Source organism: Methylomicrobium sp. Wu6 (assembly GCF_035916875.1).
GTDB lineage: Bacteria > Pseudomonadota > Gammaproteobacteria > Methylococcales > Methylomonadaceae > Methylomicrobium.
The window spans coordinates 1-115,343 of sequence record NZ_JAXUHN010000081.1 but is presented as its reverse complement, the minus strand read 5'-3'; the positions used below and the strand labels follow the sequence as shown (position 1 = coordinate 115,343).

Here is a 115,343-nt window from a genome sequence, read left to right as displayed (position 1 = left end):
GCAGGAAACAGGCCCTGATAAGCCAGATTGTGGATCGTAAACACGGTCTTCGGGCGGTCGTGCTCGAGCGACAAAAACGCCGGCACCAGCGCGCTTTGCCAGTCGTTGCAATGCACGACATCGGGTCTCCAATCCTGATGGATCCGATCCATCGCGAGTTCGACTGCGACCCGGCAAAACAGCGCAAAACGTTCGGCGTTGTTCGGCCAGGCATCGCCCTTCTCATCGACATAAGGGTTGCCCGGATAATTGAAAAAGGTTGGATAATCGACCATCCAGACCAAAATGTTGCTTTCCGGCATCCGCGTTTCGAGAATATTCACATTGCGGTTATCGATGCGCAACGAGCAGACGAAGCGCACATTGCCGAATGTTTTAAGCGCCTGATAATTAGGGATCAAAATACGGATGTCTTGGGACAATTCCGCCAAGGCTTTGGGCAAACTACCGGATACATCGGCGAGGCCGCCCGTTTTGATTAATGGGTGCGCCTCGCTGGTTACGAAGAGGATCTTTTTCATGGGCCGATTATTGCTTTAGAATCAGTGCGCCTAACGGAGGCAGGGTTAAAGTGACCGAGTGCGGCAGATTCATCCAGGGGGTCGGCTCCGACATCACGGCGGCATTGCCCGTATTGCTGCCGTCATAATATTGCGAATCGGAATTGAAGATTTCGGTATAAACGCCTTCGGTCGGCACACCAATCCGGTAATGCTCGCGCGGTACCGGCGTAAAGTTCAATACGATCACTAGGTCTTCCAGTTCGCTCTTGCGGCGATAACTGATGATCGATTGCTGAATGTCATGGCAGTCGATCCATTCGAAGCCCTGATGTTCGAAGTCGTGCTTGAACAATGCCGGATGGATCTTGTATAGACGGTTCAAATCCTTGACCAGGGTTTGCAAGCCGCGGTGATGCGCATAATCGAGCACATACCAATCCAACGCTCGGCTTACGCTCCATTCGGTGCCCTGACCGAATTCGCAGCCCATGAACAGCAGCTTCTTGCCCGGATAGGTGAACATGAAGGTCAACAGCAGACGTAAGTTCGCGAAGCGCTGCCATTCGTCGCCGGGCATTTTGTTGACTAGCGCACCCTTGCCGTGCACGACCTCGTCATGCGAGAAAGGAAGTACGAAGTTTTCGGTAAACGCGTACAACAGGCCAAAGGTTAATTGATCGTGGTGATGCATCCTGTGGATCGGGTCCTTGCTCATGTAGGAGAGCACGTCATGCATCCAGCCCATGTTCCATTTCATCGAGAAACCGAGACCGCCGGCCCAGGTCGGGCGGGTTACCTGCGGCCACGCAGTCGACTCTTCGGCCATCATCACCGTGCCAGGATGTTGCTGATGGGTTACCGCATTCAGTTCGCGCAGAAAATCGATCGCCTCCAGATTTTCGTTGCCGCCGTACATGTTCGGAATCCAGTCGTTATGTTCGCGCGAATAATCCAGATACAGCATCGATGCGACCGCATCGACGCGCAAGCCGTCGAGATGGAACTCCTCAAGCCAGTAAACCGCGCTCGCCAGCAGGAAATTTTTGACTTCGTTGCGGCCGTAGTTGTAGATCAGCGTGCCCCAGTCGCGGTGCTCGCCCTTGCGCGGATCTTCATGTTCGTACAGCGCGCTACCGTCGAAACGGGCCAAAGCAAAGCTGTCTTTCGGAAAATGCGCGGGGACCCAATCCAATATGATGCCAATGTCGTTCTGGTGGCAGGTATCGACGAAGAAACGGAAGTCGTCAGGCGAACCGTGCCGACTGGTCGGCGCGAAATAACCGGTGGTCTGATAGCCCCAGGACAAATCGAGCGGATGCTCGGTGATTGGCAGCAACTCGATATGCGTGAAGCCCAACTGCTTCACATAATCGACCAGTTGTACGGCCAATTGACGATAGCTCAGGAAATTGCCCTGATTGTCGCGGCGCCAGGAGCCCAGATGCACTTCATAAATGGACATCGGTTCATGCATCCAGTTATGATTCGCACGCTGCATCATCCACTGATGATCCTTCCATTGGTAGGATTTTTCCTTGATCACGATCGACGAGGTATTCGGGCGGAATTCAAAATATTGCCCGTAAGGATCGGTTTTAACCAGAATCTCGTTGCTTTGGCGATTCAGAATTTCGAATTTGTACAGGCTGCCGGCCTTTAGCTCGGGGATGAAAATCTCCCAGACTCCACTGCCGCCCAAGGATCGCATCGGATGGCAACGTCCGTCCCAGCGGTTGAAATCGCCGACCACACTAACCCTGCCCGCATTCGGCGCCCATACCGCAAATTGTACGCCACTGATGCCGTCGACCTGATGCAGGTGCGCGCCGAGTTTCTGATAAATATGCCAATGCCTGCCTTCGCCAAACAAATGCAGATCGAATTCGGGCGTTTGAGTGCCGAAATCGTAGGCATCGAAACTTTCATGACTGTAGCCGTTTTTGTCTTTCCAGGCCAGTCGGTAATGTGCGGGCAGATCGTCTTCTTTCGATTGATAGACGAAGAAATCGGAACCGGGAATTCGTTCAAACGCTTTGCCGTTATGACTGAATTGGACCGATTCGGCATACGGCATGAATACCTTCACTTCGATGCCGCCGTTCCTCCGGTGGCGGCCCAGAATCGAAAAGGGGTCGTGATGGCGGGCGTTCGCGATTTTTAAATGCTCCTCATCGAGCGTCGGATAGCTATCCGTTTTGGTTTTGGTCTTCGGAGCGGCGGCTGTCTGCGGTTTTGATGAGGTGCTGTTTTCTGTGACAGTTTGAGCGGCGGACGCGGGTGATTTGGGCGAGGATGATGCTGTCTGATGTGGCGGCAATGTTTCTTTAACATCCTGTTTTTCCAGGGATTTACTTGGCTCGGGCTCCGCGCTCGATGGCGCCGGATCGATCTGAGTCTTCAGTGCATCGGTGTCTTGTTGAGCTTTCGAACGTTTTGTCACTGGATTTCGCCTCAATTAGAGTAAAATAAATTTGCAGTGAATGTTACCAAACACGACAATAGATGTGAATCTATATCTATGAGGAGAATGCAATGCCAGACCATTTAGTGAGTCATTTAACACGTAATACCATCGCATTAATTTTGGCGGGAGGTCGGGGTTCACGATTGATGAACATGACGGACTGGCGTGCGAAACCGGCGGTGCCTTTTGGTGGCAAGTTTAGAATCATTGATTTTCCATTATCCAATTGCGTCAATTCAGGCATCCGCAAAATCGGGATTCTGACGCAATACAAAGCCGATTCACTGATCCGGCACTTGCAATTGGGCTGGGGCTTTCTGACTGGGGAATTCGGCGAATATGTGCATATCATGCCCGCCCAGCAACGCCATAGCGAAGATTCCTGGTATAAGGGGACCGCTGATGCGGTGTTCCAGAACATCGACATCTTGCGCGCGCGCAATCCCGACTACATTCTGGTTTTGGCTGGCGATCACATTTATAAGATGGATTACGCGGCGATGATCGCGGATCATGTCGCCCGCAACGCCGATCTGACGATAGGCTGTCTCGAAGTTTCCTTGAAAGAAGCGACCGCGTTCGGCGTAATGGGTGTCGATGAAAACCGTAGGGTGCGCGCGTTCGTCGAAAAACCGGCCAATCCGCCGGTGATGCCGGGCCGGACCGACACCGCGCTCGCGTCGATGGGCATCTATGTGTTCAATGCACGCTTCCTGTTCGAACAGTTGATCAAGGATGCCGACACCCCGGGCACCAGCCACGATTTCGGCAAGGATATCATTCCCTCGGTGATCGACAAATATCTGGTCAATGCGTATCCGTTCCTGGACATGCAGAGCGGCCTGCAAAGCTATTGGCGGGATGTTGGCACGATCGACGCCTATTTCGAAGCGAATATGGAATTGATCGGCGTCAAACCCGATTTAAACCTGTACGATCAGTCCTGGCCGATCTGGACCTATCAGGATCAAACGCCGCCGGCCAAATTCGTATTCGACGATGACAATCGGCGGGGCTATGCGGTCGATTCGATGATATCTGGCGGCTGCATCATTTCCGGAGCTTCGGTCCGTCATTCCTTGTTGTTCTCGAATGTTCGCGTCAATTCTTTTTCGACGCTCGAAAACTGCATCGTGCTGCCGCAAGCGAATATCGGTCGCCACTGCAGAATCAAACGCGCGATAATCGAAAAGGGCTGCGAGATTCCGGAAGGCACCGTGATCGGCGAAAATCTGGCCGAAGATGCGAAGAAATACCATGTCAGCCCTGGTGGCATCGTCCTGGTCACGCCGGATATGCTCGGCCAAAAGCTGCATTTCGTTAGATAAACAGCCCATGGAAGGCGCTGTCGCCGTCAAATACACACAGGCTTGCCCTGCCGTATTTGGCGGCGGCGATGACTTTAAAATAGTGCCTTTACAAATCTGACCGCCTTCAAAGTCAAGCAGTTAATAGTGAATCGCCAATTTCCCCTAAGTTGGCGATCAAAATTCCTTGAAATCGGTGTCGAATTATTGTCTAATCTAGCCCGTTTAAAAAGCGCTCCAAAATAACGATTCATTCCAAAAGCTACGGGGCTCTTTAATTGCGCGGCTTTCACAAAAACCCATTCGCGCGCTCTTTCAAACGATTATCGCGATCTTTTCAGCAGACGATCGGAGCAGAGCAGGTTTCTGCTTTTTGCTTTGGCTACCCAACACCCATTCAGTTTTTTGCACCGCGACAAATGGATCACGGCACTACCACTTCAGACTTTTTCACGCCTACGGCAAAGAGGTTCAATGCCAGCGGATTTTCAGCACGATGCTTCCTCGTCATTAATAACCCCCACTTTGTAGACAGGTATCGCCAACCTGAGATTGGCGCAGAACCATTCAAATTTTTGAACTTATTGCTTGGATTTACCGCTTGAATAATGTACTGAATCAACGGCGTGCAGGCGTACTTCTGCATATTACTTCTTTGCCGGGGCATGATCGGCAAGGCGATCTGGGCCAAAATGCGTATTATTTTGTTGATTTTCTGCAAAACACCGGCGTCTCGGTATGGCAAACCTTGCCGCTAGGCATGCCCCATGCCGATGGCTCGCCTTATCAATGCCTATCCGCACATGCCGGCAACCCGGAGCTGATCAACCTTGATCAATTGGTGCAATCGGGCTGGCTGAATTTTTCAGACCACGGCCCCGCGATCCGCGAATCGCGCGAATTCAACAAAAGCGATCTGATCGCACAAGCCTATTACGGCTTTCTGGATCGCGCCAACGCCAAAGATCAGGAAGATTTTGCTCTATTTTGCAAAACCAAGGAGTTCTGGCTTGACGATTTTGCGTTGTTTATTGTGCTCAGAAATGAATTCGGCGGCCAAGGCTGGAATCATTGGCCCGAACGTTACAAGGAACGGGAGCCGAAAGCGTTGAAGGAAATGCGCCGGCGTTTAAAACGAGAAATCGATTGTATCAAATTCGAGCAATATGTGTTTTATCGACAATGGATGAGCTTGAAGCATTATGCGAACCAGAAAGGCGTTTTGTTGTTCGGCGATGTGCCGATCTTTGTCGCTTATGACAGCGCGGACGTCTGGGCCAACCGCGATGTATTCAAACTGAATGATTCGGGCGAGATGATGGTCGTCGCTGGGGTGCCTCCGGATTACTTTTCAGCGAACGGACAGCGCTGGGGCAATCCTCATTACGATTGGGAGGCGCTGCAAAAAAACGGTTTTGATTGGTGGATCAAGCGCATGTCTTCGCAACTGGAACAGTTCGACATTCTGCGAGTCGATCACTTCCGAGGGTTTGAGGCGGCGTGGGAAATCCCATCGAATGAAGACACCGCGATCAATGGGGTTTGGGTACAAGCACCCGGCAAGGAACTTCTACAGGCGATCAACGATCATTTCGGCCCGATAGCGCTGGTGGCCGAGGATTTGGGCGTGATCACCCGCGAAGTCGAGGCGCTTAGGGATGAGTTCGAACTACCGGGCATGAAGATCCTGCATTTTGCGTTCGGCGGCAATGAGGACAATCCTTATCTGCCGATTCACTTCACCCGGAACTGCGTCGTTTATACCGGCACGCACGATAATGATACGACATTAGGCTGGGTGCATAAACTCAGCCATCAGCAAAAGCATTATGTTTACGACTATCTCGGTTTTCCGTCGATCCCGTTGCATTGGGCGCTAATGCAGGCCGCGCTGAGTTCGGTTGCGAATCTCGCGGTGCTTCCAATGCAGGACATTCTGGAACTCGATACCGAGGACAGGATGAATACGCCCGGCACGACTGTCGGCAACTGGAAATGGCGCTTTCAGTGGAATCAATTGACCGATGAGAGAGCCGGAAGACTGGCGCATATGGTTGCGCTGTTCGATCGAAAACGCACGGGCTAGAATTTCCATGTCATAGACCAGCCAAGTTTTTAAAACCTGGCTGGTTTGAGATTATCAATCATCATCCTTCGGCTTCGCCGCCTTTTTAATCTCGGTCAACGGAATATGATAGCTTTCAATAATCCGTCTGATTTGATCCCGGTTCTCCGCGATCAATTTGTTTAGCATTTGCTGCCGCGCCTTATCGCCGTTCCTGACGCCCATCGCCATCGCGAATTCAAACGGGATGCCAGGCGTCGATTGCATTGGAATCATCGCATAGCCGTTCTTAGGGCCCTGCGAAACGATGTAGCCGGCGATCGGTCCCCAGACAATCACCATATTGATTTTTTTCGCTTTTAAATCCTTGTCGAGCTGCATCGCCACATTATTGTCTTCATCGCCGGACATCGATTGATAAGGAATGCCTTGCTCCAGCAACCCATATTTTTGCAGCCAGGCGGTTCCCGGTCCGCGATCGAACATTGCGATTTTCAACGCGTCCTGCTTTTCGATCGGAAGATCGACCAACTGCCGAGCATCTTTGATGTCGTCAAAGCCGCGGCCTTTCGCGATTAGCAGTACATAGGTCGATTGATAATAAGGCTCCGTGGTCAAGGCCATATCGGAATCGGCGGGGAGGTTCATCACTACATCGCATTTGAATTCCTTGCTGTCCACGGCTTTCTCATCGACCGACGCATTCAAGGTATTACGGATGAAACCGATGCGTTGCGGAAACCAGGTATATTCGACTTCCTGCCCCAGCTTTTTCGCAAACAATTCGGCTATCTTGTTCTCGAAGCCGTCTTGTTTTTGAGTCGAATAGGGCGGATTCAACGGATCGGCGCAGACCTTGAATTTTTCTCCTGCATGGAGCGCCGTGGCGGCTCCTGCCAACATGGCGCCGATCAGTACTCGATGAAGGGTGTATTTTGCCCGCATGAATGTTTCCTCCAATGAAAGGTGGTTAGGGGGAGTGCCGATTAAACAGGGAAGGCGCGATGGCCTTCTCGCCAAATAGAGTGAACAAAAAAGCCCTGACTGATAAATCAGCCAGGGCTTTATATTCAACCTAAAAAACCGTTGGATTAATTAGGCAATGCAAACACAGTCAAGGTGCCGCCCAGCTTGGTGAACGAGCTTAGGCTTCTGTATGCGCCGACCGCGCCCAGACCTTCGGTTTCACCTTCAAGGCCTGCGGCAATACCGATACCAGCCCAGCCGCCGATACCCGAGAGTACGCCGACATATTGCTTGCCGTTATAGCTCCAGGTGTTGACGTTGCCGATGATGCCGGAAGGTGTCTTGAATTTGTACAATTCCTGACCGGTCTTCGCATCGACTGCTTTCAGGTAGCCTTCCAGGGTGCCGTAGAATACGACGCCGCCGGCGGTTGCGAGGGAGCCCGACCAAACAGAGAATTGTTCTTTGTTTGACCATACGATCTTGCCGGTCTTCGCGTCAAAAGCGGTGAACTGACCCAGATTGGTGGAACCGTCCGGTTGGCCGGTCATTACGTCCGCGGCGGCTGGCATCATGGACAAAGTCGCGCCGACATACGGTTGGCCCGCGGTGTAAGAAACTTCGAATGGTTCGTAGTCCATGCACAGGTGGTTGCCGGAAATGTAGAACAGGCCGGTTTGCGGAGAGTAAGAAACCGGTTGTTGGTTCTTGGAACCCAGTGCCGCGGGGCAAACGCCTTGTGTGTTGACGTCTTCACCGTTTTGCTCGGTGCTGTACTTCGAAACGACTTGCGGACGGCCGGTGTTCATGTCGACATGAGTCGCCCAGTTGACCGACTTATCGAATTTTTCGGCAACCAACAGTTCGCCGGTTTCACGGTCCAGGGTGTAGCCGAAGCCGTTACGGTCGAAATGCACGATAGTCTTGTGCTGCTTGCCTTTGACTTCCTGGTCAACCAATACGGTTTCGTTGATGCCGTCGTAGTCCCATTCGTCGTGTGGAGTCATTTGGTAAACCCATTTAACGGCTCCAGTGTCAGCGTCACGCGCCCACAATGACATCGACCATTTGTTGTCGCCAGGACGTTGTTTAGGATTCCAGGTGGATGGGTTGCCTGAGCCGTAATAAATCAGGTTCAATTTCGGATCGTAGCTGGTCCAGCCCCAGGTGGTGCCGCCGCCGATTTTCCATTGGTCGCCTTCCCAAGTGCTCAGGCTGGAGTTTTCGCCAACGGGAGCCACTTTGCCGTCTTTCCAGGTGGTGGTTTTCTTCGGATCGATCAGGGTGTCGGCGTCAGGACCCATGCTGTAGCCTTTCCACGCCAACTGGCCGGTCTTGATGTCATAAGCTGCCAGGAAGCCGCGAACACCGAACTCGCCGCCGGAAATACCAGTCAGGACTTTGTCTTTAACAACCAATGGAGAAGCCGTGTTGGTCATACCCAGTTTCGGGTCGCCGTTTTGTACGCTCCATACGCGTTTACCGGTTTTAGCGTCCAACGCGGTCAATACGGTGTCGGATTGTTGCAGGAAGATTTTGCCGTCGCCGTATGCCAAGCCTCGGTTAACGGTGTCGCAGCACATTACAGGAACGGTGACGTCCGCGTCTTGGGTCGGGGTGTATTCCCAAATGACCGATTGGGTTTTTTGATCAATCGCGAAAACGGTGTTAGGGAATGGAGTGTGGATGTAAAGCGTGTCGTTGATGACCAGTGGACCGCCTTCATGACCACGCAGAACGCCGGTAGAAAAAGACCAGGCAGGTTGCAGGTTCTTTACATTGCTGGAGGTGATTTGATCCAGTGTGCTGTAACGTGTGCCTGCGTAGTTGCCGCCCCACATAGACCAGTTAGCAGGGTTTTGCGAAAGTTTTTCAAGATCGCTGTTCGCTGTAGCAATTGCAGGCGCGGCCAGAATTGCAGCCACACTGGAAGCTAACAGCCAACTTTTAAAAGGCTTCTTCATATTTTTCTCTCCTGGTATTTTGCTGTGCCGCAAAATACTGATTATTTATTTTTGACTAATATTAGTTTTTGGGTGAATTATTGTTTTTCTGAGGGTCAAAAACAGGCTCACTCCAGATGCGTAGATTCAAGGATTTTGCCCAAAAAGTCAATATCAAAAAGGCTAAAGGGCGCATCATCAAAGGCGAAATCGCAAAAAAATTATAATGTTGCGATTTTGTGACAGGTTTATTTTTGCATACTTTTTGCTCGATTCTATTGGGTTGGGGGCTTTCGCTACCGGTCAAATAGTTTCGAATCGATATTCATGGGGCGTCCAGCATAGTGCTTGGCCGACCTCCTTGGTCCAGGAGGCCAGCACGAATCGCCGGGCAGAATGACCGTCAATCTGAAAATCATGCACATTCGGACGGTGCGTATGGCCATGGATCAGGTGCAGACAGCCGTGATCCTTCATCGCCTGGATCACTGTCTCCTGATTAACGTCCATAATATCCTGACTTTTTTTGCGCTTGTGCCAAAAACTCCGCAAGCGGTACCAGCGCGCTGCCAAGAGACGCAGCAGCAACGGTTTGTTCAATACCGACTGCATCCATTCCTGCGTATGCGATTTGGCGCGGAAAGCCTGATAAGGCAGGTCATCGGTGCAAAGTAGATCGCCGTGCGTAAGCAGTGTCGGGACGCCGTAAAGGTCGATTACCTCGAAATCACCGAGCAGCATCACGCCGGTTTCCCGGCAAAAACGTTCGCCGAGCAGAAAATCACGGTTGCCCGGTTGCAGGTACACCTTCGTGCCCGCATCGGTAAGTTTTTTGAGTTGACATTTAATTTTACCGTTCGGCGGCGTCGGGTCATCATCGCCTATCCAGGCGTCGAACAAATCGCCGAGAATATACAGCGCCTCGGCTCCCGCCGCGCGGTTTTCCAGAAAATTGAGAAAACGGCGGGTGATTTCGGGTTTATCGAGCGAGAGATGGAGATCGGAAATGAATAGGATCATAAAACGCAGGCGCAAGGCTCGAAACGCAAAGGTAAAAAAAAGCAAAAGGCAAAAAAATTTTTTTCGCCTTTCGCCTTTTGCCTGGTGTTTTATTTAACCACTTCCGCCTTTTCGATCACGATGTCGGTCTTAGGCACGTCTTGATGCGGGCCGCGGTTGCCGGTCGCTTGTTCGGCCATCTTGTCAACCACGTCCATGCCTTCGACGACTTCGCCGAATACCGCATAACCCCAGCCGCTTGGCGTCGGACTGGTGTGGTTCAGGAAGGTATTGTCCGCATAGTTGATGAAGAATTGCGCGGTCGCCGAATTCGGATCATTCGTGCGCGCCATCGCGATGCTGCCGCGTTTGTTCGGCAGGCCGTTGTCCGCTTCGTTCTTGATCGGCGCGTCGGTCGCTTTTTGCTGGAATTGGCTGTCAAAGCCGCCGCCTTGCGCCATGAAGCCCTTGATCACGCGATGAAAGATCGTGCCGTTGTAAAAGCCCTTGTTCACATAAGCGAGAAAGTTTTGCGATGAAACCGGGGCTTTGACCGGATCCAGTTGAATCACGATGGCGCCAAGAGAAGTGGTCAGTTTGACTTTCGGGGTATCAGACATTTTGTTTTCCGTTGCGAATGAAAGTGTTGAATGTAAAACGAGTATCAGACTCAGAAAGGCGATGCGCATAATTTTTTCCTTGGCTAAGATACAAAGACGATAAGTTTATGTGTTTTCACCTTGAAAGAGAAGCGGGCGCTTGGTAAATTGTACCGTTTTGCAGACGAGCGGCTCAATTTTTTCGCTCTATAGATAACGGTATCCTCGGTTCATGTTGAAAATCTACAACACCCTGACGCGTCAAAAAGAAACCTTCAAGTCGCGCAGCGAAGGCAAGGTCGGCATGTATGTCTGCGGCATGACCGTTTACGACTATTGCCATATCGGCCATGCGAGGGTGATGGTCGTGTTCGATACGGTCGCGCGCTATTTTCGCCACCTGGGCTACGAGCTGACCTATGTGCGCAACATCACCGACATCGACGACAAGATTATCCAGCGCGCGAACGACAACGGCGAGGACTTCAACCAATTGACCGCGCGCTTCATCGACGCGATGCACGAAGACGAGCGCGCGCTGGCGGTGTTGCCGCCGGACATCGAGCCGCGCGCGACGCAATCGATCGCCTCGATCATCGCGATGATCGAAACCTTGCTCGCGAAAGGCTATGCCTATGTCGGCGCCAACGGCGACGTGTTCTACGCGGTCGAAAAATTCAACAATTACGGCAGCCTGTCCGGCAAGAAGCTGGAAGACCTGCAGGCCGGCGAGCGGGTCGATGTCGATGTGGCCAAGCAGAATCCGTTCGACTTCGTGCTTTGGAAGATGGCCAAGGCGAACGAACCGTCCTGGCCTTCCCCATGGGGCGACGGCCGCCCTGGCTGGCATATCGAGTGCTCGGCGATGTCGACCTGCTGTCTCGGTAATCACTTCGACATTCACGGCGGCGGTATGGACTTGCAGTTTCCGCATCACGAAAACGAAATTGCACAGTCCGAAGGCGCGACCGGCGAGAAGTTCGTGAACCTGTGGATGCACAACGGTTTCGTGCGCGTGAATGAGGAAAAGATGTCCAAGTCGCTCGGTAATTTCTTCACCGTGCGCGAAGTGTTGAAGCAATACCGGCCCGAAATCATCCGCTTCTTCATCCTGTCGAGCCATTACCGCAGCCCGCTCAATTATTCGGACGAGCAACTGAACGAGGCGGCGACCGCATTGAACCGGCTTTACACCGCCCTGCGCGGGATCGCCATTCCTGATGCGCCGGTGCTCGCCGACTACCAAAGCCGCTTCGAGCAGGCGATGGATGACGACTTCAATACCCCGGTTGCGGTCTCGGTGTTGTTTGATCTTTCTCGGGAGTTGAACAAAAACAAGAGTAGCAATTCCGAACAGGCAGGGCAGCTGGCTGCGGGTCTGAGGAAACTAGGCGGATTGTTGGGTCTATTGCAAGCCGATCCGGAGATCTGGCTAAAAGGCGAGGTGGTTGGTGCGTCGGGCGATCAAGCCGCAGCAGGCGGCCATTCCGAAGAGGCGATCAATCAGCAGATCCAGGCCCGCCTGGACGCCAAAAAAGCCAAGAACTGGGCGCTGGCCGATCAAATCCGCAATCAACTGAAAGATCAAGGAATCATCCTCGAAGATGCGCCGAACGGCACAACCAGTTGGCGGCGCAGCTAGGTTGGCTTCATTTGTAGGGTACGCACCGCGTACCTTTTTTGACACCAATCCGGCAGCCGTTCCGCATGAGCAAACCACCCGACTTTTAGAAAAATGGTACGCGGTGCGTACCCTACAGCTCCATTATCGTCTTTTTTAAATCCAGCAACTTCCCCCTCCAATGACCGAAATCAAAGACCAATCCCTGCAAATTTTTTTTGACGAACTGGCCAGCAAGGCGCCGACACCGGGCGGCGGCGGCGCGGCGGCGGTGATGGGGGCGCAATCGGCCGCCTTGACCAGCATGGTCTGCAATCTGACGATCGGCAAGCCCAAATACGCCGAAGTCGAGGCGGACATGCAGTCCTTGCTCGAAAAATCCGAAGCCTTGCGCGCAAGGCTGACTGACATGATCAAGGCCGATGTCTATGTCTTCAATCGGCTGATGGCGACCTACGGCCTGCCGAAAGACACCGACGAACAAAAAACCGAGCGCTCTGCGGCGATCCAGGAAGCCTTGAAGGAAGCGACCGAAGTCCCCTTGGCCTGCGCTAAAGCCTGCCGCGAAGCGATTGACCTGAGCCGGATCGCGGCCGAAAAAGGCAATCTCGGCGTGATCAGTGACGCCGGTGTCGCGGCAATGGCGGGTTATGGCGCATTGAAAAGCGCGGCGTTGAATGTCTATATCAACGCCGGCAGCCTGAAAGACCGCGATTTTGCGGAGGCCAAACTGGCCGAATTGGTATCGTTATTGCGCGGCGCGGAAGCCGAAGCCGAGGCAATCTATCAAATCGTAAAAGCCAAGTTATAAGGCGATCTCAACAGGTTTGCCTGCCGCGATCTTGGTATCGCGGCAAAACGAGTGCAATCGCGCTCAGTCTTGATGCGCCTTGCCTTTTTTCGAAGTCGAAGACATGCGTTTTTTGCTCTTCGCGGCCTTCTTTATATCCACCGAGGATTTAGCCGAATCGCCGACTTTCGAGATGTTCAGCCGCTGTCCCGCAACCCTGATATTTTTCAGTTCTTGAAAGAGTTCCTTCGGCATGCCGGCCGGCAGTTCGACCGTGCTGTAATCGTCCTCTATCTTGATTCGTGCGATATGCTCGCCGTCCAGCCCTGTTTCGTTTGCGATCGCGCCGACGATATTGCCGGGCTTGACGCCATGCTTGTGGCCGACTTCGATGCGATACATCTCCATGCCGATGCCGGAAGGCACATCGGTGCGTCTGCTCTTGCGTTCACGTCTCGGGCTTTCATCGGAACGCGCAAAATCGTCCTTATGCTCCTTGGATTTTTTCGGCTGTTGCATCAACAGCGGCACGTCGCCCTGAACCAGCTTAGCCAGAGCGGCAGCGATTTCGAGCGCGCTGACATTGTGTTCGATCTGGTATTGCTCGATCAATTGGCTATAGAAACTCAATTCCTCGGCCGCCAGCGTGTCGGTGATATTTTGTTTGAAACGCGCAATGCGCTTGTTGTTTATCACTTCGGTCGAAGGCAGGTCCATTTGTTCGACCCGTTGCTTGGTCGCTTTTTCAATATTGCCGAGCAGTTTCCTTTCGCGCGGCGCGACGAACAAAATCGCATCGCCGGTGCGACCGGCCCGGCCGGTGCGGCCGATACGGTGGATGTACGATTCGGTGTCATACGGGATATCATAATTGACGACGTGCGTTATCCGGTCAACGTCGAGGCCGCGCGCGGCCACGTCGGTTGCGATCAGAATATCGAGTTTGCCGGATTTGAGGTTTGCGATCGCGCGTTCGCGTAGCGCCTGCGACATGTCGCCGTTGATCGCGGCGGCCGAAAAGCCGCGCGCTTCGAGTTTTTCAGCCAGTTCGACTGTCGCGGTTTTGGTTCTGACGAAAATGATCATGCCATCGAAGGTTTCGGCTTCGAGAATCCGGGTCAGGGCGTCCAGTTTATGAACGCCGCTGACCACCCAAAAGCGCTGGCGGATGTTTTCGGCCGACGCGGTGGTAACCTTGATCGTGACCTGTTCCGGTTCCGTCAGATATTCCTGGGCGATTTTGCGGATCGGCATCGGCATGGTTGCCGAAAACAGCGCAATCTGCCGGTTTTCCGGGGTTTGTTCGAGAATCCATTCGACGTCATCGATAAAGCCCATGCGCAGCATTTCGTCCGCTTCATCGAGCACCAACACGCTCAGGTTGTCCAGTTTCAAGGTGCCGCGCCGCATGTGATCCATCACCCGTCCCGGCGTGCCGACCACCACATGCGCGCCGCGGTTGAGCTGACGCAGTTGCGATGTGTAATCTTGGCCGCCATAAATAGGCAACACATGGAAACCTTTCAGATGCGCCGCATAGCGCTGGAATGCCTCGGCGACCTGAATCGCCAGTTCGCGGGTTGGCGCCAACACCAACACTTGCGGGTCTTTTTGTTTGAGGTCGATCCGCGACAGGATCGGCAGTGCGAATGCGGCGGTCTTGCCGGTGCCGGTTTGCGCCTGTCCGAGCACATCTTTGCCTTGCAGCATGAAGGGGATCACTTGCGCCTGAATCGGCGAGGGAGTTTCATAACCGACATCCTCCAACGCTTTTAGCACCGGCTCGATAAGCGCTAAATCCTGGAATGAGGGTGATGAAGGAACAGCTTGGGTCATGAATTTACCTGTAGAATTGGGAGATGGGCGTTGCCGCCTAGAAATATGAATCTAACCCCCCATTCTATAACAGTTTTGATTTGTTTGCAGGATTTCAATAATTGACGCATTGACTGTTCTGACAATTACAAGCTGAGTTTTGCCGATTTGCTTGGTATAATAGAAAAATAATTTTGTCCCACTAATTTACTTTATTTATACCCATTGAGGGAGTTCATGATTCAAGGCAGTATCGTTGCGCTGGTCACACCTATGTTTGAAAACGGCGCGGTTGACAAGGAAAGCCTCAAAAAATTGGTCGAATTTCATATCGAAGAGGGCACCGATGCGCTCGTTGCGGTCGGCACTACCGGCGAGTCGGCAACGCTGAGCGAGGATGAACATTGCGACGTGATTGCTTCGGTGATTGCCTATGCGAAGGGACGCATTCCGATCATCGCCGGCACTGGCGCCAATTCGACGACCGAAGCGATTCATCTGACGCGGCGCGCGAAAGAACTCGGCGCCGATGCGTGTCTGCTGGTGACGCCCTACTATAACAAGCCGACTCAGGAAGGTTTGTTTCTGCATCATCAGGCCGTCAACGACGCGGTGGACATACCGCAAATTCTTTACAATGTACCCGGTCGAACAGGCTGCGACATGCTGCCGGAAACGGTGGGCCGTCTGTCGAAACTCAAGAACATCGTCGGCGTTAAAGAAGCAACCGGCGACCTGTCCCGTTTCCAAAAGATCCGCGATCTGTGCGGCGAGGATTTTGCGCTTTACACCGGCGACGATGCGACCAGCCGCGAATTTTGCCTGTTGGGAGGCAACGGCAGCATCACCGTAACCGGTAACGTTGCACCAAAACTGGTCCATCAAATGCTGGCAGCGGCTATGGCCGGCGATGCCGAAACCGCGTTGGCGCTCGACGAAAAATTGACCGGCCTGCACAAAGCACTCTTTATCCAGTCCAATCCGATTCCGGTCAAATGGGCGGTCTCCGAAATGGGTTTGATGCCGCGCGGCATTCGTTTGCCGCTGACCTGGCTGACGCCGGATTGTTTCGAGGCCGTGCGCGCCGCGATGCGCCAGGCCGGAGTGATTTAAGACGTGATAAAGGATCGTAGAAACGTACTCTTGGTGATCACGACGGCCACTCTGAATCTATCGGCGTGCAGCTATATTCAGAGTCTTTTTCCGGACAAGGAAAAGGATTACCAGTACACGACTGAAATCCCGCCGTTGGTCTTGCCTAGTGACTTGAACACCGGCGCTGTCGCCAAAGAGGCCGAAGCGCCTTCATCAACGGCGGCCGAACCCGCAACGGATCAAAATCAGCCTTCAGCCGAAGCCGAGCAAGCGTCGACAGCCCCGGAAAATACCGAAGGTGCCGAAAAAACCGGCACAGAAGAAAAAATCAGCGAACAGCCTGAAAAAAAGACTGAAGAGCCCGAACAATCCGCTCCACAAGCAGAGCCGAAACATGCCTCAGAAGGCCAGTCGGAACAAAAACCCGAAGTAAAAGAAGAGAAAAAGGATGCCAAACAGGAAGGCACTCCGGTCGAATTGGTGCGGTTTTCGGATGGCGAGCGCCGCTTGAGAATCGCGACTCCGCCCGACAAAGCCTGGCACTTGGTCAGTAAAGCGTTGAGCCGCAATTCGATCGAGGTGACCGAACGCGATCAGGATCAGAAGCTGTTTTATGTTCAATACAATCCCGAGGCGAGAAAAGCCGAGGACGGGTCCCTGCTGGATGAGGCCGTCTTTCTGCTCAAGGGATTTGAGGCAAATGAGAAGGAATATTTACTCAAGTTGATTCCTGTTGACGACAAGACCGACCTGGCGATTGCCGATAAGGATTTGAACCCGGTCAGCAATGATGATGCGGCGGTTAAGTTATTACGGCTGTTGGGCGGCACCATTCAAGGGAATCAGTAGCTTGGGTGCTCAGGGGCTGAGAAAAACTCTCTCTAACTTGGGGAAAGGACTGGGTGAGGGCGGTAATGGCAATTTGCCTAAATAAATCGCTTCTTGAGCAAAAGATGGAAATTGCAAGAAGCCTGTCGTTGCGGAATTTTTATCCTGCCGCATTTCTTTACCGATCGTGCCCCATACGTATGAATGAGAGCGATCAACAAACTTTTTCACATTGTCATTCCATTGATTCATGTTAATTATCCCGGGCTCTATTGCACTTTCCGATTTCCGCATCACCAAATTGCTTGCCGATTTAAAGGCCGTCGAACCCGAGATTCAATCCGTGTCGGCGCGCTTCGTGCATTTCGTCGATCAGGAAGGCGATTTGCAAGCCAACGCCCAAACCATTTTGCAACAACTGTTGGATTACGGCTCAGGACCTGTCGAATCGCCCGGCAAGGGCGTTCGCCTGCTGGTTGTGCCGCGCCCCGGCACAATCTCGCCGTGGTCCAGCAAGGCGACCGAGATCGCGCAGCGCTGTGGCCTGGTTGCGGTCAACCGGATCGAACGGGGCATCGAATATACCCTTCACGCAGGAAAGCCGTTAATCGAGGCTACTCAACGCCAATTGGCGGCTTTGCTGCATGATCGGATGACGCAGAGCGTATCCTACGGCGACAAAACTCCCGATTTATTCAGCAAACACGAGCCGCAACCATTGCGGCGCGTCGCAATCGTCGAGCAGGGCAAACCGGCCTTGGTTAAGGCCAATGCGGATTTGGGCCTGGCCTTGTCGGACGATGAAATTGACTATCTGGTCTCCGCGTTTGAAGGCTTGAGTAGAAATCCGACCGATGTCGAACTGATGATGTTCGCGCAGGCGAACTCAGAGCATTGTCGGCACAAGATCTTCAATGCGAATTGGACCATCGACGGCATCCGGGAAAGCAAAACCCTGTTCGGAATGATCCGCCATACGGCCCAACAGCATCCGGAAGGCATTCTGTCGGCCTACAGCGATAATGCATCGGTTGTCGAGGGTTTCAATAATCGGGTTTTCCGCCGCGATCCTGTGACCGGCCTTTACGATTATATCGAGGAAGACGCGCACATTTTGATGAAGGTCGAAACGCACAACCACCCGACCGCGATTTCCCCGCATCCGGGCGCCGCGACCGGCTCCGGCGGCGAGATTCGCGACGAAGGCGCGACCGGCCGCGGCTCCACGCCGAAAGCCGGACTGACCGGTTTTTCAGTCTCGCATTTAAAGGTCCCGGGCTTCGCACAGCCGTGGGAGGAAGACCACGGCAAACCGGCGCGTATCGCCTCTGCTTTGGACATCATGCTCGAAGGTCCGATCGGAGGCGCGGCGTTCAACAACGAATTCGGCCGGCCGAATCTGGCCGGTTATTTTCGCAGCTACGAGCAGTTGGCGCCGGGCGCGGAGAGTAATGATTATCGCGGTTATCACAAACCGATCATGATCGCCGGCGGCCTGGGCTCGATCCGGCCGATGCTGGTCAACAAGCAGCCGATACCGGCAGGCTCCTTGATCATCATCCTCGGCGGCCCCGCGATGCTGATCGGGCTGGGCGGTGGCGCGGCCTCGTCATTGGCCTCCGGCGAAAGCTCCGAGGATCTCGATTTCGCCTCGGTGCAGCGCGAAAATCCGGAAATGCAACGCCGCTGCCAGGAAGTGATCAACCACTGCAACGCACTCGGCGCGGATACACCGATCGTCTCGATTCACGACATCGGCGCAGGCGGCTTGTCAAACGCGGTGCCCGAAATCATCCACGACTGCGAGCGCGGCGGCCGTTTCGAACTGCGCAAGGTGAACAATGCGGACATCGGCATGTCGCCGATGCAGATCTGGTGCAACGAGGCGCAGGAACGTTATGTCGTCGCGATCAAGCCTGAATCGCTCGAACTGTTCCAAGCCTTTTGCGAACGCGAGCATTGCCTTTATGCGGTGATCGGCGTCGCGACCGAAGCCGAGCGACTGTTGCTCGACGACAATCTGCTCGGCGATGCGCCGGTCGATTTGCCGATGTCGGTGCTATTCGGCAAGCCACCGAGGATGCACAGGGATGTGAAGCGGCAGCAACCCACTCTAAAAGCGGTCGATTTGAGCGGCATCGAGATCAGCGAGGCGGCCAAGCGCGTGCTGTCGTTCCCGGCGGTCGCGGACAAAAGCTTTCTGATCCATATCGGCGACCGTTCGGTGACTGGCCTGGTCGCGCGCGACCAAATGGTCGGCCCCTGGCAGGTGCCGGTCGCCGATGTCGCGGTGACCTCGGCAGGCTTTTATGCCGAGACAGGCGAAGCGATGGCGATGGGCGAGAGGACGCCGCTTGCGGTGATCGATGCGCCGGCTTCAGGGCGCATGGCGATCGGCGAGGCGGTCACCAATATCGCGGCCGCGCGCATCGCCAAACTCGGCGACATCAAGCTGTCCGCGAACTGGATGGCGGCGGCTGGCTTTTCGGGCGAAGATGCGGCGTTGTTCGATACGGTCGAGGCGGTTGGCATGGAACTCTGCCCGGCCTTGGGCATTGCGATTCCGGTCGGCAAGGATTCGTTGTCGATGAAAACGGTCTGGAAGGACATTGACGGCGAAAAAACGATGGCCGCGCCGTTGTCGCTGATCATCACCGCGTTTGCGCCGGTCCTCGACATCGCCAAGACACTGACGCCGCAATTGTGCTGCAACCATCATGGCACGGTGTTGATTCTGATCGATCTCGGCCAAGGCAAAAACCGTCTCGGCGGTTCTGTGCTGGCACAGGTTTACCGTCAGCTTGGCGATACAAGCCCCGATCTTGACGATCCGGCTTTACTGAAAGCGTTTTTCGAGGCGATCCAAAAACTGAATCAACAAGGGAAACTCTTAGCCTACCATGACCGGGCGGACGGCGGCCTACTGGCCACGGTCGCGGAGATGATCTTCGCGAGCCGTCTCGGCGCGGAGCTGATTCTGGACAACCTCGGAGAGTTGCTGCCGGCCTTGTTCAACGAAGAATTAGGGGCGGTGATTCAGGCCAGGGTCAGCGAAGCGGACGATGTGCTATCAATCCTGAAACAAGTAGGTCTGGGCGAGGTGAGTCATATCATCGGCCGCGTCGTCGAGAGCCAGCAATTAACCGTGATCCATGACGGCCGCATCGTGTATAGCGCCGCGCGCGCCGATATGCAAGCGAATTGGTCCGAACTCAGCTTTAGGATGCAGGCGCTCCGCGATAATCCGGACTGCGCGAGACAACAGTTCGAGAGGATTCGTGACGACAACGATCCGGGGTTGAATGTCAAATTGACCTTTGACGTAAATGACAACGTTGCCGCGCCTTTCATTGCTTCCTCGATCAAACCGAAAATTGCGATCCTCCGGGAGCAGGGCGTCAATGGCCATGTCGAGATGGCTGCCGCGTTCGACCGCGCCGGCTTCGCGAGCATCGACGTGCACATGAGTGACATCATCGCAGGACGCGTTGAGTTGTCTGCTTTCAAAGGCCTGGTCGCCTGCGGCGGCTTCTCCTATGGCGACGTGCTCGGCGCGGGCGGCGGCTGGGCCAAATCGATCCTGTTCAATCCTCGCGCGCGGGATCAATTCGAAGCGTTTTTCGACCGCGAGGATACCTTCGGCCTGGGCGTCTGCAACGGTTGCCAAATGATGTCCGGATTGAAAGACATCATTCCAGGCGCGGATCTGTGGCCGCGTTTTCTGCGCAACCGCTCCGAGCAATTCGAGGCCCGGGTAGCGCTGGTCGAGGTGCAGCCTTCGCCGTCGGTCTTTTTTAGAGGCATGGCGGGTTCGAGAATGCCGGTGGCTATCGCGCACGGCGAAGGCCGCGCCGAATTCGCAAACGGCTATGCCAAGAAGGCTCTCGCCGCGCAAATCGTCGCCTTGTCCTATGTCGACAATACCGGCGAATTGACCGAAAGCTTCCCGGCCAATCCGAACGGCTCGCCGTTCGGCATCACCGGGCTGACTACCACGGACGGCCGCTTTACGATCATGATGCCGCATCCCGAACGCTGCTTCAGGACGGTACAGAACTCCTGGCATCCCGACGATTGGAACGAATACGGCGCCTGGATGCGGATATTCAGAAACGCCAGGGCCAACGTCGGTTGAAATTAGATTGATTCGGCCATGATATAATTTAATGTTACGGCAGCGGCCCAAACCTACCGCTTTGTCCGTTCGATTGGAGGGGAGTTATGGAGTCTTCGGCTAAGTGGAAATATCTAAAAATTTTGGGGCTGATTGCTTTAACGGTCACCGTATTTTTCCCGGATGTCGTTTTCGATTTGACCGTCAGCTCCCTGCATTTCTTGTTCGAATCGCTGCTGGAACTCTCCCATTTGCTGTTCGAGGGACTCGAATCGGTGCTGGATCATCTGATTGAGGGCCTTTTCGAGACCGATCTGCACTCGACGCAAACGATCGTGTTTTATATTTTGTTGGCGATTGCCGCTTATCCCTTATATTGGCTGGGCCGTTTTTCGCTTCGTCTTTATCGTCGATGCCAACAGACCTGGAATGGCTTCCGGGCCGAGCATCCATTCAATCCAATCGAATATTGGCATGGGTTGACTCTTCTTCGAAAAATCAAACTGATTTTGATTCCCGTGGCGTTGGTTTATCTGTACGTGATGTTTTTCGTTTGATTGATGTTAAAGGCCGGCTTCGCGGAACCGATGATCCGATAAAGCCCTCGGATTCCGAACAAAATCGTTAGCGCCGCTGCGAAAATCAACGGGTTTGTAAGATCTTTCTTGACCACCCGTGCATAATGCAACACGCATCAACACAAAGGGTGGAAAACCGACCGTGATGTAGGGGCGTTTGACGATATCGGCGGCTATCGCCGTCCAGTCGAAAAACTGATCCAAGACCAGATAGGCCAAAAAAGGAAGTTCATTTTATCGAGACGCCCTCCGCTTGTTGGATCAGGGCGATGATTTAAAGCGCCTCGCCATTCGCCCATGCACACTTGCGCAGAAAATGTAAATTATTTCCGCTTCGAAGACTGCCCACTTGAAAAGCCGAAGGACAACCCTATTGTAATGGCATGAGACCGGGTGTCCGGTTTATCATCGACAAAATCAATTTGATTAATTAACGAGGAGAAAACGATGGCCTACCATTACCAACCCTGGAGTTTGTTAAATCAATTGCAAAAAGAACTTGAGCGCGCGCATGAAGGCGGTTCAGGGGAAGGATCGATCGCAACCGCGGAATGGACGCCTGCGGTCGACATAAAGGAAGACAATGAAAAATTCGTGCTTTATGCCGATATCCCGGGCGTTAAACCGGAAGACATAGACATTAGCATGGAAAACGGCGTGTTGACGATCAAAGGCGAAAAAAAGAGCGAAACCAAAGCCGAACAGGAAGGCTATAAGCGCGTCGAGCGGATCTACGGCTCGTTCTACCGCCGTTTCAGCCTGCCAGATACCGCCAATGCCGATGCGATCAGCGCCAAATCGAAAAACGGCGTATTGGAAATTGTGATTCCGAAGCGCGAAGCGGTCAAGCCGAAGAAGATTAGCGTTGAATCTATTGAATAATTCAGCCGACAAGCCGTGGTTTTGACAGTTTGGGCGAATTAGCGCGATAGCACGAGGATGGGTCGAGGAGGTACGATCCATCCTCGTTAATATCAGCCGGGGCTGGCATTGGCCGCCCCCGGCTGCCCGGTTAAAGCTTTCTCTCAATCCTCCGTAGAAAGCCCGATCAACAAGCGGATAAATTCCATCACCTTTTCATTGAATACATCATTATGGTCGGCGATGATCTCTTCATCGACCCGGACATTCAGGTAAGGATTTTGCGCATTGGTCTTGTTCAGATGCGTCAGCACGGTGGAACCGTATTGCGTGGAGCCGCCCGGCGTTTGCGTGCTCCAGATGTTTTTCATGTTATCCATGTTGGCGACCTTCAGATTCATTTCCTTGCCTAACGGCTTTAAGGTGTGGCTGATCAACGGCAGATAATGGCCTACCGTATTGCGGTCGGCTTCGCCTTCATCCAATTCGAGCGTATGTTTGCAGTCGTTGCGCACGATGTCGTGGTGGGTTTCGAAAACGGTCGAGAATACGCGGCCCAACGGAAACAGGGTGCCGGTGGCGCCGTCCGCTTCCGAGGTCAGGATCGCCAGGCGCGGCACCTGTTCCGGAAAGTAGCTGCAACGCGCCTGGGCCAGGTCGTAAAAGGGTGCATAACGCAGCGCTTCGAACGCCGGATTCAATAACACAACCAGATCGCCGAAGCCTTTGGCGGTATCGGTGAAGCCCTTGCCTTCCTGGCTGTCGACGAAGCGGCTGGCCAGGATTTGCGAAGTCGCGCTGTACACGACCTGACCGCCGAAGCTGTGGCCGATCACGACCAGACGGCTTTTGATCGGCGGCACCATCGAATTGCGCACATTCGCGATTTCCTCGAGTTTGACCAGGAGCTCGCTGACGCCGAGGTAACCGACATCCTGCGCGGTGCTTTTGCGGTCCCAGAAGGTCAGATAATTGAACGGCGGCACGTCGATCGATTCGCCGCGCCAGCCGATATAAACGCCGGCGATTTTACGGGCAGGGCGGTGCAATGATTTGCTACGTTGGCTTTCGATTGCGCTGAGTTTGGCGAGATTGTCCTTGAAGCTTTCGATGTTCGGATCGCCGGGGCGGGCGTTGTGATGCCAGCCGTGTACGAAGACGGTCAGCAAAATACTTTCCTCGGCGGCTTTTTTGTAGAGCGTGTCAAGCAAGGCCTGCATTTGTTTACGGTCGCGCATCTGACCCTGATCGTCGATTTCGACGAAGCCCAGCGTGTATTCGTTGTCCATGCCCGTATTATACTGATGCAGGGAGTTTTGTTCGCAAGCATTGCTTTGTGACACAGTACACGGCTCATAAATGCTCCGGTATATCTCGTTCGATGCGCAACCGGTCAGCAGGACGCTTGCGCACAACAGGACCTGATAAGGCGTCATTTTTATCAGACTCATAATCATCTCCGGGGGAAGGGAAAAAACTTTAGCGAACCGCAATGCACGAGTCTAACAGCCATTATTGTCGTGGTCAATGTTCGTTCAGCATCGCCTTGACTGCATCGGCCAGCACGCCGTCGAGCTTAATGCAGGAGGCGGAATGATCAATGCTGTCGGTGCTCCAGAGCGTCTGTACGCCTGCTTCGCGAATTACGCGCTCGGCGTCTCCGCAAAATAGCGCATGGGTCACGACCGCATGAACCTCCTCTGCGCCTTTGGCGTGTAACAATTCCGCCGCCTTCGCCAACGTGCGTCCGGTGCTGGCCATGTCATCGACAATCACGACCGGTTGCTTACGGTAATCGGCCTCCGGCAGTGTCAAAGTGACCTCGGTGTCGCCAAGCCTGACTTTTTCGGCAACCTGAAAGGTGAAGCCGGTCATCTCGGCGAGCGTTGCGACCCATTGTCTCGATTCGCTGTCCGGACCGAGCAACAGCGCGTGATCGAACTTTTGCTCCAGGAATTCCGCGATCACGGCCGTGGCGTTCAGGCTGATCGCATGATCTAGCGGTATCGCTTGTTGCAGCCGGCCGATCCGATGCAGATGGGGATCGACCGTGATCACATCGTCGAACAGTTCGGCCAGCAAGCGACCTATGTGGCGTTGACTGACTGCAACGCCCGGCCGATTCGCAAAGTCCTGGCGCATGTAACAAAGATAAGGGGCAATCAGCGTCAAACGTTTCGTGCCCAATTCTCTTGCGGTTTTGGCGCAGAGCAATAATTCGATCAGCTTGCTGTTCGGCTGATTTAGACTGCGACAAAACAAAACGTGCTTCGGTAAATCGGGGGGTAGGGCGGTGAAACTTTCGCCGTCCGGAAAATGATGCACCTCGACTTCGGCAAGCGGTAGCTCAAGTCGGGTTGCCAGGCGTTGAGCCTGCGACAGATAGTCCGAAAAAGCCAGGATCAGCATGGAATTAAAATGCAATCAGCGGTTTCAAGATTTCGACGTTGTCGCCTAAGGTGTAGCCATTGTTTTGGGCGGCCAATTGCTGCGCGAAGGTGAAATCGGCCGGAAACTCGGCGTGAATCCGGTACAATACATCGCCTTTTTTGACCGAACTGCCCAGTTTTTCGATCAAATCGACACCGGCCCGTTTCATCATCGGCGCCCCAGCCATCCGGGCGATTTTGGCCATCTGTAGATTGTCGATTTCGGTTACGATACCGTCATGTTGCGCGACGACCTCATGAAAAAGCTTTCCCGGCGTCAGATCGACAGGTTTGGACCCTTGCGCCTGAATGATCTCGTTCATTTTTGCGCAGGCTCTGCCCGACTCGAGAATGTCGCGCGCAATCGCATAACCTTGGCCTCCGCGCACGTCGGGATCGAATTCGATAATACGTCCAGCCAGGTGCAACGATTTCTGGCGCAAATCGGCTGGAGCCTCGGGATCATTTTGCAACACCAGCATCACGTCGCGAGCTTCAAGCACGGGTCCGATACCGCGGCCGATCGGCTGCCGTCCGTCGGTGATCATGACTTCCAAATGCAGATTCAGCCGGTCGCCGACAAATTCGAACAGCTTGCGCAATGCGAGCGCCTGCCGCATTTGCCTAACTTTAGCGGAAGGACCGACGGGTATGTCGATGAGCAAGTGTGTCGAACCGGCAGCCAGCTTTTTGGATAAGATCGATGCGACCAATTGGCTCTGCGAATCGATGCTTAACGGCCGCTCAACCGCAATCAGCATATCATCGACGGGCGCGAGCCGGGCCGTACCGCCCCACGCCAGACAGCCGCGTTCGCGGCGCACAATGTCGTGTAATTGCTCGGGGCTTAAATCGACCTCCGATAAAATTTCCATCGTATCGGCCGTGCCGGCCGGCGATGTTATCGCTCGGCTCGACGTTTTCGGGATCAGCATGCCGTGCGCGGCGACGATCGGCACGACCAGCATTGAGGTGCGATTTCCGGGAATGCCGCCGATGCAATGCTTGTCGGCGACCAGGGGTTCATCCCAGTCGATCCGGTCCCCGGATTGCAGCATCGCGCGGGTCAAATAGAGCAATTCATCGCGATCCAGACTATTTTGTCCGGTAGCGACCAAAAAGGCCGCAATCTCCATCTTCGAATAACGGCTTTCGACGATATCATCGCATATGTTGTTGAAATCGGTCTGATCGAGGCGCTCGCCGTTGATCTTTCGGCGCACCGCATCCATCGATTCGGGCGGCACGGCATGATTCACTGTCACCAGACAGCCTTCAGCGCAACTGAATTGCTCGAAAGCTTGTTCCGACAGCCCAAGTTCGCCGGGTTGCACGATCGAGGCATCGTCGACCACGTTCAGTACCGCCAACACCTTGGTGCCGTTCAAAATGATCTGAATTTTAGACAACGCCTGAAATCCTTCAGCTCGGTAAATGCCGCATTCGCGATGCAAATAGGCGACATTTTCATGATAGGTGTCGATCGCAATACGGCGAAGTTGCAGGGTGTCCGTGCTCATGGCTTTTTCATTGTCATAATCGGGTGATAATGCGATTTAAGAATTGGATTGTCAACAGGCTGTTGTGCCGACAGCAATTAACCGATTCAATACAATGCTATAAAGCTAAATGCTTTTATGATTACCGTCTTTACAGCCCTGATTTTGAATGGCATATTATCTTTTCCCGATCGCTTACTCGACGCTTCACTCGACAGATTAAATGAACAAATGCAGATGGGCGCTAGGCAGCCCGCAAATGGAGAATTATCACGACGCCGAATGGGGCGTCCCGGTGCATGACGACCGCTTGCTATTTGAATTTCTGGTGTTGGAAGGCGCGCAGGCCGGGCTGAGCTGGTCGACAATATTAAACAAGCGTGAAAATTATCGGCAGGCTTTCGATCACTTCAACCCCGAATCCGTGGCCCGGTACGACGAGCGGAAGATCGAAGAACTGTTACAAAATCCAGGCATTATCCGCAACCGACTGAAAGTCCGGTCCGCGGTGATCAACGCCAGGGCATATCTGGACGTCCGGGACGAATTCGGCAGCTTCGACGACTATATCTGGCGTTTTGTCGACGGCGTGCCGGTTAACAATCACTGGCAACATCATGACGAAATCCCGGCCTCGACGCGCGTATCCGAAATCATGAGCCGCGACCTGAAAAAACGCGGCTTCAAGTTTGTCGGCAGTACGATTTGTTATGCGCACATGCAGGCGACCGGAATGGTCAACGATCATACGGTCGATTGCTTCCGGCATGCCGAAATCACCCATCACTACCATTTGCCGAACGAGGAGTAAACCGCCATGCGTTTTTTACACACGATGATACGGGTTCGCGATCTGGACGAAGCGCTCGATTTTTTCTGTAACAAGTTGGGTTTGATCGAAGGCAGGCGCATGGACAGCGAGGCCGGGCGTTTTACGCTGGTTTATCTGCATGCGCCGCAGGATTCCGCGCAATCGAAAGCCATGCAATCTCCGGAAGTCGAATTGACTTTCAACTGGGACCCGGAAGTGTATACCGGCGGCCGCAATTTTGGCCATCTGGCGTTTGAAGTCGACAATATTTACGAAACCTGCCAAAAACTGATGGAAGCCGGCGTATTGATCAACCGACCGCCGCGCGACGGCCACATGGCTTTCATCCGTTCGCCGGACAATATTTCGATCGAGCTTTTACAGAAAGGCGGATCGTTGCCGCCGCAGGAGCCGTGGGTTTCGATGGCGAATACCGGAAGCTGGTGAGTCAGCAATGGGGAGGGCGGTTGTGTAAAAAATCTAACACCAAGATCAGAGGGTAATCCGGGAAGATTTAAGCTCACAATGCCTATAAATCTGAAGGGTAACATTGCTGAAATCGGACTGACCCCATTTCAGCTTTCGCGAAAAATGCTGGCGTTCCTGAAACTGGGCTGATTCAAGTAAAAATAGAAAGGCAAAAACAAAATTGTTGATACAAAACATAATTTTTGATAAAAAACATAAATGATCCGTGCTCCGGATTCCATGATCCCGGAAATTCATGCGTTGATTGCTTAGTGGCGCGCTGCTTTGAATTCTGATACAGAAACCAAACCGACAACGGCGGAAGCGTCTTTGATTTTAGAATCAGAAAACAAATCGTCGGAACTGGAACCGTCTTGAGCGAAGTTAGGAATGCTTATCCGCGCGAAACAATGGATGAAACAATGGATTTGGTGTAAACCCGCAACGCCTACAGGCGCAAGGCGCTTAATGGTCGACCCTTTGGACGGCATACTAGACTTCGCATAATGATGGTTCGGCTTATGTAGAAAAGCCCCGGTGGATAATGACCGTCCATCGGGGCTTTTTTGCATAGGCCGTATTATGCGAAGTTTCTTCGGTAATTATCGCTACGCGTTACGGTAATTGCTGGATCTGTCTTTGGGATGTGTTGCGGCTCATGCCCGGCTTGTGACCGTTCAAAATAGGGCGCATTCTGTTCTCCGGCGGAGCCTTCAAAACCCGGCCCGCCCGGAAACCGACAAAGCCCGATGTCCTTTCCTCGCGCTATGCCTCCCGATCCTCTGGCCAGAGTCGCAAAAAGTACCCCCTTTCCTGAAAATAACGCTTTTCCCATCGTGGAGTTGTTCACACACAGAGGCCTACAGGCGCAATACGCTGTCCGGTGGGCGCTTTTGCTTTTAAACCGGGCGAACGATAAGGGGCCGATGCTATCAGCCTGTATGGTCTACCCAGCGCATAAGATGTTTTCCGTAACGTTACCTTAAATCGTGACAAAGGCGAGGCCCCTTATCGTTCGTTCGCCCGGTTTTTTGCTTTTTGCTTTTCTGTCGTGTGGGTCGATCGGCAAGGACAGGGTAAGTAGTACTGTCCTTTTGTCTCATTAATGAGACTTTTTTACCGTTTTTCCATCGCTTCTTTAACATCTTCGATTGTAATTTCGTTGATGTATTTGCTCAGTAAGGCGTCTGCTATGTCTGTCGGTTTTATTACTTTATTTTCCTTTATAGAAAATTCCCAGGCTTTTTTTTCGATGGCTTCCCATCTTGCCCCTCTTACTCTGATTGTTTTATGTGTTGCCATTTCTTTTTTCATCTTTGTTGACTCTGCGTAATTACAACTTTACATTTTTACTTGTAATTTTTTTATTAATCACTTGTGATTTGTTAACATTAGTCTACAATGTTTTTTGTAACAAATTTACATGTGATTTATGCTCGATTGGTTCCGCGGTGAAATTCCTTTCTTACACGACCCTATCCCGGCCGGTCGTGTCGTTTCCGTTGAACCTGATGGCCAAGTGACGTGGGAATGTGTCAAAAAGATTGAATGCCGTTCGAGCCACGATACCAGCCTCAAGATCAAGTCCGTCGGCGGAGACGGTCAGGGCAGGGCGACTGCTTTGCAAATCGACGGCAATCTGTGCAAGTTCCTGCAAGGCCATAACGTCTTCGGCAGCCGCGATCTGAATCGCTTGCTGTTGTTGTCTTTTCGCAAGGTTTGCGAGTTGCTGAGCGAGCATTTGAATGGCCGTTCGTCGCCGGATTTGGCCGAACGGCAAATCATGAAAGGCAACTACCTGGTCAAGATGATCGACATTAACCAGCTTTATGAGTGCGGCAATGACGCTAGTGTCGAAGCCTGGCTGCATGCTGCCGAGATGCGCGCCCGGTCGCGCCATGGCCGCAGCACTCGCGACAAGGGCACGCTGTATCTTGGCAAATCGTCGCGCCGCTGGGCGATCAAGTTTTACAACAAAGCCCGCGAGCTATTGGCTCAGGGTAAAACGCATAAACTCCCCGATAGCTTACAGGGCGTCGGTCTGGAGGAATTCATACAGGGCAAGCTAAGAGCTGAGCTGCGCCTGTTCGGTAAAGAGCTCGAAGAACGACACGGAATCACGCACGGCTACCATTTGACGCCGGAAGTCATCGATCAATTGTTCAACACGTATCTGGGGAAAATCGACATGTCCAATCAAACCACGCTTATCGACGAACAACTTTACGAAATGCCTCAAGCGCTTCGGTCTTCTTATCTGCTTTGGCGGCAAGGGGCCGACCTTCGCGGCTTGTTGTCCAAACCGACTTTTTACCGTCAACGCAAGGCTTTGCTTGAATACGGCATTGACATCAACCTGATGCACCAAGCGCCCGAACATTCGAACGTGGTGCCGTTGATTCGGGTGATCGAAGCCAAGCCGGTAGCTATCCCGGCTTGGGCTTATGAACGCGGTCTGATTGCAGCTTAAGGGGTAGGGCACATGAAACCAGAATCCTACGCTGATCAAAACGTTTCCGCCTTGGTCGACCAAGCCTTTAACCTGCAACTGCAATTGTCCGATCTCAAAGCCCAGGTGCTTGAAGTCACCGATCAGCTCGACACCGTTCGTCATGGCTATCGTGCGCTAAATGACATGCTGGTTTTCTCGAACGTGTCGATCCAGGATTGCCAGCCGTTGCTGGCCGCGCTGAACGTGGCTTTTTTTACCTTTGTCGATCAACTTCATGACTTGGCTGATGGCGAGGCCTGCACGCCTCCGGAGGCCTCCGCATGATTACACTTCCATTTCCCCTTTGTCCCGTCTGCGGCCGTCGTGTGACGTGTATTGGCACGTCTCGCCGCCATCGGATGTGTTCCAATGCCTGTCGCCGCGTGTCTCGGCTTTTTCCTTAACCCTAAATGAGAGGTAAACCATGTCCTTAGTGAAAGTCTTTGTCGAACGCGCCCAGGTCGACGCCATCCGCAGCCGTGCGATTCCCAATACTGGCGAACTTGAATACCTGCAAAAAGTATGGGTCTATAAATCCGGCTCCCGTTTTCCGACCGAGTATCAGATTCGTTTGCCCGCCGGCGTCAAGCTTTACCCGGAAGGCGATTATGTTCTCGATTTGCAAACGAATATCAAGCCGGATAAATATCTTGGCTTGTCGTTCGATCCCTTTGCGCCGACGGTGTTGAAATCGGTTACTGCGCAGTTTATCGACGCTTTCGACAAAATGAATGATCAACTGTACCAGCAGCTGAACAAAGCAGCTGCCGGATCGGCTTTATAGAGGGGTTATGATGCCTGTCTTTGAAATGGCGGTGAATTCTTCTTCTGTTGCCTCGTTTGTGTTTTTGAGTCTATTCTTACTGTCGACGCTTAAATAAAGAGGTATCGCTTGATGAATGCTTTTGCGGTTCGCATCACTTATGCCGATTCCAGCCGGCTTGGCTGGAATGCTTCCGCCCATTACGAGAAACACGAATTGTTTGTCGGTGCCAGTTCTCGATATGTGCATGCGCTTGATGCTGCGCACCTTGATACACATGAGCTTGCAACGCAATTTCGAGATGCCATTGTGGCGCGCGAGCACGGAAAAGGTCATCTCGACTTTGAAGCCGAAGTCGAAGAAGTCTGGTCAAGTCGCCAAGGGTTTTCCGACTCTATTGAAAAAGACTCCAAAGCCGTTCATGCCTATCTTGAAAAGCACGGTTATCCGAAACCTGGTGCTGATCCGGCGTCGCTGGTTCGCTCCGGCTGGGTGATCCAATTGCACATTGATAAACCGCCTCCCGTGTGTTATCTGCTGTCTCTGGTTAATACTCGTCTCGATTTTACAACTGAGCTTGGCCGCGCCAAGTGTTATAAAACCGAAGCTAACGCGCAAAAGGTCTTGGCCAAGCTCAACGCCGGCGGCAAGACTGTCGCCGTTGCCGTTCCCATTGAACAAGCCTCGTAACGTTACCGTTCTAAGCCCGGTGTCTAGGAAATGAGGCCCGACGGCGGATAGGCCGCAATGCGGCCGGCCGACGTCGAGGCCTTTTCGCTTTCGTGTCGATCGTGTTACCGACCAGGTAGTTTATGACTCCGGAAAGTAACGTTACTTGCCCAGGCTTTCAGACGATCAATGAGTAACAGTTGTTGTTTAGCCTGTTGTCGTTTCACTTTTAATTCGCGGGAGTGAGAAACGAGGATGAGCGAGAGCGAGTGCGCGAGCGGCCGCGAAGACGAGTGCCGAACGAACGCTTTTTAATTTTGACCCTTCAGGCGCTCACGCAAAAAAATGACCCTCCGAGACTTCGCATAATGTATATTATGTTAAATTATATATTATGAGTAAACTAGGCTTGTTCTTTTACGCCGTTCCCAAGCTGGAACGACAAGGATTGAATCAATCCACCGTTTCGGTCCATCGGCATCGATCCTTCACCATCTTGTCGGTATTTTGATTGCCGATGCCTTTTGCAATCAACGCAATCACGCGGTCGTCGGTATCGTAGCCGACATGCGCATCCAGAGGATTGGCAAGTTTGCCAAGTCCGAAAGCATCGAAAATGGTCGCGACATTGATATTGATGTTGGTTACGTCAATGCAAAGCCGCGAATCCAGGTATTTTTCGACAAAACCATGTGGTATTGCGTAGCTCAACAAATCGTTCGGATCGCTGAATGCGATAATCGGCGTTCTGCTCAGCAAACGCTCCTGATATTTTTCGCCAGTGGGTTCGCAGTAAGCGTGTTTTTGGTTAGCGACGTCTGGCAGCTTACGCCCCAACTGCAGCATCGGTAATTGATTCGACATCATGTAAATCGGAATTTCCTTGTTTTTCAAGGCTTCCCTGAATCTGGCATCGCGCTCATTGATTATTGAAGCGATACGTTGCATGCCATCGATCGTGATGCGACTGCCCAAGCTATGCGAGATGACGGCGAATTCATCGTTACTGACATTCTTGGCCAGGTCCGTATCCATGAACGAGCACGATTGCTTGACATCGTCCGGTAAGCTCTCCCAGCCGTTACGAGCCATCCAGCAGAAAGCCTGAGCGAATGAGACCAGAATATCTTCCCTACTCTCTCCTAGATAGATGATCGGATCGGGCCCGGTGTCGTTTGAAAACTTTTTCAACAGATCGTTGACTTCCGCGCGCCGGAACGAGTATTCGCCGGAATTATCATAAGCCAGCACTTCTTTTTGCGGCGCGGTGATCTTCGACCAAGTCAATTCATAAAACAACATTTCGTTTTTCCGATCCTTGCTGAGAAAGCGGTGGATCCGTAAATTACCGAGATTTTTGCTTGAGTCGGTCCGGCTGGTCAGTGTGATGTTTTTCGGGTGCGCTGATTGAACAGTCAAGTCGAGCTTTTGGGTGAGTTTTTCCAAAAACTGAGTTGAGTAACCCGGGAGATGGTCGCCGACGCCATGCACCATCAGCACTTTCATTTTTCCATGAAGATTATCGAGATGCGGCGCCAGCCCCCCAAACGGCTTGCCCCAAATCTCGCAGACACGGTTATCGACTGACTGCTGTTTTTCCAGATATGCCTCAACCATGCCCTTCCCCAGACTGGCGCAACCGCTCAGCAAAATTGCGGAGACGGGTAAGAGGAAGATGTTAAATAGTCGTTTCATCGGTTATATTGGTGAAGATAAGGAATGCAGAAATACTATCATTTAGCCATTAAAATTGATACGGAACTCAACTTTTGAGTCATTTGAGGATTATGTTCAAGCGCTTTGCTAATCGACTAACAGGCATTATTTTTATATTTTTGTTCGGAATAAGCACGCTGAAGGCACAAAACCTGTCCGATATTTTTGATCTTGCGCTACAAAACAATCCTGATTTAAAAAGGGTCGAAGCCGAGCGTTCGGCTCGCTTTGAATCAAAGGATCAAAGTCTTGCCCGTTTTTTTCCGGTTGTGGCGGCGAACGGAGCGTCAAGTAAGGAATATCTGCACAATAAAAAGGCAAAAGCCAATGGAATTCCCTCCTTCAATTTAGCGGGTAATATGGTCAACCAGGATTTCTGGAGGCATACGTTCGATTTGAATATTACCCAGCCGTTGTTTCATTGGGATCATTGGATTCAATTGAGTCAGTCAGAAAATATCATGGCGCAAGCCGAGGCCAATTATCAGGCTGAAGTCCAGAATCTTTTATTGAAAACCACCACCGCCTATTTCGATGTTTTGTCCGCCAGGGACAACCTGGAATTTACGATGGCCGAAAAAGAAGCGATTGCACGCCAACTTGATCAGGCCAAACATCGATTCGATGTCGGCATCATTCCGATTACCGATGTGAATGAAGCGCAAGCCGCATTCGACCAGGCCTACGCAAGCGAAATCGAGGCCGTCAATCTGCTCGATGACCGGAATGAAGCGTTAAAGGAAATCATCGGCGATCAAGATGTGACGATCGATCCTCTCGGCGAGCAGTTGCCTCTCAAAAAGCCTGATCCGGCCGATATCACAAAGTGGAGCGATACCGCCGAACTGAATAATTTCGGCGTCATCGCCGCTTACAATCAGGCCGAAGCGGAGCGTAAATCGATCCAGATTCAGCGTAGCGGTCACCTGCCGCAGCTGGATATTGTCGCGTCTTACGATGTGTCGGATGTGAACAGCACGTTTGGTTTTCGCGGCGACACGCAGAGCATCGGTATGCAATTGAATGTACCCTTGTTTGAAGGTGGCGCCGTGAACTCGAGGACGCGGCAGGCGCAATATGAATACCAAGCAGCAAAGGAAAATTTGATCGCGGTCAAGCGTTCGATCAAGAAGCAAGTCAAAACCGCATACCGCGACGTCATTACCAATATCAATCGTGTGGAAGCGCTAAAAACCGCGGTCGACTCAGCGGAAGCCTCGTTCGAAGCATCCGAGGCCGGCCTTGAAGTGGGCACGCGCACAATGGTCGAGGTTTTGCTCGAGCAAAGAAATCTATTTAGAGCTAAACGCGAGTTTTCCAGGGCGCGCTATGACTATTTGGTCAACAGCATCAAATTGAAACAGCTGGCCAGTAATTTGACGCGCGACGATCTTGAGCAAATCAGCCGCTTGTTGCTGGCCGGGCAACCGACGGATCAAAAGCCCGCACCGTAATCAACGCGCAATCTGTAATACTTTGGCGCCGCGAATTTTGCCGCTTTTCAATTCGAGCAGCGCTTGATTCGCCTCCGCCAACGGATATAACCGGATTTCCGGCCTCAGTTGCATTGTTGCCGCGAGAGCCAGAAACTCGATCACATCGCGGCGGGTGATGTTGGCGACGCTTTTGATTTCTTTTTCACGCCATAAGTGTTCCGGATAGTCCAGATCCAGCAGACTGTGCTTGTCGTCCTCCTTGCGAATCGCATTGATCACCAGCCGGCCGCCGGCTTCGAGATTCGCCAAAGCATGTACGATGGGCGCCCAGACCGGCGTGGTGTCGATGATCGCATCCAGTTTGTGCGGCGGAAGCTGATGGCTCTCGCCAGCCCAAACGGCGCCCAGTTCGAGCGCAAAATGCCGTTCCTCAGGGCTGCGGGCAAACACATAAATTTCGCTTTGCGGCAATTTGTGCCGCGCCATCTTCAACACCAAATGGCCGGATGCGCCGAATCCGGTCAGGCCGAGACGCGCGCCATCCTGAAGACCGGTCAAGCGTAACGAGCGGTAGCCGATAGCGCCGGCGCATAGCAAGGGCGCAACTTCCGCGTCGCTAAACGCGACCGGTAGCGGGTAAACGAAATGTTCTGGAACAGTCATATATTCGGCATAACCGCCGTTCGCATCCCGGCCGGTGGCGATAAAATCGGAGCACAGATTCTCATTGCCCGCACGACAAAATTTGCAGGTTCCGCAAGCGGAAAAAATCCATGCCACCCCTACTCTTTCGCCGGGGTTAACCGAAGCCACCTTGCCACCGATTGAAACCACGCGGCCGACCACTTGATGTCCCGGAATCACCGGAAATCGAGGCGGCGGCGTTCGGCCTTCTATTTCATCGAGTTCGGTATGGCAAACGCCGCAGACGGAGACTTTAATCAACACCTCTTGCTCACCAGGAGTCGGGATCGGCATATCAATCAGCGTCAACGGACGCGGGTTGCAAGTTAAACTAGCAACCCTCGGCAAGATCATCGCTTTCATGATCGACATTGTCCGATACCCCTAAAGGCCTGCTTCAGTAGCCTCCTCAACACAACAATTACTTGATCTCAATGCTCTTCCGCTTGTTTTTTCCCTGCTTAGGCAGAACGATTTCAAGAATGCCATCCTTGAATGAAGCCTTTGCTTTATCCGAATCGACCTCCGCCGGCAGAGTCAAGGTTCTTTGGAATTCGCCGCGGCTGATCTCGCGCCTATAATATTCGCCGCTTTCCTTCTTTTCTTCCTGCTTAGTGGAAGTCTTGATCGTGATCGTTTGATTGCTCAGCGTAACGTCGAGATCCTCTTTTTTAACGCCGGGCAGCGCTGCATGGACTTTGACTTCGTCGTCGCTCTCGATGATGTCAACCTTGGGCATCTCGATGCCAGAAGGAAAATGCATCGTCGGAAAGCGTGGAAATCTGGCATCGAAAGGATGCAGCCAGCGGCGCGACAACATGTCGTCGAACCAGCGGTCCAGATCATCAAAAGGCATCAAGCCACGAGGAGTTTCAGTAGCAGGGGCCTTACTGACAATGTCTTTATTCTCTTTGTTTTCTTTTGATTCTTTCATAGCATTTACTCCAACTGAGACACTTAATCAACTTGTTCGAAAAAAAGCTGAACGCCCATTTAATCAAAAACCGATGGACATCTGATTTTTTCTAACGGTAAAGTATCCTATCCCTATGCACAAAGATATTAGTAAAAACACCTACTATGGCATCGATTAAAAACGAGACGACCGCACTGAATACCGGATCATCCTTGATTCAGAACTTGATGTCGCCAAGCGCTTATCCACATCCGGTTGCCGCTGTACGTTTAGTCGAAACGCACATTTCGTGGGTGCTGTTAACCGGGGATTATGTCTACAAAATCAAAAAACCAGTCAATTTCGGCTTTCTGGATTTTTCGACGCTGGAGCAGCGCCGCCATTACTGTCATGAAGAATTGCGCCTGAACCGGCGGCTAGCTGAAGAATGGTATCTGGGGGTCGTCAAGATTGCCGGCTCGATTGAACAACCGCAGATCGATGGAAGTGGAGATACGATCGAATATGCCGTCAAAATGAGGCAATTTCCGACTGCAATGACGCTGAAAGACCGGACCAAATCCGGCGCAATCGGTCCAGCCGAAATCGACCGAATTACCGATCTGCTTGCCGATTTTCATGCGAACATCGCAAAAACCGATGCGGAGTCTCCCTATGGCGGCAGCAACAACATCAAACATTGGTTCGATGAAAACTACCATCATATCCGTTCGCGACTGAAAAACTCAGCGCAACTCAGGCAATTAGAAGCGATCGAATACTGGGGAGAGGCCGAATGGCAAGCAAAAACCGGCCTGATGGAGCAGCGCAAAAAGGACGGCTTCGTGCGCGAATGCCACGGCGACATGCACCTCGGTAACATGACTTTCATCGACGGCAACATTATCCTGTTCGACTGCATCGAATTCAACCCGATGCTGCGCTGGATCGACGTGATCAGCGAAGTCGCTTTCCTGATGATCGATTTGCTGCATTTCAATCTTGGCACCCTCGCCTACCGTTTTCTGAACCGTTATTTGCAACAAACCGGCGATTATCAGGGTATCCGGCTGCTGCGCTATTATCTGGTTTATCGGGCCTTGGTGCTAGCCAAGGTCAGTTTGTTACGCTCGGAGCAGCAACATGATGACGCGATGCGCGCACAAAATTTTACAGAATACCGTATTTATGCGGATTTAGCCGAACGTTTTACAGAAACATCTCGGCCTATACTGTTGATTACGCACGGCTTCTCAGGTTCCGGCAAGTCACATTACGCCAGCCAACTGGCCGAACGGATTAGCGCGGTGCAGTTACGCTCGGACATCGAACGCAAACGTCTCTATGGCTTTCGCGCCGAACAAAGCTCCGGCAGTAGGATGGGCGGCGGCATTTATAGCGAGGATGCCAGTCGTAAAACTTACGAACGCTTGGCCTGTTTGGCGCAAACTGTGTTCGAAGCCGGCTTTTCCGTGATCGTCGATGCGACCTTTTTAAAAATCGCGCAACGCAAGCAATTTCGGCAATTGGCCGTCTGTTGCGGCGTTCCGTTTCGGATTCTGGATTTTCAGGCGGGCGATCAGGTATTGATTCAGCGCATTTTGCAACGACAACATCAGGATGCTTCCGAAGCGACGATCGAAGTGTTGCAGCGACAGCAGCAAACCGCCGAGCCGTTGCGCACGGAAGACCAGGATGATGTGATCGCAATCGATTCCGAAAGCGATCAGGCCATCGCCGTCCTGCTTTCAGAGCTGGCCTAGCGGGTAAAATTTAGAGATTCTTTTTTCCACCGATTAATAATCGTAAAAACAGATAAATCATTACGTTGCTATTTTCCATGAAAATTAAGTGGAATTTAATCCCTTAAAGACCGTACAATTGCTAACGAATTAATAAGTTTGATACGTAGAAGAAAAAATGCGTCACAAATCGCGTCGAAAATCCATCTATTTTTTGGCCGGTTTTTATTCATTCCAACTTTCTTGAGATAGCATGATATGAGCAAGTTAAGCGAAGAAGAGCGGCAAAAGATTCTGGCAAGTTCTCCGGTCGGCACCTGGGTATTGATGTTGACCGTCGGCGGCGCGATGGCGCTAGCCTGGCTGTTCATGTATTACGGCGTGTTTTTGCCGCGCGGCCCGATCGGTTGAGGAGGCGGCATGCATATTGATCAACTGGAAAAAAAATGGGCGACGATCGCGCTTGGAATTACCGGCCTGTTTGTATCTGTAATTCTCGCCTCGGCGTTTTTTCATGGTATTCATGCGCCGAGTCATGTCGAAACGATCGACTCCGCTTCCCTGCATTTGAGTAGTGAATTTGCGGAGGACAGGATCGGCATCGAAGAGGATGCCTCCGGCCATATCACGGTGCGGATTGTTGCGGGCCGTTACGGTTTTTATCCGCAAGACATCGTGTTGCCGACCGAAACGCCATTGACGTTTCGGATGGTCAGCCAGGACGTGATACATGGCGTGCATATTCCGATGACAAACATGAGTACGATGATCGTGCCGGGCTATGTCGCCGAGGTCAAGACCGTGCTGCATCACGCGGGCGCCTATCCGTTGCTCTGTAACGAATATTGCGGCATGGGCCATGCGCACATGTGGAACAACATCAAGGTGATCAGCAAGGCGCAGTGGGATGTGCTCAAACATCCTCAAGGAGACGCGAGCCATGAATAATGCAATTGAAAAAAAACTGGCGCTGACCCATTTTTGGGTTGCCTTTGGCGCGTTCGCGCTGGCCTGCCTGATGGGCATCTATCAGGTGATTGAGCGTAGCGGCTTCATTGGCTGGATCCAATCGCGAGAGGTCTATTACGCCTCGACCAGTACCCACGGTGTATTGATGGCGTTCGTGCTGACCACGTTTTTCATTATGGGCTTCGGCTATTATGTCGCGACCACGACGCTAAAGCTGCCGGTGTGGAACAAGACCTTTGCCTGGGCCGGTTTCTGGGTCTCGCTGACCGGCGTCGTGCTGGCCGCCCTGCCTTTGCTGACCGGCGCCGCCTCGGTGCTATACACCTTTTATCCGCCGATGCAGGCGCACGTGCTGTTTTATATCGGTGCGACCTTGCTGGTCGTCGGTTCCTGGTTCTGGTGTGTGTCGATGCTGGTCATGTACATGCAGTGGAAAAAAGCCAATCCGGATCAGCCGGTGCCGCTCGCGATGTTCGCGACCACCGCGAATGCGATCCTCTGGCTTTGGACCAGCGCCGGCGTTGCCGCCGAAGTGTTGTTCCAGTTGATTCCATGGGTGCTCGGCTGGGTAGATACGATCGACGCCGGCCTCGCGCGTACGCTGTTCGCATGGACATTGCATCCGATCGTGTATTTCTGGCTGATTCCTGCCTATACCGCATTTTATTGTCTGGTGCCGAAACAGGCGGGCGGCTACCTGTTCACCGACGAGATGGCACGTGCCGCATTCATTGTATTGGTCGTGTTCAGTCTGCCGATCGGTTTTCACCATTTATACATGGACCCCGAGCAAGGCAGCGGATGGAAACTGCTGCACGCCGTCGGCACCTTCGTGGTAACTTTGCCGACCTTCATTACCGGCTTCACGGTGATTGCTTCCTTGGAAATTGCCGGGCGTCTGAATGGCGGCAAGGGCCTGTTCGGCTGGATCGGGGCACTGCCGTGGACCAACCCCTTGGTGCTGGCGATCATTCTGAGCTTGTTAATGCTGATCTTCGGTGGCTTCGGCGGCCTGATCAACGCCAGCTATGCGATGAATGCGATGATCCATAACACCGCCTGGGTGTCCGGTCACTTCCACCTGATTTTTGGCGGCACCACCATTATCATGTATTTCGGTATTGCCTACTATTTCTGGCCGGTATTGACTGGCAAGCCGTTGTTTTCGAACAATCTGGCGTTGATCCAGCTATGGACCTGGTTCATCGGCATGGTGATTTTGACCACGCCCTGGCACATCCTCGGACTACTCGGTCAGCCGCGGCGGATCGACAAAGTCAACTACAACAATTTGCTGACGTTGTCCTGGGAGCCTTACGAGATTACGATGATTTTCGGCGGCTTGGTCTTGGTCGCTTCGGCGGGGCTGTTGATCTATATCCTCGCGAAGACCCAGTTTCATGTGACCGAAACCTATGACGGCGAAGTCGAGTATGCAGAGCCGATCCACGAGGTTAAGTCGCTGCCGGCCTATCTGAACAGCTTTTCGATGTGGAACTGGGTGATTGCCGGGTACATGCTGATCGCGTTCGGTTATCCGATCGCGCAGTTCTTTTTGATGAAAACTTACGGTTCCAGTCCTTGGGGATACTGAGTATGAACAGATTATTGCTCTCTCTGATTTTAGCGGCTCCAGCATTGGCAAGCGCCGCGCCTTCATCCCAGGTGGCCTGGACTCCGGAACAGCTGAACTTCGTCAAAGCCGGCAATGCGCAGAAAGGCAGGGAACTGGCCGCCCCCTGCACCGCCTGCCATGGCACCATCGGCATCAGTGAAACGCCGGCTTTTCCATCGCTGGCAGGACAATTGCCGACTTATTTGTTCAAACAATTGCAGGATTATGCCGACAGCAGCCGCGACAATCCAATCATGACCGGTATCGCGAAGGGCCTAAGCAAACAGGATATGGCGGATCTGGCGGCCTGGTTCGCCTCCCAGCCCGCCTCGCCCGCAGCTTATGACTCGGCGGATCTCAAAAATGCCGAAACCTTGGTCACCCAAGGCGACAACGAGCGCCTGCTCGTTCCTTGCGAAGTCTGCCATGGAAATGACGGCAAAGGCCAGAAACTGGACATTCCTGCGCTGGCCGGACAGCAGGCCGACTATCTGAGCGCAACATTAAACGCTTTCAAGGACGCCAGCCGGCATAATGATGTCTACGGCAAAATGCGTTTGATCGCGAAAACGCTGACCGAAAAGGAAATCGAAGAATTGGGGGTTTATTATCAGGACATGAAGTAGCGTTTTAGCAAACATGGATGGCATTGGGATGAGTTCAGAATTAACTTTCCTAACACTCTCCCCTATGCTTTCGGCTTTTGCCCTTGCAGGGCAATTTTTTTAAGCAGGGGTGATGGGAGGGGAGAAATGCTTATGCGCTGATTGAAGAGTTGCCCGCAATGTCTCATCGTAAAAAATGGCGCTGCAGCTCACCGCCGTCTGCGTCGGCGCCAGACCGCAAAGCCGGTGCCGAGCAGGCCAAGCGGCAGCACGATCAAAAAACCGAAGCCGATCACCGAGACGCTCGTCGTCGTCAGCTTCAGGGTCCGGTCTGGCGCGGTCTTGGCGGGAATATCGATGAAACGGTCGTCGTGAATCAGCCAGTTGACCATGCGCAGCCCCATATCCAGATTGCCGGCATTGCCGATATAGGTGTTCGCGAGAAAATCGCCGTCGCCGACCGCGACGATGCGCTGCTGATTGTTATCGTCCAGATTGCGTGTCAGCGCGTAGGCCAATGTGATCGGCCCCTGCTTTTCAGCGCCGTCAGGTTCGAAGCGGACCGTGCCGGTCATAGGGCCGGTTTCGGTCCAGGACTCGGCGCCGCTACTGAACAGAGAGGTGCTTTCGTAAGCAATGTCTTCGTCGATGCCGAAGCCCGCAGCGGCGGGATACACCGTCAGCGTCTGGAAGTTACGGGTAATCGGATGGTGATTATATTCGCTGACGATCACGAAGCTTGGATCGTCGATGCCGGCTAGTTTGGCGGCCTTGTCGACGATCTGGCCGGGCAACGGATGAATGCCGAGCACAGGCCAGATAAAATTGAGCATGTGATCGCCGGGATCGGTCAGCAGCAGAAGGTTGCCGCCGCGTTGAATGTATTGCTTCACGATCTCGATTTCGCCGGGTAACAGCGCAACGGTCGGCGAGGCGATTACCAGCAGCGCGGAGTTGTTCGGTATCGCCGGCAGCCTGGCCAGATTGACCGTTTGCGCATTGATCCTGCGGCGCTTAAGTTCCTTGCCGAAGCGGTTCAAATCGAAATTGGCCTCGCCTTCCGGGGCACGTTCGCCGTGCCCGCTCAAAAAGGTCACCCAGCGGTCTTCCGCGTGCGTCAGCTGCAGCAAGGCATTGGTCAGCGTCGCCTCGTCGATAAAGGTCAGTTTCTCGCTGCGGCCCTGGTACTCGACCACGACCAAGCCTTCCTCGCCGATATTCAGTTCGCGGGCTTTTTGCGGATCGTTGTTCGGGTCGATGAAATCGAGCTTCAAATCAGATTTCAGGTGCGAATAACGGTCGATCAAATGCGCGATTTGCAGACGGATAGGCAAGCCGCTTTTGATATAGGCGGTGATATTGACCTGGCCCGGCATCGCCTGCAACAACTTTTGTGTCGCCGGCGACAGCGTATTCGCGCCGGTCCGGGTCCAATCGGCCTGATACGAATAGCGTGTGCTGAGCCAGGCGACTCCGCCGAGCGCGCACAGCAAGACCAGTGTCGAAAGCCGGTTTTTCAGTCGGATTTGTTGATGCACATGGCGCGTCAGTTTCATTTTTGCAGGCGGTCGTAATCGAGGCGGCGAATGCTCAGCACAAGGAAAATCACCGTAAACAGCAAGAAATAACCGATGTCGGTGGTACTGATCAGGCCGCTCTGAATATTCTGAAAATGCCGCAATATCGACAGATACTCGAAGACATAGGCGCGCTGTTCGCCCATACCGGCGGTCCAGTCCAGAATCCACAGCAACAGCAGCAAACCGAAGGCGCTCATCGCCGCAATGGTCGGATGCCCGGCGATGCAGGAGGTATAGAGCCCGGTCGCCGCGAAAGCGGCGGCCAGCAGCGTCAGCGCCAACAGGTTCGCGGCGAATTTGCCCAGATCCAGGTCGCCGCCGATCAGCAGGGACAACGGCATCGCCGCTGTCAACACGACCATGATCGCCAACAGGCCGACCACGCCGAGATATTTTCCGACCACGATGTCGGCATTCGAAATCGGCGCGGACAACAGCAGCGCGAGCGTTTTATTGCGGCGCTCCTCGGTGACCAGCCGCATCGTCAGCAGCGGCGTGACCAGCAGCAGAATGATGCCGGCATTGCCAAACAGCGGCGTCACGACGATATCGGTCAAGCCCGGCGCATTGTCGAGCCCGGCCAGTTTCGGTTGCAGCATGTTGAAAGTTTCGACCTGGGTCAGAAACAGAAAGGCCAGAATCACCTGGAGAATCGCGAGCAGGGTCCAGGCCAGCGGCGACAAAAACAAAGATTTGAATTCGCGGGCGGCGATCGTGAAGGCCATTTTCATCCCGAATGTTCCCCTGTCTCCCGGGTCAATTGAATAAACACGTCCTCGAGCGACTTTTTGACCGGCGCGAGCTCTTCCAGACCCCAGCCGGACGCGACGATGAGTTCGGCGAGCTGCTTTGCGGGGTTGTCATGAACACCGTGATGCACGAGCAGACGATTGCCGCTCAACGACTCGATCGACAATACCCCAGGCAAGGCCGACAGCGCCTTCAGATCCGGCGGATTGCGAGTAATAACATCCAAGGCGCAACTGTGCATTTGCCGCTGCAAACCGGCGATCGTTTCATTCAGAATCAACCGGCCTTGTTGAATGATTTGAACATGCGTACACGATTCTTCGACTTCGGTCAGGATATGGGTCGACAAGATGATGCCGTGTTCCTGGCCGAGTTCGCGGATCAGGGCTCTAATCTCGCGGATTTGCAAGGGATCGAGACCGACCGTCGGCTCGTCCAGAATGATCACTTTCGGATTGTGCAAAATCGCTTGCGCAATGCCGGTGCGCTGTTGAAAACCCTTGGACAGATTGCCTATCAGCCGGGTCTGCATCTCGTCCAGGCCGCAACGCTCCCGGGCCCGTTTGACCGCGACGGGAATCATTTTTTTATCGACCCCATGCAATTCGGCGCAGTAAGTCAAAAACTCATTGACCGTCAAATCCCGGTATAGAGGCGGCGTGTCGGGCAGATAGCCGAGATGGCGCTTGGCCGCTTTCGGTCGGTCGAGCAGATCGATGCCGTTGATCCGGATTTGCCCGGTGCTGGGCGCCAAATTGCCACACAGCATCTGCATCGTAGTGGTCTTGCCGGCGCCGTTCGGTCCAAGCAGACCGAGCACTTCGCCTTGATTCAGCGTAAAACTGACATCATCGACCGCGCAATGGCCGCCGTAATAACGGGACAGATGGTTGGCTTCGATAAGAACGGTCATCGCGGCATCAAATCTGCTTCAGCAGGCCTTCCAGCTCTTTCTGCATTTTTTTGCGGTAGAAAATGAATTTCCAGCGCGCGCCGCCGCATTGCTTCCACAAGATCGCCGAGCGGATGCCGGCAAGCAGCAAGGCTCTGATCTTGTTAACGGTATCGGGGCGCGACAGATAGACTTGCTCGCCGTTGACCATGATGCGAGGCTGCAGGGTGCTGATCGTGCCGTGATAAACCTCGCCGAGATTGGCCAGGACGTTTTCATGCAGCAAACCGAAATGCTCGCTTTGCGACTGAGCCTTCTCGACGCCTACGCGGATCGCATCGAGCAAATCTTTGCGCGACGACAATTGGTTTTCTAGGAACACCAGAGTGGCGGCATAACGAGCCTGCTCGGGATTGTCGATCTTGTAACCGGTCATCTGCGACTGCAATTGCTTGAGTCCAAGCTTCAGGCCGCTCAACCCGCCGTAAACATCGGCCACGCTGTCGGAATCGATTTTCAGCACGCTGCCGATGCTGGCGGTCAGTGCATCCTGATCGCAAGTTCCTCGTGTCGCCAACTGCTGCACCAGCGCCGCTGCCTGCGCGACTCCCGCCAGCGCGATGGTTTGATTGGTTAGTGTTTTTAATTCCATGATTTACACAAAGGGGTTTCGCCAAGCAAAGTAAGCCGCGCCTACTCCTGCTTCGTCCATTTATATCATGATTATCCGGTTTCAGTCGAGTTATGATATAAAGTTCGAATTTGAGACCACGAGGATAACTAACATGGCTGAATCAATTGAGTTGACGGTAACAGGGATGAAATGCGGAGGCTGCGAGACGAATGTCAAAGGCAAGGTGGGAGCGATCGATGGCGTGCTCTCGGTCGCCGCCTCAAGCAAGGAAAAAAAGGTCGAAGTCGACTATGATGCCGCGAAAACCAATTTGGATGCGATCAAGGCAGCAATTGCAGAGGCCGGTTTCACGGTCGAATAAACAATTTTGAACACCGGAGAGTAGCCATGAGCAAAGAAGAAACGGCAGACGAGCTGCGCTTGTCGATTTTGGGCATGAGTTGCGCCGGTTGTGTCAGTGTCGTCCAAAGCGCGCTGACCGAAGTCCCGGGCGTGATCGAAGTCGGCGTTAATTTTGCGGATCATTCCGCGACCGTGAAAGGACAGATCGATCCGGAATTGTTGATCAAGGCGGTCAAGGACGCCGGCTACGAGGCGGCCGTGATGGAAGGCTTCGAAGATCCAGCCGCGCAGGAACAGCAAGAACTGGCGCGCTTTCGAACGCTGTTGAAAAAAGCGGCGGTCGCCGGAAGCTTCGGCGCCTTGCTGATGCTGCTCGAATATACCGGCTGGCTGCCGGACATGGACTCCAAGACCGGACGCTGGTTTTGGCCGGAAGTCGCAGTGCTGACCCTGGCGGTACTGGTTTATTCGGGAACGCATATTTACCAAGGCGCGCTGAAGGCTTTGCAGTCCGGGCAGGCGAACATGGATACGCTGATTGCGATCGGCACCGGCGCGGCCTGGCTTTATTCCTGCATCGTGATCGATTATTTCGGCCTATTGCCGGCAACGGCCAAACATGCTTATTTCGAAGCTGCGGTCGTGATCCTGGCGTTCATCAATCTGGGTTCCGGCCTTGAAACGATGGCGCGCGGCAAGACCTCTTCGGCGATCCGCCAATTGATCGGCCTGCAGCCGCGCACTGCGCGGGTGATACGGAACGGCGAGGAACTCGATGTGCCGATCGAGGAAGTCGGCCTCGGCGAGACCCTCAGGGTGCGTCCCGGCGAAAAAATCGCGGTCGACGGCGTCTTGATCGAGGGCCATTCGAACGTTGACGAATCGATGCTGACCGGCGAACCGATGCCGGTCGAAAAAACGGCCGGCTCCGAAGTCGCCGCCGGCACGATGAACCAGACCGGCAGTTTCTTGTTCAAGGCGACCCGGATCGGCCGCGGCACCGCGCTCGCGCAAATCATTCACAGCGTGCGCCAGGCGCAGAACAGCAAGCCGGAGATAGCGCGCCTGGCCGACAGGATATCGGCGGTCTTTGTGCCTGTGGTGATTTCATTGTCGCTATTCACCTTTCTGGTATGGTATGGCTTCGGTCCCGACCCGGCCCTGGGCTATGCGTTCGTCACCTCGATGACCGTGTTGGTGATCGCCTGCCCGTGCGCGTTGGGGCTTGCGACGCCGATCTCGGTGATGGTCGCGGTCGGCAAGGCCGCGCAAACAGGCATTCTGATCCGCAAGGGCGATGCCTTGCAGTCGGCCGGCAAGCTGACCTGTCTGATCCTGGACAAGACCGGCACGGTCACTCAGGGCAAACCGAAGGTCGTATCGATCGAAGGAGCCGGCGAATTTTCCGAAACCGACGTGCTGCAACTGGCGGCAAGCCTCGAATCCGGTTCCGAACATCCCTTGGCCGCGGCCATATTGGCGGCAGCCAAGGAGAAGGCGGTTCAGCCGCAGAAAACCACGCAATTTGCCGCAATTGCGGGACACGGCGTTGAAGCGACGCAGGGCGGCCGCCGCATCGTTTTCGGCAACCTAGCGCTGATGGAGCAAAAGAACATTAACATCGAGCGCTATGACGCCAAATTCCAAGCCTTGTGCGCAGAAGGACAAACTCCGATGCTGCTGGCCGTCGATGACAAATTCGCCGGCATCATTTCGGTCGCCGATCCGATCAAACACGACTCGGCCACCGCTGTGCAGCGCCTTCACGAGCTGGGCATCCGGGTGTTGATGGTAACCGGCGACAATCTCATCACCGCCCAGGCGATCGCGAAAGAAGCCGGCATTACCGAAGTCAGAGCGCAAGTGCTGCCGCAGGATAAGGCGGCGGTGGTCAGGGAACTGCAATTGCAGGGTGAAACGGTGGGCATGGTCGGCGACGGTATCAACGATGCGCCGGCGCTCGCGCAAGCCGATGTCGGCCTCGCAATCGGCACCGGCACCGATGTCGCAATCGAAAGTGCGGATGTGGTGATCCTGCAAGGCTCGTTGTTGAAAGTGCCGGAAGTGATACGGCTGTCGCAGCTCACCGTCAAAAATATCAAACAAAATCTGTTCGGCGCATTTTTCTACAACACGATCAGTATCCCGGTCGCGGCCGGTCTGTTGTATCCGTTCACAGGCATTCTTCTGAATCCGATGATTGCGGGCGCGGCAATGGCAATGTCGTCGCTGACCGTGGTCAGCAATGCGAATCGCTTGCGTTGGCAAAAACTGTGAGATCCAAGACCCTAAGCGGCGGCCGGACGCATGCCGCCGGAACCGGGTTCCTGCGTCATAACGACCTGATTATCAAAACAGCGATCATCCAGCGAGCGGAGAACGCCTAAGTTGCGGGATTCGGATCGTGGCAAAATGTCGCTCAGGGTCTCGGCAATCGCATGTTATTGCCTGGGCCTGTGGCCGCTTGTCGCCGGCTCGGCGGACATCATCATAAACGATTCGGCGCCGCCCGGACGCTTTTCGCGCGCCGACGTGCGCGCGATTTTTGCCATGCGCCAGAGGCTATGGCCTAATGGCGAGCAAATCAAGGTGTATACGCTTGCTGACGATCATCCGGTCCATAAGGACTTTGTCAAAAATAATCTGAACATGTTTCCGCATCAATTTAGGCGCGCTTGGGACCGGATGACCTACACCGGCACCGGCGTCGCCCCGATCCAACTCGATTCAGAGCAGGAGATGATCAAAAAAATCATGAATACGCCGAATTCGATTGGTTATGTGAGTAAAAAACCGGACAATGCGAAAATTCGTCTGTTCGACTATCAGTAACGGACTGTTGCTGCTGATCCTTTCGAGCCTGCCGGGTGCGGGTATGGCCGGTTATTTACCTGACGAAATGCAGGTGCATGGTTTTCTCGCGCAAAGCATGTTCCACACTTCGGATAACAATCTGTTCGGTCAAAGCGACGACGGCGTCAGCCTCGGCCTTACCGAAGTCGGCCTGAATACGTCTTACCAGCCTTACGACCGCCTGAACTTTGCAATCCAAGGATTATACCGCCGCGCCGGCGACATCGATCGCGGCAGCTTCAGGGTCGATTACGGGCTGGCCGATTTGACGCTGCTGGAGCATGACGCTGGCCGTATCGGAATACGCGGCGGGCGGGTCAAGATTCCCTTGGGTTTATATAACGAAACGCGCGATGTCCCGTTTACGCATCCGACCATCCTGCTGCCGCAAGGCAATTATTTCGAACGCTCGCGCTCGCTGTTGACGTCCGGCGACGGCGGTTCGTTCTATGCAGAACAACATACCGATTACGGCGATTTTATCTTTAAATTTAATTATGTCGTGCCATTGGGCAATAATCAGGAAATTCGCTCGATTCAACTCGGCCCCTATGCCCTGGGCGAATTTTCGGCCAAACCCACAGTCGTCACCCAATTGAGTTACGAATTGAACGGCGGCGAATACGTTTTCGCGGTCAGTTACGCGGATTTGGAACTCGGCTATCATCCGCTGGCTGGAGATAGATTCGGCGCCGGCACATCCTTCGTACGACCGCTAATGATTTCTGCGCAATACAACGGCGAAAAACTGACACTGACCGCGGAATACAACTACCGGCATAATGTAATGAAAGGTTATGAAACGCTGCCCGACCGGCGCTTTGCGACCGAAAGTTGGTATATCGAGGGCAGTTACCGGTTTTTTCCGAAATGGCAGGCCACCGTGCGCTTCGATACGATAGACGGCAATACCGAAAACCGCCGGGGCACCGGTCTGGAAGCGATCGGACTGCCCTCTCACGCCGCCTACGCCCAGGACTGGACTATCGGACTGCGCTGGGACATCAACGGCAGCTGGATGCTGCGCGGCGAATATCACCGCGTACACGGCACGTTGTGGCTGCCGCAAGCCGATAATCCGGATCGGCTGCGGACGACGCAGGATTGGGATCTGTTCGGAGTGCAAGCATTGTTTCGTTTTTAGCCGCCCATGTCGAACGCGCCCTTTTTTTTGAGCCTGCGTTGGAAACTTGCCATCTTGTTTGGTTGTGTGTTTCTGCTGATGCATAGCATTTTTTCCTTTTTCGCCTATCAACATGCGATGGAAAATTTCAACGCTAGCCGCCGCAATGAGCACATTGTCCATATTAACATTGCCCAGGCGCTGACAGAAGATTCGTTTCTGGAGCTCGAACAGCTCGCGGAAATGCTCCCCCTGCTGGGAAAACAGACCGCCCTCGCTAAAAACCGCCAACTCCCCGCGTTTACCACTCTCGATGAGAAATGGTCGGAATGGCAACTAAGCTGGGGCATTACCAATATCGTTTTTTTTGACGGCGGAGGCTCCATCGTCAAGTCTTGGGGGAGTCCGCGGCTGATCGACAGCGTAACCGCCAAGAAGGTATTACGCTCTGAAATGCCGGAACATCGCACCGTTTGCGCGGATATTTGTTTTCAGCAAGTCGTCGTGCCGGTAATCGGCAAATCCCAAACCGTCGGCGCCTATGGCGTTACCCGCTCGTTTGCGGACATCATGATCAAATACAGGCAGGCGACCGGTTCCGACATCGGCATCCTGTTTCTGGATGATGCGTTGCGTGAAACGCCGGGGAATTCCTGGCCTTACCGGCTGGCAGGTCTGACTTCCTCAGACCACAACAAAAAACTGTACGAGTATGTCGTCGAGCATGTTTCTCTCTCCGATCTGATCAAAAAAAACCAAACCCTCCGTCTGGAGGGAGCCGTTTTCGAATTCGGAGTCACGCCAATTCCGGGCATTCAGCATCAAGCCCCGCTGTATTTGTTTATCAAGGACATCAGCGCCATTGACCGAAATCTGCAGGAAGATTTGCGGAAAGTCTGGCTGTATGGGGTCATGAGTCTGCTGGTTTCCTTGCTGCTGCTGCCGATCCTGCTGTATTACACCCTGTCGCGCGTCTCGGCTCTTTCGGAGGCGCTGCCGTTGCTGGCCGAACATCAGTACGACAAGTTCCGCGAACTTATCGCCGTAAAAAGCCCAATGTCGGCCGATTTCGACGAACTGGACCAACTGCATCAAACCGCTCTGACCCTGGCCCGGCATTTGGAATCGCTGGAGCAGGAAGTGCACGGCAATACCTTGAAATTGATCGAAAAAAGCCGTGAACTGGCGACTGAGCGCGATTTTATCCGGCAATTGGTCGATACCGCGCCGATTATCATCCTGACGCAAAAACTGAACGGCATCATCCTGACGATCAATCAGACCGGCATCCAGGAACTGGGCCGGGAAGAACGTTCGATCAAAGGCAAAATCTTCGATCTTCTGATTCCCGACGCCGAATGGGCGCACCATAGAAAGCTGAGCCAGCTCAGATCGGGCGAAATGGCCGGCCAATTTCAGATCGACGGGCAACTGGTTTCCGAGTCAGGTCGAACGCGCAGCATCTCCTGGCGTCATACGCTGTTCAATCCGCCAAGCAACCCGGACGAGGCGGTGATCTTGACCATCGGCATCGATAACAGCGAACGCACGTTGTACGAGCAGAAAATTCTGACCATGCCGATCAATGATCCGGTCACCGGCCTTGCCGGCCATCAGCAGTTCCGCAACGAAATGGCGGTCGCGCTGACCGCAGCGCGGCGCTACGATTATCTGATTGCAGTGTTTATCTTCGACGTGGACCGCTATCAAGACATCATTGATGCGCATGGCATACAGGCGGGCGAAATGTTGCTGGTCTGGGTTGCCCGCCGGCTAAAGGACAATTTGCGCTCTGTCGACAGGCTCAGCCGGATCAACGACAACGTTTTCGCGCTACTGGTTTCGCATGTGAAAACGGATAACATTGCCTCGCTTGCGGAAAAACTCAATCAGGACATCAATACATCCCCATTTAACCATGCGGGTACGAGCTATCGGCTAGCCGCGCATATTGGAATCGCGCTGTATCCCGAGCACGGACTGACGCCGAACGACCTGTACGCGAATGCTGATGCGGCACGGCTACAGGCAAAGTTGGCAGGTCCAGGAAACTTTTACTGTTGCCGGCTGAGTAGCGAAAGCCGGCTCAAAATCGCGCACATGTTAAGCTTTAGGCAACGGCTCGAACAGGCGATCGCTGATGATCTATTTGTGCTGCAATATCAGCCCGTAATGTACGACAAATTGTCCGCGCCGCATCATTACGAATGCCTGTTACGCCTGCCGCAAGACGACGGCCCGCTGTTGCTGCCTGAAAGTTTCCTCAATCACGCCGAAGAACTCGGCCTGGCCGGGAAAATCGACCGCATCACCTTCAAAAAAGCGTTGCGGATACTGCACGATTCCGAACGGCAAGGCAAGGACTGCCGTTTGTCGATAAATCTGTCCGGCAAGATTTTCGAAGATGCCGGTTTTTATGACGATGTGGCCTATTTGTTCGGTCTCTACGGCATCAGCCCCGCCAAAATCATTTTCGAAATCCCGGAAGCCGCCGCCGAAGCGGATTTTGAGCTGGCTGAAATATTGATCGATCAATTCAAGACGCTGGGCTGCGACGTCGCTCTAGATAATTTCGGCGTCAGTTTTTCATCCTTCTACTACCTGAAGCATCTACCGATTGATTACGTGAAGATCGGCGGCGCATTCATTAGGCAAATCGATCAAAATACCGACGACCAGATGTTTGTCAAAGCGTTGTCAGGAGTCGCGCATACGTTCGGCAAACTCACGATAGCGAAATGCGTCGAAAATGACGGCGTGCTGAAAAAGCTCAAAGAACTGGACATCGATCTCGTGCAAGGCGGCCTGATCGGCAAGCCCCAATCCTCGATCTAGTCAACCAACTATTCCTCGACAGCAAAATCGACGATCGCTTTTAACTTTTGATTCATCGTCCCCAAAAAACGGTTCAATTCGGGATTATCCGAATCGGTCGGCAACAAATGGGTTCTGACGATCGTCTTGCCGTTACGCTGATACATTACTACATTGCACGGCATATACTTGATTGCTTCCGGTTCGATCAACAGCATCGTTCGGGCATGGGTCAGATTGCAGAACTGGATCGTGTCGAACTCCGGAAAATCTTTGTCGCCGCGATCGCGGATCACTTTACCGACACGGCTGTGTGCTGTTATCCTGAAATTATTTTCCGCGATCGCGCTTTTCAGTTCGTCGAGCACCTCGTCATACGGTTTTTTCGTTTCGGCCTGATAATAGAGCAGATATTCGCCGGGCGGTGAGCTAGCGCAGCTTGCAAGAAAGAACAGACCGATCAAAACCGCAAGACGTCGAAACATGGCTAAACCGAGAGTGATGAACCGACCAAGCTTAACATTATGAGCGCTCGAACAACAGTGGCCGGGGTAATCCTGGCAGGGGGGCTGGCGCGGCGGATGAGCAACCGAGACAAAGGCCTGATTTTGTATCACGGCCGTCCGCTGGTTTGCTACGCAATCGACGCGCTCGCCGGCGCGGCGTCCGAGATCATCATCAGCGCAAACCGCAATCTCGAACAATACCGGCTGTTCGGTCCTCCGGTCGTGCAGGATCAAACCGCCGGCTTCGACGGACCCTTGGCCGGCATCCTAACCGCGCTGCTGCATACCCGGGCGGAAATATTGGTCGTCTTGCCTTGCGATTCGCCGCTTGTCAAACCCGAGCATGTGCGGAAACTGCTCGCGGCTCGCGCCGACCACGATGCCGATGTCGCGGCCGCGCACGACGGCGAGCGCCTGCATCCGGTTTTTCTCGCGCTCAAAACCGCATTAAAAGACAGCCTGCAAAATTACCTCGCCAGCGGCGAACGCAGAATCGATCGCTGGCTCGAACAACATCAACTCGCGCTAGCCGATTTCAGCGCGACGCCGGACATCTTCGTCAACCTGAATACAATGGCCGACCTGAACGCACTGGAAGCGCAAAGTGCACGATAACGCCGTGCAGCCCGAAATGACCGCAACCGCAACACACAGCTTTGTGCACTGCGTTGAACATATCGAATTTGATTGCAATCTTGTTCCCATCAAATTGTAAGTTTGCTTGATCTCCAACTTAATGACTGCACATAGAAACAGAGACGTAAGCCAGCGCATTGCATCGGTACAATCCCCTATCATTCCTGTCGTCGGCGCCTGGATCCGAAGCAATCCCGGCACGCTCTCGCTCGGCCAAGGCATGGTTTTCTATCCTCCGCCAGATGCTGCCCTGGCCGCAATCCGCGATTTCGGCCTGCAACCGGAGCCACATCTCTATGGCTTGGCCTTCGGTCATGCGCCTCTCCTCGCATCGATCCGCGACAAACTGCGTCTTGAAAACGGCATCAATTTGGCAGCCGGCTACGGGGTGATGGTCACGGCAGGCTCGAACATGGCATTTCTGAATTCGCTGCTCGCGATCACGGATCCCGGCGATGAAATCATCTTGCCCCTGCCCTATTATTTCAATCAGGAAATGGCGGTCCGCATGCTGAACTGCACGCCGGTCGGCGTAGCGACCGACTATTGCTATCAGTTGGACATTTCCCGCTTGCGCGCCGCGATTACCGAGAAAACCCGCGCAATCGTGACCATTTCGCCGAATAACCCGAGCGGTGCGGTCTATCCGGAAGTCGCGCTGCGTGCGGTCAATGATCTCTGCCGCGAATTCGGCCTGTACCACATCAACGATGAAGCCTACGAATATTTTACCTATGGAGAAGCGAAACATTTTTCTCCGGCCTCGCTGCCAAGCGCAAAGACGCATACCATTTCGTTGTACTCGCTCTCGAAGGCCTACGGTTTTGCGAGTTGGCGCATCGGCTACATGGCCTTTCCGGAGGCATTGACACCCTCGCTGTTGAAAATTCAGGACACTAACCTGATCTGTCCGCCGCTGATAAGCCAGGTTGCGGCAACCGGCGCATTAGAGGCTGGCTCCGATTATTGTAAAAACCACCTGGCGGCACTTGCGAAAAAACGCGAACAGGTGATTGCCCTGTTACAGCCGCTGAAAGGCCGCTGCGAAATCCCGGAACCTGAAGGCGCTTTCTACCTGCTGTTAAAAATCAACACAGAAAAAAACGACCTGAAACTAGCAAAAATGTTGATCGATGATTTTAAAGTCGCCGTAATTCCGGGCAGCGCATTTGGATTGACAGAGGGCTGTTATTTGCGAATTTCGTATGGAATGCTCGATCGATCGCAAATCGATACCGCCTTGGAACGGCTGGTTACTGGAATCATCCGATTCGTCGGGTAAATTCGAGCTTGTCGTTGAACGGGTTATTTATTTCGTCCGTAACGATTCGAGTTGTCCCGACCTTCCTGAAAAGTTGCCCTTCACACGATCGTGCCGGAATTTTCTCTCTGTACCGCTTGGAAGAATGGACGTTCAATGCAATGATTGCTTACCGGTTCCTGGGTCTCAAGCACCTATCTCAGGCTGATTTTCCGAGTTCTGCCTAACTTCCTAGCAATATTTGCCATTATTGTCAAGATGGGTGCGTAACTTACAAAGCCTGGATATTTATTGAATAAAAAACATACAACTAATGTCTTATTTATGTTTTTTTTACAATGCTAAAGTCTTATGTTAAGCTGGAAAAATACCATTGGATGGGCATCGCGGACGCGATGCAGTTATCCAGCCCTTTAGCGAGAGAGATAGATAGACATGACAGAATCCGGCGCTATCGACACTATAGTGCAAGACATCATCGCAAGTCTGAAAGACCTGCCCGGCGCACTGTTACCGATCCTGCACGGGATCCAGGACAGGCTCGGTTATATTCCGGCCGACGCCGTTCCCGACATCGCCAAGGCGCTGAATCTTTCCCGCGCAGAGGTGCATGGCGTGATCAGTTTTTATCATTATTTCCGCGAGACACCGCCCGGCAAGACCACCGTGCATGTCTGCCGCGCCGAATCGTGTCAGGCAAAGGGCGCTAAAGCGCTCGAAGCGCATGTTAAAAACACACTGGGTATCGATTATCACGAAACGACTGCGGACGGAGCTTTTTCTCTCGAGCCGGTTTATTGCCTAGGCTTGTGTTCCGTATCGCCGTCGATGCAGATCGGCGAACAACTTTACGGTCATGCCAGCGCCGAATTGTTCGACAGCGTGATCCACGCAGAGGAGGCCTCGGCATGACTTATTCCGTTTATATTCCGGGCGATGCAGCCGCCGTTGCCGTAGGCGCGGACCGTGTCGCATCCGCTATCAAGCAGGAAGCCGAAAAGCGCGGCATTCAAATCAAATTGATTCGCAACGGCTCGCGCGGCTTGTTCTGGCTGGAATCTTTACTCGAAGTCGAGACGCCGAAAGGCCGCATCGCTTATGGTCCGGTACAAGTCAAAGACGTAGCCGCTCTGTTCGACGCGGACTTCCTGGCCGGCGGGCAACATGCCTTGTCCTTGGGACCGATCGAGGAACTGCCCTATCTAAAAAATCAACAGCGCCTGACGTTTCAGCGCATAGGCATCACCGATCCTGTCAACCTCGATGATTATATCGCGCACGATGGTTACCGCGGCCTGAAAAATGCGCTGAACATGAGCGGCGCGGAAATCGTCAAACAGGTCACCGATTCCGGCCTCAGAGGGCGCGGCGGCGCGGCGTTTCCTACCGGCATCAAATGGAATACGGTGCTGAACACGCCGTCGGAACAAAAATACATTATCTGCAACGCCGACGAAGGTGATTCCGGCACTTATTCCGACCGGATGGTGATGGAAGGCGATCCGTTCGTGCTGATCGAAGGCATGACGATTGCCGGCATCGCGGTCGGCGCGACCCAGGGCTATATCTATCTGCGTGTCGAATATCCGCATGCGCACAAGGCGTTGAATGTCGCGATCCAAAAGGCTTATGCGGCAGGCTACCTCGGCGACAATGTTATCGGCAGCGGCAAGTCCTTTCATTTGGAAGTCCGTCTCGGCGCTGGCGCTTATATCTGCGGCGAGGAGACCTCGCTAATGGAAAGCCTCGAAGGCAAGCGCGGCTTGGTGCGTTTCAAGCCGCCTCTTCCCGCTATCAGCGGTTTGTTCGGCAAGCCGACGATCGTGAACAACGTAATTTCGCTCGCTTCGGTGCCTATCATTCTGGACAAAGGCGGTGAATTCTATCGCGATTACGGCATGGGCCGTTCGCGTGGCACCTTGCCGTTGCAATTGGCGGGGAACATCAAGTATCCGGGTCTGGTCGAAATTGCGTTCGGCATGACCCTGCGCGAATTGCTTTACGATTACGGCGGCGGCTCGGCAAGCGGCCGGCCGATCAAGGCGGTGCAGGTCGGCGGCCCGTTGGGCGCGTATATGCCCGAATCGCAGTTCGATACGCCGCTTGATTACGAAGCGTTCGCGGCGATCTGGGCCGTACTCGGCCACGGCGGCGTGGTCGCGTTCGACGACACGGTTGACATGGCCGAAATGGCGCGCTACAGCATGGAATTCTGCAAGATCGAATCGTGCGGCAAATGTACGCCTTGCCGTATCGGCTCGACCCGCGGCGTCGAAGTGATCACCGACATTATCGAAGGTCGCGATCTCGCAAAAAACGAGCCACTGCTGCGCGATCTTTGCAATACGTTGCTGAACGGCTCCCTGTGCGCTTTGGGCGGCATGACGCCCTATCCGGTACTCAGCGCGCTGAACCATTTCCCGGAAGATTTCGGCATCGCCGGCCAAGCCGACGCGGCCTGATACAGATCAAGAGGTATTCGTTATGTCGCTCGATAAAGAAAAAGATTTTGGTACCCCCGCCAGACAATCCGAACAACTCGTCAATCTTGAAATTGACGGCTTTCAGGTAACGGCACCTGCCGGGACCTCGGTATTGCGCGCGGCGGCGAGTATCGGCATCGATATTCCGAAACTGTGCGCGACCGACAGCATCGAACCGTTCGGCTCATGCCGTTTGTGCGTAGTCGAAATCAAGGGCGCGCGCGGCATGCCGGCGTCCTGTACTACCCCGGTCGGCGAAGGCATGGTGGTCACGACTCAGAACAAAAAGCTGGCCGATGTGCGCCGCGGCGTGATGGAATTGTATATCTCGGACCATCCGCTCGACTGTCTGACCTGCGCCGCGAACGGCGACTGCGAACTGCAAGACATGGCCGGCGCGGTCGGCCTGCGCGAAGTGCGCTACAACCCGCTCGGCGAAAACCATTTGAACGCGGTCAAGGATCAAAGCAATCCTTATTTCACTTTCGATCCGAGCAAATGCATCGTCTGTTCGCGCTGCGTCCGCGCCTGCGAAGAAACCCAAGGCACGTTTGCGCTGACGATCGACGGCCGCGGTTTCGACTCGAAAGTCTCTCCGAGCCAGAACCAAGCCTTCATGGATTCAGAATGCGTGTCCTGCGGCGCCTGCGTGCAGGCCTGCCCGACCGCGACTCTGATCGAAAAATCGGTGATCGAACAAGGCACCCCTGAGCATGCGATCGTAACCACCTGCGCCTATTGCGGCGTCGGCTGTTCGTTCCGCGCCGAGATGAAGGGCGACCAGGTGGTCCGGATGGTGCCGCACAAGGACGGCAAGGCCAACCACGGCCATTCCTGCGTGAAGGGGCGTTTCGCATTCGGTTATGCGACGCACAAAGACCGCATCACCAAACCGATGATCCGCAAGAGCATCAAGGATCACTGGCAGGAAGTGAGTTGGGAAGAAGCGATCCAATACGCGGCTTCCGAACTGAAACGGATTCAGGCCAAATACGGTCGCGATTCGATTGGCGGCATCACCTCGTCGCGCTGCACGAACGAAGAAACCTATCTGGTGCAAAAATTGATCCGCGCCGGTTTCGGCAACAATAATGTCGACACCTGCGCGCGCGTCTGCCACTCGCCGACCGGTTACGGCCTCAAGCAAACCTTTGGCGAATCGTCCGGCACGCAAAATTTCGACTCGGTGATGAAGGCCGACGTAATCATGGTGATCGGCGCGAACCCGACCGACGCCCACCCGGTATTCGGCTCGCAGATGAAAAAACGCCTGCGCCAGGGTGCGAAATTGATCGTGGTCGATCCGCGCGAAATCGATCTGATCAAATCGCCGCATGTGAAGGCTTCGCATCATTTGAAATTGCGCCCCGGCACCAACGTCGCGCTGGTCAATGCGCTCGCGCATGTTGTGGTCACCGAAGGCTTCATCGACGAAACCTTTATCGATGGCCGCTGCGACTTGAACTCATTCAATAAATGGCGCCGCTTCATCGCCGACGAGCGCCATTCACCCGAAGCTGCCGAAGCGGTGACCGGCATTCCAGCGAGTGAAATCCGCGCCGCGGCTCGGCTTTACGCGAGCGCCGGTAATGCCACGATCTATTATGGCCTCGGCGTAACCGAACACAGCCAAGGCTCGACGACGGTTATCGGCATCGCGAATCTCGCAATGGCCACCGGCAATCTGGGCCGGGAAGGCGTCGGCGTGAATCCTTTGCGTGGACAAAACAACGTACAGGGTTCCTGCGACATGGGCTCGTTCCCGCATGAATTCCCAGGCTACCGCCATGTGTCTGACGAAGCGACCCGGCATCTGTTCGAACAAAACTGGGGCGTGACGCTGCAATCCGAACCCGGCTTGCGCATTCCGAACATGTTCGATGAGGCCTGCGATGGCAGCTTTATGGGCTTGTATGTCGAAGGCGAAGACATTGCGCAATCCGATCCGGACATCCAACACGTCCATCATGCGCTGCGTTCGATGGAATGCGTGATCGTGCAGGATTTGTTTCTGAACGAAACCGCAAAATTCGCGCACGTCTTCCTGCCCGGCTCGTCTTTCCTCGAAAAGAGCGGCACCTTCACGAACGCCGAACGCCGGATTTCGCCGGTACGCAAGGTGATGGCGCCACTCGGCGGCTACGAAGACTGGGAAGTCACCCAGATGCTGTCGAACGCGATCGGCTATCCGATGAACTACAGCCATCCGTCCGAGATCATGGACGAAATCGCAAGGTTGACCCCGACCTTTGCCGGCGTCAGCTATGAAAAGATCGACCGCCTCGGCAGCATCCAGTGGCCATGCAACGCGGATGCGCCGGAAGGCACGCCGACGATGCACGAACACGAGTTCATGCGCGACAATGGCAAGGGCTTGTTCATGCTGACCGAATATGTCGCGACGCACGAGCGCACGACTCGGATGTTCCCGTTGATTTTGACCACCGGCCGGATTTTGTCGCAATACAACGTCGGCGCGCAAACCCGCCGTACCGACAACGTCGCCTGGCATGCCGAGGATCGTCTCGAAATTCATCCGCATGATGCGGAAGACCGAGGCCTGAAAGACGGCGATTGGGTCGGCATCAAGAGCCGCGCCGGCGAAACCGTGCTGCGGGCATTGATCACCGACCGGGTACAACCTGGCGTCGTTTATACGACCTTCCACTTCCCGGAATCCGGCGCAAACGTGATCACAACAGACAATTCGGACTGGGCCACCAATTGCCCGGAATACAAGGTCACTGCAGTGCAGGTCGGCAAAGTCGGTCATCCTTCGGAATGGCAACAAAACTATCAGGCCTTTTCCGAGGAACAACTGGAATTGCTTGCCAAGGAATAGCGATGGCCAATGTCGTGATGCAACCGCTCTCGCCCGAGCTGGGCTGGCCGAGTTACCAGCAAAGCCGGGTCGAGCGCTGGCGTGGCCAGCAGCACAGCATCCAGCAGGACTATATTGCCGAAGAGGTGCCGGTTTCACTGGTCTATAACGGCGAACCGCATGTGGTGATGCTGATGACGCCAGCCAATATCGAGGATTTCGCGCTCGGTTTCAGCATCACCGAAGGCATCATCCAGGGTCCTTCCGAACTGTTGTCGGTGCATGTATATAACCGCTCGAACGGCATCGAAGCGCGCATCAAGATTCCCGAAGCGCGTTTTGAAAATCTGGCAGGCAAAGGCCGCAATCTGACCGGCCGCACCGGCTGCGGGCTGTGCGGAGCGACGACCCTGCAACAAGCCATTCGCGATGCTAAAACTGTCTGCGGCAGTTTGCAATTGCCGGCCACGGAATTATTTTCGGCATTGAATGAAATCCGTGAACAGCAAAAACTGAATCAATTGACCGGCGCGGTGCACGCGGCTGCCTGGATTCTGCCCGGGCAAGGCATTCAATATGTCCGTGAAGACGTCGGCCGTCACAATGCGCTCGATAAATTGATCGGCTTGTTATTGCGGCTTGGCAAAAATCCGGCCACGGGCTTTGTGATCATGACCAGCCGGGCGAGCTATGAACTTGTGCAAAAAGCCGCGAGCGTCGGCATCACCTTGCTTGCCGCAATGTCCGCGCCAACCGGTCTGGCGATCCGCCTGGCGGAAGAAGCCGGCATGACGCTGGTCGGCTTCGCCCGCGACGACCAGCATGTAGTTTATAGCCATCCGGAACGTCTGACCCACATAACCTACCCTACTCTCATTACCTAAAAATTTAATATTTAGCGATGCACATCGAAAGACTGATCAAAATGGCCAACGACATCAGCGATTTCTTCAACTCCGAAAGCGACAAGGAACTGGCGGCCGAAGGTGTTAAAAAACACATTCAACGCTCATGGGATCCCAGGATGCGTCAGGCGATCATTGCTTATTGCCGGGAAGACGGCAAGGGATTGAGCCCATTGGCGCAAAAGGCTGTGCAAAAACTGGCTTCCTGAGGCTTTGACCAGCCTTCGGGGCTGGAATATCAGAATCCTATCAATCGCGGTTGCAAGAAAACCGCACAGCCACTGAATCTGGGGAGGCACCGGCGACGAAGTCCAGTTTCCCCTGCCCTGTCATGGACACTATTCGATGCCTAAAGACACATGACGTCCGGCAGTTAATCGGCAAGTTCAGACCGCCGCCGCATCCTCCGCAAAAATTATTCATCAGGCACGCCAAAGTGTTAAGATGAAAAACCCGGTTTCATCACGCGGCTGGATATGGAATGAATCATTATACGATCGGCCTGTCAGTCACCTATCACGACTCGGCTTTGGCGATTCTCGATGCCGAAGGCTCAGTGCTATTCGCGGAAGCGACCGAGCGCTATCTGCAGAACAAACGCGCGTTGAACGCCGAACCCGATCAACTGTTCCGGATTCCGGAATTACTCGAAACCTATTGTCCCGAACCCGGCGCGCTGACGATTGCAAGCAACTGGCGCAAAAAGCGGCCGCTTTACGAGGCCATCCTATCCAGGCTAGGTTGGCTAACGGCGCCCGGCCTGTTGAAGGATGGCATCAAGCGGCTGCGCTCACCCCTCAGCAATTATCAACTGCATCACATGATGGCTTGCCAGCACAACAGCATTCGGAACGCCGGGCTGAATCTGGTCCGAGTCCTTCGCGAACGCTATCCGCATTGCCATATCACCTTTGCCGACTATGATCATCATCTGACCCATGCCGCGGCCGCCAGCTACGGTAGCCTCTTTGAAGACGCCGCCTGTGCGGTGATCGACTCGTTTGGCGAGCATGGCGCGATGGCGTTTTACCGTTACCGGAACGGCGGGCTGGAGCGGCTTTATGAAGCTCGCGGCGCGGGCACCGCCAGCCTCGGTCTGTATTATATGAAGATCACCGAACTGTGCGGATTCGACTGGCTGAAAGGCGAGGAATGGAAAGTGATGGGGCTCGCCCCTTACGGCCGGTTGAATGAAGAACTCTATGCGCTGCTGCAATCGACAATCACGCTCGACGGCTTTGCGGCCCGGCATGGCGGCAAAGACCTATTCGCACGGATCGACAGGCTAGACGCCTTCAAGCATGAACGGCTAGACCCGATCGAACAGGCGGCTGATCTAGCCTGTACGGGGCAAGTGTTTTTTGCGGAGATCGTTAACCGACTGTTGCGCCATTTGCATCAAGTGACCCAGTCCGATAATTTAACCTTGGCCGGCGGCTGTGCGTTGAATTCTTCGAACAACGGCCGTATCACTCGGGAAACACCGTTCAAGCAGGTCTATATTCCTTCCGCGCCCGCCGATGACGGCTGCGCGCTCGGCGCGGCCTGGCTGGCTCATTATGCCGCGCATCCTGCTACTTCAACACCAAAAGCGATACAAACGCCTTATACAGGCTCCTTCATCGCCGACGAAGCGATCGAACGCCTGCTCCGCTTCAATCGCACCTTATCCATCGAACATCTGCCGGACACGATTTGCGACGCGACCGCGAAACGGCTCGCGGCCGGCCAATTGGTTGGTTGGCTGCAAGGCCGCGCCGAATTCGGCCCACGCGCGCTCGGCAACCGGTCGATTCTCGCCGATCCGCGTTTTGCCGAAGCACAGGCCCTAATCAACGAAAAAATCAAATTCCGGGAAACCTTTCGCCCTTTTGCGCCGTCCATTCTGCATGAGTTCGGTCCCGAATATTTCGAAAATTATCAGGAGTCGCCGTATATGGACAAAACGCTGAAGATTCGTGAAGCGATGCGACAACCCATTGCCGCGGTTTGCCATGTGGACGGCACAGGGCGCCTGCAAACGGTTAAAAAAGACTGGAACCCGCGGTTTTACCAGCTGATCGATTGTTTCAGGCTATTGACCGGTGTTCCGGTGCTGCTGAACACCAGTTTCAATGTGATGGGAAAACCGTTGGCGCATTCTCTCGAAGATGCGATTGCGTTGTTTTTGACGACAGGACTCGATGTATTGGTCATCAACGATTATCTTATAAGTAAAACGCGCGATGAATGAATTCGCCGACCCATTCGATCCAGACTTAAAGCCGATGTTTTCGGAACCGGCTTGCCGGGCTGCGCGTCACTATGGGCAGGATGGTAGGTCGCTGTTTCATGCGCTGATGCAGGGCGGCGAAGAGCCGGCGCTTTATCCAGCCGCCCATCGTTTTATTGAGAAGCAGTTGTCTCGGCTGGCCCCGTTCAGGCATGCCGTATTAGCGGATACTTTGGATAACGATGGCATATTGAATGCCTTAAAGGTCGAGCAGGCAAGCCTTTCGCCGCCAACATTTATACCCGAGCAGCTTAAAGATTGTCTGATGCATGCGCAACCGGTAATCTTGACTGAATCGTGCTGGCTAAGGAACATTTTACAGACCGCAAATAATCAAGCGCCGGCTGCGCTCGCTTTGTCAGTCGTGTATTCCTCATTAAGCACCGCGAGTACGCTGGATAAATCGTTTCGGGCGCTGCTGCTGGCAGCCGGATTGGAAGTTCCCGATCTCGGCAGCATGGCCTTTGCCGAGCAAGAAACCATCGACAGCGTGTTTTTCGATTTCGCAGCGCTGCAAATGGCGCTTGCGCAATTTCCGCGCGTATATTTTCCGGAGATACTCGGCTTCACTTTCGCCTACTGCCAATCGCCGAGTCTGTTCGAATGTTTTGCGGCTTTCGATCATCCGGAATTGGCGCACTATTTAAACGACAGACGTAGTCGACTGTCTTCGGTAAGTCCCGTACTTACCGATGCGATCCGGTATTATCTGGATCGATTTACAAGCCGTAAGCCCCAGCTTTTGCGGCGCATTGCGTCGGGATGCGATCTTTACCGCCATTTTTTCGATCGATGCGAATATCGGCTTCGGAACCGATGCGAACATTCCGAACCCGCCTTTCAATCCGTGGCCAAGATGCTGTCGAACAAAGCTCCGGCCGCGTTTGGCCACCACCGTAATGTCAAACTGGGAGCGCTTACGCTGGATGAGTGGTTTGCTCAACAACCTTTCGACAGCCGCAACTTTCTAGCCGCATTGAGCCAGTCTCCCTATATCGATCGGCAAAATCCGGCCGCCAGCCCTTTGCTCAAGCTATTTGAATTCAATGGGCCGATGTTCGGCGTGTTGAGCGAAAACGACAAACTCTGTCTGATGCGCTGGTTGATCGAGGCAGATGCGGGATTTTCGGAGGAGCCCTGCCCTGTAGAACCTGTGCGCGAAACGAATTGGCTGCCGGACGAATGCGGAGGCAACCCTCCAACATTCGACAAAATGAGCTATCGTGAACTGTATTATTATCTGGTCAATGCCGAGCTTTATCCGGAAATTTTGCCCTCTGCCCGGAAAATCGTTGATAAAGTGCTGCGCTCATCGCGCTGGTTTAACCGGCTGCCGTTCAAAAACTACAGTCATAAGCACTTTGCCGCGTACATCGATGCACTCTATCAGCGCGAAGTGAAGGCTTATGAGCCGTTGGCCGGACAACCCAGATTATCCAGACAGGCTTATGTCTGGGGCATCGAGCAGTTGGCGCCGTCAATCCTGACCGACGGCTGCTGGCTGCAACAGGTGAGCCGCCTAAGGTTCACGTCGTATGCCGCCATCGGTGCGTTTTTATATAAAATATACGATGATGAAACCGGCAACGGCATCGTTGCGCAAAATCACCCGCTCATTTACCGACAACTGCTCGACAGTCTGCACATCGACCTGCCGCCGATTCACGATCAGAACTTTTGCCGTCATCCTGGTTTTATCGGCAGCGCGTTCGACATTCCGGTGTATTTAATGGCAATCTCGCAGTTTCCGGCCACATTTCTGCCCGAGTTGTTGGGGCTGAACATGGCGATCGAATTGAGCGGCCTTGGCGGGGTCTATTTGCGGCTGGCGCAGGAACTGAAGTTTTGGGGCATTGATCCTAAGATAGTGAATGTGCATATCACGATCGACAATCTCGCTTCAGGCCATGCGGCGCTCGCCAAAAATGCGATCCAACATTATCTGGACCAGATTGGCGCGAGCCAGGGCGATACCACTAAGGATGCGCACTGGCGTCGAATTTATGCCGGCTATTGCTCGTTGGCAACGGCCAGCCGGATATTCAAATTTTCTCTGGCTCCTTCTTATTTGTACAAGCGATTGATGAGCCGCTCCAGCGGGTTGCACGTTTTTACTCGCCGTTCCGATCAGCATGTTTAGCCGTTTCAGCTATTTGTTCGCATTCGTGTTGCCGATCAACAGTTGCCTATTTTTACTGGGAGGTCCGCATACGTCGCAAGCGGCCATAGTCTGGACATTGCCTTTCTGGCTGTTCTTGTTGCTGGACTGGCAGGCGCCGGATTTGCCGGCGCAAACAGACAACAAGATGTCGGAACTTTATTATGACGGAATTCTATATGGACTGGCTTGTCTGCAATGCATCAACATAGTATTGATGCTTGATTTTGCGGCAAAGCTGCCGTGGCAATCGCTAGGCGATTCAGGCAATAGTTTGGTCAATCTGATTCTGGTCAGGTTTTTGGTCGGCGCCAGTTCAGGCACCTCCGGCATAGTCGTCGCGCATGAACTGATCCACCGCGAGTCAAGACCGCAACGGTTATTGGGGCATCTACTACTGTGCAGCGTATGCTACGATCATTTCGTAATCGCGCATCAACGCGGACATCATGATCACCTCGGCATGCCGGACGACATCGCGACGGCCCGGTTTGGCGAAAGTTTTCGCGCTTACTGGCGCCGGTCCTATAAAGGATATTTCTGCTACGCCTGGCGATCGGAGCTTGAGCGCCTCGGCATCGACCGGAATTTTTGGCAAGCGAAATTACTCCGGCATCGGATAGTGCATGGTCTGGCGATCGAATTGTTTTTACTCGTCGCTATTTTAATAATGTATGGCTGGCTGGCGGTGTTGATGTTCCTTTATCAGGCTTTCGCAGCGGTTCGAATACTCGAGGCGGTCAATTATTTTCAGCACTGGGGGCTCGGCGAAGGCAAAGCCGGCAACACCTACGGTTGGGTTACGACCTCGTGGCTATCCCGTTATGCGTTGATCGGTCTATCGAATCATATCGGCCATCATCAAAATGCAGCCAGCCGCTACCACGAAATCGCCTTTTCCGAACGGGGACCAAAAATGCCTTACGGGTATTTCGTGATGAATCTGTGGGTAAAACTGCACAATGCGTCATATCGAAAGATGGCCGAGAAAGAGCTCTTGAACTGTGATTATTGAATAACGCAATCTTAATCTTTAAGTTTGATATAACTTTATGCAAGAAAGAAACGGCTCGGCTATTCATCGGTCGCCGCAGCCGATTTGCTTGATTTTCGGACGTCAACTCCGAGATTGTTTATCCAACGCCTGTAAATGCTTTAATTTCTCGGCGATTTTAATTTCCAGTCCCCTGCTCACCGGTTGGTAATAAGAAGTCCCCATGAGTCCCTCGGGAAAATAATCCTCTCCCGCCGCGTAGGCTTCCGGTTCGTCATGCGCATAGCGGTATTCCTTGCCGTAGTCCAACGCTTTCATCAGTTTGGTCGGCGCATTTCGCAAATGCACCGGTACACCCAGGCTGCCGCTTTGTTTTACATGTTGCATTGCGGCATTGTAGGCCCGGTAAACCGCATTGCTTTTCGGCGCGCAGGCCAGATAAATGACCGCCTGCGCGAGCGCCAGTTCGCCTTCCGGACTGCCTAGGCGCTCCTGCGCTTCCCAGGCGTTCAACGCGATTTGCAGACCGCGGGGATCGGCATTGCCGATGTCCTCGGACGCCATTCTGACGATCCGGCGGGCGATATAGGATAGATCACAGCCAGCGTCTATCATTCGGCACAGCCAATACAGCGCCGCATCGGGCGCGCTGCCGCGCACCGACTTGTGCAGCGCGGAAATCTGATTGTAAAATTCTTCGCCTTGTTTATCGAAGCGTCTGACGCCACCGCTTAACACCTCGCGAGCCAAGGCTTCGCCGATGCTTTTTTCGTTGTTTGCGGCGGCAAGCTCAACCGCCAGCTCAAGCAGATTCAACAGTTTTCGCGCATCGCCATCGGCGGCTTGTACAAACTGTTGTCTGATCTCGGCATCCATCGTGATCGCGAGGCGCCCCAGTCCGCGTTCTTGATCGGTCAAGGCGCGTTCCGCGACCGCCAATAAATCTTCCGCCGTTAAAGGATTCAGCACATAAACGCGTGCGCGCGACAATAACGCATTGTTCAGCGCGAAGGAAGGATTCTCGGTCGTCGCGCCGATAAAATACACTGTGCCGTCCTCGACATGCGGCAAAAATGCATCTTGTTGCGCTTTGTTGAAGCGATGCACTTCGTCCACGAACAAAATGGTTCGCCGCTGCTTTTGTTGTAATAGAAATTGCGCTTCGCCGACTGCTGCCCGGATTTCCTTCACGCCGGCCAGCACCGCCGAAATTGGCGCGAACTCGGCATCGGCATGGCGGGCAATCAGCCTTGCGAGCGTGGTTTTACCTGCGCCGGGCGGCCCCCAAAAAATCATCGAATGCAGGCGCCCAGCGATGATGCTTTCATAGAGCGGTTTGCCGGGTTGCAAAATATGCTTTTGCCCCGCATACTCGTCCAGGCTTTTCGGCCGCATTCGATCGGCCAGCGGTCTCGTCAAATCTTCCGACATCGAATATACCTTGCGCCTTCAATCTTTCTCGGTGATCATCACTCCTCAAAAACATCCGCGCCCTTCGGGACTTCAAACTGAAACAAGGTTTGCTTGAGTGGCGGATTGATCAGCACGTTCGAAAAATAGATGCGGGTCAATTGCCCAAAATTATCGCTGAGTTCCATCCCTCCGAGAGAGTCCTTGCTCAAACCGATCAATATGTATTTGAAAGTCGTTTCCGCGCTTTTCGGCGACAACTTGATCCATTGCATGTCGCCTTCTTTACCTTGGCCTTCGATCGTAAAATTGGCATCCAATGACACCTCGCCGCTCAGCAATAACGCCGGCGTCGAACCGAGCGATTCATCGAGTTTTTTGACGGTGACCTGATCCAGGTCTTTATCGTAAAACCAGACCTTGCCTTTGTCGGCGACAATCTGTTGCGAAAACGGTTTTTGGTAATCCCAACGGAATTTTCCCGGACGCTGTAGATAAAAGACGCCAAAACTGGTCCGCACCGGCTGGCCTTTCTCATCGATCAATACCTGCTTGAAATCGGCGGATATCGATTTGGACGACGCCAAAAAGGCTTTCAATTGTTGCACCGGCTTATCGTCTGCATGCGCCGGCAAATGGCCGAAAAAAAATAATAACAGGATAAATCCTAACAACTTTTGTTGACTCATTAACACTCCTCGTAAAACTCTATGATTGCCTGAAAGTGCTGAGGCGCACCCTTGCTCCCTCTCCATTATTCCCTGCGCGGGTACGGAGGCGGATGTACGCATTATTCGCTCTGCGGAAAAAACTCCTCGAACCACGGCCTATCCTGCTCGAAGACCGGATTGCCGCAGGCTGAATAGGCAGTCGGCTCGGAACCGGCGATATAGGGATAAGTCTTGCCGTAAGGACAATCGGGGGGAGCTAGCAGCCCGCTATAAGGATCGATCCGCACTATTTTGATATTATCCGGCGGCGTCAAATTGACCGGCTGTTTTGAAATCTGCCGCATAAACGCGGTCCATACTGGCAGCGCGCCGGTCGCGCCGGTCAGTCCGGCCGGTTTATTATCGTCACGCCCGACCCAAACCACCGACAAATAATCGCCGGTAAAGCCCGCGAACCAACTGTCTTTCGCATCGTTGGTCGTGCCGGTCTTGCCGACCAGACCGTAATCCTGCGGAAAAACCGAATAAGCCGCCGCGCCGGTGCCCGCATGCATCACTTCCTGCAAAATCGTATTCAGAATATAGGTCGAGGACGGATCGACCGTTTGTCGTACCGTGTACGGATAGCTTTGCAGCCTTTCCCCCGATGCGGAGACCACCGCCTTGATCCCCTTGATCGGGGTCAGGAAACCGTCGCCGGCGAGGGTCTGATACATTTGCGTGACTTCGATCGGCGACAATTGCGCTGCACCGAGCAGGAACGACGGATACAGTTCGACCTTGCGATCCACGCCCAGATCTTTCAGGGTTTTTGCGATTCTGCCAACACCGATGTCCATGCCGACCCGCACGGTCGCCAGATTGTACGATTTGGCCAATGCGGTATGCAGCCCGACTGTGCCGTGCTCTCTGTTATCGTAATTTTTCGGACTCCAGTTGTTGCCGTTGTCGCCCTTGACGAAGATCGCGCTGTCGCTGACCGGAGTCGTGATCGTGTATCTTCGCGGATATTGCAGAGCGGTCAGATAAATGACCGGCTTGATCAGTGAGCCGATCGGCCGCACCGCATCCAATGCCCGGTTAAACCCGGCCGAAGAGTCGTCTCGGCCGCTTGCCAGCGCCGCGATTTCGCCGCTGTCCCGGCGCGTCACCACGACAGCCGATTCCAGATCCCGTGCCTTGGGCTGTTTTTCCAGTTGCGGCAACTTGCGTTTGATCGTTTCTTCGAGTGTATCCTGAATCTGCGTATCCAGCGTAGTAAAGATTCGAAGGCCTTCGGAAGTCAAATCTTCTTCCCGGTAATCCTGCTTCAACTGCCGTTTGACCAGATCCAGAAAGGCCGGGTAGCGGTTCGCCGAGCGGTGCGTATTCTCAATCACCGCCAACGGCCGCGCTTTTGCGGCGGTAGCTTCTGCTTCAGTGATATACTCCTGTGCTGCCATTTCATCCAGAACCAGATTGCGGCGCTGCAACGCGCGCTCGGGAAAACGTCGAGGATTGTATTCGGATGGGCCGCGCACTAAAGCGACCAACGAAGCCATCTGTTCCAGCGACAAATCCTTCAACGGTCCGCCGAAATAAAACTGACTGGCCAGACCGAAGCCGTGCACCGCGCTGGCGCCGTCCTGACCCAGATAGATTTCGTTCAGATAGGCTTCGAGAATCTCGTTTTTGCTATAGCGATACTCCAGAATCAATGCCATCAGGGCTTCCTTCATCTTCCGGGTCAGCTTGCGTTCCGAAGTCAGATAAAAGTTTTTGACCAACTGCTGGGTAATCGTACTACCACCCTGCACCATATCGCCGGCCTGGATATTTGCGACCATCGCCCGCAGAATCCCGCGCAAAGACACGCCGAAATGGTCGTAGAAATCCCGGTCCTCCGACGCGAGCAGGCCCTTGATCAGTAATTCCGGCGCTTCTTCGAGCTTGATCAATATTCGGTCTTCTTTAATGGTCGGATAAAAGCTGCCGATCTGCACCGGGTCCATCCGCGCGATCGCAAGATTTTGATTGTTGGTTAAATCGGTGATGCCCGCGATACCGGATTCGGAGAAATCCACGCGCATCGCCACGCCGGGCTGTGGGTCCGGCTGGTCCCAAAAGGTGAAGGTACGGGTCTTGACCGAAATTTGCCCGCCATTACGGAAATAAGTTCCTTCCGCGGCCAACTCCGAATCTTTCCGGTAATGCAGCATTTCCAACAAATTCTCGAATTTTTCCGCGCTGAGGCTGCGGCCGGCATACAGTTCGACCGGATTGCCGTATACGTGCGCCGGAATCGCCCAGCGTTTGCCTTCAAACTGCGTGCGAACGTAGTAATCGAGGTAGCCCAGATATGTGAAGAGAAAGAAGGCTCCGATGCCGATAAGAATAATAAAGCTGTTTCTAAACCAATGGGATTGGGATTTTCTGCTTGGCGGAGTCTTGTTATACCGGGAGGCGCCTCGCCGGGTTGGTCTGTCTGTCATGGCCTTTTTGAAGGGTGATAAGTAAATTTGTCCGTTAAACCTGAGCGTTTATTATACCCAGTTCAGGCATGCCGGTATTAGAAACCGTGACATTAGCAAGTCATCGATGAATAAATGATGAATGGAAGCCGATCTGCCGGGTTTTAAAAACCCGGCAGATCATTCGGGCGCGGCCTCAGTTTACGGAAGTCAACACCGGTTTCAATACGGTTTCGGCGTGTTTGTCGGCGCCGGACGGTAACCGGGCGTTTCTGGAGTCTATCCAGGCGGCGATATCCTGCCAAGTCTTATCGGCCTGTAGATCACGCAGCAGCATATGGTATCCGTGCTGATAAATAGCCACGGTTTTTTCTTCGCTAAAATGGTTGTTTTTCAGAAATCGCTGCAAAAAAGCATAAGTCGGTTTTTTCGGAATGATGTCGTCCTTTTCTCCATACATCAGCAGGGTATCCTCGGTCAGCGATTCGGCGCTGTTGAACGCCTGGTCCATCAAATTGGCCAGGCCGTATAGCGTTTCGACTCGCGCGCCTTTGATGACCCAAGGATCGCGGCCCAATTCGCGCAGCATTTCGATATTGTCAGACGGCGTTACCTTCACGACGCCTTTGCCAGTCAGCCGCAACCAGGGCGTGGTATGTGCGAGAACCCACAACAGGCTGTTCTGATACCAGGGCATCGTCTTGCGCGCCCACAGTGCCGGCGCGGCCAAAATGATGCCGTCGATCAGATCGGTCGTATCGTTTTTGACCGCGGTCATCACTACCGCGCCGCCCATGCTTTCGCCGAGCAGAAACAGCGGACTCCGGGGATAGCGTTCCTTGACCAATCGTGCCAGCGTCAGCAGATCGTCCGCATAGGACGCACACCCGGCCCACAGGCCTCGTTTCGGCGCAGCGCCGAAGCCTCGTTGATCATAGGCAAAGCTGGCGATACCGTGTGCGCTGAAATAACGCGCGGGTTTATCGAAAAACCGGCTGTAATCGTTGAAACCGTGCACCGCGATGATCACGGCTTTGGGTTCGCCTTGGGTCGGCCATTCCCGGAGCGGCAGCCTTATCCCGTCTTCGGTTATCAACGCCAGTGTATCGAAGTGCGCAGCGGTCGTTTTTGCGCCGGAAGGATAAATCGACGGCATGCAAGCGGCCACTAAAAAGGTTAGGGCGAGTGTAATAATGGTCTGGATCGTTTTCATGTGCTTTCATCCCTGCAATTCCGGGATAAGAATGGTCTGCGAGGCTGCGGTTTCGCCACAACGCCAACCCTATTATCTTTATTGATCTTTTATTAGTGACTAAAGTTCATCGGGTTTCAAGTTCAGAATAGCGTTAGAATAACGCGTATTCAAACCAAAAATTCGCCCGTCATGCTCATGGCAAATCAAAACCGAACCGTTATCACGCCTATTTTCCGAGGCTTAGTCAATCGGATATTGCCGAATTCCCAGGCCGTATCGCTAGCGTTGATACTGATTGTTATTTTTGCGCTGATTTATTCGTTGTCCGGCATGCTGATGCCAGTGTTCGCTTCGGTCGTGCTTGCTTATCTTCTGGAGGGATTGGTTGCAAAAACCGAAGCGGCCGGCCTGCCGAGATGGGTAGGCGTCTATCTGGTGTTTTCGATCTTCATGGCCTGCGTCGGCTTTCTGTTCTTTTATCTGCTGCCGATCGTTTCGCAGCAGGCAGTCGAGTTTGTGCAACAGATTCCGGCGATGGTTTATCGGCTTGAAATGAATATTATGCGCTTGCCGAAACTGTATCCGAAACTGATCTCGGATAGCCGGATCCAGGAAATCATGCATGTGCTGCAACGCGAAGTCTGGACTTACGGGCAAAACATGCTATCGCTTTCCGCTGCATCCTTGGTCAGCGTGGTCAGTGCGATGGTCTATTTGTTCCTGGTGCCGATGATGGTGTTTTTCTTCCTGAAAGATAAAAAACTGCTGATCGACTGGTTTTTGCAGTTCATCCCGCGTGACCGCCATTTGACCGTGCGCGTCTGGGAAGAAGTCGATATGCAGATCGGCAATTACATCCGTGGCAAGTTTGCCGAAGTGTTCATTCTCTGGGCAGCCAGTTTCGTCACTTACCGGTTTTTCGATCTGAACTATGCGATGCTGCTTGCGGTGTTCATGGGTTTGCAAGTGGTCATCCCCTATATCGGCGCGACGCTGGTTACCTTTCCGGTGCTCGGCGTCGCTTATTTTCAATGGGGCTGGGGCAGCGATCAATTCATGTATGTCGCGATCGCCTATGCGGTGATCCAAACCCTAGACGGCGTATTGTTGGTGCCGATCCTGTTTTCCGAGGCGGTCAATCTGCATGCGGTTGCGATTATCATCGCGATACTGTTCTTCGGCGGCTTATGGGGTTTTTGGGGCGTATTTTTTGCGATTCCGTTGGCGACCGTCGTCAAGGCCGTATTGTCGGCATGGCCGCGGCTTGGCGACCCCACCCAGGAAAGCGCGTGTTATTGACCCCTCAGCACTCCTATAAATAATCCGAACCGTAATCCGCCAGCCGCGAGCGTTCGCCGCGGCGCAGCGTGATATGGGCGCCGTGCTGCCATTGCTTGAATCGGTCAACCACATAGGTCAGCCCCGAGGTCGTCGCGGTCAGATAGGGCGTATCGATCTGTGAAAGATTGCCGATGCAGATGATCTTGGTGCCAGGGCCCGCGCGGGTAATCAACGTTTTCAACTGCTTTGACGTCAGGTTTTGCGCTTCGTCGATGATCAAATAACGGTTTAAAAAAGTTCGGCCGCGCATGAAATTCAGTGAACGGATCTTGACCCGGTTCATCAGCACGTTTTGCGTCGCGCCCTGCTCCCATTCGGTAGTCCCCGAACGATTGCCGAGCAATTCGAGATTGTCCATCAGGGCACCCATCCACGGCGCCATCTTTTCTTCCTCTGTGCCGGGCAGAAAGCCGATATCCTCGCCGATCGGCACCGTTTCGCGGGTCATGATGATTTCGTTATAAAGCTTCCTCTCCATCGTCAACGTCAACCCCGCGGCCAGTGCCAACAGGGTCTTGCCGGTGCCGGCCGTGCCCAGCAAGGTCACAAAATCGATATCCGGATCGAGGAGCACATTGAACGCGAAATTCTGCTCACGGTTTTTCGCGGTAATGCCCCAGACATTGTGATTTTTGCTCCGGAAATCCCGGGCCAATTCCAATATCGCGGTGCGTCCGTCACAGGATCGTACGATCGCCTCGAAATTCGACCCATCCTCCATGTACAGATATTGATTCGGATACCATTCTGCGACTAGGGCATCTTCGAGCTTGTAGAAGGTGCGTCCTTTTTCTTGCCACGAATCCATCTTGCTGCCGTGCTGATCCCAGAAATCGTCTTCCAGCGCCGTCGCGCCGCTGTACAAAAGTTCGATATCGTCGAGCACCTGGTCGTTATGATAATCCTCGGCCGGCAATTCCAGCGTCGCCGCCTTGATGCGCATGTTGATGTCTTTCGACACCAGAATCACATGGATGCCGGGCAACTGTTTGGTCAGCGCCAACACCACGCTCAGGATGGAATTATCCGAGAGGCTGCCCGGCATCGTCGCCGGCAGCAACTCGCTCATGATGCTGGTCTGAAAATACAGGCGACCCGATTTGCCGATCACGCCGCCACCGCCATTTGACTCCAGACGCGATAACGGCAAGCCGTCCTTGATGCTTTCGGGATTCACGTCGCGAATCAATTCATCCAGAAAACGGCTGGCCTGGCGCACGTTGCGGGCGACTTCGGTGACACCTTTCTTGGCCCGGTCCAGTTCTTCCAGCACGATCATCGGGATGAAAATGTCATGTTCCTGAAAGCGAAAAATACAGGCCGGATCGTGCATCAGCACGTTGGTGTCGAGTACGAACAGTTTTTTATCGGGCGTGGTTTGAATGATCATGAATTCCTTGAGTGGCAGGCAGAGTCTTTAAGCGGTGGGGTGACAACCCATTTGTCTTGATCTGAATGGCAATTACGGCTGCTTCTCAACCGTGTTTCAGGATGCGGCCTTTTTCGCGCTGCCAATCGCGGTCTTTCGAACTCGCGCGTTTGTCGTGCAATTGCTTGCCTTTAGCGAGGCCGATTTCGAGCTTGGCCCGGCCATGCTTCCAATACATCGAAAGCGGCACGATCGTGTAGCCTTTGCGTTCGACCGAACCGATCAGTTTGTTCAGTTCATGACGGTTCAGCAGCAGTTTTTTCGCGCGCACCGCTTCGGGCTTGACATGCGTGGACGCGGACAACAGCGGCGAGATGTGCGCGCCGGCCAACCAGGCTTCGCCGCGCCTGAAGGTCACATAACTTTCCTTCAGTTGCACTCTGCCGTCGCGCAGGCTCTTGACTTCCCAGCCTTCCAGCACGATTCCCGCTTCATAACGCTCTTCGATAAAATATTCGTGCGTCGCCTGCCGGTTGACCGCGATTGTGGTATTTTGCTGATTCTTGTTTTTTTTGGATTTCTTATCGGCCATGATGGGCGAATTGTAATTTTTCAACTGACGTAAAACAATAATTTTGCTATTTTACTCGATTAAATTCGATCCCGTGCTATTTAAAACAGGTGCCCCCAATGACGATTGCGAAAAAAACGATTCATGGAGAATGGTCATCACGCTTGGCTTTCATTCTCGCGGCCACCGGCTCCGCGGTCGGCCTCGGCAATATCTGGAAATTTCCGTATATCACCGGCGCGAACGGCGGTGGCGCCTTCGTGCTGGTTTATCTGTTGTGTGTCGCGCTGATCGGCATTCCGCTGATGATGGCCGAAACGATGCTCGGCCGGCGCACCCGGCAGAACCCGATCGACACGATGGAAATTTTGACCGAGGAAGCCGGCGCGGACAAGAACTGGCATTATCTGGGCTGGATGGGCGTCGCGGCGGGCTTGCTGATCCTATCCTATTACAGCGTGATCGCGGGCTGGTCCGCCGCCTACGTGCTGAAAGCATTCACCGGCAGCTTCTTCGGCGCCGATGCCGCAGTGGCCAAAGTCATTTTCGACGACTTCGTCTCGAATCCCTTACGCTTGACCTTCTGGCATTCGTTGTTCATGACCGCCACATTGCTGATCGTGGTGCGCGGTGTGAACAACGGCCTCGAGCAGGCCGTGCGCTATCTGATGCCGAGCCTGTTCGGCCTGATGGTTTTACTGCTCGGCTATGCGATGTCCACCAGCGGTTATTTCGAGGGCTTCAACTTCCTCTTTAAACCGGATTTCAGCAAGCTGACCAGCGATTCGGTGCTGACTGCAATGGGTCAGGCATTTTTTACACTCAGCCTCGGCATGGGGTCGGTGATGATCTATGGCTCCTATTTAGCGTCTGATGTTTCGATCGCAAAGACATCGGTCATCATCGCGGCTGCGGACACCTTCGTCGCGTTGCTCGCCGGCCTGATCATTTTTCCTCTCGTATTCACGCACGGCCTGCATCCCGATTCCGGCCCCGGCCTGATCTTCAAGACGCTGCCGATCGCCTTCGGTTCGATGACCGGCGGCTGGTTTTTCGGCATCCTGTTTTTTATTGTGCTGGCGATTGCCGCGTTGACATCGTCGATCGCACTGATCGAGCCGGCGGTCGCCTGGCTGGTCGAAAGCCGCGGCTACAGCCGCGAGAAAGCCTGCGTGCAGGCGGGCCTGGTCGCCTGGGTGTTGGGCCTCGGCACCGTTTTTTCGTTCAATATCTGGTCCGAAATCAAATTTTTCGACCGGACTTTTTTCGACTTGCTCGATTATCTGACCTCCAACTTAATGCTGCCGATCGGCGGCTTCTGCATCGCGGTGTTTTCCGGTTGGATAATGCACCATCGGCATAGCGAACAGGAACTGAGTCTCGGCCATACCCTCTGGTTCAAGGCGTGGATGCTGCTGGTCCGTTATGTCGCGCCGTTAGCGGTGTTTCTGGTGTTCCTGCATGTGGTCGGAGTGCTGTAAACATGACCCTTGTACAAAAAAGCGCCCTTGTCAAATTTTCCGCCCGGCAAATGTTCGATCTGGTCAACGACATCGAGTCTTATCCGAAATTCTTGCCCTGGTGCTCGGGCAGCCGGATCTTGAAGCGCGAGGGCGATATCGTCGAGGCTGAATTGATAATAGCCAAGGGTGGCTTCAAGAAAGCGTTTTCTACTCGAAACCAAATCGATCCCGGCGGCAAGATCATAGTTTCATTGCTTGAAGGTCCCTTCACCTACCTCGAAGGCGTCTGGAATTTCATGCCGCTGCGCGAGGACGCCAGCAAAATTTCGCTCGATCTGGAGTTCGAAATGCCCAGCATGCTGGCCAGCCTGGCTTTCGGCACCGTATTCAATCAAGTCTGCAACACGATGGTTGCCTCGTTTACCGAGCGGGCCAAGGTGGTTTATGGTTGAAGCCAATGACCCTTCCGGCGTTTTGATCGTAGAAGTCGTTTACGCGACAAGCAGCGTGCAGGCCTTGGTCACATTGAAAATGCCCCCCGGCGCAACAGTACGGGAGGCGATCGAAGCTTCGGGTTTTTTGCAAAATTTTGCGGACATCGATTTGGCGGTCAATTCGGTCGGCATTTTCGGTAAGGTGTGCAGTCTCGATCAAACGCTCAGGCCGGCCGACAGGATCGAAATTTACCGGCCTTTACTGCATGATCCGAAGGAAGCGAGAAGACAGCGGGCAGTGAAAAAATAGGACGCACACCTCCCATGCTGTTACCGCGAAAGGCTTCGTCAAATCTGGCTTTAACGGTAAAAATAAGAAAGGCGTCTGTCTCCACCCCAGTCTTCTTTCATTACGATCTAATGCCTAAAATCGGCGCATTGGCTTTGAATACCGCCCAAACCGGCATGCCTGGCGCAAGCGCCAGATTTTGTAGGCTTTGCTGGGTCACCATGGCGGCTAGAATTTCGCCTCCGGGAAGTAAAATGATGACTTCGGAATCCGCAAGGTCTTGCTGAATACGCATCACTGTTCCGAACAGAACGTTACGGGCCGAAACCCGCTGATGGCCTGTCTCGATCGACAACATGATGTCGGCGCTGTTAATCATCAGCACCGCGTCGGCGCCGACGCCAAAAGCCAGATCGTCAAGCGACTCAGCGCCCACAGAAACGAAGATCTGCTCCCCGCCTTTCAGCCGCACGGTAATTTGCGCATCCACCTCCGCCTCCGCCCGGTCGATGGCTGTCACGCTGCCGAAAAGCTGGTTTCGCGTGCTCGTTTTAACGACCAAACGCTGCAGAAGAAGTATTGTATCGGGGTCATCCGTCAGGCTGCGATTCAGTTCGGCGATAAATGCCTTATGTTGCTGCTCCAGGCGGGTAAATAACGCCAGCAAAGCACGTCCGGCAGGAGTTAAGGAGGTCCCTCCCCCTTTGCTGCCGCCTATCGCCGTGGTTAGCAAGGTTTGCGGCGAACCGTTATTGGCTCTTTCCAACATTTGCCAGGCGCCTTTATAGCTCAAACCCATTTGTTTGGCGGCTTGATTGATCGAACCGTTTTGCTCTATCGCCTTCAGCAACTCGATCATCCGGTTATCCAGCATCCCGGCAAGCCGCAATTCGCCTTTTATCCATTTTGGGGATTCGTTGTCATTCGGTTTCATTGGCATATCATCTGAAAAAATATGGATCGCACATTATTTCCTAAAGGGGAATAATGTGCCGAAAATTCGTTATGTATAAAAATACATAGCGATATATAATACTACCTTCTCAACCGCTAACTGGTTGGGAAAAATACCCTTTTTGAAATCGGCTACCATAGAAACGGCGTTTGACGCTCACAAAAGGCAAGTATCCATGAGTCCCCAAAACACACTTGTTATCGATTCCCGTGTTGCCCACACAATCGGCCTGATCATCGTCTCCGCCGGACTGCAAGCTTATACCGGTTCCGCCGATGCGGAAGAAAAGAAAAGTTACACGCAACCGCCGTTTACCTCTTTTTCGAGCCAAATGCCCGATGCCCTGCTGGGTTCCTACAAATACAAGAAACCGGTCTGGAATCTGCATGATGCGTTGGACTTGCCCGAATGGCTGTCGGTGTCGCTCGATCAGCGCACCCGCTATGAGACGATGGATGGCAGTTTCCGCAAGGGCAGCCAAGGCGGTGATCAACAGATTCCGTTACAGACCGACCTGTGGCTAGAAGCGCATCTCAGACAATGGCGCGTTGGCGGCGAATTTTTGGATGCGCGGCAATTCGCCTCCGACAAAGGCTCCCAGATCAACAACACCCAAGTCGATGAGGCAGATTTCATTCAAGGTTATCTGGCCTGGGCCGATCAGAACGTGATGCATAGCGGACTGGGCGTCGAGGCGATTGCCGGCCGACAAACCCTGAATTTCGGTAGCCGCCGTCTAGTCGCCAGAAACAATTTCCGGAATACGATCAACAGTTTCGACGGCTTCCGGCTGAGAGTCCTCGACTACAACCATTGGCAATTCAACGCCTTTGTGAGCAAGCCGGTCGGACGCTACCCGAACGATTCCAATCAACTGCTCGATCACTTCCACAGCTTCGACGAACCCGAAAAACAAACCTGGTTTTCCGGAGGTTTCCTGGAAGTATATGATCTGCCCGGAAGTATCAACGCCGAATTGTACTTGTATCACCTCGACGAAGGCGACCGTAATAACCGCAGTCCGACACGGAATCGCCGCTATTTCACACCGGGCTTCAGATTTTACATCAAGCCCGCGAAAGGGGAATTCGATTTCCAAAACGAGACCATCGGCCAGTGGGGCACGGTGCGGGCGACCACCGCCGCCAGCGACAACAAGACTCTTGACCATTCGGCGTGGTATCAGCATCTCGATGTAGGTTACACCTTTGCGATACCGTGGTCCCCGCGTTTCGCGCTCGAATACGACTATGCCAGTGGCGATCACAACCCGAATGACAACAAAGATCAACGCTTCGATACGCTATTCGGCGCTCGCCGCTTCGACTTCGGTCCCACCGGTATTTACGGCGCCTTTGCCCGCAGTAATATCAACACGCCGGGCGTCCGGATCGGATTTTCCCCGCGCCCGGATGTGCAGGCATTCATCAGCCATCGTTTTTTTTGGCTTGCCGAGAATAAGGATGCCTGGACGGCGGCGGGACTGCAGGACAAAACGGGCAAGAGTGGCAGTTTCATCGGACAGCAACTGGAACTGTCGGCGCGTTATGACTTCAACAGCAGTTTGAATTTCGAAACCGGCTGGGCGCATCTTTTCAAGGGCACATTCGCCAAAAACGCCCCTGGCGCACCGGCCGGCAAGGATGTCGATTATTTCTATGTGCAAAGCCTGTTCCGGTTTTGAATCGTTGCGGCAGCCCTTTTATTGAATCAGGAGCATTCTTATGTTTTATCAATGGTTTTATCGGTTAGCGATCATCTTAGCCACGCTAACCGCCATCTGTCCCCCGGCCTTCGCCGAAACGACGCTGGTTGCGGTCGCCTCCAACTTCACCCAACCGATGACAGAGATCGCTGAAGCCTTCGAAAAAGCGACCGGGCACAGCGCCAAACTGTCATTCGGCTCTTCCGGCAAATTCGTCGCACAAATCGAGAACGGCGCGCCGTTCGAAGTGTTTCTGTCCGCCGATGCCGAAAAACCGGCGCAACTGGAAAAGGCCAAGCTGGCCGTGCCAGGCAGCCGCTTCACCTATGCGATCGGCAAGCTGGTGTTATGGTCGGCCAAACCCGGGCTTATCGACGATCAGGGCGCCATCCTGGACAGCGGCGGTTTCAAGCATCTGGCGCTTGCCGATCCGAAACTGGCTCCTTACGGCGAGGCGGCGGTGGAGGTTTTGAAAAATAAGGGACTGCTCGAAAAACTCCAGCCGTTGTTCGTACTCGGCGAAAACATTTCGCAAACCCATCAATTCATCTCGACCGGCAATGCCGAATTGGGTTTCATCGCCTTGTCGCAGGTGATTAAAGGCGGCAAGATCGCCGAGGGTTCGGCATGGGGCGTGCCCCAATCGCTGCATACGCCGATCCGCCAGGATGCGGTGCTGCTGAATAAAGGCGAGGATAATCCAGCAGCCCCCGCGTTGCTGCAGTTTATAAAATCCGCCGAAGCGCGGGCGATCATTCAGAAATACGGTTACAGCCTGGCCGATTGATTTTCTAATCGATGTTCAGCAATAACGATATTTCGGCGCCTTGCCTGATCTTCCAGGCCGCCCACCTGCTCGGGTTTTATCTTTTGGCGCTGCTCGGTCCCAACAGGCCGATCGGCGGCCTGACGGCCGAACTTGGCCTAAGTCCCCTGCCCTTTACATTTCGCGCCCCCGATTGAAGCTGCGCGGCGGTGTAGTACAAGCGTTCGCCGCCAGTGATTTCGATGCCGGCCGATGGCCAGGCCGGGAAAGATCTTGTTCGAAATCGAACTCACGCTCAAAAATACCTAACCGGCTTTCGGCAATAACCGTAATAGTCTCAATGGCCATCCCCCGACATGTTTATCCGTCAAATTCATTATCTTCTCGCTCTCGCCAAAACCCGGCATTTCGGCCGTGCGGCTGAAATCAGCCATGTTTCCCAGCCCGCCTTGTCCACTGCGATCCAACATCTTGAGGAAGAACTGGGCATCACCATCATACAACGCGGACAACGATTTCAAGGTTTCACCGAAGAAGGGGAGAGAGTTTTGCAATGGGCGCGTATTTTGGCGAAAAACTGGGAAGGCATGCGCCAAGCCGCCGCGCAATACAGTCAACAACTCACCGGTGTTCTCAGGATCGGCGCAATACCCACCACGCTGGCCGTGACGCCGCTTTTTACCGTCCCCTGCCAGTCCGAATATCCCGGCATCGCCATCCATCTGGTTTCGCTTTGTGCCGAGGAACTGATACGCCAACTCGACAGCTTCGATCTGGACTTGGGCTTAACCTATCTGGACGATGACAGGCTCAAAGGATTCAAGACGTTACCGCTCTACCGCGAACGCTATGTGCTGCTGGCCCGTAATCCCGACCCCTGCTTGATGAAAGACAATCTGGGCTGGAGCGATGTCGCCGGGTTTCCGTTGTGTTTGCTGACGCAGAACATGCAAAATCGCCGTCTGATCGACGCCGCCTTTCGCGAAGCCAATATCGCCCCCACGGTCATGCTGGAAACCGATTCCATCTTTGCTTTATACGCGCATGTGCGCAGCGCCGGCTTTTACAGTGTGGTGCCTCACAGTCTGTTAAGCCAGTTTGAATTGCATCGGGAAGTCACCGCGCTACCGCTGACGCCCGAGCTGTCAAGGGAAGTGGGTTTGATCGTTCGCCGTCAGGATTTATTGTCGCCTATACAGGATGCCGCCTGGAACATAGCCCAGCGGTTGAATTTACAACAGCGATTCGATTCATTGATCGCGGTGAGTGAGTAACCCAGACTCGGCGGATAAATAATTTTTATGGGCAAGTAACAAGTGCCGGTGTAAAGCTATCTATTCGAATATTTGGAGTTAAGACGCTTATAATGCAACCAAATTTTAAAACGGGGTGGTTTTATGAATATACGGCATCGTGCATTTTGGTCTTTATTCATGATAGGCATGTTAGCGGTTGCTGTCGGGACATCGCTGATCTCGCCACGGTTGGCGGGATACAGTGCCAATTCTTCGTTGAACAAAGCGGCTGTGGGTCCCCATACCCCTTATATCGTCTTGGGAATGGGGTGTTTTTGGGGGGCGGAAAAACGCATGCAAGCCTTGGCGGGCGTATTGAATGTCGAGGCCGGCTATGCCGGCGGCGATATTCCTCAGCCAAGCTACCAAACGCTTCACGACACCGAAGCCTCCATACAAGAAGGCAAAGCCGTCAAAAACCATGCGGAAGTCGTTAAAGTCTATTACGATCCCAAGCAAGCTACCCTTGAGCGCGTTCTGATCCAGTTTTGGGAAAACCACAACCCTACGCAGGGTAATCGCCAAGGCAATGACATCGGCAGTAATTATCGAAGCGCGGTGTTTTATCGTACCGACGAAGAACGGCGATTGGCGGAGAAAACGCGCGCCATCTATCAAGCCAACTTGCAGGCGGCGGGTATCGCCAAGCCCATCACCACTGAAATTGCCCCGCTAAAAAATTATGCGGCCGCCGAAGACTACCATCAAGATTATTTGGAGAAAAATCCGCTGGGCTATTGCGGTCTGGGCGGGACCGGCGTCGCTTATCTCGATCCCCACCTGCCGGCCCACGGCGAAAAAGACCATCAACCGCAGGTTGCGGCTAACTCCCTCGACGCCGAACCGACTTGGCAACAAATCAAACTGAATGCAGAGGAACAATTGATCGCGTTTGAAGCGATTGACTGCGGCTATTGCCGGCAATTCGACAAAGAGGTGTTGTCGACCTGGAAAAATCCGATTCCGATCGTATCGACTAATTTAACCGAGCCGCCGAGCGGCTGGACGCTGAGTCAGGAATTATTGGCCACCCCAACCATCGTGCTGTTTAGAAACCGGCAGGAAGTCGCGCGCTATACTGGCTATCAGGGTGCACAAAAGTTCTGGGAATGGTTAGGTTCGGTATCCATTTGACTAAGATCTCGGTCGCTCAACGTCATGTTCTATGGCTTTTCATTTTTTGGCTTAAATTGCCACTTTTTGGGAGGGGGTAAACGATTACTGCCAACCTCCACCAAGGGATTTATAAAGATCCACCATTGCGATAATTTGCTTTTGTTTCGTTTCGATTAGCTCTTTTTTGGCTTCCAAGGCATCCCTTTGAGTTAATAAGACATCCAAATAGTCTGTACGAGCAGATTTGAATAGCTGGTTAGCCACATCTATCGATTGGACAAGTGAGTCCACTTGCTTTTTCCTAAGGTGATAGTTTTTATCAAGATTATCTATGTTTGAAAGTTGATTTGCTACTTCAGTGTAGGCGTTGATAATGCTTTGCTCATACTCATAAGCCGCCTCAATCTGTTTAGCATTAGAGTTTTTATATTCTGCTATGATGGCATTCTTATTGACCAGTGGAGCCACTAATTCTCCAGCGATCATGGCAGCTAAAGACTCTGGCGTATTTATCAGATATTTAAGAGCAAAAGCATCAAACCCTACCCCAGCTTTTATGCCAAAGGATGGATAGAAATTAGCTCTTGCCACCTCTATATTTAATTTCGCTGCCGATAGTTCAAGCTCCGCTTTCCTAATATCAGGTCTGTTTTGTAGCAAATGCGATGGAATACCTGCCTTAATAAATTTTGGTTTGATATCCATAAAACCAGTTGAGGCTCGCTGGATAGGCTGTGGCGTTCTTCCTAACAGAAAGTTGATTCTATTTTCAGTCACCGTAATCTGTTGCAGTATTTCATATTTTTTGCTTTGATTTTTTGCCACTTCCGCTTCGTAACGTTTGACCGCAAGTGTTGTGGTTCTTGCAAACAGCTGTAGCTGCTTTACCATCTCCAAACCATTCTGCTGGATAGCAATATTTTGCTTTATATTCTCAAGCTGATTGTCCAATGCAAGCAGTTCATAGTACGAATGTGCAACTTCAGCAACCAGATTGGTCACTAAAAAGTTTTTACCTTCTTTTGAAGCCATGTACTCCAGCACAGCCACCTGCTTCGCATTTCTCAACTTTTTCCAAATATCAATCTCCCATGTTGAAAATAGCCCGAATTGATAATCGCCTAAGAATGTAGGGAATGCCTGGCCTTGTGTTATTTGTAGATTGTTTTCAACAGCGCCATTTCGCGTAAAATCACCGGTTTTTTCTCCGCTTGCGCTACTACCAAAATTAACAAATGGCAGATACGCACCTTTACGTGCTTGAATCTCATTTTGCGCAACGCTAATACGCTGCATCATGATATTAACTTCTTTGTTATTAGCGACCGCTATGTCTATCAATCTTAATAAGTTCGAATCTTCAAAAAAATCCTTCCATTTTACTTTTGCCGTATTTTCCTGCTCCGAAAGGCCAGGTTTAAAGCTATCAGGAAGATGGGTATCTTCATTTTTGATTATTAATTCCGGAATACCGCAGGCCTGCAACATCAGCACCACCAGGCCTAACGTCATAAGATGAAAAATTTTAGTCATAATCGCTTTCATCGCCCGAACCGTAGTGATAAGTTTCTGTTAAAGGATCAAGCTCTTCGTTTTTAATTAAGGATTTTCCTTCTATCATTTTGGCAAAAATATAATAAAGTCCTGGAATAAGGATGACGCCGAACACAGTACCGAAAAGCATCCCGCCCAGGGAAGAAGTGCCGATCGTTCTATTACCGACAGCGCCAGCCCCCGTTGCCATCGCTAAGGGTATCAACCCGGCAATAAACGCAAAGGAGGTCATCAAAATCGGCCGAAAACGTGCTTTTGCGCCCTCAATTGCGGCTTCTTTAACCGACATGCCCTGGGCTTGTTTCTGCACCGCGAATTCCACGATCAATACCGCGTTTTTGCCGAGCAAACCTATTAGCATCACTAGCCCCAGTTGAGAATAGACATCGTTGGCCAAACCCAATGTTTTCAGCAGGAAGAAAGCGCCGAAAATACCGGGGGGCAGCGAAAATAAAACAATTAGCGGCAACAAAAAGCTTTCGTACTGTGCGGCCAGCACCAGATAGACAAACACGATAACGACCACGAAGATCTCTATCGCCTCGGTACCCCGGCGGGCTTCGTCAAACGTCAAGCCTTCCCAGGCAACATCAAATCCCTTCGGTAAAACTTCGGCGGCGACTTCCTGGATCGCCTTGATAGCCGCGCCGGTGGTATACCCGGCTGCAGGCTCGGCACGGATAGCGGCGGAATTGTAGAGGTTATAACGCGTGATCTCATTGGGGCCTTGCCGTTTTTTCATGGTCATGAAGGCTGAATAAGGCACCATCTCGCCCTTGTCGTTTTTCACGTAATACTTCAACACATCTTCGGGGAAGCGCCGGAACTCGGGCAGGGCTTGGGCGTAAACCTTAAAAAAGTTATTGAAACGAATAAAGCCCTGCTCGTAGGTGCTACCGATCATGATATCCAGGTTATTCATGGCGTTCTCGATGGTAACCCCTTTTTGCATGGCAAGTTTATTGTCGATGACCAGTTCGTATTGCGGATAATTGGCCGCATAAAAAGTAAATAATCCGGTCAACTCCTTGCGCTTGCGCATCGCATCCATGAAGTCATGGTTGATTTTGTCGAACTCGAAATAATCCGTGTCTATGGTCTTGTCCAATAAGCGAAATGCCAAGCCGGACGCCGCGCCGTAACCGGGGACGGCGGGGGGTTGGAAAAACTCAATGGTCGCACCGAAGTCGTGGGTTTTTTCCTCCAGTTCGTGGATCACTTCCAGAACGGAATGTTTACGCTGCGTCCAATCTTTCAGATTGATAATAACGGTGCCGGCGTTGGAACCTCGCCCTTCGGTGAGCACTTCATAGCCCGCCAAGGATGATACCGATTGCACTCCGTCAATTTTTTCGGCTATAACTTCCAGTTGCCGCGCCACTTTGTTGGTCACCTCGATGGTTGAACCGGGCGGCGTCTGAATGATCGCGTAAATCATGCCTTGGTCTTCACCCGGAATAAAACCTGAGGGCAAGGTTAGGCTGACTGTATAAATACCGAAACAAAAACCGCCCAAAATCAAAAACGTCAGGAATTGCCTCATAACGACGACATTGAGGACTTTAATATATCGCCCCGTGACCTTTTCAAAAACGGCGTTGAATGCATCGATAAAAATACTAATCGGTGTTTTCCGTTTTGGTTGTCCATGGGTGCTTTTAAGAATCATCGCACACAGAACGGGGGAAAGCGATAAAGCTACGATCGCTGAAATGACTATCGACGACGACATGGCGATAGCGAACTGCCGATAAAATACGCCGACCGGCCCTGACATGAACGCAATAGGAACGAACACCGACACCATGACCAGCGTGATCGCCACAATGGCGCCGCCGATTTCCCCCAACACTTTTTTGGAAGCTACATAGGGAGTGACATGTTCAGCCTCCATTTTCGCATGCACCGCTTCAACCACGACAATAGCGTCATCGACAACAATACCGATGGCCAACACCAGGGCAAACAGTGTGATGAGGTTGATCGAAAGCCCGAACACCGACATAACTGCGAATGCCCCGATCAGCGAAACTGGTACCGCAAGGACAGGGATCAAGGTGGAACGCCAGTCGCCCAGGAAAATAAAGACTACCAAGGAGACCAGCACGAATGCTTCAGCCAGGGTGTGCAGGACTTTTTCAATGGAAGCATCAACAAATCGCGATACATCGTAGTTGATTTCGTAGTCCATGCCTTCCGGAAAAGTTTTTTTCAACTCTTTTAATTTTTCCTTCACGTCCTCAATAACCTTGCTGGCATTAGTGCCGTAGTTTTGCTTAAGCACGATGGACGCGGAAGGGAACGAATCCTTATCCGAGTAAATATTATAAAACTCGCTGTTCAGATCGACCTTGGCAATGTCTTTAATGCGTAAGATCTCGCCATTCGGTTTAGCCCGGATAATAATGTCGCCATATTCTTCCGGCTTGCTGAAACGTCCTTTATAGACCAGTACATATTCCTTGGACTGGGCGGCCATGCCTGTGCTTTGGCCCAGCCGGCCCGGCCGACCGATAATGCTTTGATTCCCGATGGCATCCATCACCTCGTCTATCGAAACGCTATAGGCCCGCATCCGGTCCGGATTCAGCCAAATCCGCATCGCATATTGGCGGGCGCCCAATATTGTTGCTTGGGCGATGCCAAAGATGCGTTGAATTTCCGGAAGAACATTGACGTAGGCATAATTAAATAAAAGTTTCTGGTCGGCGTTTTTGTCTTTGCTGTAGAGATTGACATACATAAGCATGCTGGGCTGGACGAAGTTCACGATCACGCCTTCCAACTGCACCAGTTTTGGCAGTCTGCTCATCATTTGGTCCACGCGTGTCTTCACGTTAACCATCGCAATATTGGGATCAACGCCCAAGTTGAAATACACTTGAATGGTTGATTCGCCGGCGCTGGTCGCATCCGAGGTGATATATTTCATGCCGGGAACGCCGTTGATGGCGCGTTCGATCATAATCAGGGACGATTTCACCAATACATCGGCGCTGGCGCCGGGAAACGATAAGTTGACAGTCACCCGCGGCGGCGCGATATCCGGAAACTGGGCAATGGGCATGGATCGAATCGCCAACATGCCCATAAACAGAAACACGAGCGATAACACGATCGCCATCACAGGTCTTTTGATAAAGATATTAAACATGATTAATCACTGATTAGATTAAGGTTACTCGGTATATAATTTCAGTTCCGAGAGTACCTTTTCGGGCGGCCTTAGATCGATATTCGCCTCTTCGCCGGAATGGACTTTTCGCAAGCCTTCCAGCAAAATCTTGTCATCGTCCCGCAAGCCTTCTTTTATGATAAACAGATACGGTATATCGGCTTCGATCTTGACCATTCGTTGCTCTAGCTTGTTTTCTTTGTTGATGACGTAAACATAGTTTTTATCCATAATTTCGAATACCGCTTTTTGCGGGATCAGCTGAGCGTTTTTGTAGGGCTTAGTCATTAAAATCGTGCCCGTCTCGCCATGCCTGAGTAGTTTGCCCGGATTAGGGAAGGTGGCGCGGAATTCGATATTTCCGGAACTATTATCAAAATCCGCTTCAATCGTCGAAATCTCTCCGGGCTGATCGAAAATCTTGCCATTGGCCATCCTAATCTTCACTATTTTGACGCGATCGTCCTCCGATTGGTGCAACTTATAATCCAGATATTCGGCTTCCGGAACGTTGAAATAGACCCATAATTTGCTGGTGTCGGACAAGGTTGTTAGCAAAGAGCCTTCGTCGAGAAGGCTTCCGACTCTGACATTCAAATGATCCATAAGCCCATCGAAAGGCGCATTGATGTCGGTAAAGCTCAAGTGGGTTGCCGCCAATTTCACTTCCGCGTTAGCCTTATCCAATTTTGCCTTTGCCAACGCCAATTCATTAGCCGATACGATTTTTTGATCGGCTAACCCTTTAGTATTGAGGTATTCAATATGCATGTTATTGGCTTCGGCTTGCGCCTTCAAAAGTTCTGCCTGATAGATGTTGGGCATGATTTTGAACATGGGCGCCCCCTTATGCACCCATTGCCCTTCATCCACAAAAATATTCTGTACGTAGCCCTTTTCCAGCGCACGGACTTCAATATGCCGAATGGCGCGAATCTGACAAACGTATTCTTTAATGATTGAAGTGTCTTCTCGGAGCGGAGTAGTTGCCTCCAGTTTAGGCATTTCTTCATGTTTGTCATTTTCTTCTTGATTGCAGCCACTTAATAGAGTAGCGATTAAGCCTAGTACTATAGATGCTTTAGTGATCATTTTTTTATGGTGCTTAGAGTTGGAGCTACGCAAAAAATTGGATTAACCAACATATAAATGCTGTCTGCTGCTGAGGTGAATAAAGTCAAGTTGATAAATTATCAAGCAATAATAATGCCATTTTATTCTTCTTAATGTCGGTTAGATGAGCAGCATTTTTCGGCACGGCAGAAAAAAGGATTCCACTTAATTTCATTACAAAAAAATTGATGGAAACCATTGTCTCTAGGAATTCCGGTTCAACCGCTGCTATGAAATGCCCCAACATTTTGGTTTAAGATTGGCTTGAATGAACCAGTATTTTTGTATAAGACTGGCTTAAATGAACCGGCTTTCAAAAATTTGTTGGCAATATCCATCAACAAAACGATTCATTATGGGATCGGCCAGGACAATTTGCCGGAGCAGGAGATCGTCACCGGAGTGGGTAATGTTACGGTTAAAATCCCCAATGTACGGGATCGTTCCGGCGGCGGCAGTAAATATACCCCGGCAAAGCCGGGGGTTTTATGTAGTCAACCGCTCAAAGCGGTATAAGGGATCGCTAACGCGGCCCCAATTTAATAGCCACCTAAGGCTGGCGTTCAGTTCCAAAGATTCAATTGTTCGGTTCTCTGATCTTCTTGTTCAAAGTGTTGACCAACAAAATTTCGTTTCTTCTCCCCATAGACTCGAGCCAAATGGATTGCATTTTTGCCTTTGATAAAGCCGATCCCCTGTGACACGGCGTATTTCGGCGGTATCGCAACAACATATGCACATGATCGGCGTTCATCGCTAACGGCCGGCACCGGATGCCGCCAACATTTAGCGCTTTCGCGCTTCCCGGTATTCTGTCGGAGAACAGCCGAAGCGAATCCTGAACATTCGGCTAAAGTGCGACAAATCGTTAAAACCCCAACGGAAGGCAATATCGGAGATACGATGCCCGGCATGAACAGGGTTCAGCATGTCTTGTCGGCAATTTTCCAGCCTGCGCCGCCAGACATAACGCATGAGCGAATTGTCCTCATCTTTCAGCAGCAGGTTGATATATCTGGGCGACAGGCCGGTCCCCATACTCACTTTGGCGGGGGTTAAGGCCGGATCGGACAGATTGTTTTCCAGGAACGCCTTAACCCGGTTTAGCGCAATGGCACGGCTTCTGGACAGGTTGAAATGTGTCGGGCGCACGGCCGCCAGTGCCAGCGTCAACAAATCCAGCGCGTGTTCGGACAGTTTGGTAAATTCTTCCGCGTTGAGTCGCTCGGCTTGATCCGCACAGGAGCGGATAAAGTCCGCCGCTACCGAACCGATACCCAGCCGCCTCGGAATATGCAAAGCCGTACAGTGTTCGATACCGGCGACCCGTTCCCTGAGTAACGAGCGTGGAATGGAAACCAGCAGTTTCGAGAATTTCTGCGAACAACAAATACGATGCGGTAGCGTGGCATCGTATAAAGTCATGTCGCCGGGGTTTAAAAAAACTTCCCGGCCGTTTTGTTGCAAGCGCTAGTTCCCGGACAGATGGACGACTGCGAGATAGGTATCCTGACTGATCAAATCCGGCTCGCGCGGCAAGCGTTGCAGGACAATTTCATCGGAGCGGATGACGGACAAACGCAGCCTATGCCAAGAATAAATGGTCATCTCATTAAACACGCCGGTACGGGGCGGCGTTATCTCGACATTGGCATATTCCCGGCCGATCACTTCGCGCAACCACTCTAGCCTTTCGTGCGGCGCAAAATCATCGGTTGAGTATTTGATTCTTTGTGTTGGCGGCATTGTTTCCGCTTTTAAGCCGCGTAAAACCCTTATGTCGGTCTTCAACTCTTTCCCCAAGCTAAATAACAATACGGCAGGGCAATATCGCACGCTGTCGGGTGATATTGCCGTCCCAGTCAAGATGTTGTTCCGTCCCGAACCAGAGAAATCGCTCCATTCGCTTTATAGTGGGCATCTTAGTTTATGAACGGTTTGAATCCAAGAGGGGAAACGATGAACTATAACTCAACACTTGCGGGAAATGTACTGTTGCTCAGAGGGGCGGCCCTGTGGCTGCTGATGGCTTTGTTACTGGCATGGTGCCTGGTTTTTTTAAAGTTTGATCTGGCGTTCATCAAGATGTTTTTTCCGGGCCAATTCACCCGTGTTCTTCAAGCGCATCTGGATTTTTTATTGATGACCGCATTGTTGTTCGGGTTTTATGCGGCAAAAGTGCCTTTACCCATCTCTGTGCGCTGGTGCATGGTGGTCGGGGCATTCACCAATTCCAGTTTGTTTATGTTGCAGGCGATGTTTCCGGTATTGGATAGCTCGACACCTGCGGAAGGGCTGTTTCCGGGTATATTTCGCTTATATTTGATGTCGAGCCTGCTTATCACTAGCTATGGTTTCGGGCGTGGGTCCGTTATTGTTTTATTATCCACATTTGGGACTTTACCGGATGAGCGCGAAGGATGACAGTAAGGACTGCCCCGTAAATGACCAACATAAAGGGTCCCGTTCAATGGCGCACCATTCCATCGCTTGGGTTTGCAGCAGCGATGCTATTTATTGATAACCCGGAGTTATTAAGCGATACCTCAAAACAATTGGACGCAACTCATCTTCAAAGCAGACAATGCTGTTACCCGGCCGGGATAAATCAGGCATACCGCTAATACGATATGCCCCGTCATCCGATTAACACCAAGGTAAAAATAACATGGCTAAAATTGTTTGCGTACTTTATGACGACCCTATCGACGGCTACCCAACCTCCTATGCACGCGACGACTGTCCGCAGCCTGAAGTTTATCCGGACGGACAAACGCTGCCGACGCCTAAAGCGATCGACTTCAAACCCGGCACCTTGCTCGGCAGCGTCTCCGGCGAACTGGGCTTGCGTAAATATCTGGAGTCAAACGGCCATACCTTGGTTGTCACCTCCAGCAAAGACGGTGCCGACAGCGTGTTGGATCGCGAACTGCATGACGCTGAAATCGTCATTTCGCAACCGTTCTGGCCGGCCTACATGACGGCGGAACGCATCGCCAAAGCCAAAAAACTGAAAATGATCGTCACCGCCGGTATCGGTTCCGACCATACCGACTTACAGGCGGCGATGGAACACAACGTCACCGTGGCTGAAGTCACTTATTGCAACAGTAACGCTGTAGCGGAACACGTGCTCATGTCGATACTGGCTTTGGTACGCAACTACCTCCCCTCCCACAATTGGGTACTCAAGGGCGGTTGGAACATCGCCGACTGCGTGTCGCGTTCTTATGATTTGGAAGCCATGAGCGTGGGTACCGTGGCGGCTGGCCGTATAGGTCTGCGCGTGTTGCGGCTGCTCAAACCTTTCGGTGTCAAACTGCACTACCTCGATCGCCATCGCCTGCCGGAAACAGTGGAAAACGAACTCGATCTGACCTATCATTCCAGCCTGGAAAGTCTGGCCAAAGTCTGCGATGTCGTGACGCTGAATTGCCCGCTGCATCCTGAAACCGAGCACATGATCAACGAACAGACGCTGAAATTTTTCAAGCGCGGCGCCTATCTGGTCAACACGGCGCGCGGCAAGCTGTGCGACCGCGACGCGATTGTCAAGGCGCTGGAAAGCGGCCAACTGGCCGGTTACGCGGGCGACGTCTGGTTCCCGCAGCCGGCGCCGAACAATCACCCATGGCGCACCATGCCGAATCACGGCATGACCCCGCACATTTCCGGCACCAGTTTATCGGCGCAAACCCGCTATGCGGCGGGCACCCGTGAAATCCTGGAGTGTTACTTCGAAGGCCGTCCTATTCGCGATGAATACCTGATCGTTCAAGGTGGCCAGTTGGCCGGTGTCGGCGCGCATTCCTACAGCAAAGGCAACGCCACCGGCGGCTCCGACGAAGCGGCCAAATTCAAGAAAGGCTGAGCGATTTAGGCTGGCTGTTACGGGGGGCTTGTCGGCGCCCCCGTTTATTGCCTGTGCCGGCCCTCATTTTTACATTGTGGAACAAAAATAATGAATAGAATCGATGTAACGGAAAAAATTATTGCCACTAAAGTCAGTCGAGGCTTGAAGTGGGCCGAAGTGGCAGCCAAAGTCGGCTTGAGCAAGGAATGGGTCACCTCCGCGTGTCTTGGCCAAATGGCGCTCACGCAAGATCAAGCCGCTATTGTCGGCGACATTTTCGACCTGACCGAGGTCGAGAGGCGATGGCTGACGGTCGTACCTTACAAGGGATCAGTGTCCGCCAGTATTCCGGCCGATCCGTTGATCTACCGTTTCCAGGAATTGATCAGCATCTACGGACCCACGCTGAAGGAATTGATTCACGAAGAGTTCGGCGACGGCATCATGAGCGCCATCGACTTCAAGATGGATCTGAGCCGCGAAGCCGATCCGAATGGCGATCGCGTCAAGATCACGATGTCTGGAAAATTTCTACCCTACAAAACTTACTGAAGGCGGGATTGAGGCACGAAACCCAGAATTTTCAGCATAGTTGAGCAGGGTTTATGCAAAGCTTCGCCCCGGCCAAATCTGGATTATTACGCCGTTGATGTTGGCACGTAAACAGATCAGGAGTGCTAGCATTTTTCGCGAAACCTGAAATGAGGGCCGTCCGATTTCAGCAGCGAAAAATTAGTTGGCTGTTATTGCCTTCAGGATCCCGCATTCATCCTTGATCCCGTCCCGACGTTTGGATATGCTGAAGAATAAGTGGAAATTATAGGGCTCAGCAAATGTTGGAAATGGGGAGCTACCGTTCAAGTACCCTCGGCCCGATGCCAGCGCAAGAACCATTCGGTCAATTCGCGGGTTTCGCCCAGACTGCAGAGACGCCGGTCGATAACGTCGTGGTTGCCCCACACCACCCCGGTCCAGGCGCCGCCGGCTACGCGCGACTCGATGTCCTTGCAGTAAAGCCCCAGGTCGCGCTGGACGTAGAACCCGTATGTGCGGCACGCCACCGGGCGGCGAGCATAAACCCGGCAGGCCCCCGCCGACCGATCCAGCAGCGGACAGACAATGGGGCGCGATGTCTGCTCGGTCAGCCCGGCGATGTTCTGGCCGATTTCTCGAAGCTGCTCCGGGGGCAGCGCGGCCAGTCCCTCCCGCAGAAAATCCCATTCCGCCGCGGTGAGCCGCGGCACTTCAGCGAGCCGCCGACAACAGCCGTCGCAGCCCATGCGGCACAGCCATTCGGGATGGTCTTCCTGGATGGCCTGGACGCGCGCTTCGATATCGGCATGAAGCTGGGCAAGTGTGTTCATCTTGATATCCGGCTTGGTGATTTTAAAGGATTACAACAATATTCCGATAAGTCGCTTCACCAAGTCTTCCAGCGAGATCATCGTCAGCAGCAAGGGCAGCAACGGTAACAGCGCTACCACCGCCGTTTGCAATACCGTTTGCCTGCTGAACGGAAACACCTGCATGCTGCGGACCACTTCGATGCTGTTGTTCAAATCGGCCAGGGATTGGATGTCGCCACTGCCGATGAACGCTTCATCCTGCGCCGCCCCGCCTTGCAGCCACTTTTTGTCAAATTCGCTGACATAGCGGCTCGCCAACGCACCGTAAGTCAGCAGGCCTTGACGTTTGGTTTTCGCCAACAGGGGGGCGAATACGCAGAGTGGGCCGAGAACTAACAGCAGAAGAAATACCACAATGACGGCAATTTCCGGCTTGAAATCCATTAAAATCGCCCCCTCGTATAAGATACGTTCGGCGATCATCGCGGAAACCAGGACGCCTTGAGACAACAGGAACGGCATGAATGCCGCGGCGCTGCCGGCAAGGAAGCCCAAGCCTCCTGCGCGATCGGGGTGCGTCGGTAGCAGATAGAGATTCAGACGTGAAACCTGCCAGAGAAACCGCGACCAGACGACAAACCGGAACAACCAGCGAAGATAGATAAATTGATACATCGGCAGACCGACATAAGCCAACCAGTAACCTGCCGGGGAATACGTTAAGTTCGGCGCCGCTCCGGTTGCGTACCAGGTAGTGACCTTTATTGTCGTCACCTCGAAAAAAAACGAATGCCCAAGCGTAAGGACCAGCACAAGCAGCACAATCTCGACAAACATCGAATTGCGCAAGCATTGCGCGGAAGTGATGCAGGCACCGAAAAGAGGTCGCATTTCCGCCGTGATGATACCCCGTTCGATAAATTGCAGGACGACCGGCTTCAGCCTCTGGTGCACTACCCATTCGGTCACCAACAATAACGGCAAGGCCACCAGAAAGCGGGCATGCGTTTCGAGGTCTTGCAGAAATGGAACTTGCACGCCGCCGCCCCACGCGTGGCCCGAAAGAGCCGAAAGCAACAGCAACGGCAGCCAGGTAAGCAGCACAAAGAAAATGATCCGGCGTTTGAGCAATCCTAGGGCACCCGTCGATAAGCGGCTGCGGACGAAGAATTGAAAAAGCGGTCCACCCTGTACCAGGGAAAAGTCGTCAGGCAGTTTTAAATCGGATGGGCTGTTCATCGCTTTTATGTTTAAGGCAGTAGGTTATAGTCAGGGACAGTTGCAACAAGCTTTAGGCTCAAGAGCCTCTCTCACAGATCGATCGCTTTAACGAGGTGCTTTATTTCGGAATTCCTTGGTTGACAAGGAAGGGGTTTTGTTCGATTTTAGCCACGTTTAATCGAGAAACCGCACTGTTCCGGTATTCAGCTCATAGACCGCTCCGATCAAGGTAACTTTTTTTTCCCGTAGCGCTTTCGCCGCTCCCGGAAGCGCCATAAGTTGCTGCATCGACCAGCGTACATTCGCCTCCACGGCGGCATGAAGCAGCGCCTTGCGCTCAAGTTTTAGATCAAGCTGCGATAGCCCGGGCCTGATTAATGCGAGCAACGCTTCGATATGTTCGAGCTCCTCGGTCTTACTGAGCATTTCCTCGACAGTGGCGGTCACGGCACCGCAATTTTCATGGCCCATCACCACCACCAGCGGCGTATGGAGATGAGCCACGCCGTATTGCAAGGTGCCGATGACGTCTTCCGCGATGATATTGCCGGCAAGCCTGATTGTGAAGATATCGCCGAAGCCGACGTCGAAAATCATCTCGGGCGGCACGCGCGAATCGCTGCACCCGAGAACCGTGGCGAAGGGTTTCTGCTCTTCCACCAGTTGGTGACGCCAGGAGGCATTTTCGTGCGTATGGATAGACTTATTGTCCATGAAACGCCGGTTACCCGTCTTCAGGCGGAGCAGCGCCTCGGCTGCGTTGCGCGGATAAGGCTCCAGGCTGATGGCGCCGGCGCGAGGCGTTTGAGTCGCACAGGCCGGGACCAAGGCCAAACTTAGGCAGCTCGCGCCGGCCAGCCATTCCCTCCGGGTGATGCCGCGTTTTTTCATGGTAAGCCCACTCGGATTTTAAGTTATGCACCCACGCATTCGTTGATCATTCCTCTTCCTCAATGAGGGCCTTTACCCGACCGGAGTTGACAGCTTCGACCAGCGCCGCATGATCGCGCTCGGTCTGGTCCGCGTAAGCCAACGCAAATTCACCGATCGCTAGGTCGAAGTTGTCGGTTTTACCCAGATAACCGCTGATCGTCGCCGCATCTCCCGACCGGGCATGAGCGCGGGCCAGGGTCCAGCCGCAGAGTTCGGCATAAAGGTTCAATTGCTGGTTTGTGAAGCCTTCTCCGATCGGAGCGGACATTTTCATATCGCGCAGCTGGCGCACAAAGAAATCGCGGCCAACATTCGAGCGAGACCAACCCAGAAAAATATCGCTGGAAGCTTGCATCAGCCGTTGTCCCATCACGACACGCTGGGCGTGATTGTCATAGCGGCTCTTGCCGGCATAGGGCTCCAGCACCGAAGGGCAGGCTTCCTTGATCTGTAGCAACAAGGGATGATTTTCCGCAGAGAAAAATAGCGCGACCATGCAGCGTGTGCCAACGCTGCCGATGCCAACGACTTTCATCGCATAGTCTTCCAAGCGGTAGCGATCGAACAGCACGCGGCGCTCGTCGGAAATCGTTTGACGATAGGCATTAAGTCCGTCGTGCATCCGCTCTTCATACTCTTTCCCCGGCATATGGAAGAGTATCGGCGGCTGATCGATCAGGCGATGGCGGCCGCCGACCGGCGCGGCAATTTTGGGAAAGAGATGGTCGACGATACGCTCGTGCGCCTTGTCGGCTAGCCGTTGGCGGGTCTTTCTAATTTTTTCATCCGGGGCCATCGCAATCAGCGTTTCGGCATCCAGGCGGTCATACCAAACTTCCATTGGGTTCATCTTTGAATAGTCCCGCAAGTGCTCTCGATACGCCTGGGCACAGCCGACGGCCGCAGCTTGGGCTTCCTCGTCATTGAACCGCATGTCGCGGGCGGCGACGGCGAAACTGGCCGCCAGGCGCTTGATATCCCACTCCCAGGGAGCCGGAAGCGTTTCATCGAAATCGTTGATGTCAAATACCAGGTTGCGTTCAGGAGTGGCAAAGAGACCGAAATTGAGCAGATGACAGTCCCCGCAGGCCTGCACCTGGATGCCGGTATTCGGTGTGGTCGCCAGATCATAAGCCATGAGGCCGGCGGAGCCGCGTAAAAAGGTAAAAGGGCTGCGCAGCATCCGTCCGTAGCGGATGGGCACCAGTTCCGGCAATCGATCCTGCTCCTTATTGGACTCTTCCAGGACATCAATGGGATCGCGGCGGCTAGCTGAGGGTGTCCAACCGGCATGACTGGAGCGCGGCACTTTCTCGCGCAGCAGCTTGCCGGCGGCGAGACGTTCTTCGCGCGAACGAAATTCTACTGGTTGAGCATCTTGCGATGCTGATGCGGCATCCGATTTCCTGATTCTTTTCTTGACGTTGGACATGAGTCTGTTCCGCTAAAATGGGCTAAAGTTGTTTATGAATTCGAGTCGTTTTCGATATAACTAATTATGCATTATATCGCCTATAACTGCCTTCATAAATTAGCACCAGCCATGAGCCTCCATACGAAAAGTTTGGGGGAGTCGAGCCTGTTTTTCGATTCGAATGCGAACCTGTCTCAGCCTTTCAATCAAAATTTTGACCGAAAATAAAAAACCGCTGTTCTAATTGGCGACGGGATAATATAGTTTGCCAAACTTAAAAATCAGCGGGCAAAAATGATGAAACATCCCATAATCCTACTTGTTTTTCTTGTTATTACCGGCTGTGCGACCCTGGTTTATCAATCTAAAAATTATGAAGCCTTATATGGCCCTGCCGAACTCAAACAACGGCTGCTCACCCAGGAGGAAGCGGTCCTGAATCAGCGGCAAAACAAAGTCTCATTTCACAAAGACGTCAAGCCGATACTGGATTCGCGCTGCGTCGTTTGCCACGGCTGTTATGATGCGCCTTGCCAGTTGAAGCTTGGTTCTATCGAGGGGATTGACCGGGGCGCCACCAAACAAAAAATCTATGATTTTGCCCGACTCAAAGCAGCCTCTCCCACCCGCCTCTTTATCGATGCCTCGGATACGGCGGGCTGGAGACAAAAAGATTTTTATCCGGTGTTAAATGAACGCGGCGATTCAACAGCCGCCAACCTGGATAATTCGGTTTTAGCCAAATTAATTGAATTAAAACGCCAAAATCCGCTGCCTACATCAGGAAAATTGGATGAGGATTTCGATCTTGAATCTAGCCGCGATTTACAATGCCCTACGGTAGAAGAATTTCCCAAATACCGGCACCAGCATCCTAAATGGGGCATGCCTTATGCGATGCCGGGCCTGTCTCAGAAAGAAGAGGATACCCTGATGCGATGGTTGCAGGAGGGGGCAAAAGTCGAGCCGCTTCCTCCTTTATCGGGCCCGTCGATTGCGGCGATTGCAAAATGGGAGAGCTTTTTCAACGGCCCTACCCTCAAACAGAAACTCGTTTCCCGTTATATTTATGAACATCTGTTTATCGGCCACCTTCATTTCCAGGGGCATCCCGAGCATGAACTCTTTCGCTTGGTCCGCTCGAAAACGGCACCCGGCCAACCCCTTGGAGAAATTAATACGGTACGGCCATACGATGATCCGGGCAAGGGCGATTTTTATTACCGTTTACGGCCGGTTACCGAAACGATCGTGGACAAGATTCATTTCGTCTACGAATTAAGCGATCAGAAGATGCGGCGTTATGATGAACTGTTCTTCAAACCGGACTATCAAGTCACTGCATTACCCTCCTATCAACCCGAAGTCGCCGCGAATCCATTCAAGGCATTCATCGAACTTCCCCTGGCATCCAAATATCGATTCCTGCTCGATGATGCCGAATATTTTGTGACCGGATTCATCAAGGGCCCGGTATGCCGCGGCGAAATTGCAACCGAAAGCATCCGGGATCAGTTCTGGGTGGTTTTTACTCAACCGGGTCAGTTTTACCCTAACAAAGTGGCCAAAGCGCTGGCCGAAAACAACCAGATTCTGGGGCTGCCTGGAGAAGAAGGCGATCAAATCGGCCTGATGGGATGGACCAAGTTTGATGATTTCGGTAAGCAATTCCTTAAAAAGAAAGATCAATTTATTGATCTGATGCTCACCAGGGATCAAGGTTTTGGTCTAGCCAATATCTGGGACGGAGACGGTGAAAATCAAAATGCGGCGCTAACGATTTTTAGGCATTTCGACAGCGCAACAGTTACGAAAGGCCTGATTGGCGATACCCCTATGACGGCCTGGGTGCTTGATTATCCGATCTTTGAACGGCTTCATTATTTGTTGGTTGCCGGTTTTAATGTTTACGGTACGGCCGGACATCAGATCGCAAGCCGGACCTATATGGACATTTTGCGCCAGGATGGAGAAGATAACTTCCTGCGCTTCATGCCAGAGAAACAGCGGCAGGCAATTTATGACAGCTGGTACAGGGGTTTCAAGGGTTTCAGAACGGCTGATGCCTTATTCAGTATCGGCCATGAAAGTCTGGTTAAATACCAAACTACGGATTATAAAAACGAATTCTTTGATCAGGTCAGGCAACGGCTGGGCAAGGCGGCGGGCCCTGTCGATAGCATTAATCGGTGCCGACAAGAGACTTGCATCAGAGCCGATACGACGCCCATTCAGCAGCAAGTCGATCGCGAGATGCGCCATCTAGCAAAATTGCAAGGGCTTGAATTGGGCGCATTACCCGAAATGTCCCTGCTCCGGGTAAAAACCGGTGATCCAGAAGGAGACTTGGTCTACACCCTGTTAATCGATAAGGCGTACAGCAATATATCGAAAATGGTGTCCCTGGGTTCCCGCAGGCTACCTGAAAACGACAAGATTACGATCGTACCCGGTTTCGTCGGCAGCTATCCGAATTTTTTCTTTAGTGTGGAAAAAAACCGGTTGAGCGAGTTTATCAATATGATTCGAAGCGCCAGGAGCGAAACCGATTTGGAACCCCTCTACAGCCAATTCGGCATACGCCGAACCAACTCTGAAATCTGGCAACAAGCGGATTGGTTTAACGAACAGCATAAAAAATACCGCGGCTTACAAGCGGGCCTTCTGGATATGAACCACTATGAGAATCTGTAAGCCGAATGATCACTTTGAACTTTCTTGCGCCTATTGAATATCCAAACGGTAATAAATCGTGAGAAAGAATGCCTGGCTTCGGTAGCAAATCGATCGTATCGCTATTACATCCCCTCCGGCGGCCGGCGCCGAATTTGTCCGCCAGACGCTGGGGTAAGCCTTTGGCGGGAGACGCGCAGAATGCCGATTGGAGCGTCCGTGCGCATCGTACGCGGCGCGGATTTGCAGGCCCTATATCACGCGATATTACCGAGTTGTCGTGCCCTCGCTCCAAGAATCGATGCGAGCCATTGCCAAAAGAACGGCGACAAAAATAAACAAAAACCTTATATCATGGTAAATCAGCCGGATTTATTTGATGGCAATCAGGCAGGCGAAGTTAAGCCAGCGAAAGTAGGTGTCGATACGCTTAAAGCCGGCCCGCTCCAGCAAAACGTAATTTTCATCAAGCCGGTAAGGAATCAGCACATTTTCCAGTGCTTCCCGTTTACGCTGGTTTTCGGCGTCGGTATAGCCGCTTTGCGACTTTTTAAATTGCAGATAATGCTCGATATAAAGACGATTCAAGGCGGCGTCGCTGCTTAAAATCTTTTCCGATAAAAACAGTACGCCACCGGGTCTGAGCGCGGTATATATGTTTCCAAGCAAATGCTCCCGGTCAATCGGGCGCACGAACTGCAAGGTCCAGTTTAGAATCACTACATTACAGGCCGGCAACGGAGGCAGATCGCTCAAATCAGCGATCTGCAGCAATACTCTGTCTTCCGCCTGGACGGCCGCTAATTTGGCACGCGCTTTTTCCAGCATGGGCTCGGAATTATCGAAGCCTACAAACATTGCCGTTTGAGGGCATTTGGGATGTTTGATGATGTGTTCGATGGTCGTTCCCGTTGAACAGCCTAAATCACAAACGAGGCCGTCCTGTTCCGGTAAAAACTCCATGATAAGGTCTGATTGTAAGCGTTGAACTTCACTGTAAAAAGGCACGCTCCTAGAAACCATGTTGTCAAACACGGTTGCAACGCGTTCATCAAAGGTAAAATCTTCAGTTCGATTGATTTGTTGAAAGATACGGTCTTCCTGAGTCATTGACTTGCTCTTTGCCATATTGTTATTGATTTGTCGAGTTATCTCATCGATTTAAGACGTTCGGTTTTCTTCAGAAAACGCACGACCGCATAGGCGGCAACGATCAATACCGTCGCCGCAATAATCGGTATTTTATTTTGAGCCAGACTGCCCGCAAGATTTAATTTCCAGCTTATCAAACCCAGCGAAATCATCAGCGATGTAAACAGAGTACCGTATTCTTTGACCGCGACCGCCGGCCAGTCAAACCGATAACTGTCGATTGTTTCGCGCAATCCTTCGACCCGGGGCAGCCAGCGCGGTACATCGGCGCAAAAGTCGATATAGGCCTGACCAAATTTTTCAGTTAAAAATCGTTCTTCACTGAAAACGATCAGCCGGTAAATCGTCAGGAAACCCACTGAACCCAAAAGGATGCCGGTTGTATTGCCGGAGATGAACATAAAACCGATAACAATCAGAATATTCCCCACATAAAGCGGATTTCTGCAATGCGCAAAAACGCCATCGGTCACGAGATTTTCAGCATAAATTCGTCTATGCCTACCGCCGCGGACAATATAGGCAAGACCGATGGTCAATATCCGTAAAGCCTGACCAGTCGTTACCATTAACAAACCCAGCGCGAGAAAATAGTCTCCAGGCACCATGCCCATTTTGACGGGCGGATAAACAAACAGAAGCGCGGCGATAAGAACAGGAAACAGCACATTCCTCGTATGAAAGAGGAAGTTCCCCCATAGATTGAATAGATCGGACATCGTTTAATATTAGGTTAGGTTAGGTTATCTGAAGCGATTCTCATCGGTCATAATCGTCTCGTCTATGTGTTGGCTTAACGATAGAGCGTTCATCCACCCTGATATTGTAACACCAGCGATGGTTGGCTACCTTCGCTGTGTGCAGCAGGGAGCACTTAGCTTCCGCTTAAAGAACAACTCTATTGCTTAGGTTAAGCCTTTTACGCATCTCGGACAAGAGGTTTTCAACTATTGGGGATCGAATCGAAAATAAGTGAATAGCAACAAGTTCATTGGCATTTCTTGAGCTCTCTAAGTCATTGATTTGCTATTCACAGGTTGCAAACGAACTTCTCGCGAAGCACTTATACATTATTTACTGTTTACTGCATTTAGGTTCATTGAATTTTCTGTATGCAAAATAGCCGATCATGGTCAGCATGAGCCATACGGCCACCAAGGGCCCGATGACGCCGTCGTAAGAACTGACCCAATACAGATAATCCGATTGATAATTGAAGTAGAACAGGTTTTTGACCATTTTGATTTGCCACACCCAGGCCGTATGGCAGCCGATGCAGATACCCAAACTGGCATTGGGTCGGATCCTGAGCAGGCATAAGAAAATACCGACCATCAACAAGGCGAAAAAAGCCGAATAGTTGATGGGGTTCAGCAAGTTGCCAAAGGCTTCCCTCAACAGTGTGAAACCGCTCAATACATTCAGTTCCTGCAAGGGAATTTCGGATTGGCTTTTTAAAAAATGCAGTGCCGCGTAATAGCTGGAACTGATTAATACTGCCGCCACGACCGGCAGTTTTCTTTTTAAACCAGCGAACAACAGGCCCCGGAACAAAGGTTCTTCGATCATTGAAATCAATAAAGCCAATCCCAGGGAGGAGCCGATTTTTTGAGCCGCGATACCCAGAGTCCAGTGTTTCGATGGATCGAGAACATGAATGCCGATCCCATACTCGATGATGAATACAGGCGACAACGTCAGCAAACCGAGTGCAAATCCTTGCAGCACCTGCTTGAAAAACAGTTTCTTGGCGACAAAGCCCAGATCTTGACTGTTTAATTTAAGCCAGGCCATCGCCGGCAAGATACCGAGCACTAGCAACAGCTGAGTCGTTTTCGAGATGACTTTACGGAAAGGCAACACGTCGCCCAAGCCCAGCATAATAAAGTAACCCGCGATGCAGGCGATCGCGGAAGCCGCCAGCAAGACCGCCAACGGGACAAAAGCGACAATTACTGATCTAGGCACTGTTTTTCTCCCCTTCCGAAATAGCCTAACAGCTTTGGGACAGGCGACAGGGAGAACAGCACAATATACTCAACTGGCCCAGCGATCGTCGCGAAAATCATGGCGCCAATGACAATATAATCGTGCTATTTGCAGACAACCCGTAACTGGCGATTGCAGCCGCCAAAACATCCATCAGTCGATACGCACGACTCAACGTATACATACGCTCACGATCGATAATCCGATACGGGTGTTGCGAACCCTGAACCGTTTCCTTCATATATTTTTCTTGTTGGTTATTTTCCATTTTCCAGTACCTGCAGGAGCGATGCCGCCAATTCGCGGCTCATCCGATTCAAGCAGTCATTCAGCGCAGCCACCATTATACTATAGTCGGTCGTCGATGCGGGCGTATGGTAAGAGACTTGCCGGTTCAATTGCAATTCTTCACCCCTAAAGATCTGCCATTGCACGGTCAAACCGGCCTGACCTTCGGGATTCACATGGAATTCCAGAATATTCACAGCCACCCGTAGCTGCGCCTGTCTGGCACGGTTAGAGGCATTCACGAGCACGGTATCAACCGGCGCCAGGAGCATAAGATTCTGCGCCAGCACGCGGCTGATATTGTCGTCTAAAGACTCGGCCCAACGATTGATCTCGCTCAATCGATAGGCATTCTTGGCGGATGCAGTCACAATTTGCGGCCGATCGACGTAAGGGGGAATTTTAACCGGCCCAAGCGCAATCAAGGGCTTTGCAGCTACAGCGGACACGCTGCCGGCGCTGGTGTTGATCGGTTCGAGAAGATAGAATTGCGATGGCGGCGTCTTTCCTCCGATACATCCGGTCAGTGACAGAAGCCAACTGGATAACAACAAAAAATAAATATGCCGGTTTGCATGCATAATCAACACCCTCTAGTTATCCTTGCCGGAAATCAAAGACTCCGGGTGGCGTTCCAAATAATCGGTCAACTCTTTGATCGAGCGTGAGGCATCCTTTAGCGAGGCCAGCGTTTCATTTAAAGCCGATTCAGGTCCGATCGCATCGCTTACGTTCGCCATCGACTGCTCCGCCCTGTTTAGGGCGGCCGTCGCCGCCGCTAAGGTCTTGTCGGCAGAAGCCAGAATAGGCTTAATGTCCTGATGCACATCCCGAACCATCGCCCTCGAATCCTCCATCAATAAGTTGGTATTCTGAATGGTCTTGTTCGTATCCTTCAGCATCGGCTCTAGATTCCGGTTCAACGTGCTAACCGTTTTGTCCATCCCCTCCAGGGTTTTGGCCAGAGCCTCCCTCGATTTCTTCACGTCATCCGAGGCTAAGATGGCTTTGATTTCCTTCAGGCTTTCAGCGAAATCCTGGATGATCTGATCAAGCGGCAAAGCACGCAATTTCTTCGCTACCTCTTCAGCTGTATTACGTAGTTCGTCCGTGGTTTTCGGGATGCCAGGAAACTCCACCAGCCCTTTATAATCCAGATTCACAAATACAGGTGGCTTGTCGCGATGCACATCAATATCGACGTACAGCAGGCCGGTCAACAGGCTTTGCGTCTCCAGACGGGCTCGAAACCCTGCTTTTACCAGATTGTCGCGATTCGTCACCTGCTGTGCATGCGTCATCGCTGTCGGAAATTTAATTCCCCCTACACCGGTTAAAGAATTGCGATCGATCTCGACCACGACCGGTTTGTAAGCCTTGATGGTTTTGGGATCGAGCTGTATCGAAATTTCGGTCACTTCTCCAATCTTGACGCCCTGCATTTTGACCGGCGCACCGATGTCCAGGCCATTCAACGACGTATCGAAATAAACCACAAACCGGGCTTTATCGGTATTTAAAAATTGTCCGCCGCCGAACATCAGCACGCCGGTAATCAGCAGCGCCAAAGCGCCAACGGTGAAGGCTCCTATCGCCGTAGGATTTATGGGCTTACTCATAAGAATCATTGCTCCCTTTCCGGCTGGCTTTACGCATGACCTTCGCCTCGAGTTAAGAACTGAATAATTTTGTAATCGGTGGACTCAGCCAAAAGCTTTTTGGGCGAACCGGTCGCCAGCATCGTCTTGGACTCCGAATCAAGAAACACCGAATTGTTGCCGATTGCAAAGATGCTGGCCAATTCGTGAGTCACCACAACTATCGTCGTACCTAGCGTATCGCGCAGACTGATGATCAGATCATCCAAAAGCCGGGCGCTAACCGGATCAAGGCCGGCCGAGGGTTCATCGAAAAACAGGATTTCAGGATCGAGCGCCATCGCCCGCGCCAGACCTGCGCGTTTTTGCATGCCGCCGCTAATTTCGGAAGGATAATAATCCTCGAAACCGGCCAAACCCACCAGCGCGAGCTTGTACGAAGCGATGTCGGCGATTTCGCCACGGCTGAAATCGGTAAACTCGCCGAGCGGCAAGGCCATATTTTCGGCCAAGGTCAGCGAACTGAACAGGGCACCGCTTTGATATAAAACGCCGATACGACGCATCATCTTGACCCGTTCCTTCTCATCGGCATGCCAGAAACTTTGTTGTTTATAAAAGACATCGCCCCTGGCGGGCCGCTGCAGGCCGATCAGGTGCCTGAGCAGAGTGCTTTTGCCGCAGCCGCTGCCACCCATGATGATGAATACGTCGCCACGGTCAATCGTGAAATTCAGATCGCGTTGAATCAGAAAATCGCCGTACGCCATGGTCAAGTCGGTAACCGTGATGTGTGGCGTGATCATGCTTCCTTCCTGGCAGTCATCAAATGCCGAGCCGATTGCAGATCAAGGTAATCACCGAGTCGGCAACCACAATGTAGACAATGCTGTTAACGACCGCGGCGGTTGCGGCATCGCCGACCGCCGAGGCGCTGCGTCCACACTGCATTCCGCGCATGCAGCCGGCCGTCGCGATGAGCACGGCAAACACCAGGCTTTTAAACAAACCGATGCCGAAATCGGTGAGATGCACCGCCTTGCGCGATTCGTTGATATACTGGATCAGGGATACGTCGAAAGCGCTGACCGTGACCGTCGCTCCACCTATGATGCCCATCAAGTCGGCATAGAGACAAAGCAAGGGCAGCATCAGGATTAGCGCCAGCATTCTCGGCAGCACCAGAAATTCCATCGGCGAGATGCCCATGGTTTTTAGCGCGTCGATCTCACTGTTCACATTCATCGTGCCCAATTGCGCGGCATAAGCCGCGCCGGTGCGGCCGGACATGATCACCGCTGTCATCAGCGCGCCCATCTCGCGCACCGTGCCTAAGCCGACCAGATCGGCGATAAAGATCTGCGCGCCGAACATCGCCAGCTGCACCGCGCCGACAAAGGCCAGGATCAGCCCGACCAGCAGACTGATCAGTGTCACGATCGCCAGCGCACCGGGTCCCGCCTCTTGTATGCACAAAAACAGATCGCCGGTTCGAAACCGCGCCCTGCCCCGCATCATCGCGCAACCCGCCAGCAGGATTTCGCCGATAAAGGAGATCAGTCCCTTCGCGTCCGCCAGTCCGTTTAATACCGCCTTGCCGATTTTTGCCAGCACCGGCGTCGGCTGCGCGGTCCGGCGGACGTCGGCGCGTTCCGGCACCGCCCGCGCCAGTTTGAGCAGGCCTTGCACGCCTGCCGGCAGGGCGGACACATCGACCTCGATTTCGTTAATCTGGCAATCATCGAGGATTTTGAGCAGATAGGTCGGCAAGCGGCTGTCCCATTTGCCGAGATCGCTCGCATGCAGGCATAATCGGCTGAACGGCCGTGCATCGGCGAGATCGGCGAGCACGCGCTCTACCGGCTTGATCTTGGCACCCCGAATCCAGTCGCCGCTCAGGCGAATGACCACGATGGAGGCATCGATGCGCGCGAGACTGATCTCGCCCGATAAGTCTTGCATGCCCACAGCCTCCCCAGCGTTGATTAATTTATTGCACGGAATAGCCGCGGCCGGTCAGGCACGCGCCCAAAGCACGATTATAATTGTTCGCGGCATCACTCGATGCAGCGGACGAGCCAGCCCTATTCGCATCGATTTGGCCGAAGCCTCGTTTCAAGCCGCCTGCGGTCGCCCCGATTGCCGCTCCCTTACCCGCATCGCCCGCAATCGCGCCGATTGCAGCTCCCGCAGCGGCGCCACGAAATCCACCTCTCAGCGCCTCCTTGCCAACACCGCCTTGTTGAGTGCTGGGTTGCGAAGCGGCTGCGCCGCTGCTCGGGTCGAATCCACTCTGCTGGACTGCCCACGTGTGACATTCATAACGGTCTTTAGACATCTGGTCCTGCGTTTGCCCCTGCGCCGGATAAACCATTGGGCTTTGCGCAAAAACCGATAAGGACAAAGCCGCCATCAAGCAAGTAGAAATGCTTTTTATCTGTTTTAAATGTGTTTTCATGATGATACCTCATATAAAGCGATTGTAAATTTTTAAGACGTTATAGCGTGGACTTGGAATCTTAAAACAGCCTTTAAATCTCCCTCGTGTTCATTTAACAAAATGCATAAGTTTTGTTACGAATTCGCTTGGCTCGTCCTCCTGACCGGAAGCGAGCCTAATTTACAGTTCCTCTGCCCGAGAAGCTGAATCAGTCATAACCCGCGGAATAACCGCGTATCGTCGGAAGCCCAATTTGCGCTCTATGCCGATTTGCCTACTCCGGATAAATGCGGGTAATTTTGGAACCCTGCAGACCCAGTCCCGCCATTAATCCTTTCTGGCCAAAGATAAATGCATAAACATTGTCTTTCGCAGTCGTGGTAGTTAACGTTTTAGCGACGCCCGCATCGACGACGACAATGCTTGGACCAACGCCGATTTCCCATCCTTCGCTACGGTTGAGATAATCCAATGCGGCAGCGTTCATGAAAAAAAGCGCGTATCCGAAGGACTGTACGCCGGCTTGCAAACCATAGGAAGCCGCGACGCTGTTGTAGTAGCCAGCGGTTCGCCCCCTTACCCGCAAAGCGCCGCCGCGGCCGTATTGCGCGCCCACCATGAAGCCGGCTTTGACGATGGTCGGAAACACCAGAATGCCTTTCGCTTTCCTTGCCAACATTTTGGCGGCGGGATTACTCGCGTAGAGATCCTGCAACGCATAATCGACATCACGGTCGATCTCTGCGGCGGAACCCGAGATTCTTGAACCCCCGCTGGTTTGACAGCCGACAAGAACCAGTAAACTTATTAATAAAATAGCCAACCGATTTTTATTTAACATGATTTATTTTCCTCAATTTTTTTTCAATTGAACATTCTGTAGTGCCTGGCTGCAGCGTCCGCTGACGTTTTTATCATTTTGCTCCAGGCAGACCAACGGCCACCCGTCCCCGGTTTCAACCGAGAAGCAGTATTTCTCAAGATCGTCGCCACACGCGTTAACCGTGTATGCAAGCGCCGCCGAATCGTACAATGCATATCGCAGCACCCGGAAATTTTGTCGCCATAGGCATAAATGCGCGAGAATACGTCCTTCGCCCGGTGCGACATCCTTGCAATAGGCATCCAGTCCGATTTTGCAGCCTTGCGGGAAGGCCTCCGACGTTTGGCGATGCTCTTGCCGCTATTTGCTTCATGCCTTATCGATCGCCCCGCATCAAGTTCTCTTAAGATTAACGGCCTTTAATCTACCGAGAATCTCAACTCGCGGCTATTGGACTTTAGGCTAAGTTTCCTTTAAAAGACAGCGAAGAGAGCCGTCAACCGGCGCCAAATCAGTCGATTAATGCGCAAGGATGCGGCTTAGCCCAGCTTTTTATACTTGCTATGAGGCAATGCTACTCTTGCGCGATGCAGGAGGAGCCGAGTGAGGGGCGTTAAAATTGCCTGGTAGCGATAAAAGCAAATCGCTAACTCTATTTCTCTATATTGTCGGCAAGTCGAAGCCCGTATCATTCAATTGACTTTAATCAACAAAAGCCGCTAACCATGGGGCATTTTGATTGGTGTTTGTTGGGGCGATGTATCAATCTCCCCTGTTTCTAGGTAGAATTGCGCATCATTGATATATAGCAAAGCCAATAAACGCTAAAAGATAGAGGCCCGGGGTTATGACCAAAAACATTTTAATTTGCATGCTGCTTGCCTGCGCGTCGCCAGCGCAGTCCGAAGAAATTACCACGCTGGATAAAGTAGTTGATGTTAGCCTTTATAGGCCAGCGGGTTTCTTAGGCACTGTATTGGGAGCCGGCGCTTTTGTCGTCCTGTCGCCAATGGCGGTCCTAGCCGGGCTATTTCCTCCGCACGACAGTATTTTGGAGCTTGCCGATGACTTAGTGCTTACACCGGCCGAATTTACTTTCAAGAGACCTATTGGCGCTCCATCGGCTAGGTAGCTCGCAATATCAATAGTCGCGTAAATGCTTTTAGCTACGCAAACAGATTTTCAACGACGTGACGATATTTGTAGAGACACCCATCCATTTCATCATTCCCGATAGTTGAATTCTGTTTTCTTGGAATGACACGACACGCTGCCTCCTTTCAAAATGCCATGACGCCGTACGGATGGACTTGTATTTTGACTCCGCTTCCGCTCCAATTTCGTCAAAACACCCGGCCTCTACGGCTACGCGAGGGACGTCGTACGACGATCCACCATCGTCACGCCTCCTATACTCCTTCGTTGACTTTTCGTTAGGCGCTTACCGACACAATTCATGTCCCCTGCGGTTAAATTGATTGGATTGGAATTGCTCCGAATAAAGGATTATCATGCAGAAGCCGATTTTGGTTCCGTCAGACAGCCTGTAATCGTAATTAAAATAGAGAGGAGGGGCTATGAACATCGTCTTAGCGCACGGTATTCTTGGGTTCAATAAAATTGGCCCCGTAAATTATTTCAACGGCGTGAGGGAGCACCTGCAAACGAAGTATAACGCGAATGTATTGGTGACCGATGTCAGCCCAACCGGCAGTATAGAAGACCGCGGCAAGTCGCTGCGCAAACAGATTCTTGATTTCCTTGCTAATAATGCGAACTCGCAAGCGCAAAATCCACCTCAGCAAACGCATATTATCGCCCACAGCATGGGCGGGCTTGATAGCCGCTATATTCTGTCGCCCAATAACCCCGACAATATCGGCGAATTCATCACATCGCTCATCACAGTCGGTACGCCACACCGGGGCTCCCCGATAGCTGATTTGCTCTATCCTTTGGTCGACGGCAGCAGTTCATCTCCTTGTGTCGCGTTTGGAGAATTAACATTCCAGAAATTTCTTGATTTTTTCGGCCAGTCGACGGAAGGTCTGCGTGATTTAACCGCCGCAGTTTTGCAGGATTTCAATAACGTCTATCAGGATAACCCTGATGTACATTATTTCTGGACTGCCGGCATCGGCAGAGAAGACAGACTCTTCAGAACAAGTATACCTTTTTGGGCTGCTTACCAATATATTCATAATACCGGAAAAACGGAAACGGATAGAAAGAACGACGGCGTGGTGCCGCTGTCATCAGCGATATATGGCGAGCAAATCGGCCGTGAGTGGCTGGCCGATCATGCCGATGAAGTTGGGCATGATTTGGATAACCTTCCTTTCGGTTTTCCCAAATCGTTCCCCCATTTGGACAAGTATGATGAAATCATTGACCGTATCTTGCCGCTTGTAAAACCTGAAAGGTAATTAAAAAAACGCGCTTTCGGTACTCTACGAATAGCAACACAGTTAAATTATTAGACTTTCACCATCTTTCAACTGCGTTATACGATAGTATAAGCTGAGGTGCGAAACTCATCGATAGCGAACGACGGGCTTCATTCGTCAGCCAAATACAAGCCATGACAAAGCAAGAAAAAACCCACAAAGACAAGCGCTTCGCCACGCCATGGCATCTTCTCGAACCGTGGCAGGCCGTTGCGTGGCTAAAGGTCGACCCTGAAAAAGGCTTGGACCACGAGGAGTCGCGGCAACGGCTCGAGGATTTCGGACCGAATGTGATCAAGGAGCAACGCCGGCGCGGACCGGTGCGCATGTTGATTGGGCAATTCACCGACTTTATGATTATCGTGCTGATTCTGGCAGGCATCGTATCCGGCGTGGTCGGCGAATTGACCGATACGATCGCGATCGTCGTGATCGTCGTGTTGAATGGGATTATCGGCTTTGTTCAGGAATTTCGCGCGGAACGCGCTGTAGCCGCACTCAAGCGACTCTCCAGCCCGACGACGCAAGTGTTGCGCGATGGAAACATTCAGACCGTGGCGGCGCGTGAACTGGTCCCGGGCGATTTGGTGCTGCTGGAAGCGGGCAACGTCGTGCCCGCCGACCTCAGATTGCTCGACGTAGCTCGGCTCAAGGTTGAGGAAGCGGCGCTGACCGGCGAGTCCCAACCGGTCGAAAAAAGCGGCGCCTTGCTGCGGGAAGTGGAATCTCCTCTCGGCGACCGGCGCAATATGGCTTACAAGGGGACCGTCGCGACCTATGGCCGCGGGCTGGGTATGATCATCGCGACCGGCATGGATACGGAGCTGGGCAAAATCGCGAAGCTGCTTAGCCAGGATCAGGACATCAAAACGCCGTTGCAACAGCGTCTTGCCGAATTCGGCAAGCGCCTGGCACTTTTGGTGCTGACTATCTGCGCGATCATTTTTGCGGTCGGCCTCTTGCGCGGCGAGCATCTGGTGCTGATGTTTATGACCGCCATCAGTCTGGCAGTGGCAGCCATCCCGGAGGCTCTGCCCGCAGTGGCGACGGTGTCCCTAGCCCTAGGCGCTCGGCGTCTGGTGCAAAAAAACACACTGATACGGCGCCTGACCGCGGTGGAAACTCTCGGATCGGTTACCTTTATCTGCTCGGACAAAACAGGCACCCTGACCCAAAACCGGATGCAGGCTGAATCCTTTTATGTCGGTGAACGCATGCGGGAAGGCATCGCTCAGGATTTTCCGCCTCCCCTGCTCCGCGCGCTGGCCCTGAACAACGATGCCCGCCGCGACGAGCGCGGCATCATGGTGGGTGATCCCACCGAAGTGGCCTTGTACGAAGCCGCCGTCCGCGTGGGCTATGACGGCGCGAAATTAGTCAAGACCATGCCGCGCCTGGATGAAATCCCCTTCGACTCCGAACGCAAATTAATGTCTACCCTGCACCGGGACGACGGCGGCTTTGTCGTGTATACCAAAGGGGCGCCGGAAAACCTGCTTCCTTGCTGCGTCGAACGATGGGGCGTTGACGGCCCACAGCCCTTACCCGTGGAAAACATCATGGCTGTGGCCGAACAAATGGCCGCACAGGGACTCAGAGTTCTGGCTCTGGCCTGTCGACGCCTGGCCGAGAGGCCCGCCCCCCACGCCATCGGTTCGCTGGAAAGCCGATTGTGCTTTCTTGGTCTGGTCGGCTTGATAGATCCGCCGCGTCCCGAAGCCCAGGAGGCGGTGGAACTATGCCGCAGTGCAGGCATAGTGCCGGTCATGATTACCGGCGATCATCCTGCCACGGCAAAAGCCATTGCCCTTCGGCTCGGCATCGCAGAGGATGACTCCGAGGTGTTGACCGGGCGGGATCTGGCCAATATGAGCCAGGAGGAATTCGAACGGCGAGTGGAGTCGGTCCGCGTCTACGCACGCGTGGCACCGGAACAAAAGATCAAGATCGTCCGGACGCTTCAGGACAGGGGCGAATTCGTAGCGATGACCGGAGACGGAGTAAATGACGCGCCTGCACTGGGCACCGCCAATATCGGAATATCGATGGGAAAAATCGGCACCGACGTGGCGAGGGAAGCCTCGCACATGGTCCTGATGGATGACAATTTCGCCACCATCGTGACGGCGGTCCGCGAAGGACGGCGTATCTTCGATAATATTCGCAAATTCATCAAATACACCATGACCTGCAATTCGGCGGAAATCTGGACGTTGTTTCTGGCGCCTTTTCTCGGCCTGCCGATTCCCTTGCTGCCGATTCATATCCTCTGGATTAACCTGGTGACCGACGGCTTGCCGGGATTGGCCCTGGCGGTGGAACCGGAAGAACAGGGCATCATGCAACGGCCGCCGCGCCCTCCCCAGCAAAGCATTTTCGCGCAAGGGATGTGGCAGCACATTCTATGGATCGGTCTGCTGATGGCAGGAGTCTCCCTGTTTTCCCAAGGTTGGGCCTACTTTACCGGCTCCGCGCACTGGCAGAGCATGGTCTTCACAGTGCTGTCCCTGTCTCAGATGGGGCACGTGCTGGCGGTTCGCTCGGAATGGGACTCTCTGTTTCGGCAAGGCATATTGTCCAACATGCCGCTTTTTGGCGCGGTGATGCTGACATTCGTCCTGCAAATGGCGGTGTTGTATGTGCCCGCCTTGCAGCCCATCTTCAAAACCGAGGCCTTGAGCCTGAACGAGTTGCTGTTCTGTCTGACGCTGTCTTCGGTGGTATTTCTGATCGTAGAAATCGAAAAATGGCTGCGCCGCCAGGGCTTGCTTTATCGCAATAGCCAATAAACTTGAGTAATCAAAATGATAGTGCCGCTATAAAACGGAGCGATGCGGCGGGCCAAAAAACGAAGCCTGTTCTAAAGGGTGATTTCAAGAAAAACAATATCCTTCATTCGCAAGTCTCATTGTATCTGATGAACCGCCCGGTGCGGACCCGCATGTCGAGTGGTGTGGGGCGGGTGGCAGCGCTTTTCTGCCCACCATTAGCATTGTAAAAAACCGTTCCGCGTGGGCATAAAGCGTGCGCCCACGCTACCAGTCTTGGATGATGTTTATGAAGTATAATCTCAATGCCCAAGCCATTGCCCCTCTGAAAACCGAATTAGGTTCAATAAAAACTGATGTTTAAAACCTGATTGCTGCCATGGAAAAGTCCATTAATGAAGCCAATGCTTTTATCAAAACGATGGAAAAGTAAAAAAACGTCCCCATTTTTGATACCTGGGCTTGCAAGTGTTTATAACTCACTTTTTTAGATTCAATGGGGCAAAGAACCCCCTTAAAGTTGGTTCAAAAAGGTCACCCTATTTTTGTATGTGAACCTTCGCATGATATCTTGACCATTCGCTGAGGCACTGACCCGGCCTTTGGCCGTGATGGTAACTTTTCCGGGCACGAGCTTGTTCTTGGGTATTTTGGGTTGAGATAGGGTAAAGCGTATGTCAGAGAAGTTGATGCCGTCAATAGATATGCCTTTTTCAGTTGCCATTTCCTTAAGCTGGTTCGTCCACATGCGCATAAATTCTGACTGGCCCGCGTCATCCAAATCTAAAAATAGCTTCTTTCCATTGATAAGCTTCCAATGACCGGTATAAACATAAGTTTGTGGCGATTCCACTTCGGTAAGCGTAAAGGTTCCATCGTCATTGAATAGCATGGTCGAATCGTTCGCGCCTGACCTGGAGCCGAGCCGGCTGACAGTCATTTTTGTCTTGCTGTTGGTGCTCCACCTGGTGCCAAAAAGATCGTTACTCTCATTGGTATTAGCCGCGTTAATTTTCACGGACGTTCCGTTGTCATGCTGTACGCGCATCACGCCAGTTACCGGATCGAAAGTCCAGCCCGGCTGCGCCAAGTCCGTGCGTTGGCTGAGCAGTTGACCGTCAATCAACACGCTGGATGGCACAAAGGCAACCCGTAATACTTC

Annotated in this window: 102 protein-coding genes and 2 pseudogenes (1 of these 104 running past the window's edge); 54 read left to right on the top strand and 50 right to left on the bottom strand. The window is 52.9% G+C overall.

Going from position 1 to position 115,343, the window contains the following annotated elements; translation table 11 throughout:
* Positions 1-521: the 5' portion of a glycogen synthase GlgA gene (gene glgA / locus U2W12_RS12375; RefSeq protein ID WP_326500994.1), read on the bottom strand. The gene continues 913 nt to the left of window position 1, outside the view; 521 of the gene's 1,434 nt are visible here — the first part of the coding sequence; it begins with the start codon at positions 519-521; the stop codon falls past the left edge of the window.
* Positions 522-528: 7 nt separating this feature from the next.
* Positions 529-2,658 carry a 1,4-alpha-glucan branching protein GlgB gene (glgB, locus tag U2W12_RS12370; protein WP_326501003.1) on the bottom strand — a complete coding sequence of 710 codons (2,130 nt, stop codon included), beginning with the start codon at positions 2,656-2,658 and terminating at the stop codon, positions 529-531.
* 377 nt (positions 2,659-3,035) lie between these two features.
* Here glgB and glgC point away from each other — a divergent pair, with 377 nt between their 5' ends.
* Together glgC and malQ are read left to right on the top strand one after the other, a co-directional pair.
* Positions 3,036-4,295 carry a glucose-1-phosphate adenylyltransferase gene (gene glgC, locus U2W12_RS12365; protein WP_326500993.1) on the top strand — a complete coding sequence of 420 codons (1,260 nt, stop codon included), beginning with the start codon at positions 3,036-3,038 and terminating at the stop codon, positions 4,293-4,295.
* A gap of 580 nt (positions 4,296-4,875) precedes the next feature.
* Positions 4,876-6,360 (top strand): 4-alpha-glucanotransferase, encoded by a 1,485-nt coding sequence (gene malQ, locus U2W12_RS12360; RefSeq protein WP_326500992.1) that lies wholly within the window; start codon positions 4,876-4,878, stop codon positions 6,358-6,360.
* 54 nt (positions 6,361-6,414) lie between these two features.
* On the opposite strand, the gene U2W12_RS12355 is transcribed toward malQ, so the two are convergent.
* From U2W12_RS12355 to U2W12_RS12340, 4 genes are all read right to left on the bottom strand, one after another.
* Positions 6,415-7,284: a quinoprotein dehydrogenase-associated putative ABC transporter substrate-binding protein gene (locus tag U2W12_RS12355; RefSeq protein ID WP_326500991.1), complete on the bottom strand. Its 870-nt coding sequence runs from the start codon at positions 7,282-7,284 to the stop codon at positions 6,415-6,417.
* Positions 7,285-7,430: 146 nt separating this feature from the next.
* Positions 7,431-9,269 (bottom strand): methanol/ethanol family PQQ-dependent dehydrogenase, encoded by a 1,839-nt coding sequence (locus tag U2W12_RS12350; RefSeq protein WP_326500990.1) that lies wholly within the window; start codon positions 9,267-9,269, stop codon positions 7,431-7,433.
* A gap of 282 nt (positions 9,270-9,551) precedes the next feature.
* Positions 9,552-10,277, bottom strand: coding sequence for a UDP-2,3-diacylglucosamine diphosphatase (gene lpxH, locus U2W12_RS12345; RefSeq protein ID WP_326501002.1), 726 nt, complete (start codon positions 10,275-10,277; stop codon positions 9,552-9,554).
* A gap of 80 nt (positions 10,278-10,357) precedes the next feature.
* Positions 10,358-10,867 (bottom strand): peptidylprolyl isomerase, encoded by a 510-nt coding sequence (locus U2W12_RS12340; protein WP_326500989.1) that lies wholly within the window; start codon positions 10,865-10,867, stop codon positions 10,358-10,360.
* 211 nt (positions 10,868-11,078) lie between these two features.
* Between U2W12_RS12340 and cysS the strand changes: the two genes are divergently transcribed.
* Both cysS and fchA read left to right on the top strand, forming a co-directional pair.
* Positions 11,079-12,488 carry a cysteine--tRNA ligase gene (gene cysS, locus U2W12_RS12335; protein WP_326500988.1) on the top strand — a complete coding sequence of 470 codons (1,410 nt, stop codon included), beginning with the start codon at positions 11,079-11,081 and terminating at the stop codon, positions 12,486-12,488.
* Positions 12,489-12,648: 160 nt separating this feature from the next.
* Entirely contained in the window at positions 12,649-13,278 is a 630-nt protein-coding gene (fchA, locus tag U2W12_RS12330) for a methenyltetrahydrofolate cyclohydrolase (RefSeq protein WP_326500987.1), read from the top strand.
* 63 nt (positions 13,279-13,341) lie between these two features.
* Here fchA and U2W12_RS12325 read toward each other — a convergent pair whose 3' ends face one another.
* Positions 13,342-15,093 (bottom strand): DEAD/DEAH box helicase, encoded by a 1,752-nt coding sequence (locus tag U2W12_RS12325; protein WP_326500986.1) that lies wholly within the window; start codon positions 15,091-15,093, stop codon positions 13,342-13,344.
* Between the two features lie 216 nt (positions 15,094-15,309).
* Between U2W12_RS12325 and dapA the strand changes: the two genes are divergently transcribed.
* Positions 15,310-16,185: a 4-hydroxy-tetrahydrodipicolinate synthase gene (dapA, locus tag U2W12_RS12320; protein WP_326500985.1), complete on the top strand. Its 876-nt coding sequence runs from the start codon at positions 15,310-15,312 to the stop codon at positions 16,183-16,185.
* Between the two features lie 3 nt (positions 16,186-16,188).
* On the top strand, positions 16,189-17,016 hold the full coding sequence (gene bamC / locus U2W12_RS12315; RefSeq protein WP_326500984.1) for an outer membrane protein assembly factor BamC: 828 nt from the start codon (positions 16,189-16,191) through the stop codon (positions 17,014-17,016).
* Between the two features lie 9 nt (positions 17,017-17,025).
* Here bamC and U2W12_RS12310 read toward each other — a convergent pair whose 3' ends face one another.
* Complete coding sequence (locus U2W12_RS12310; RefSeq protein ID WP_326500983.1) at positions 17,026-17,247, bottom strand: hypothetical protein; 222 nt, start codon at positions 17,245-17,247, stop codon at positions 17,026-17,028.
* Between U2W12_RS12310 and purL the strand changes: the two genes are divergently transcribed.
* The 3 genes from purL (at position 17,246) to U2W12_RS12295 (ending at position 22,569) form a co-directional block, all read left to right on the top strand.
* On the top strand, positions 17,246-21,130 hold the full coding sequence (gene purL / locus U2W12_RS12305) for a phosphoribosylformylglycinamidine synthase (protein ID WP_326500982.1): 3,885 nt from the start codon (positions 17,246-17,248) through the stop codon (positions 21,128-21,130). The genes U2W12_RS12310 and purL overlap by 2 nt on opposite strands.
* A gap of 86 nt (positions 21,131-21,216) precedes the next feature.
* A complete protein-coding gene (locus U2W12_RS12300) occupies positions 21,217-21,666 on the top strand; it encodes a hypothetical protein (RefSeq protein ID WP_326500981.1) in 450 nt (149 codons plus the stop codon).
* Positions 21,667-22,134: 468 nt separating this feature from the next.
* Entirely contained in the window at positions 22,135-22,569 is a 435-nt protein-coding gene (locus U2W12_RS12295; RefSeq protein ID WP_326500980.1) for an Hsp20/alpha crystallin family protein, read from the top strand.
* Positions 22,570-22,712: 143 nt separating this feature from the next.
* On the opposite strand, the gene U2W12_RS12290 is transcribed toward U2W12_RS12295, so the two are convergent.
* The 3 genes from U2W12_RS12290 to U2W12_RS12280 form a co-directional block, all read right to left on the bottom strand.
* On the bottom strand, positions 22,713-23,999 hold the full coding sequence (locus U2W12_RS12290; RefSeq protein ID WP_326500979.1) for an esterase: 1,287 nt from the start codon (positions 23,997-23,999) through the stop codon (positions 22,713-22,715).
* Positions 24,000-24,072: 73 nt separating this feature from the next.
* The gene (locus U2W12_RS12285; RefSeq protein WP_326500978.1) at positions 24,073-24,957 is read right to left on the bottom strand and encodes a ribose-phosphate diphosphokinase; all 885 of its coding nucleotides are present in this window, start codon (positions 24,955-24,957) and stop codon (positions 24,073-24,075) included.
* A 4-nt stretch (positions 24,958-24,961) separates the two neighbouring features.
* The gene (locus U2W12_RS12280) at positions 24,962-26,497 is read right to left on the bottom strand and encodes a thymidine phosphorylase family protein (RefSeq protein ID WP_326500977.1); all 1,536 of its coding nucleotides are present in this window, start codon (positions 26,495-26,497) and stop codon (positions 24,962-24,964) included.
* A gap of 202 nt (positions 26,498-26,699) precedes the next feature.
* On the opposite strand from U2W12_RS12280, the gene U2W12_RS12275 reads away from it, so the two are divergent.
* The gene (locus U2W12_RS12275) at positions 26,700-27,287 is read left to right on the top strand and encodes a DNA-3-methyladenine glycosylase I (RefSeq protein ID WP_326500976.1); all 588 of its coding nucleotides are present in this window, start codon (positions 26,700-26,702) and stop codon (positions 27,285-27,287) included.
* Between the two features lie 6 nt (positions 27,288-27,293).
* A complete protein-coding gene (locus U2W12_RS12270) occupies positions 27,294-27,734 on the top strand; it encodes a VOC family protein (protein ID WP_326500975.1) in 441 nt (146 codons plus the stop codon).
* A gap of 1,137 nt (positions 27,735-28,871) precedes the next feature.
* Here U2W12_RS12270 and U2W12_RS12265 read toward each other — a convergent pair.
* Positions 28,872-29,069 (bottom strand): hypothetical protein, encoded by a 198-nt coding sequence (locus tag U2W12_RS12265; RefSeq protein WP_326500974.1) that lies wholly within the window; start codon positions 29,067-29,069, stop codon positions 28,872-28,874.
* A 118-nt stretch (positions 29,070-29,187) separates the two neighbouring features.
* Here U2W12_RS12265 and U2W12_RS12260 point away from each other — a divergent pair, with 118 nt between their 5' ends.
* The 4 genes from U2W12_RS12260 to U2W12_RS12245 all read left to right on the top strand — a co-directional run bounded on the left by U2W12_RS12260 (position 29,188) and on the right by U2W12_RS12245 (position 31,699).
* Positions 29,188-30,225: a phage/plasmid replication protein, II/X family gene (locus U2W12_RS12260; protein ID WP_326500973.1), complete on the top strand. Its 1,038-nt coding sequence runs from the start codon at positions 29,188-29,190 to the stop codon at positions 30,223-30,225.
* Positions 30,226-30,237: 12 nt separating this feature from the next.
* On the top strand, positions 30,238-30,531 hold the full coding sequence (locus U2W12_RS12255) for a hypothetical protein (protein WP_326500972.1): 294 nt from the start codon (positions 30,238-30,240) through the stop codon (positions 30,529-30,531).
* 139 nt (positions 30,532-30,670) lie between these two features.
* Positions 30,671-31,030, top strand: coding sequence for a single-stranded DNA-binding protein (locus U2W12_RS12250; protein ID WP_326500971.1), 360 nt, complete (start codon positions 30,671-30,673; stop codon positions 31,028-31,030).
* A gap of 111 nt (positions 31,031-31,141) precedes the next feature.
* Positions 31,142-31,699, top strand: coding sequence for a hypothetical protein (locus U2W12_RS12245; protein ID WP_326500970.1), 558 nt, complete (start codon positions 31,142-31,144; stop codon positions 31,697-31,699).
* Between the two features lie 432 nt (positions 31,700-32,131).
* Here the strand turns inward: U2W12_RS12245 and U2W12_RS12240 are convergent, their stop codons facing one another.
* Positions 32,132-33,373, bottom strand: coding sequence for a hypothetical protein (locus U2W12_RS12240; RefSeq protein WP_326500969.1), 1,242 nt, complete (start codon positions 33,371-33,373; stop codon positions 32,132-32,134).
* Between the two features lie 140 nt (positions 33,374-33,513).
* On the opposite strand from U2W12_RS12240, the gene U2W12_RS12235 reads away from it, so the two are divergent.
* Entirely contained in the window at positions 33,514-34,848 is a 1,335-nt protein-coding gene (locus tag U2W12_RS12235) for a TolC family outer membrane protein (RefSeq protein WP_326500968.1), read from the top strand.
* On the opposite strand, the gene U2W12_RS12230 is transcribed toward U2W12_RS12235, so the two are convergent.
* Together U2W12_RS12230 and U2W12_RS12225 are read right to left on the bottom strand one after the other, a co-directional pair.
* Positions 34,849-35,877, bottom strand: coding sequence for a zinc-dependent alcohol dehydrogenase family protein (locus U2W12_RS12230; protein WP_326501001.1), 1,029 nt, complete (start codon positions 35,875-35,877; stop codon positions 34,849-34,851). It abuts the gene before it with no gap.
* Between the two features lie 58 nt (positions 35,878-35,935).
* Complete coding sequence (locus U2W12_RS12225; protein ID WP_326500967.1) at positions 35,936-36,448, bottom strand: Hsp20/alpha crystallin family protein; 513 nt, start codon at positions 36,446-36,448, stop codon at positions 35,936-35,938.
* 146 nt (positions 36,449-36,594) lie between these two features.
* Between U2W12_RS12225 and U2W12_RS12220 the strand changes: the two genes are divergently transcribed.
* From U2W12_RS12220 to U2W12_RS12200, 5 genes are all read left to right on the top strand, one after another.
* Positions 36,595-38,172 carry an AAA family ATPase gene (locus U2W12_RS12220; protein WP_326500966.1) on the top strand — a complete coding sequence of 526 codons (1,578 nt, stop codon included), beginning with the start codon at positions 36,595-36,597 and terminating at the stop codon, positions 38,170-38,172.
* Positions 38,173-38,409: 237 nt separating this feature from the next.
* Positions 38,410-38,562 (top strand): hypothetical protein, encoded by a 153-nt coding sequence (locus U2W12_RS12215; RefSeq protein WP_326500965.1) that lies wholly within the window; start codon positions 38,410-38,412, stop codon positions 38,560-38,562.
* Positions 38,563-38,571: 9 nt separating this feature from the next.
* Positions 38,572-39,099 carry a cytochrome C oxidase subunit II gene (locus U2W12_RS12210; protein WP_326500964.1) on the top strand — a complete coding sequence of 176 codons (528 nt, stop codon included), beginning with the start codon at positions 38,572-38,574 and terminating at the stop codon, positions 39,097-39,099.
* Positions 39,092-40,714 carry a b(o/a)3-type cytochrome-c oxidase subunit 1 gene (locus U2W12_RS12205; protein ID WP_326500963.1) on the top strand — a complete coding sequence of 541 codons (1,623 nt, stop codon included), beginning with the start codon at positions 39,092-39,094 and terminating at the stop codon, positions 40,712-40,714. The genes U2W12_RS12210 and U2W12_RS12205 overlap by 8 nt, the downstream gene beginning before the upstream one ends.
* 2 nt (positions 40,715-40,716) lie before the next feature.
* Positions 40,717-41,361 (top strand): c-type cytochrome, encoded by a 645-nt coding sequence (locus U2W12_RS12200; protein WP_326500962.1) that lies wholly within the window; start codon positions 40,717-40,719, stop codon positions 41,359-41,361.
* A 188-nt stretch (positions 41,362-41,549) separates the two neighbouring features.
* On the opposite strand, the gene U2W12_RS12195 is transcribed toward U2W12_RS12200, so the two are convergent.
* Genes U2W12_RS12195 through hflD form a run of 4 tightly spaced genes read right to left on the bottom strand, consistent with a single transcriptional unit; the run spans position 41,550 to position 45,214 of the window.
* Positions 41,550-42,896: a DUF4350 domain-containing protein gene (locus U2W12_RS12195; protein ID WP_326500961.1), complete on the bottom strand. Its 1,347-nt coding sequence runs from the start codon at positions 42,894-42,896 to the stop codon at positions 41,550-41,552.
* Complete coding sequence (locus tag U2W12_RS12190) at positions 42,893-43,651, bottom strand: ABC transporter permease subunit (RefSeq protein WP_326500960.1); 759 nt, start codon at positions 43,649-43,651, stop codon at positions 42,893-42,895. Before U2W12_RS12190 ends, U2W12_RS12195 begins: the two co-directional genes overlap by 4 nt.
* Complete coding sequence (locus tag U2W12_RS12185; protein WP_326500959.1) at positions 43,648-44,583, bottom strand: ABC transporter ATP-binding protein; 936 nt, start codon at positions 44,581-44,583, stop codon at positions 43,648-43,650. The genes U2W12_RS12190 and U2W12_RS12185 overlap by 4 nt, the downstream gene beginning before the upstream one ends.
* A 7-nt stretch (positions 44,584-44,590) precedes the next feature.
* Positions 44,591-45,214, bottom strand: coding sequence for a high frequency lysogenization protein HflD (gene hflD / locus U2W12_RS12180; protein WP_326500958.1), 624 nt, complete (start codon positions 45,212-45,214; stop codon positions 44,591-44,593).
* 133 nt (positions 45,215-45,347) lie between these two features.
* Here hflD and U2W12_RS12175 point away from each other — a divergent pair, with 133 nt between their 5' ends.
* The 5 genes from U2W12_RS12175 (at position 45,348) to U2W12_RS12155 (ending at position 52,349) form a co-directional block, all read left to right on the top strand.
* Positions 45,348-45,557 (top strand): heavy-metal-associated domain-containing protein, encoded by a 210-nt coding sequence (locus U2W12_RS12175; RefSeq protein WP_326500957.1) that lies wholly within the window; start codon positions 45,348-45,350, stop codon positions 45,555-45,557.
* 26 nt (positions 45,558-45,583) lie between these two features.
* Positions 45,584-47,815 carry a heavy metal translocating P-type ATPase gene (locus tag U2W12_RS12170; protein WP_326500956.1) on the top strand — a complete coding sequence of 744 codons (2,232 nt, stop codon included), beginning with the start codon at positions 45,584-45,586 and terminating at the stop codon, positions 47,813-47,815.
* A gap of 135 nt (positions 47,816-47,950) precedes the next feature.
* On the top strand, positions 47,951-48,370 hold the full coding sequence (locus U2W12_RS12165; RefSeq protein WP_326500955.1) for a hypothetical protein: 420 nt from the start codon (positions 47,951-47,953) through the stop codon (positions 48,368-48,370).
* Positions 48,339-49,535: a hypothetical protein gene (locus tag U2W12_RS12160; RefSeq protein ID WP_326500954.1), complete on the top strand. Its 1,197-nt coding sequence runs from the start codon at positions 48,339-48,341 to the stop codon at positions 49,533-49,535. The genes U2W12_RS12165 and U2W12_RS12160 overlap by 32 nt, the downstream gene beginning before the upstream one ends.
* Positions 49,536-49,541: 6 nt before the next feature.
* Positions 49,542-52,349, top strand: a complete 2,808-nt coding sequence (locus U2W12_RS12155) for an EAL domain-containing protein (RefSeq protein ID WP_326500953.1) — start codon at positions 49,542-49,544, stop codon at positions 52,347-52,349.
* Positions 52,350-52,357: 8 nt separating this feature from the next.
* Here the strand turns inward: U2W12_RS12155 and U2W12_RS12150 are convergent, their stop codons facing one another.
* Positions 52,358-52,813 carry a DUF302 domain-containing protein gene (locus U2W12_RS12150; RefSeq protein ID WP_326500952.1) on the bottom strand — a complete coding sequence of 152 codons (456 nt, stop codon included), beginning with the start codon at positions 52,811-52,813 and terminating at the stop codon, positions 52,358-52,360.
* Between the two features lie 39 nt (positions 52,814-52,852).
* On the opposite strand from U2W12_RS12150, the gene mobA reads away from it, so the two are divergent.
* The 10 genes from mobA (at position 52,853) to U2W12_RS12100 (ending at position 66,385) form a co-directional block, all read left to right on the top strand.
* Positions 52,853-53,449 carry a molybdenum cofactor guanylyltransferase MobA gene (gene mobA, locus U2W12_RS12145; protein WP_326500951.1) on the top strand — a complete coding sequence of 199 codons (597 nt, stop codon included), beginning with the start codon at positions 52,853-52,855 and terminating at the stop codon, positions 53,447-53,449.
* A 121-nt stretch (positions 53,450-53,570) separates the two neighbouring features.
* Positions 53,571-54,752, top strand: a complete 1,182-nt coding sequence (locus U2W12_RS12140) for a pyridoxal phosphate-dependent aminotransferase (RefSeq protein WP_326500950.1) — start codon at positions 53,571-53,573, stop codon at positions 54,750-54,752.
* Positions 54,753-55,166: 414 nt separating this feature from the next.
* Positions 55,167-55,643 (top strand): formate dehydrogenase subunit gamma, encoded by a 477-nt coding sequence (locus U2W12_RS12135; RefSeq protein ID WP_326500949.1) that lies wholly within the window; start codon positions 55,167-55,169, stop codon positions 55,641-55,643.
* On the top strand, positions 55,640-57,193 hold the full coding sequence (locus U2W12_RS12130; RefSeq protein WP_326500948.1) for an NADH-quinone oxidoreductase subunit NuoF: 1,554 nt from the start codon (positions 55,640-55,642) through the stop codon (positions 57,191-57,193). Before U2W12_RS12135 ends, U2W12_RS12130 begins: the two co-directional genes overlap by 4 nt.
* 22 nt (positions 57,194-57,215) lie before the next feature.
* Complete coding sequence (gene fdhF / locus U2W12_RS12125; protein ID WP_326500947.1) at positions 57,216-60,056, top strand: formate dehydrogenase subunit alpha; 2,841 nt, start codon at positions 57,216-57,218, stop codon at positions 60,054-60,056.
* A 2-nt stretch (positions 60,057-60,058) separates the two neighbouring features.
* Positions 60,059-60,919 carry a formate dehydrogenase accessory sulfurtransferase FdhD gene (fdhD, locus tag U2W12_RS12120; protein ID WP_326500946.1) on the top strand — a complete coding sequence of 287 codons (861 nt, stop codon included), beginning with the start codon at positions 60,059-60,061 and terminating at the stop codon, positions 60,917-60,919.
* 17 nt (positions 60,920-60,936) lie between these two features.
* On the top strand, positions 60,937-61,149 hold the full coding sequence (locus U2W12_RS12115; RefSeq protein ID WP_326500945.1) for a formate dehydrogenase subunit delta: 213 nt from the start codon (positions 60,937-60,939) through the stop codon (positions 61,147-61,149).
* 272 nt (positions 61,150-61,421) lie between these two features.
* The gene (locus U2W12_RS12110) at positions 61,422-63,173 is read left to right on the top strand and encodes a carbamoyltransferase C-terminal domain-containing protein (protein WP_326500944.1); all 1,752 of its coding nucleotides are present in this window, start codon (positions 61,422-61,424) and stop codon (positions 63,171-63,173) included.
* A complete protein-coding gene (locus tag U2W12_RS12105) occupies positions 63,166-65,352 on the top strand; it encodes an iron-containing redox enzyme family protein (RefSeq protein ID WP_326500943.1) in 2,187 nt (728 codons plus the stop codon). Before U2W12_RS12110 ends, U2W12_RS12105 begins: the two co-directional genes overlap by 8 nt.
* Entirely contained in the window at positions 65,345-66,385 is a 1,041-nt protein-coding gene (locus tag U2W12_RS12100) for a fatty acid desaturase (RefSeq protein WP_326500942.1), read from the top strand. Before U2W12_RS12105 ends, U2W12_RS12100 begins: the two co-directional genes overlap by 8 nt.
* A 102-nt stretch (positions 66,386-66,487) precedes the next feature.
* Here U2W12_RS12100 and U2W12_RS12095 read toward each other — a convergent pair whose 3' ends face one another.
* From U2W12_RS12095 to U2W12_RS12080, 4 genes are all read right to left on the bottom strand, one after another.
* A complete protein-coding gene (locus U2W12_RS12095; protein WP_326500941.1) occupies positions 66,488-67,795 on the bottom strand; it encodes a replication-associated recombination protein A in 1,308 nt (435 codons plus the stop codon).
* Between the two features lie 38 nt (positions 67,796-67,833).
* On the bottom strand, positions 67,834-68,463 hold the full coding sequence (lolA, locus tag U2W12_RS12090) for an outer membrane lipoprotein chaperone LolA (protein WP_326500940.1): 630 nt from the start codon (positions 68,461-68,463) through the stop codon (positions 67,834-67,836).
* 101 nt (positions 68,464-68,564) lie between these two features.
* Entirely contained in the window at positions 68,565-70,916 is a 2,352-nt protein-coding gene (mrcB, locus tag U2W12_RS12085; RefSeq protein ID WP_326500939.1) for a penicillin-binding protein 1B, read from the bottom strand.
* 175 nt (positions 70,917-71,091) lie between these two features.
* Positions 71,092-72,108 carry a lysophospholipase gene (locus U2W12_RS12080; protein WP_326500938.1) on the bottom strand — a complete coding sequence of 339 codons (1,017 nt, stop codon included), beginning with the start codon at positions 72,106-72,108 and terminating at the stop codon, positions 71,092-71,094.
* A 177-nt stretch (positions 72,109-72,285) separates the two neighbouring features.
* On the opposite strand from U2W12_RS12080, the gene U2W12_RS12075 reads away from it, so the two are divergent.
* Positions 72,286-73,389 carry an AI-2E family transporter gene (locus U2W12_RS12075; RefSeq protein ID WP_326501000.1) on the top strand — a complete coding sequence of 368 codons (1,104 nt, stop codon included), beginning with the start codon at positions 72,286-72,288 and terminating at the stop codon, positions 73,387-73,389.
* Between the two features lie 13 nt (positions 73,390-73,402).
* On the opposite strand, the gene U2W12_RS12070 is transcribed toward U2W12_RS12075, so the two are convergent.
* The gene (locus U2W12_RS12070; protein ID WP_326500937.1) at positions 73,403-74,821 is read right to left on the bottom strand and encodes a PhoH family protein; all 1,419 of its coding nucleotides are present in this window, start codon (positions 74,819-74,821) and stop codon (positions 73,403-73,405) included.
* Between the two features lie 85 nt (positions 74,822-74,906).
* Entirely contained in the window at positions 74,907-75,392 is a 486-nt protein-coding gene (gene smpB, locus U2W12_RS12065; protein WP_326500936.1) for an SsrA-binding protein SmpB, read from the bottom strand.
* Positions 75,393-75,490: 98 nt separating this feature from the next.
* On the opposite strand from smpB, the gene U2W12_RS12060 reads away from it, so the two are divergent.
* The 3 genes from U2W12_RS12060 to U2W12_RS12050 are packed head-to-tail and all read left to right on the top strand — an operon-like array spanning position 75,491 to position 77,578.
* Positions 75,491-76,852 (top strand): sodium-dependent transporter, encoded by a 1,362-nt coding sequence (locus tag U2W12_RS12060; protein ID WP_326500935.1) that lies wholly within the window; start codon positions 75,491-75,493, stop codon positions 76,850-76,852.
* A gap of 2 nt (positions 76,853-76,854) precedes the next feature.
* Complete coding sequence (locus U2W12_RS12055; protein ID WP_326500934.1) at positions 76,855-77,286, top strand: type II toxin-antitoxin system RatA family toxin; 432 nt, start codon at positions 76,855-76,857, stop codon at positions 77,284-77,286.
* On the top strand, positions 77,279-77,578 hold the full coding sequence (locus U2W12_RS12050; RefSeq protein WP_326500933.1) for an RnfH family protein: 300 nt from the start codon (positions 77,279-77,281) through the stop codon (positions 77,576-77,578). Before U2W12_RS12055 ends, U2W12_RS12050 begins: the two co-directional genes overlap by 8 nt.
* Before the next feature lie 100 nt (positions 77,579-77,678).
* Here the strand turns inward: U2W12_RS12050 and U2W12_RS12045 are convergent, their stop codons facing one another.
* The gene (locus U2W12_RS12045) at positions 77,679-78,491 is read right to left on the bottom strand and encodes a TOBE domain-containing protein (RefSeq protein ID WP_326500932.1); all 813 of its coding nucleotides are present in this window, start codon (positions 78,489-78,491) and stop codon (positions 77,679-77,681) included.
* A 196-nt stretch (positions 78,492-78,687) separates the two neighbouring features.
* Between U2W12_RS12045 and U2W12_RS12040 the strand changes: the two genes are divergently transcribed.
* The 5 genes from U2W12_RS12040 (at position 78,688) to msrA (ending at position 83,412) form a co-directional block, all read left to right on the top strand.
* Positions 78,688-80,196 carry an alginate export family protein gene (locus U2W12_RS12040; protein ID WP_326500931.1) on the top strand — a complete coding sequence of 503 codons (1,509 nt, stop codon included), beginning with the start codon at positions 78,688-78,690 and terminating at the stop codon, positions 80,194-80,196.
* A gap of 40 nt (positions 80,197-80,236) precedes the next feature.
* Entirely contained in the window at positions 80,237-81,004 is a 768-nt protein-coding gene (gene modA / locus U2W12_RS12035; RefSeq protein WP_326500930.1) for a molybdate ABC transporter substrate-binding protein, read from the top strand.
* A gap of 11 nt (positions 81,005-81,015) precedes the next feature.
* Positions 81,016-81,180 carry a hypothetical protein gene (locus tag U2W12_RS12030; RefSeq protein WP_326500929.1) on the top strand — a complete coding sequence of 55 codons (165 nt, stop codon included), beginning with the start codon at positions 81,016-81,018 and terminating at the stop codon, positions 81,178-81,180.
* Between the two features lie 159 nt (positions 81,181-81,339).
* Positions 81,340-82,257: a LysR family transcriptional regulator gene (locus U2W12_RS12025; RefSeq protein ID WP_326500928.1), complete on the top strand. Its 918-nt coding sequence runs from the start codon at positions 81,340-81,342 to the stop codon at positions 82,255-82,257.
* A gap of 168 nt (positions 82,258-82,425) precedes the next feature.
* Positions 82,426-83,412 carry a peptide-methionine (S)-S-oxide reductase MsrA gene (msrA, locus tag U2W12_RS12020; protein ID WP_326500927.1) on the top strand — a complete coding sequence of 329 codons (987 nt, stop codon included), beginning with the start codon at positions 82,426-82,428 and terminating at the stop codon, positions 83,410-83,412.
* Positions 83,413-83,496: 84 nt separating this feature from the next.
* On the opposite strand, the gene U2W12_RS12015 is transcribed toward msrA, so the two are convergent.
* From U2W12_RS12015 to U2W12_RS12000, 4 genes are all read right to left on the bottom strand, one after another.
* A complete protein-coding gene (locus U2W12_RS12015) occupies positions 83,497-84,939 on the bottom strand; it encodes a TolC family protein (protein ID WP_326500926.1) in 1,443 nt (480 codons plus the stop codon).
* Positions 84,920-88,102, bottom strand: a complete 3,183-nt coding sequence (locus U2W12_RS12010) for an efflux RND transporter permease subunit (RefSeq protein WP_326500925.1) — start codon at positions 88,100-88,102, stop codon at positions 84,920-84,922. Before U2W12_RS12010 ends, U2W12_RS12015 begins: the two co-directional genes overlap by 20 nt.
* A gap of 24 nt (positions 88,103-88,126) precedes the next feature.
* Positions 88,127-89,215 carry an efflux RND transporter periplasmic adaptor subunit gene (locus U2W12_RS12005; RefSeq protein WP_326500924.1) on the bottom strand — a complete coding sequence of 363 codons (1,089 nt, stop codon included), beginning with the start codon at positions 89,213-89,215 and terminating at the stop codon, positions 88,127-88,129.
* A gap of 85 nt (positions 89,216-89,300) precedes the next feature.
* Positions 89,301-89,483 (bottom strand): hypothetical protein, encoded by a 183-nt coding sequence (locus tag U2W12_RS12000; protein ID WP_326500923.1) that lies wholly within the window; start codon positions 89,481-89,483, stop codon positions 89,301-89,303.
* 17 nt (positions 89,484-89,500) lie between these two features.
* On the opposite strand from U2W12_RS12000, the gene U2W12_RS11995 reads away from it, so the two are divergent.
* Positions 89,501-89,752: a hypothetical protein gene (locus U2W12_RS11995; RefSeq protein WP_326501004.1), complete on the top strand. Its 252-nt coding sequence runs from the start codon at positions 89,501-89,503 to the stop codon at positions 89,750-89,752.
* 47 nt (positions 89,753-89,799) lie between these two features.
* Here the strand turns inward: U2W12_RS11995 and U2W12_RS11990 are convergent.
* The 3 genes and pseudogenes from U2W12_RS11990 to U2W12_RS11980 form a co-directional block, all read right to left on the bottom strand.
* Positions 89,800-89,984, bottom strand: a pseudogene (locus U2W12_RS11990) (transposase); the annotation flags it as partial.
* A 38-nt stretch (positions 89,985-90,022) separates the two neighbouring features.
* Positions 90,023-90,703, bottom strand: a complete 681-nt coding sequence (locus tag U2W12_RS11985) for a helix-turn-helix domain-containing protein (RefSeq protein ID WP_326500922.1) — start codon at positions 90,701-90,703, stop codon at positions 90,023-90,025.
* Positions 90,704-90,706: 3 nt separating this feature from the next.
* Positions 90,707-90,982, bottom strand: coding sequence for a hypothetical protein (locus U2W12_RS11980; RefSeq protein ID WP_326500921.1), 276 nt, complete (start codon positions 90,980-90,982; stop codon positions 90,707-90,709).
* 213 nt (positions 90,983-91,195) lie between these two features.
* Between U2W12_RS11980 and U2W12_RS11975 the strand changes: the two genes are divergently transcribed.
* From U2W12_RS11975 to cynS, 3 genes are all read left to right on the top strand, one after another.
* Positions 91,196-91,660, top strand: coding sequence for a hypothetical protein (locus U2W12_RS11975; protein WP_326500920.1), 465 nt, complete (start codon positions 91,196-91,198; stop codon positions 91,658-91,660).
* 244 nt (positions 91,661-91,904) lie between these two features.
* A complete protein-coding gene (locus U2W12_RS11970; RefSeq protein ID WP_326500919.1) occupies positions 91,905-93,107 on the top strand; it encodes an NAD-dependent formate dehydrogenase in 1,203 nt (400 codons plus the stop codon).
* Positions 93,108-93,197: 90 nt separating this feature from the next.
* Positions 93,198-93,641 carry a cyanase gene (cynS, locus tag U2W12_RS11965; RefSeq protein WP_326500918.1) on the top strand — a complete coding sequence of 148 codons (444 nt, stop codon included), beginning with the start codon at positions 93,198-93,200 and terminating at the stop codon, positions 93,639-93,641.
* Positions 93,642-93,946: 305 nt separating this feature from the next.
* Here the strand turns inward: cynS and U2W12_RS11960 are convergent, their stop codons facing one another.
* The 4 genes from U2W12_RS11960 to U2W12_RS11945 all read right to left on the bottom strand — a co-directional run bounded on the left by U2W12_RS11960 (position 93,947) and on the right by U2W12_RS11945 (position 98,021).
* The gene (locus tag U2W12_RS11960) at positions 93,947-94,453 is read right to left on the bottom strand and encodes a YkgJ family cysteine cluster protein (protein WP_326500917.1); all 507 of its coding nucleotides are present in this window, start codon (positions 94,451-94,453) and stop codon (positions 93,947-93,949) included.
* Positions 94,454-94,483: 30 nt separating this feature from the next.
* Positions 94,484-95,674 carry a hypothetical protein gene (locus tag U2W12_RS11955; RefSeq protein WP_326500916.1) on the bottom strand — a complete coding sequence of 397 codons (1,191 nt, stop codon included), beginning with the start codon at positions 95,672-95,674 and terminating at the stop codon, positions 94,484-94,486.
* A 156-nt stretch (positions 95,675-95,830) separates the two neighbouring features.
* On the bottom strand, positions 95,831-96,547 hold the full coding sequence (locus U2W12_RS11950; RefSeq protein ID WP_326500915.1) for a carbonic anhydrase: 717 nt from the start codon (positions 96,545-96,547) through the stop codon (positions 95,831-95,833).
* A gap of 46 nt (positions 96,548-96,593) precedes the next feature.
* Positions 96,594-98,021 carry a DUF2252 domain-containing protein gene (locus tag U2W12_RS11945; RefSeq protein WP_326500914.1) on the bottom strand — a complete coding sequence of 476 codons (1,428 nt, stop codon included), beginning with the start codon at positions 98,019-98,021 and terminating at the stop codon, positions 96,594-96,596.
* A gap of 279 nt (positions 98,022-98,300) precedes the next feature.
* Between U2W12_RS11945 and U2W12_RS11940 the strand changes: the two genes are divergently transcribed.
* Positions 98,301-100,697, top strand: coding sequence for a fatty acid cis/trans isomerase (locus tag U2W12_RS11940; protein ID WP_326500913.1), 2,397 nt, complete (start codon positions 98,301-98,303; stop codon positions 100,695-100,697).
* Positions 100,698-101,048: 351 nt separating this feature from the next.
* Here U2W12_RS11940 and cmoA read toward each other — a convergent pair whose 3' ends face one another.
* From cmoA to U2W12_RS11890, 10 genes are all read right to left on the bottom strand, one after another.
* Entirely contained in the window at positions 101,049-101,786 is a 738-nt protein-coding gene (gene cmoA / locus U2W12_RS11935) for a carboxy-S-adenosyl-L-methionine synthase CmoA (protein ID WP_326500912.1), read from the bottom strand.
* A gap of 38 nt (positions 101,787-101,824) precedes the next feature.
* Positions 101,825-102,547 (bottom strand): isoprenylcysteine carboxylmethyltransferase family protein, encoded by a 723-nt coding sequence (locus U2W12_RS11930; RefSeq protein ID WP_326500911.1) that lies wholly within the window; start codon positions 102,545-102,547, stop codon positions 101,825-101,827.
* A gap of 355 nt (positions 102,548-102,902) precedes the next feature.
* The gene (locus tag U2W12_RS11925; RefSeq protein ID WP_326500910.1) at positions 102,903-103,796 is read right to left on the bottom strand and encodes a CPBP family intramembrane glutamic endopeptidase; all 894 of its coding nucleotides are present in this window, start codon (positions 103,794-103,796) and stop codon (positions 102,903-102,905) included.
* Between the two features lie 97 nt (positions 103,797-103,893).
* Positions 103,894-104,085 carry a hypothetical protein gene (locus U2W12_RS11920; RefSeq protein ID WP_326500909.1) on the bottom strand — a complete coding sequence of 64 codons (192 nt, stop codon included), beginning with the start codon at positions 104,083-104,085 and terminating at the stop codon, positions 103,894-103,896.
* Positions 104,075-104,686 carry a PqiC family protein gene (locus tag U2W12_RS11915; RefSeq protein ID WP_326500908.1) on the bottom strand — a complete coding sequence of 204 codons (612 nt, stop codon included), beginning with the start codon at positions 104,684-104,686 and terminating at the stop codon, positions 104,075-104,077. The genes U2W12_RS11920 and U2W12_RS11915 overlap by 11 nt, the downstream gene beginning before the upstream one ends.
* Before the next feature lie 12 nt (positions 104,687-104,698).
* A complete protein-coding gene (locus U2W12_RS11910) occupies positions 104,699-105,724 on the bottom strand; it encodes an MlaD family protein (RefSeq protein ID WP_326500907.1) in 1,026 nt (341 codons plus the stop codon).
* A gap of 29 nt (positions 105,725-105,753) precedes the next feature.
* Positions 105,754-106,509, bottom strand: coding sequence for an ATP-binding cassette domain-containing protein (locus U2W12_RS11905; RefSeq protein WP_326500906.1), 756 nt, complete (start codon positions 106,507-106,509; stop codon positions 105,754-105,756).
* A 19-nt stretch (positions 106,510-106,528) separates the two neighbouring features.
* A complete protein-coding gene (locus U2W12_RS11900) occupies positions 106,529-107,665 on the bottom strand; it encodes an ABC transporter permease (RefSeq protein ID WP_326500905.1) in 1,137 nt (378 codons plus the stop codon).
* Positions 107,666-107,693: 28 nt separating this feature from the next.
* Entirely contained in the window at positions 107,694-108,161 is a 468-nt protein-coding gene (locus U2W12_RS11895) for a glycine zipper family protein (RefSeq protein ID WP_326500904.1), read from the bottom strand.
* Between the two features lie 256 nt (positions 108,162-108,417).
* On the bottom strand, positions 108,418-108,984 hold the full coding sequence (locus U2W12_RS11890; protein WP_326500903.1) for a lipid-binding SYLF domain-containing protein: 567 nt from the start codon (positions 108,982-108,984) through the stop codon (positions 108,418-108,420).
* An 829-nt stretch (positions 108,985-109,813) separates the two neighbouring features.
* Here U2W12_RS11890 and U2W12_RS11885 point away from each other — a divergent pair.
* On the top strand, positions 109,814-110,098 hold the full coding sequence (locus tag U2W12_RS11885; protein ID WP_326500902.1) for a hypothetical protein: 285 nt from the start codon (positions 109,814-109,816) through the stop codon (positions 110,096-110,098).
* Between the two features lie 37 nt (positions 110,099-110,135).
* Here U2W12_RS11885 and U2W12_RS11880 read toward each other — a convergent pair.
* A pseudogene (locus U2W12_RS11880) lies at positions 110,136-110,228 on the bottom strand (IS5/IS1182 family transposase); the annotation flags it as partial.
* 315 nt (positions 110,229-110,543) lie between these two features.
* Between U2W12_RS11880 and U2W12_RS11875 the strand changes: the two are divergent.
* The 3 genes from U2W12_RS11875 (at position 110,544) to U2W12_RS11865 (ending at position 114,545) form a co-directional block, all read left to right on the top strand.
* Positions 110,544-111,392: a hypothetical protein gene (locus U2W12_RS11875; RefSeq protein WP_326500901.1), complete on the top strand. Its 849-nt coding sequence runs from the start codon at positions 110,544-110,546 to the stop codon at positions 111,390-111,392.
* A 155-nt stretch (positions 111,393-111,547) separates the two neighbouring features.
* Positions 111,548-114,202 (top strand): cation-translocating P-type ATPase, encoded by a 2,655-nt coding sequence (locus U2W12_RS11870; protein WP_326500900.1) that lies wholly within the window; start codon positions 111,548-111,550, stop codon positions 114,200-114,202.
* Positions 114,203-114,461: 259 nt separating this feature from the next.
* Complete coding sequence (locus U2W12_RS11865; protein ID WP_326500999.1) at positions 114,462-114,545, top strand: DUF2959 family protein; 84 nt, start codon at positions 114,462-114,464, stop codon at positions 114,543-114,545.
* Positions 114,546-114,695: 150 nt separating this feature from the next.
* On the opposite strand, the gene U2W12_RS11860 is transcribed toward U2W12_RS11865, so the two are convergent.
* A partial coding sequence (locus tag U2W12_RS11860; RefSeq protein ID WP_326500899.1) for a hypothetical protein occupies positions 114,696-115,343 on the bottom strand: 648 nt, incomplete at its 5' end.

What these genes read in the sequence shown, in the direction of transcription:
- glgC (WP_326500993.1), top strand. Translation starts at nt 3,036, where the DNA reads ATGCCAGACCATTTAGTGAGTCATTTAACACGTAATACCATCGCATTA.
- U2W12_RS12355 (WP_326500991.1), bottom strand. Translation starts at nt 7,284, where the DNA reads ATGCGGGCAAAATACACCCTTCATCGAGTACTGATCGGCGCCATGTTG.
- U2W12_RS12350 (WP_326500990.1), bottom strand. Translation starts at nt 9,269, where the DNA reads ATGAAGAAGCCTTTTAAAAGTTGGCTGTTAGCTTCCAGTGTGGCTGCA.
- U2W12_RS12340 (WP_326500989.1), bottom strand. Translation starts at nt 10,867, where the DNA reads ATGTCTGATACCCCGAAAGTCAAACTGACCACTTCTCTTGGCGCCATC.
- cysS (WP_326500988.1), top strand. Translation starts at nt 11,079, where the DNA reads ATGTTGAAAATCTACAACACCCTGACGCGTCAAAAAGAAACCTTCAAG.
- fchA (WP_326500987.1), top strand. Translation starts at nt 12,649, where the DNA reads ATGACCGAAATCAAAGACCAATCCCTGCAAATTTTTTTTGACGAACTG.
- U2W12_RS12325 (WP_326500986.1), bottom strand. Translation starts at nt 15,093, where the DNA reads ATGACCCAAGCTGTTCCTTCATCACCCTCATTCCAGGATTTAGCGCTT.
- dapA (WP_326500985.1), top strand. Translation starts at nt 15,310, where the DNA reads ATGATTCAAGGCAGTATCGTTGCGCTGGTCACACCTATGTTTGAAAAC.
- purL (WP_326500982.1), top strand. Translation starts at nt 17,246, where the DNA reads ATGTTAATTATCCCGGGCTCTATTGCACTTTCCGATTTCCGCATCACC.
- U2W12_RS12310 (WP_326500983.1), bottom strand. Translation starts at nt 17,247, where the DNA reads ATGAATCAATGGAATGACAATGTGAAAAAGTTTGTTGATCGCTCTCAT.
- U2W12_RS12300 (WP_326500981.1), top strand. Translation starts at nt 21,217, where the DNA reads ATGGAGTCTTCGGCTAAGTGGAAATATCTAAAAATTTTGGGGCTGATT.
- U2W12_RS12295 (WP_326500980.1), top strand. Translation starts at nt 22,135, where the DNA reads ATGGCCTACCATTACCAACCCTGGAGTTTGTTAAATCAATTGCAAAAA.
- U2W12_RS12290 (WP_326500979.1), bottom strand. Translation starts at nt 23,999, where the DNA reads ATGAGTCTGATAAAAATGACGCCTTATCAGGTCCTGTTGTGCGCAAGC.
- U2W12_RS12285 (WP_326500978.1), bottom strand. Translation starts at nt 24,957, where the DNA reads ATGCTGATCCTGGCTTTTTCGGACTATCTGTCGCAGGCTCAACGCCTG.
- U2W12_RS12280 (WP_326500977.1), bottom strand. Translation starts at nt 26,497, where the DNA reads ATGAGCACGGACACCCTGCAACTTCGCCGTATTGCGATCGACACCTAT.
- U2W12_RS12275 (WP_326500976.1), top strand. Translation starts at nt 26,700, where the DNA reads ATGAACAAATGCAGATGGGCGCTAGGCAGCCCGCAAATGGAGAATTAT.
- U2W12_RS12270 (WP_326500975.1), top strand. Translation starts at nt 27,294, where the DNA reads ATGCGTTTTTTACACACGATGATACGGGTTCGCGATCTGGACGAAGCG.
- U2W12_RS12265 (WP_326500974.1), bottom strand. Translation starts at nt 29,069, where the DNA reads ATGAAAAAAGAAATGGCAACACATAAAACAATCAGAGTAAGAGGGGCA.
- U2W12_RS12260 (WP_326500973.1), top strand. Translation starts at nt 29,188, where the DNA reads ATGCTCGATTGGTTCCGCGGTGAAATTCCTTTCTTACACGACCCTATC.
- U2W12_RS12255 (WP_326500972.1), top strand. Translation starts at nt 30,238, where the DNA reads ATGAAACCAGAATCCTACGCTGATCAAAACGTTTCCGCCTTGGTCGAC.
- U2W12_RS12250 (WP_326500971.1), top strand. Translation starts at nt 30,671, where the DNA reads ATGTCCTTAGTGAAAGTCTTTGTCGAACGCGCCCAGGTCGACGCCATC.
- U2W12_RS12245 (WP_326500970.1), top strand. Translation starts at nt 31,142, where the DNA reads ATGAATGCTTTTGCGGTTCGCATCACTTATGCCGATTCCAGCCGGCTT.
- U2W12_RS12240 (WP_326500969.1), bottom strand. Translation starts at nt 33,373, where the DNA reads ATGAAACGACTATTTAACATCTTCCTCTTACCCGTCTCCGCAATTTTG.
- U2W12_RS12230 (WP_326501001.1), bottom strand. Translation starts at nt 35,877, where the DNA reads ATGAAAGCGATGATCTTGCCGAGGGTTGCTAGTTTAACTTGCAACCCG.
- U2W12_RS12225 (WP_326500967.1), bottom strand. Translation starts at nt 36,448, where the DNA reads ATGAAAGAATCAAAAGAAAACAAAGAGAATAAAGACATTGTCAGTAAG.
- U2W12_RS12220 (WP_326500966.1), top strand. Translation starts at nt 36,595, where the DNA reads ATGGCATCGATTAAAAACGAGACGACCGCACTGAATACCGGATCATCC.
- U2W12_RS12215 (WP_326500965.1), top strand. Translation starts at nt 38,410, where the DNA reads ATGAGCAAGTTAAGCGAAGAAGAGCGGCAAAAGATTCTGGCAAGTTCT.
- U2W12_RS12210 (WP_326500964.1), top strand. Translation starts at nt 38,572, where the DNA reads ATGCATATTGATCAACTGGAAAAAAAATGGGCGACGATCGCGCTTGGA.
- U2W12_RS12205 (WP_326500963.1), top strand. Translation starts at nt 39,092, where the DNA reads ATGAATAATGCAATTGAAAAAAAACTGGCGCTGACCCATTTTTGGGTT.
- U2W12_RS12200 (WP_326500962.1), top strand. Translation starts at nt 40,717, where the DNA reads ATGAACAGATTATTGCTCTCTCTGATTTTAGCGGCTCCAGCATTGGCA.
- U2W12_RS12195 (WP_326500961.1), bottom strand. Translation starts at nt 42,896, where the DNA reads ATGAAACTGACGCGCCATGTGCATCAACAAATCCGACTGAAAAACCGG.
- U2W12_RS12190 (WP_326500960.1), bottom strand. Translation starts at nt 43,651, where the DNA reads ATGAAAATGGCCTTCACGATCGCCGCCCGCGAATTCAAATCTTTGTTT.
- U2W12_RS12185 (WP_326500959.1), bottom strand. Translation starts at nt 44,583, where the DNA reads ATGACCGTTCTTATCGAAGCCAACCATCTGTCCCGTTATTACGGCGGC.
- hflD (WP_326500958.1), bottom strand. Translation starts at nt 45,214, where the DNA reads ATGGAATTAAAAACACTAACCAATCAAACCATCGCGCTGGCGGGAGTC.
- U2W12_RS12175 (WP_326500957.1), top strand. Translation starts at nt 45,348, where the DNA reads ATGGCTGAATCAATTGAGTTGACGGTAACAGGGATGAAATGCGGAGGC.
- U2W12_RS12170 (WP_326500956.1), top strand. Translation starts at nt 45,584, where the DNA reads ATGAGCAAAGAAGAAACGGCAGACGAGCTGCGCTTGTCGATTTTGGGC.
- U2W12_RS12165 (WP_326500955.1), top strand. Translation starts at nt 47,951, where the DNA reads ATGTCGCTCAGGGTCTCGGCAATCGCATGTTATTGCCTGGGCCTGTGG.
- U2W12_RS12160 (WP_326500954.1), top strand. Translation starts at nt 48,339, where the DNA reads ATGCGAAAATTCGTCTGTTCGACTATCAGTAACGGACTGTTGCTGCTG.
- U2W12_RS12155 (WP_326500953.1), top strand. Translation starts at nt 49,542, where the DNA reads ATGTCGAACGCGCCCTTTTTTTTGAGCCTGCGTTGGAAACTTGCCATC.
- U2W12_RS12150 (WP_326500952.1), bottom strand. Translation starts at nt 52,813, where the DNA reads ATGTTTCGACGTCTTGCGGTTTTGATCGGTCTGTTCTTTCTTGCAAGC.
- mobA (WP_326500951.1), top strand. Translation starts at nt 52,853, where the DNA reads ATGAGCGCTCGAACAACAGTGGCCGGGGTAATCCTGGCAGGGGGGCTG.
- U2W12_RS12140 (WP_326500950.1), top strand. Translation starts at nt 53,571, where the DNA reads ATGACTGCACATAGAAACAGAGACGTAAGCCAGCGCATTGCATCGGTA.
- U2W12_RS12135 (WP_326500949.1), top strand. Translation starts at nt 55,167, where the DNA reads ATGACAGAATCCGGCGCTATCGACACTATAGTGCAAGACATCATCGCA.
- U2W12_RS12130 (WP_326500948.1), top strand. Translation starts at nt 55,640, where the DNA reads ATGACTTATTCCGTTTATATTCCGGGCGATGCAGCCGCCGTTGCCGTA.
- fdhF (WP_326500947.1), top strand. Translation starts at nt 57,216, where the DNA reads ATGTCGCTCGATAAAGAAAAAGATTTTGGTACCCCCGCCAGACAATCC.
- fdhD (WP_326500946.1), top strand. Translation starts at nt 60,059, where the DNA reads ATGGCCAATGTCGTGATGCAACCGCTCTCGCCCGAGCTGGGCTGGCCG.
- U2W12_RS12115 (WP_326500945.1), top strand. Translation starts at nt 60,937, where the DNA reads ATGCACATCGAAAGACTGATCAAAATGGCCAACGACATCAGCGATTTC.
- U2W12_RS12110 (WP_326500944.1), top strand. Translation starts at nt 61,422, where the DNA reads ATGAATCATTATACGATCGGCCTGTCAGTCACCTATCACGACTCGGCT.
- U2W12_RS12105 (WP_326500943.1), top strand. Translation starts at nt 63,166, where the DNA reads ATGAATGAATTCGCCGACCCATTCGATCCAGACTTAAAGCCGATGTTT.
- U2W12_RS12100 (WP_326500942.1), top strand. Translation starts at nt 65,345, where the DNA reads ATGTTTAGCCGTTTCAGCTATTTGTTCGCATTCGTGTTGCCGATCAAC.
- U2W12_RS12095 (WP_326500941.1), bottom strand. Translation starts at nt 67,795, where the DNA reads ATGTCGGAAGATTTGACGAGACCGCTGGCCGATCGAATGCGGCCGAAA.
- lolA (WP_326500940.1), bottom strand. Translation starts at nt 68,463, where the DNA reads ATGAGTCAACAAAAGTTGTTAGGATTTATCCTGTTATTATTTTTTTTC.
- mrcB (WP_326500939.1), bottom strand. Translation starts at nt 70,916, where the DNA reads ATGACAGACAGACCAACCCGGCGAGGCGCCTCCCGGTATAACAAGACT.
- U2W12_RS12080 (WP_326500938.1), bottom strand. Translation starts at nt 72,108, where the DNA reads ATGAAAACGATCCAGACCATTATTACACTCGCCCTAACCTTTTTAGTG.
- U2W12_RS12075 (WP_326501000.1), top strand. Translation starts at nt 72,286, where the DNA reads ATGGCAAATCAAAACCGAACCGTTATCACGCCTATTTTCCGAGGCTTA.
- U2W12_RS12070 (WP_326500937.1), bottom strand. Translation starts at nt 74,821, where the DNA reads ATGATCATTCAAACCACGCCCGATAAAAAACTGTTCGTACTCGACACC.
- smpB (WP_326500936.1), bottom strand. Translation starts at nt 75,392, where the DNA reads ATGGCCGATAAGAAATCCAAAAAAAACAAGAATCAGCAAAATACCACA.
- U2W12_RS12060 (WP_326500935.1), top strand. Translation starts at nt 75,491, where the DNA reads ATGACGATTGCGAAAAAAACGATTCATGGAGAATGGTCATCACGCTTG.
- U2W12_RS12055 (WP_326500934.1), top strand. Translation starts at nt 76,855, where the DNA reads ATGACCCTTGTACAAAAAAGCGCCCTTGTCAAATTTTCCGCCCGGCAA.
- U2W12_RS12050 (WP_326500933.1), top strand. Translation starts at nt 77,279, where the DNA reads ATGGTTGAAGCCAATGACCCTTCCGGCGTTTTGATCGTAGAAGTCGTT.
- U2W12_RS12045 (WP_326500932.1), bottom strand. Translation starts at nt 78,491, where the DNA reads ATGAAACCGAATGACAACGAATCCCCAAAATGGATAAAAGGCGAATTG.
- U2W12_RS12040 (WP_326500931.1), top strand. Translation starts at nt 78,688, where the DNA reads ATGAGTCCCCAAAACACACTTGTTATCGATTCCCGTGTTGCCCACACA.
- modA (WP_326500930.1), top strand. Translation starts at nt 80,237, where the DNA reads ATGTTTTATCAATGGTTTTATCGGTTAGCGATCATCTTAGCCACGCTA.
- U2W12_RS12030 (WP_326500929.1), top strand. Translation starts at nt 81,016, where the DNA reads ATGTTCAGCAATAACGATATTTCGGCGCCTTGCCTGATCTTCCAGGCC.
- U2W12_RS12025 (WP_326500928.1), top strand. Translation starts at nt 81,340, where the DNA reads ATGTTTATCCGTCAAATTCATTATCTTCTCGCTCTCGCCAAAACCCGG.
- msrA (WP_326500927.1), top strand. Translation starts at nt 82,426, where the DNA reads ATGTTAGCGGTTGCTGTCGGGACATCGCTGATCTCGCCACGGTTGGCG.
- U2W12_RS12015 (WP_326500926.1), bottom strand. Translation starts at nt 84,939, where the DNA reads ATGAAAGCGATTATGACTAAAATTTTTCATCTTATGACGTTAGGCCTG.
- U2W12_RS12010 (WP_326500925.1), bottom strand. Translation starts at nt 88,102, where the DNA reads ATGTTTAATATCTTTATCAAAAGACCTGTGATGGCGATCGTGTTATCG.
- U2W12_RS12005 (WP_326500924.1), bottom strand. Translation starts at nt 89,215, where the DNA reads ATGATCACTAAAGCATCTATAGTACTAGGCTTAATCGCTACTCTATTA.
- U2W12_RS12000 (WP_326500923.1), bottom strand. Translation starts at nt 89,483, where the DNA reads ATGTTGGGGCATTTCATAGCAGCGGTTGAACCGGAATTCCTAGAGACA.
- U2W12_RS11980 (WP_326500921.1), bottom strand. Translation starts at nt 90,982, where the DNA reads ATGCCGCCAACACAAAGAATCAAATACTCAACCGATGATTTTGCGCCG.
- U2W12_RS11975 (WP_326500920.1), top strand. Translation starts at nt 91,196, where the DNA reads ATGAACTATAACTCAACACTTGCGGGAAATGTACTGTTGCTCAGAGGG.
- U2W12_RS11970 (WP_326500919.1), top strand. Translation starts at nt 91,905, where the DNA reads ATGGCTAAAATTGTTTGCGTACTTTATGACGACCCTATCGACGGCTAC.
- cynS (WP_326500918.1), top strand. Translation starts at nt 93,198, where the DNA reads ATGAATAGAATCGATGTAACGGAAAAAATTATTGCCACTAAAGTCAGT.
- U2W12_RS11960 (WP_326500917.1), bottom strand. Translation starts at nt 94,453, where the DNA reads ATGAACACACTTGCCCAGCTTCATGCCGATATCGAAGCGCGCGTCCAG.
- U2W12_RS11955 (WP_326500916.1), bottom strand. Translation starts at nt 95,674, where the DNA reads ATGAACAGCCCATCCGATTTAAAACTGCCTGACGACTTTTCCCTGGTA.
- U2W12_RS11950 (WP_326500915.1), bottom strand. Translation starts at nt 96,547, where the DNA reads ATGAAAAAACGCGGCATCACCCGGAGGGAATGGCTGGCCGGCGCGAGC.
- U2W12_RS11945 (WP_326500914.1), bottom strand. Translation starts at nt 98,021, where the DNA reads ATGTCCAACGTCAAGAAAAGAATCAGGAAATCGGATGCCGCATCAGCA.
- U2W12_RS11940 (WP_326500913.1), top strand. Translation starts at nt 98,301, where the DNA reads ATGAAACATCCCATAATCCTACTTGTTTTTCTTGTTATTACCGGCTGT.
- cmoA (WP_326500912.1), bottom strand. Translation starts at nt 101,786, where the DNA reads ATGACTCAGGAAGACCGTATCTTTCAACAAATCAATCGAACTGAAGAT.
- U2W12_RS11930 (WP_326500911.1), bottom strand. Translation starts at nt 102,547, where the DNA reads ATGTCCGATCTATTCAATCTATGGGGGAACTTCCTCTTTCATACGAGG.
- U2W12_RS11920 (WP_326500909.1), bottom strand. Translation starts at nt 104,085, where the DNA reads ATGGAAAATAACCAACAAGAAAAATATATGAAGGAAACGGTTCAGGGT.
- U2W12_RS11915 (WP_326500908.1), bottom strand. Translation starts at nt 104,686, where the DNA reads ATGCATGCAAACCGGCATATTTATTTTTTGTTGTTATCCAGTTGGCTT.
- U2W12_RS11910 (WP_326500907.1), bottom strand. Translation starts at nt 105,724, where the DNA reads ATGAGTAAGCCCATAAATCCTACGGCGATAGGAGCCTTCACCGTTGGC.
- U2W12_RS11905 (WP_326500906.1), bottom strand. Translation starts at nt 106,509, where the DNA reads ATGATCACGCCACACATCACGGTTACCGACTTGACCATGGCGTACGGC.
- U2W12_RS11900 (WP_326500905.1), bottom strand. Translation starts at nt 107,665, where the DNA reads ATGCAAGACTTATCGGGCGAGATCAGTCTCGCGCGCATCGATGCCTCC.
- U2W12_RS11895 (WP_326500904.1), bottom strand. Translation starts at nt 108,161, where the DNA reads ATGAAAACACATTTAAAACAGATAAAAAGCATTTCTACTTGCTTGATG.
- U2W12_RS11890 (WP_326500903.1), bottom strand. Translation starts at nt 108,984, where the DNA reads ATGTTAAATAAAAATCGGTTGGCTATTTTATTAATAAGTTTACTGGTT.
- U2W12_RS11885 (WP_326500902.1), top strand. Translation starts at nt 109,814, where the DNA reads ATGACCAAAAACATTTTAATTTGCATGCTGCTTGCCTGCGCGTCGCCA.
- U2W12_RS11875 (WP_326500901.1), top strand. Translation starts at nt 110,544, where the DNA reads ATGAACATCGTCTTAGCGCACGGTATTCTTGGGTTCAATAAAATTGGC.
- U2W12_RS11870 (WP_326500900.1), top strand. Translation starts at nt 111,548, where the DNA reads ATGACAAAGCAAGAAAAAACCCACAAAGACAAGCGCTTCGCCACGCCA.
- U2W12_RS11865 (WP_326500999.1), top strand. Translation starts at nt 114,462, where the DNA reads ATGATGTTTATGAAGTATAATCTCAATGCCCAAGCCATTGCCCCTCTG.